Below are 113652 nucleotides of genomic sequence, written 5' to 3'. Positions count from 1 at the left end.
TTTTCCTAGTGTGTAGTTTCTAGTGTAGTGAGTTGGCGGGGTGTTCGTGAATATATGCCACCAGATCGGTGAGCACCTGCGGGTCCGTTGTGGGCGGCACCCCGTGGCCCAGATTCACAATATGGGCGGGGGCGCTCGCCCCGGCGGCGAGTACCTCATCCGTGTGAGCGTACAGGGCCTCACGCCCAGCAGCTAAAAGCGCGGGATCGATATTTCCCTGAAGCGGCACCGCACCGTTGAGCCTGCGGTTTGCCTCATCAAGGGGCAGGCGGTAGTCCACCCCAATCACATCGGCACCAGCCTCATGCATGGCGGGCAGCAGCTCGGCGGTTCCGGTACCAAAGTGAATGCGCGGCACCCCAAATTCCTCAACCATACCCAGGGCGGTGGCGGAGTGTTCCTGCACATACCGGCGGTAGTCAGCTTCGCCTAACGAACCAGCCCAAGAGTCGAAGAGCTGCACAGCGGATGCGCCCGCCTCAATCTGTGCCCGCAGAAACTGCCCGGCGGTGCGCGCGGCCCACTGCGCCAACTCGCGCCAGGCAACGGGGTCGGCGTGCATCATAGTGCGGGGGCGCAGGTGATCGCGGGAGGGGCCGCCCTCAACCATATAGGCGGCAACGGTGAACGGTGCACCCGCAAAACCAATAAGCGGGGTGGAACCGAGCATCTCGACGGTTGCTGCGACTGCCTCACGAATAGGGTCAAGTGCCGCATCGGTCAGCTCCGGCAGGGCGCGCACTTCATCAAGCGTGCGCACGGGATTCTCAAGTACAGGGCCGCGGCCGGGCACAATATCGACATTCACACCCGCGAGCTTCATGGGGATAACGATATCCGAGAAGAAAATACCGGCATCGACGTTGTGACGGCGCACCGGCTGCACGGTAATCTCGGCGGCAAGTTCGGGGGTCAAGCAGGCGTCCAGCATGGGAATTCCCTCACGTGCCTTGCGGTACTCGGGCAGGGAACGCCCCGCTTGGCGCATAAACCAGACCGGACGATGCTCAGATGCGCGCCCGGTGAGCGCCTGCAGCATCGGCGAATCGGCGGTTTGGGCGGCACGCAGCGGGTGGGATACGCTCAGGCGCGACAGCTGCGCCTCGGTCAGCAAATCACGCTGATGCTCCACCGGATGCGGTGGGCAGGGTGCGGGGCTGGTTTCAGTCATATATCCCAGTGTGCCAGGTTTTGGACGTGTGTTTTTACGACACATTGTCACATTCCGACATGTTTTACACCCCGTACTAGACACATAGGTTTACCTTAGTGCTCACAAGGGAGAAGCTACCTCAGCGAAGAGCAGACTTCATGTTTTCCGCACCCCAATACACGCCGCCGAAACCCACACCAGGCAGTAAAAACCCACCCATTCTCACATTTGGTGACGGGCACCTCACAAGTTTTACACACTCGCCCACAAAGTGTTTATGATTAGTTCCTAGTGACTATTTACGCCTTCGTGGCCTCCCACCGGATAATCGACCTGACCACCGTCGCATTACTGAGCAACGGTGCCTCCAGTGTGCCCAAAACACTCACAAGCGACACCGCCGGTCAGCTGGGGGTTGAAGGGTCCGTGGTGCTGGCAACCTGCAACCGCCTCGAAGTGTACATAAAACTGGCAGTCCCCGAGCACCTGGCCCCCGTGAGCGAGCTGATATTCGCTCATATCGCCGCCCAAGCCGGACTCGCCCAAGAGATCGTCAGCAGCAGCTTTGAGGTGTACAGCGATCTCGAATCCGCCGAGCACCTTTTCACCGTGGCCTCGGGCCTGGAATCGGCGGTAGTTGGTGAACGAGAAATTGCCGGGCAGGTGCGGCGGGCGCTCGCCACCGCCCAGCAGGCTGGCCCCGTGCCGGGTGAGCTGGTGCAGCTCTTTGAGCACGCCGCACACACCGCCCGTCAGGTAGGCCAGCACACCACCATCGGGTCGCAGGGGCGTTCTATTGTGGCGGTCGCCCTTGATTTGGCCGATACTGTGGCTGAAAAAGACTGGGCTAACCGGCGGGCACTTATCTTCGGCACGGGTGCCTATGCGGGTGCCACCATTGCAGCCTTGCGGGAACGCGGATGCGAAGATATTTGGGTGAATTCCCGCTCAGGCCGTGCCCAGCAGTTTGCCGCCAAACGCGATGTGCACGCAGTGCCGCAAGGGCACTCATGGCAGGCAATGGCCGAGGCGGATGTGATTATCGGCTGTTCCGGCGGGGCCGCCCCGCTGCCGCCCTCCGACATTCCCCCCGGCCGGCACACCATCCTTGATTTGGCGCTCTCCCGCGATTTCGACCCCGCAGTGGCGGATCTGCCCGAGGTGGAGCTTATCACCCTAGAGTCGGTACGGATGGCCGCTCCCGAAGAAACTGAGGAGGCCGTCGAAACCGCCCAGCGTATTGTCGAATCGGAGATGCAGGCGTTTGCCGCCCGCCAGAAAACCCGCAATATTGATGCGGCTATTGTTGCTTTACGCGGGCACACCATGAGCGTACTCGACACCGAGCTTGAAAAGGTGCGCAACCAGTTTGGGTGCGGTGCCGCCGCCGAGCAGCTGGAACTGGCAATGCGCCGCATGGTCAAATCCCTGCTGCACACCCCCACCATCCGGGCCAAGCAGATGGCCGCCCAGGGGCGCACCGATGAGTACGTGGCCGGGCTGGAGGCGCTCTACGGTATTGAGGTCGAAGAAGACTAAACCGGCACGCCCCATACCACCGGGCACCAACCGTTAACGCGAGGTTTGCACGGGGCCAAACGCCCGCTTGAACGTGAGGGTAAAACCCGCTAAGCCCCCGGCGAATCGGTGATACCGCCCGCCCGAAGAGCGCCCCCGGCGGGTTACACTAATCATCAAGACAAAACGCCCCGCCGAGTGTTTTACAAGGAGCATCATGGAAATCAAAATCGGTATCCGCCACATTTCTCGCGAGATCAGCATCGACACCAATGAGACCGCCGAGAAGGTGCGCTCAAAGGTGACCGACGCTATTCATAACGGCACCACGCTTGAGATCACCGATGAGAAAGGCACCACAACCTTCGTACCCGGTGCGCAGATCGGCTATGTTGAGCTGGGCACCGAGGAGAAGCGTCACATCGGCTTCGGCTTCAGCGCCTAAACTCTGCCGCAGCACGCCCGCACCCGCCGGTTTCTGTTCCGTGCGGATGCGGGCTTTTGCACGCTTGCAATGAATATTTTTCCGCGCCATCACGGCGAATAAAGATGCGATTCGTCCTCAGACGGGTTAATATTTAAGGGTTAAGTGAATGCCCGGTCGTTAGACTACACAATTTCTTGTTCCTCCCCAGGATGGGGTTACGAATTTCCCGCGATCGGCTTCTACATCATGAGCGCCACGCACCGGCACACGCGAGCGTGTGAGCCGCATACGCCCCAACCGCGCACCGAAAAACGCGAGGGCCTGGCGCCGCCGAACACCCCCACGGGTAGGAAGAATCACTCAATGGCTGATAACGCAGCACAACAGAAAACCGAGACATTCGCCGACTACGGCGTACGACAGGACATTAGCGACGCACTGGCGGCGGTGGGCATCACCACCCCCTTCCCCATTCAGACAATGGCGCTGCCGGTGGCGCTGGCCGGGCACGATATTATCGCCCAGGCAAAAACCGGCACCGGCAAAACCCTGGGCTTTGGCCTGCCCACGATTCAGAGCGTCACCGGGCGAGACGACGAAGGCTGGGATGATTTGGAGTTCCCCGGCGCCCCGCAGGCACTCATTCTGGTACCCACCCGCGAACTGGCCATCCAGGTGGGTGAGGACCTTGCCATCGCCTCGAAACTGCGTAACGCCCGCGTGGCAACCCTGTACGGCGGTGTACCGTACGAGCCGCAGGTGAAGCTGCTCAAGAAAGGCCTGGAGGTTGTGGTCGGCACCCCGGGGCGCCTCATTGACCTGTACAACCAGGGTGCGCTGAACCTGAAACAGGTGAAGATTGTGGTGCTGGATGAGGCCGACGAGATGCTGGATTTGGGGTTCCTGCCCTCGGTCGAGAAAATCCTCAGCTACCTGCCCGCTCAGCGGCAGAGTATGCTGTTCTCGGCAACCATGCCCGGCCCGGTCATCTCAATGGCACGGCGCTACATGAATAAGCCGATGCGCATGAGCGCCGCCGACCCGGAAGACCAAGCCAAAACGAAGGCGTCAATCCGGCAGGTGGTGTACCGGGTGCACCATATGGATAAAGACGAAATGCTAGGCCGTATTCTGCGTGCTCAGGGGCGTGGGCGTACCGTCATTTTCACCAAGACCAAACGGGATGCGGCGCGGGTTGCCGATGAGCTGATTGCGCGCGGGTTCGCCGCCGCTCCCCTGCACGGCGACCTCAACCAGGGTGCGCGTGAGCAGGCACTGCGTGCCTTCCGCAACGGCAAAGTCGATATTCTGGTGGCAACCGACGTTGCCGCCCGCGGTATTGATGTGGAAGATGTGACCCATGTGATTAACCACCGTGTGCCTGAGGACGAGAAAACCTACCTGCACCGTACCGGGCGCACTGGGCGCGCTGGCAATGAGGGCACCGCCGTGACCTTCGTGGACTGGGAGGATATTTCCCGGTGGAAACTTATTAATGATGCCCTGGAGCTGGGGGTTCCTGACCCCGTAGAAACCTACTCGTCCTCGGAGCACCTGTTCTATGATTTGAACATCCCGGCCGGAACCAAGGGCCGCCTGCCGCGGTCCGAGCAGACGCTGGAGGGTCTGGACGCTGAGCGTCTGGAAGACTACGGGGACTCCCCGCGCGGGGCGCGCTCATCGTCGCGCGGCTCGGGTCGGGGTTCCCGGGGTCGGGGTGGTTCCGGCTCACGCGGGGCCGGGTCACGTTCACATGCTGCACGGGATGAGAAGCCCGGGCAGGATTCCGGTAAGAAACGTCAGCGCCGCCGCACCCGCCGTGTTGAGGGTGAAAGCGCACAGGACCGTGAGGGTAAACGCGCCGAACGGGAAAAGTCAGTGGAGTCTACCGGCAGCGGTAAACGCCGCCGCCGCAGGCGCCGCCAAGGCTCTAACGGGGCGGGCTCTGGTGCTCCTGCCGCAGGTGGGGAGTAAGCAGCGAGTGAGCGAAACAGTACCCACCGCAGCTACGGCTCAATCTGCGGGCGCTGCTGCACCTGCTTTCGACCCGAACGGTTCGTCGCTGGTGGTTCAGGCCGATAACCTGGCGTATCTGAGCGAGCTGCCGGATGCCTCATTCACCGTCATCTACATTGACCCGCCGTTTAACACCGGCAAAACGCAGACACGGCGCACCCTCAAAACCGCCCCCGCGCAGGAGGGCGGTGCCCGGGGTGACCGCACCGGGTTCCAAGGCAAAAGCTACACAAGCGCCCTGCAAACCCTCGCAAGCTACCATGATGCGTTCGAGGACTACTGGGCGTTTTTGGAGCCGCGCATTAAGCAGGCCCACCGTCTGCTCACCCAGGACGGCACCCTCTACCTGCACCTGGACTGGCGTGAGGTTCACTACGCCAAGGTCATGTGCGACATGATTTTTGGGCGCGACTGTTTTATGAACGAGCTGATCTGGGCCTACGATTACGGCGCAAAATCCACCAAACGCTGGCCCACGAAGCACGACAATATTCTGATGTACGTCAAAGATCCACAAAAGTACTATTTCAACGCGGACACGGTGGACCGTGAACCCTATATGGCGCCGGGATTGGTGACCGAGGAGAAAGCGGCGCGCGGTAAACTCCCCACCGACGTGTGGTGGCATACGATCGTCTCCCCCACCGGCAAGGAAAAAACCGGCTACCCCACGCAGAAACCGGTGGGGCTGCTGAAGCGGATGATCGCCGCCTCCTCACGCCCGGGCGACTGGGTGCTGGATTTCTTTGCCGGCTCCGGCACAACCGGGGCCGCAGCCGTTGAGCTGGAACGTAAGTTCGTGTGCGTGGATCAGAACCCGCCCGCGATTGAGGTCATGGCGAAACGCCTGAACGTGGAGGAGCACTCATTTGCCGCGTACCGGGGTGTGCCGCGCGGGGCGGCGGTGCTGTTCACACCGCAGCGCAGTGTGGGCGTGCGCGGGGGAACCTCGCGGGACGCGCTCACGGCGGCCTCACGGCGCGCACTGGCGGCGCAGAGCCGTAAAGTACAGGAAAGTGTTGAGCCTGTGCCGGGCGCATCAAGCGTGTTTGTGCGGCATCATTCCACGGACGCGGTGGATAAAGACCTGCGAATTCGCGGCCGGGACGTGCTACGCCGTGAAAGACGCCGCCAGCAGCTCGCTAAAGAACGGGCGCAGACAGCAAAAAAGTAGCCTCCCGCAGTTCCATAACGCGCAGAAAACAGCATAATTAGCCTATTCAGAAGGGTTTTGTGCCTTCAGAAGTTAGAAAGTCTTCTGAAGGCACAAACCCTTCTACACAGACCGCATTATTAGCCCTATCCGCAGGAGCCAGGGACACTAGCGGCTAATCTGGGCGCGGATCGCCTCCACGGTTTCGCGGCTGGGCTATCCCTCAGATATGAATTCTTCACGCGGGATAAGGTCGCCCGCAAGGATATCGGCAAGTAGTTTTTCCTGCGCTGGTTCCAAATGCACCAGGTGGGTGAGGACGCACAGAAGTTCCTTGAATTCTGTAGTCCATTCACTCGGCCAGCTCTGTTGCACGATATCGTCAAGAGGTGAACTCTTACGACCGATAGGTTTCTTCAAGCGGTACTTAGCCCAAAGACCGATGGTCTGCTGACCTCCCACCGTGTAATCGAAAACCGCTTTTTCGATGTTGCTCCACCGGCTGGCACCAAAAGCTATTTCACCGTGAATGTCATCTTCACCCAGTGTAAAGGTGGGTTTCCTCTCGGGCATAGCCCCACCCATACTCTTTTCGTACACAGGCATGGAATACAGTCCGTCAGTCGGTTTATCGGTGACCCGAGTCATACCTGGAAGAGGTTCACCGCGTTCACCGTAGGTATGTAGCCACACCACATACTTACCCAGCTGTACCGCGCGAGACCATAGTTCTGTATCTGAGGTGAGCGGCACGCGAATGCCTGCCTGTTGCAGTTCGGTATCGAAGGTACGCACATATTCAGGATGTCCGGTTACCCCTGCCAGGTAGTACACCAGCTCTGCGGGGGCGTGTTCACCAAAGTTTTCAGTGAGTAAGCGTTCTGCTGCGCTCGTGAGGTTAGGCTTGCTAGCGGTATTCAAGGCAGGATGTACTCGGCCTCCGCGATTATTGAAAGCATTCATATCGGGTATAAGGGCACTAAAATATAGCCCTGGTCCTTCTTGAGGATTCCGTGCATGTTGCTCCACAATAAAGATTTGATCCGGCACACGATGCTCCCACAGACGTGGTGAAGGCATATGGATCATCCGGGAGTCAGCTATAAGGTACTGCCTACCAAATGATCTATAACCTACTGAAACTATATCTGGAACTGTGGGAAATGGGTCGCGAATAATTTGTTCATTTAAGCTTTCTTGGCTTCCCTGATATGTGTCATGTCCTGGAAGCGATTTCTTCCCCACTGTTATTCCAGTGTCTCGTGTCTCCTTAAACCTTTCAGCGCGTATATCTAAATCATTACCTTCAACCAGCTCATGCCAGCGTTCTTGCAGAACCGACTCTGACGGCGCATAAACCCAGGTTTTATTCGGCTTCACGCCGGGGAATCGGCTGGCATAAAAATCAGGAAGTTCAGGATAGCTATCCCAATCTCCCACAGTTATTGGCATAAATTTATCGCTCCAGCCCGAGCGCACATCAGCAAATTCAGGAGAGCGCAGATCTAGTTTCGCTAGTGCCTCCATTTTCTGTTCGAAGGTACCGTGCAAAGCAATATATTTTAGGCCAGCCGGAGTATTTTCGTCAGTATCCGACTCTCGCACAAAAAGCGCGATAGTCACCGGAGTTTCAATCGCAAAGACAGCATTCTTCTGCGGAGGGCGTTTACCTTCCGGGGTCACGTTGATAATCCACCCACGGCTAGATTTACGACGGATATATTCGCGCATACCCGAGAAGCCGGGACCGCTGAGATAGCCATCAGCAGTAATGAAGCAGACTACTCCCGCACGGTTGAGGGTATCCTCGAAATCACGCCGTGAATTCTCAAAAACCTTCCAGAATGCCCAACGCCAAAAATAGACATAAAGGTTCTTCAGAACATACTCATATTTCCCCATTCCTGCGGCGCGAAAATCATCTAATAGCGGTTTTTCGGATAAACCGCCATCTTCAACCCATCCGCCTTTTCCTTCCGCTTTATCTTTATACGGCGGATTACCAATACACACTTGAATAGGTACTTCACGTTTCACCCTATTCGCACGATTCGATTGATCAGCCAGCAGGCGCAGAGTATTCCCAGTCATCGGACGATTGCGCGCCGTTGGGTTACCCAATGTATTCGTGACATAAAGGTTCAGCCCCTCCTCAGGCAGTTCACCTCCCAGGTCACGCAAAGTTTCTGAGATACGAAGCTCTGCTACCGAGAAAGGTCCAGATTGCAGCTCAAAACCATAGAGGTTCTTGGCTAAACGGGTTAGGGCATCCGAGCGGTCGCCGGGGTCAAGGTTCTCGTCATGAGCGACTGCACGCAAAACAGCCAAGGGATAGGTTCCGGTACCCATCGCTGGGTCGATCACTGAGACCCCTTTATCGGCAAACCCGTGAGATTTATTAAGATACTGGCGTAATGCCTGATCGGTGAGTCGAACCATTTGATCGACAACTTCGACTGGGGTGTAGTAACTGCCAGTTTTCTTGCGCTGCTCCGGGTCATAGATACTCAAAAAGTGCTCATATAGATGCAGATAAACATCTGCTTTACCGCCCGAAATGTGTTTCCACGAGGTTACCGAAAGCACTCGTACAATAATTGCAAGTACATTGTGTAAGGCGCTGTCTTCATCAAGATGGTCTGTGAGCAGATTTAGTGCATTACCCAGCAATCCATGATTGGACTTTAGCCTGTTCGCCATATAGTGCAGAGTATTAATGTCGAGTTCTAAGCCTTCCGAAATAGCTACAACAAGTGCAAAGACCACAGTCTGCGCGAAACTATCGGCGAATTCCTCATCAGTAGCACCTGGAGATAAAGTCTCACGCCAATCGGTGCGTAGTCCGATGAGTGAAGGCGGTACGGGTTCATCGTACCCTTGGTCTTTTGCCCTCTTTTTAGCGGCTTCATGGACTTTCTTCTGCGCGGTTAAACCCAACAGAATCTCTTCCCGTAGCAAGACGGCTAAAGGTGCCAGGGTTTTCACTAGTTTATCCGCGCTAGTGATGGGGTTAGGCTCCCAGAATAAAAAGCTTTGTAAAATACCCTGTAATGATGGGGTCGCGGTAAACGGTCCCTTATGTTTTACAAAATCGGAAGTGTGAATATAGGCGATTTCGCTCTCATGACCGCTAGTCGTGACCGGTACCAACGCACCATACCGGTAGAGTCTCCACTCACGACCATTGGTGTAGAGCAGGTTTGGCAGGTTCTTAAGTTTCTGCCACTGTTTATATTCATGACTCTTCTTAGTAAAAGTTGCTGGGTCAATGCTCTTTGAGGGAGCCTTCAGCTCAACATGACCAACAAGCAACCCATTAACCTTGACGCCAAAGTCTGGGCGGACGGTACCAGATTTTTTGTTACCCCCCCCCCGCGACCGTAATAGAGGTTTCGCGGACGAGAGTAACGCTGAGATTGTGCAAATCGCCGAAGCCTTTAAGGAAGTGAGAAACCGGGGTGGTCAGCTGGGCCTCAGGCTCGCCTTCGTTTCCCTCTAGATTTTTCTTCACATCCTTGCCGAATTCGACCACCAAATTGTCGAAATCCAACACGTTACTTACTTTCAGTATGGGGTTGTGATGCGCTTAACCTATTGCCGGTGAAAGAACGCGCACGTTCCAGTGTACAGGGTAAACGCCACTAACGTCTTATGACGCAAGCACTGAGTTTTCCACTCGGTTACTAAATCTATATAGAAGGGTTTTGTGCCTTCAGAAGTTAGAAAGTCTTCTGAAGGCACAAAACCCTTCTATACAGACCGCATTATTAGCCCTATCCGCAGGAGCCAGGGACACTAGCGGCTGATCTGGGCGCGGATCGCCTCCACGGTTTCGCGGGAGGTGGTGTACTCCCCCAACTGGTTCGGTTTGCCCGCACCGTGGTAGTCGCTGGAACCGGTCACCAGCAGCTCACGCTCACGCGCAAATTCCAGCAGGCGCGCACGGTTCGGCTCGGAGTTTTCGCGGTGGTACACCTCCACCCCGGACAGGCCCGCTTCGACCATCTTCCCCAGGTATTCCAGCGGCAGCGCTGGCCCGCGTTCCTCACTCATGGGGTGGGCCACCACCGGCACGCCACCGGCGGCGCGCACCAGCCGGATAGCCTCCAGCGGGTCCATTGACTGCTGGTGCACATGGTACGGGCCGTTCACATGCAGGATATTGTCGAACGCGTCGGCGCGGTTCTCGGCGGCACCCACGGCAACCAGCGCATCGGCAAGATGCGGGCGCCCAAACACGGTGTTCTCACCGTCACTCGACTGGGCGAGCACATCGTCCCAGGTCAGCGGGTAGTCAGCGGCGAGCCGGTCCGCCATCCGGCGGGCGCGGCTGAGCCTATCATCCAGCAGGCGTTTCATCTCATCCCGCAGCTGCGGGTAGTCGGGGTCGTACCCGTACCCCAGCAGGTGCACGCTCTTAGTGCGCTCATGCCCCTGCTCATCCCGGTAGCTGTAGCGGCACGAGAACTCGCCGCCGGGCAGAAAATCCAGCCCGTACTCCCCCGCCAGCTCGGCGGCCTGCGGCCACCCACGTGCGGTGTCATGGTCGGTCAAGGCGAATCCGGCAAGCCCAGCATCTCTAATCAGAGGAACCAGTTCGGTCAGCGGCTGGGTACCATCAGAAATATTGGAGTGAATATGCAGGTCGTAACGTTCAGTCATACCCTAACTGTACCGCACCACAGCGCCCCACCAGTATCAGTGGCACACGGCCTTTTCGGGTTTCGCCCCACCCTAAAATACGCTCCACGCGTGGGATAGAATACAACTATGACTGAAAATACGAAGAAGAGCACAGAAGCTCCAGAAACAGATCACCGCGATACCCCCAAAGCATCAGCTTTTCAGGAGTTCATCGCATCAAACTGGGAGCCAGCAGCCGATGATGGTTATACCCGCGAGCGCGTTGCTGATTTTGCGGCGCAGCGCCGTAAGAAGATTTCCCAGAAGTTCCCGGGTGAGCGTCTGGTTCTGCCTGCGGGGCCGCTGAAGGTTCGCTCGAACGATTGCGATTACCGTTTCCGCCCGCATTCGGCGTTTGCGCACCAGACCGGGCTGGGTGTTGATCATGAGGCTGACGCCGTGCTGGTTTTTGAACCCGTGGAGGAGGGCACCGGCGATAACGGCTCGAACCATGAGGTGACCCTGTATTTCCGTCCGCTGGCTGGCCGTGACACCACGCAGTTTTATGCAGATGCGCGCTACGGCGAGTTCTGGGTTGGTCCGCGCCCCACGCTTAAGGAGTTTTCGGAGCGTTACGGTGTGCGAACGAAGGACCTTTCGGAGCTTGAAGTTGCGATTACGAAGAACGCCGGGGCCCAGGATTTGGGTGGGGTGCGTATCCGGCTGGTGCGTGAGGTTGATCCTTCTATTGATGCGCTGGTTGATACTTCCCGGTACAACACGGGCGTTGCGTTGGAAGAGTCCGATAAGCTCGATTCCGAGCTGACGGTGGCGCTCTCTGAGGCCCGCCTGATTAAGGACGAGATCGAGGTTGAGAACCTGCAGCGTTCGGTTGATATGACGGTGAAGGGCTTCGAGGAGGTCGTGCGTGAGCTTCCGAAGGCGGTGGCGCATCATCGTGGTGAGCGCGTGGTGGAGACCGCGTTTTTCTCGGTGGCACGTACCGACGGCAACGACCTGGGCTATGACACGATTGCAGCCTGCGGGAATAACGCGACGATTCTGCACTGGATTCGCAATAACGGCACCGTGGATGAGGGCAAGCTGCTGCTGCTGGATGCCGGTGTTGAGGACGATACCCTATACACCGCCGATGTAACCCGCACGTTCCCGGTGAACGGCAAGTTCACCGAGGTTCAGGCGAAGGTCTATAACGCGGTGCTGGATGCTGCGGATGCGGCGTTCAAGGTCGCTGTGCCGGGCCGTAAGTTCCACGAGATTCACGATGCCGCGATGGAGGTGCTGGCTCACCGTCTGGAGGAGTGGGGGCTGCTGCCCGTTTCGGCTGAGGTTTCTTTGACGGTTGAGGGTGGTCAGCATCGCCGGTGGATGCCGCACGGCACCAGCCACCATTTGGGTTTGGATGTGCACGACTGCGCGCAGGCGAAGGCGGAGCTGTACACCGGCGCAACCCTGGAGCCGGGCATGGTCTTCACGATTGAGCCCGCACTGTATTTCAAGGATGAGGACTTGTCTGTTCCCAAGGAGTACCGCGGCATCGGTATCCGCTTGGAAGATGACGTGCTGTGCACCGAGGACGGCAATGTGAACCTCTCGGCGGCGCTGCCCCGCACGGTTGAAGAGATTGAGGCATGGATGGCGAAGCTCGCCCGGTAGTCTCTTACTTTCACAGACGAAAGTCCCCGCAGCCAGTACTGTCCTGGCTGCGGGGACTTTTTCGTTGTGTCAGATGCCTCTGTGGCGTTAGAAGTTATTAGTCTTCTTTAACTCCCTTAGGCTTGGGGGTCTCACGAGCTGGGGCCTGCCGGATGGTTTTGGCGTATTCCTCCGGGTCGTCAATGCGCAGACCGAACCGCTGTGCCGCCGGCTGGGCGGGGGCCCGTTCGCCGCCTTGGGGTTCGGTACCGCTCTCTGCCGCAGGGGCGGGAGTGGCGGTGGCGTCCGTTGCGGCTGCCCGCCCCGCATCCTGCGAGGCGGCCCGCCCGTAGCCGCTGAGGGCACCGGTGGTGTTTTTAGCAGGCTCAGACTCGGTGCCCGCTGCGGTGCCTGCCGTCGTACCGGCCGGGGCGGAGGGGTTACTGCCGGTACGCGGTGCGGCTGTGCCTGTTGTGCCCGGCTGCTGCGTTGCGTTCCCGCCGCCGTATGCCGCCCCGTGTACTGAGCGCATCGCTTGGGCAAAACCGGGGGTGTCGCGCAGGATCATGCGTGCCTGCCCGGCGTACTCGCTCAGCGCATACATGGTGGTGCGTTCGGGGATTGCTTCCCCGCGCATTGGGTAGCGGCTATTGCCGCCGCGGCGGATACTCACCAGGGTCCACACCATAAAAATGGCGACGCTCAGCGGCACCGTTGAGGCGGCGCGCCCCAAAAAATCAGACCCGTCACCAATGGTCAAAGCCGCACACCCCAGCCCGGCGATAATCCCCCACATGAGGGAGGAGAGCAGCATCCGCCCGTAGCTGCGCTGCAGCGGGTACTCCACCTGTTTCACGCCCTCATTCACCAGGTACAGGGCGGTCACCGGGAACCCGGCGGCGCTGAGCACGTCAAAAGCGGCGAGCGCGTCGTCACGTCGGGTGAACGCTGCGAGCGCCTCGCCGTTGGGAAGCGGCTGGCCGCTGGCTTGTGCGAGGCGGGAGGCAAGGTACGAGGAGGGCGGGGTCTGAGTCATACCCCTATCTTACCGGGGTGGATGGGCCCGCCGCAGGGTGGGTGCGCCATCGGCTGAACCGGTTTTTGAGGTCGCACGGGCGGGCCGGTGTGCTCACGCACCGGGTTACGCCCACAGCCAGCGGACCCTTATATAAAGTGCGCATTCTCTTTTTCGGGCGTACCCTAGAGAGGTGAGCAATACTAAGTCCAGCGCCCCCAGCAAAATCTATATTGCGCGCCTGCTCGGCCTTGACGTGTTCGACCCGTTCGGTGACCGCCTGGGCAGGTTGCGTGATGTTGTGGTGCTCAAACGCGGTTTTGGTGCCGCCATGGCGGCAGGCTCACGCCCCACGAAAGGCAACGAGCCGGTGGTGGTGGGCATCATTATTGAGGTGCTGGGCAAAAAACGTGTGTTCATGCCTATGACCCGGGTGCGCAGCATTGAGGCGTCTCAGATTATTTCGACGGGTCTGGTGAACCTGCGCCGTTTTGAGCAGCGTAATTCTGAGGTGCTGGTGGTTGGGGAGCTCTTTGACCGCCGGGTGCGGCTGCTTGACGGCAGCGGGGATGCCGTGATTGAGGATGTGGCCATTGAGCAGCGCCGTAACGGCGACTGGGGCATTACGGAGCTGTTTGTCTCGCGCACCGTAAAATCCAGCAGCGGCTGGCGGCGCCGGTCTAAGGAGACGCTGGTGGTGGACTGGGACGAGACGATCCTGTCCACCGACCTTGAGCCGCAGGAGGCGACCACGTTCGTCGCCAACCACGAGAATGCCCGCGCCGCCGACCTTGCGGATGCCATCCACGAGATGAGCGATAAGCGCATGCTTGAGATTGCGCACGAGCTGCAGGATGAGCGGCTGGCGGATGTGCTGCAGGAGCTGCCGGAAGAGGACCAGGTGCAGATCCTCTCGCATCTTGACGATGAGCGTGCCGCGCAGGTGCTTGAAGAGATGGAACCGGATGACGCCGCCGACTTGCTGATTGAGCTGCCGGATGCCCAGCGTGAGAAGCTGCTGGAGCTCATGGAGCCCGACGAGGCGGAAGATGTGCGCCGACTGCTTGAGTACGATGAGGGTACCGCCGGTTCGCTCATGAACCCGGTGCCGATTATTCTCTCCCCCGAGTCGACGGTGGCGGAGGCGCTGGCGCATATTCGGGCTGAGGAGATCCCCCCGGCGATGGCTGCGGCGGTGCTGGTGGCGCGTCCTCCGCTGGAAACCCCCACGGGCAGGTACCTGGGGATGGTGCACATGCAGCAGCTGCTGCGGGTGCCGCCGAGCGAGTCGATTGGGCGCATCCTGGACACTGACACTGAGCCGGTCTCTGACCAGGCCAGCCTTGAGGAATTGGCGCGCGTGCTGGCAACCTACGATTTGACCATTATCCCCATTGTGAACGAATCACACCGGCTGGTGGGGGCGGTGACGATCGACGACGTACTCGATGCGCTGCTGCCTGAGGACTGGCGAACCTTCGACGATGGGACTCCTGTACGAAAGGTAGGACGCCGATTTGTCTGAGCAGAACCACCTGCGTACCGAAGAAAACCCGCGCATTGATAAGGCGCGCATCCTGAAGGATCGGCTGGAGAAAAAATACTCCGAAAGGTATGCCGAGGGCGGCCAAAGCGGGCGGGAGAAGACACGTTCGCGTGCCGAGTCGCAGCTGAGCACACCTGCTGAGCGTAAGGTGCGGCGGTTCACCTACAGCCCGAACCCGGATGCGTTCGGGCGTATGACCGAGGGGTTTGCCCGGTACATGGGCACACCCCAGTTTCTGCTGTGGATGACTGTTTTCTGTGGCGTGTGGCTGGGGTGGAACACGCTCGCCCCCGAAGAGCTGCAGTTTGACCCGCGAAGCCTCAACTTTACCCTGCTCACCCTAATGCTCTCCCTGCAGGCATCCTACGCCGCTCCCCTGCTGCTGCTGGCGCAGAACCGGCAGGATGACCGTGACCGTGTGGTCGCCTCCGAGGACCGTAAACGTGACCAGCAGAACCTTGAGGAGACACAGTATTTGACGCGTGAGATCGCCTCGCTGCGTATTGCCCTGCGTGAGGTTGCCACCCGCGACTTTGTGCGCAGTGAGCTGCGGGATATTTTGGAAGAGCTGAAATCTATTCAGGAAGAGCAGGAACGCCAGGCTGAGCAGCTGCACGATATTGGCGAGGAATACGAGGACGAAGACACCCACGAGGACGGCGCGCAGCAGGGCTCCGAGAGCAGCGAAAGCGCCGCGGCGGGCGGGGCGGCAGCCAGTGCGGCGGATAAGAAAGAGCGCCGGGACGTTAGCTAGCTCCTAGCCCGGTGCCTGCTGCCGGGCGCATGATGAGAAAGGCAGGGGTCATTCCGGCGGGGCTGTGTTTCTTCTAGGGTGCGTATGGCTGTGAGTGCTGGTCAGCGCCCGCGTTACCGCCGCAGCCCCATGCCCCGAGCAAACCATCTCCGTATCCCGCAATCCCGCATAACCCCAAGACCCGCCCCCGTAAACCCATGACTCTATGAACGCGTATATCACACCGTATGCTTTGTCGCGGAAAGGATGAACGAATGAGCGAGCACAACCCCCAGGGGACCAACGCGAACGTTCCAGCCTCCAATAGTCCGCTGGCGGATGCGCTCTGGGCGGCCCTGGGCACCGTTGAAGACCCAGAGCTGCGCCGCCCCATCACGGAGCTGGGGATGGTTGAACGCGCCCAGGCCGTTAGCGAGGACGACGGCGGGTATGTGGCGGATGTGAAAATTCTGCTCACCATTGAGGGGTGCCCCCTGAAAACCACGATCGAGCAGGATGTGCGCAAGGCCGCCAGCACCGTTAAAGGCATCACCCGGGTTCAGGTTGAGGTGGGTGCCATGAACGCCGATCAGCGCAGCGCGCTCAAATCGCAGCTCAAACCTGAGCGCACCAACCCGTTCACTGCCCCCGGGTCGCTCACCCGCGTGTTTGCCGTGGTCTCCGGCAAGGGCGGGGTGGGTAAGTCGTCAATGACCGCTAACCTGGCGGCGGCGTTCGCCTCGCGTGGGCTGGCCGTGGGTATTATTGACGCGGATGTGCACGGTTTCTCCATCCCCGGACTCATGGGCGTTCACGAGGCACCCACCCGCCTGGATGACCTGATTATTCCACCCGCCGTGGATGCACCCCGGGAGCACGGACAGGTGCGCGGCGGCTCGCCGGGCGGGTTCGTCAAGGTGATTTCCATCGGTATGTTCCTCAAGGGTAACCAGCCGGTGGCGTGGCGCGGGCCGATGCTGCACCGGGCGTTGGAGCAGTTCATCCTTGACGTGCATTTTGGGGCGCTCGATATTCTGCTGCTTGATTTGCCTCCGGGTACGGGAGATATTGCGATCTCAATGTCGCAGCTGCTGCCCAACGCCGAGCTGGTGCTGGTCTCCACCCCGCAGCACGCGGCGGTTGATGTTGCCGAGCGCGCCGGCACCCTGAGCCTGCAAACCCACCAGAAAGTCAGCGGCGTCATTGAGAATATGGCGGCAATGACCTTACCGGATGGTACAGTACTTGAAATGTTCGGCTCCGGCGGGGGCGCCCAGCTGGCCCAGCGCCTAAGCAGTGTGCTCAACTACCCGGTGCCGCTGCTGGGTTCGGTGCCGCTGGATGTGTCTCTGCGCACCGGCGGAGATGAGGGCACCCCCATTGTGTGGGGTGACCCCAACTCCCCCACATCCGCCGAGATTCAGGCCATTGCCGGTAAGCTGCTGCACCGCGACGAGTCGCTGGCGGGCAAACCGCTGCGGCTGAACGTCTAAGCAGACGCACCGGGGCCGCACGCGCGGGCGGGGCGGGGAATACGCTGTACTTCCCCGCCCCGCCCGGGATAGTTTTAGGGCAGCTGCATATCTCCCGGGCCGTGGCTGTGCCACAGCCAGCCGACCCACACCAGCTGCATCAAAACACCGCTAAGCACCAGCAGCCAACGGTACGCTTTTGAGTCTTTCCCGTAGCTCATAAGCACCAGAGCGAATGGGAAGAGCGGCAGCAGAATGCGGAATGTTGAGGACTGCGGCAGCCAGAAAATCCCCAGGTACACTGCGTAACATACGCACCAGATAAGCATGACGGGGTGCAGCAGGGTACGGGTGCTGCGGGAGAAGAGCCACAGGAAATAGGCGGCGAACCCGGCCACGATCAGCGTAATGATGGCCCCGGTGCTCCAGCGGTTCAGGTAGAGGCTCAGCTCATCCACCCACTGCACCACATAGTGCTGACCGTCCTCAACGGTGCGGCCGCTCCAGCCGAGCTCGGTGGCCAGGTAGGCGTCTAACCGCCCGGTTTTATACGCCGCGTGCAGAGCGTGCGTGAAGGCGAAAAAGCACACGGTAAGGGCGCTGAGCAGGTGCACGGCACGCGCCGCGAAAGCCGCCAGAAACACCCTGCCTGAACTGGTACGGGGCTGCTCGGCGGAGCGGACACGGTATTCTGCGACTAGGCAGTACAGCCACCACACACCCGCGAGCGCACCCAGCGGTACACCCACCGGGCGGGATTGTGCGGCGAGGAACGCCACCGGCAGGGCCCACAGGTACCGATCTTGGGCCAACAGCAGCACAAATAGGGCAATCGCGAAGATAGTTAGCGCTTCCGCGTAGCCGGTCACGAATACGGCGGCCGGACCGCAGAACCCGTAGGCGGCAACAGCCCACACGGCCGTGGAACGGTGCGGGGAGTTCAGGCTCACGCGGGTTTCAAATACCCCGTGTTCGCGCCAGTTCAGGCACCCCACGAAAAGCAGATACAGCACCCAGGCGAGAGCGAAACTGACTGCCACGCTGAGCAGCACCGTACTGATAGCAAAGGGTATTCCGGTGGTGTCGGCAATAATGCCTGCAATCTTGGGCTGCGCCGGAAGAAACGCCCATGTGTTGTGTGCGACCACGCCTTTGCCGTAAACCGGCAGCTGACTGGGGTACCCGTCCGTGTAGATCCGCTCATACCATTCGGCGTCCCACCACCCCATATATTCCAGCAGTCCCGGTCTGTGCCCGTCCCCTACACGCTGCTGGGCGGCTACCTGCTGCATACTCACAATCCAGAACACTATAAAGCCCCAGAGGCGGCTTAACGCCCACACGCTTGCTACCTGCGTCCACGCGGGAAGTGCGGCGAAGCGGCTGTGCGCACGGTGTAACGCCGCAGCGGCAGAGGCGGTTATCGCATCAAACGGTGAAAGCCCACCCTGCACAGCTGCGGCACGGTGGGTGGGGTCGAAGCGTTTTAAACCGCGTGAGGGAGGCTGTCGCGGTGAATCCGCATCATCATCTATAACAGGGCGGGTTCTCTCGCTCATTCTTGTACGCTTCTCCATGATATTGGTGCATTCGCGGGGTTTTTCTATAATACCAAGCGCCAGCACCACCCCAGGCACAATAAATCCCCCGGCCCGTGGGGGCGGGGGATTCCAGCAGTTGCCTGCATCTGCGGCTAGGTTGCTTCGGTGTCGAACGGTGCGTAGGCTCCGCGCGGCAGCCGGGTGATATTTGATGCGACGGGTTTGTTCTTCTCTTCCCGTTCCTTCGCTTCACGGGCGCGTTCGGCGTCGTCCTCAGCGAATGCTTCACGCACAATAACACGCGGGTCGTACTGGCGTGGGTCGTACTGACGCCAGTTAATGTCGTCAAGGCCGGTGTCGCCCAGCGCATCTTTGAAGTCGTCTTTAGCGTCAAAGGCCATGCGCCGTACGGTTTTAATGAATTCTTTGGCTTGGCGGGCGTACTCGGGCATACGTTCGGGGCCGATCACGAAGAACGTGAGAACGACCAGAACGATAAATTCGAGACCACTAATACCAAACACAACAGTTAGACTATCAGGATTTACGGTGGGGCGTAACATCCTACGCCCACAGGTTACTTATTCACTGCAAATATTTTTACCTGCCGAGCGGGGTGATAGCGCAGGCAGATGCCGCACCGTCAGCCCCCCGCGACCCTCACCGGTTTAGGGCGGGTAGTCGCCGCCACCGGGGTTCTGCTTCCAATGCCACAGCCACCCCACCCACACCAGCTGCAGGGTGGCACCTGAGAGCACCAGCAGCCACCGGTACGCGCGGGAGGCCGAGACCGCTGCCATTGGCAGAACCAGGGGAAAGAGCGGCAGCAGCAGCCGGAACGTAGAAGACTGCGGGTTCAAGAAGATCAGCAGGTACGCCGCGTAGCATGCGCACCAGAGAATCAGCGGCCCTGACAGTACCCCACGCACCGCGGGGGAAAGCAGGACGAGAGCGAAAACCACTACCAGAAGCACCAGCAGGGGGATGGAAAACACCCCGAAGTAGATGGATCCCTGCTTCAGCCACGGCTCGAACAGAGCCAGGTGGGAGCTGCGCCAGGCGGTTTCGGTAGCCGTGTAGGCATCGACGCGCCCGGTCACAGCCCATGCGATGGCGGGCCAGATAAGAGCGCACGCGCACACCATAAGGGCGCTGACCAGCTGCACCGCGCGGGAGGCGAAAATACGCCAGAAACCGCGCGGGGTTTCCCCGTCGGCGCGGCGGCGCGCATCGGCGCGCATATCGGTGATGAGGCAGATAAACCACCACAGCCCGGCGGCAGCACCCAGGGGTACACCCACAGGCCGGGACAGGCAGGCGAGGGCGGCCACGGGCAGCAGCAGCAGGTATCGTGCGCGCACCATCAGGTACAGTGCCCAGGCGAGGAAGATCAGGTTTACAGATTCGGCGTAGGGTGCCTGCAGTACGGGGGCTACAGGCAGGAATGCGAAGACCGCCACGGCCCAGCACCCCAGGGAGGTGTTTTCTGCTGCGTCGGTGCGGCCTAAAGCCTGCAGGCTGGCGATGCATAATTTGTAAACAATCCAGGCTGCGATGAACCCGGCCAGCAGGGCCACAGTCGAGGCGACCGCATAATATTCCAGGCCCGTTGTGCGGGAAATGTAGCCGCTTGTGAGCGGGAAAAGCGGGTAGAACGCCCACTGGTTCTGCATGACCGTTCCGCTCATATCCTGAGGTAGTTCAACGGGGTAGCCTCTGTCGGCGATCTGCCAGTACCACCCGGAGTCCCAGGTGCTAATAAATTCGAGGTACCCTAGGCGTTCCCCCCATGGGCCCCACAGCTGCTGCCTGCCGACCATGCTGAAGACGGCCACACCCCACAGTCTGCTGAGACCGTAGATGAGAAGCACCCGCAGGATGACCGGTAGTTCAACGAATAGGGTGCACAGGTAGTGGCCCCAGCCGTGAAGGCGCGTGTAGAGTCTGTCGAGAATGGTGCTGTCGGTACTCATTCGGTCAGGAGTCCGCCTTATCGGTGGTGTGCGCCGATTCTTTATCCGCGATTTCCTTATTAATGGCGACAATAGCCCCGCTGGTGCTGCTCTTGTGCTGCTCGGAGTCATCCTCATGCGGCTTAGCCGCTGCGGGGGTTTCAACGGTGGTTTTCGCGGAGGACGCTACCACGGCGTTGGCCGCAGTGTTGGCGGCGTGGGCGGCGCGTCCCGCTTCGGACCAGGGAAGTACCTGTTGGGAGGTGGCGGGGTGCGCCCTATCAGGTGCCGTGCCGGTGTCTGCGGTGGCGTTGGCGGAGTCTTCGGAGGTGAGGGGATCATCCGCTGGGTGCCCCTGGGGAGCCTCAGCCTCTTTGCGGTCCCGCACATCGTTATCCGGTGCCTGCGCCGTGCGGCCGGTGTCCGTATGAGCTGCCACAGCTTTTTCGGGGGTTTCTTCTTCGGCGGCGGAAGTGCCAGCTGCTGCCGCTGCGGGGGCCTCGTGCGCTGCATCCACCTCACCTGTTTCAGGCTCCTGCGGGACGGCCTCGGCTGCTGCATTATCTGCCGCTGCGGGGGCGTCTGGCAAGGGTTCAAGAACCACAACCTGTTGCCCCGCCAGCTCGGGGGCGGGCTGCGTGCGGGCACCGAAAACGTTCAGCCCGTCCCCCGCGACATGCTCGAAGAAGGCTCGCCCGGGGAACGCGCGGTCGCTGCTGATGACTACAGCGCTGTAGATAACAATCAGCAGGGTTGCGAGGGCAAGTAACGTTATCAATATGTTCACGGGTACCTCCGGGCAAAAAGGGCGGGGTTCCAGTTTAACCTAACGAACCGGACTTGGGCGCGTATTCGGCGGCACGTTCCATCCGGTGGGTCATTGCGGTATCGGTGCTGGCAGGCAGCGTGGGCCACTAGTCGCTCATGAGCCAGCTTCGCAGTTCGCTGTAGCACCGGTTGAGTTCGCTGAAACACACATGCTCATTGTCGGTGTGCGCCAGTAAGGCATCACCGGGGCCGAAGTTCACCGCAGGGATGCTGATTTCGCTTAGCCGCGCCACATCCGTCCACCCGTACTTGGGTTTGGGCTCCTGCCCCACAGCGGCAATGAGGGAGGCAGCCAGCGGCGTGTCAAGGCCGGGGCGGGCCGCCGGGGAGAGGTCAACGAAGTCCAACTCATACCCCTGGAAGAGTTCCTGCACGTGGGCCACGGCCTCGTCCAGGGTCTTATTGGGGGCGAACCGGTAGTTCACGTGAAGCGCGGCCGCATCGGGGATGACATTGCCCGCCACTCCCCCGCTCACCTGCACGGCGTTAAGCCCTTCCCGGTAATCCAGTCCCTGCACCCGGTAGGTTTGCGGCGTGTAGTGCGCCAGTGTGGTGAGCGCATCAGCCAGGTGATGGATCGCGTTCTCCCCCTTCCAGGCCCGCCCGGAATGCGCAGCCAGCCCGGTGGTCCGAAGGTAAAAACGCATTGTGCCGTTGCAGCCGCCTTCGATGGTGCCATCGGTGGGCTCTAGAAGCACCCCGAAATCGGCGTCGGTAATCAGCTCGCCGTGGTTGCGGATCAGCCGCGCCAAACCGGATTTTTCGCTGGCCACTTCCTCATTGTCGTAGAAGATGTAGGTGAGGTCGTAGTCCGTTTCGTGAGCAGTTAATTCGGCGGCTAGCTTAAGTTGTACCGCCACACCGCCTTTCATGTCGGTGGCCCCGCGCCCGTACAGCACCCAGTCGCCGTCCTCTTCAACCACGCGGGAAGGTACCGTACCGAGCGACCCCGCCACGGTAGGCAGCGGCACGGTGTCCAGATGCCCGGCGAGCAGGATGCGGGTGCGTTGCTTCCCGTTCTGCGGCCCGAAGTTGGTGCGGGCAATAATGGCGTCCCCGTCACGCACCAGGTGCAGGTGCGGGTGGGTTTCCAGGGCCCGGTAGATGGCGTCGGCGAGGGTTTTCTCTTCCCCCGAGACAGAGTAAATATCAAGCAGAACCCGAGTCAGTTCGGGCATGGAGACGTTCGTGTCGATGGCTGCGGTGGGGTGGCTCATGGGTCCCTTAGCTGTAGTGTCAGTCGCATTAGCGGCGCGGTTCTTTACCCTAATATTCAACCTTATCTGCGCCCCGGAAGCCACCTTCAGCCGCCCCCGGACGCTGGGTGCGGGGCGGGGTCTTACCCATTGCCCCTTATCAGGAACCGTTTGCGGGGCGGCACCTGGTTATCGGGGCCGTCATTGAAGACGTTGGCGGCCTTTGCACCCTGAGGTTTACCCGCAATTAACCCTCAAGAACCCCGCCCTGCGGGCGCCTACACCCAATCCCGGCGCATCCCTATAATTAAAGGCATGTCTGAAAACGCTTCAACCGAAACTCGTTACGCTTCCGGCGTGGCCCTCGTTAATGTCGTCGCCTCCGGCCCCGATGCGGGCACGGTACTGGATGCGTGGTTCCCCGCGCCTGAGCTCACCCAAACCCCCGATCTTTCCCTCGCGGATGAGCTTGAAGAGCTCACCGGCGAGCACCCCGAACGCAATGCCCGCACTGAGGTGCGCACCGCCTCCATTGATTTGGATGAGGCCCCTGAGGACGCAGTCGATGGGTACCTGCGTCTGCACCTGCTCTCGCACACCCTGGTGCGCCCGAATGACCTGAATCTTGAGGGGCTTTTCGGGCACCTGGCGAACGTGGCGTGGACGAACCACGGCCCGGTACTTGCCACCGAGCTGAACAAGCTCGCGCTGGGCCTGCGGAAGCTGGGGCATTTGAGCGTAAGCCATGTCGATAAGTTCCCGCGCCTTATTGACTATGTGGTTCCCACCGGGGTGCGTGTGGGTGATGGTGACCGCCTGCGCCTGGGCGCGCACCTGGCTGATGGCACCACCGTCATGCACGAGGGCTTTGTGAACTTTAACGCTGGCACCTTGGGCACTTCTATGGTTGAAGGCCGCATCTCCCAGGGTGTGGTGGTTGGCGATGGCTCCGATGTGGGCGGCGGCGCCTCCACCATGGGCACCCTCTCCGGCGGCGGTACTCAGCGTGTGTCAATCGGTGAGCGTTCCCTGCTGGGTGCTGAGTCTGGTATTGGTATCGCCCTGGGCGATGACTGTGTGGTTGAGGCGGGCCTGTACGTGACCGCCGGTTCCCGCGTGATTGTGCTTATCCCGGGCGAGGATGTGCGTGTGGTGAAGGCCGCCGAGCTGTCGGGTGTGTCGAACCTGCTGTTCCGCCGTAACTCGGTCACCGGCGCGGTTGAGGTGCTTCCGCGCGCTAAGAATAGTGTGGAGCTGAACGAGGCGCTGCACACGAACTAGCTCCTTTGTGCCTTTCTGATGCCCCAAGGGCGTGAGAGGCCAGTGAGTTTGGCAACCCGCCGGGTGCCCCCCGCACGTCAATGCACGGCTGGGGAGCATCCGGCGGGCTACTATTTAAAGTGCTACCCCTGAACTTACCGTATCCGGTGCGCACCGGCGTGCCCGAAAGGATAAATATGAAGATTCTGGTCACCGGCGGCGCCGGCTATATCGGCTCCCACACTGTGCTTGAGCTGCTGAACGCGGGCCACGAGGTGGTGGTCATGGATAACCTCTCGAATTCCTCCGAAACTTCGCTGCAGCGCGTCGCCGAGCTTGCCGGGCGCGCCCCCGAGTTCCACAACGTCGATCTGCTGGATCTGGCGGGCATGAAGGAGCTGTTCACCAGCACCCAACCGGACGCGGTCATCCACTTTGCGGGGCTGAAGGCTGTGGGCGAATCCGCCGAGAAGCCGCTGTGGTACTACCAGACGAACGTCGCCGGCACCCTGAACCTGCTCTACGCCATGGAGGAGGCGAACTGCCGCTCCATCGTGTTCTCCTCGTCTGCGACCGTGTACGGTGAGCCTGAGTCCATGCCGTTGGTGGAGAAGCTGAACATGGACGCACAGTCCTGTTACGGGCGCACCAAGGAACATATTGAGGATATGCTCGTGGACCTGGCGGCCTCCGATGACCGCTGGAATATTGCGCTGCTGCGTTATTTCAACCCCGTGGGCGCGCACGAGTCCGGGCGTATCGGTGAAGACCCGTCAGGAATCCCGAATAACCTGGTGCCGTTTATTGCCCAGGTGGCGGTGGGCCGCCGCGAGCACCTGAACGTATTCGGCAACGACTACCCCACTGTGGACGGCACCGGTGTACGCGACTACATTCACGTGGTTGACCTTGCCGATGGCCATCTCAAGGCGGTGGACTACATTACCGAGCACGGCGGGCTGCACACCTGGAACCTGGGCACCGGCAACGGCTATTCGGTGCTTGAGGTGCTGCACGCCTTCGAGAAAGCTTGCGGTAAGGAGCTGCCCTATAAGATTGTGGCGCGCCGCCCCGGCGATGTTGCTGTCTCTTACGCCGACCCGTCCTCGGCACTGGCTGATTTGGGGTGGAGCGCATCCCGGGATATTGACACGATGGTGCGCGATCACTGGAACTGGCAGAAGAACAACCCGAACGGGTATGAAGAACAATAGCCAATAGGGGCTTACAGTGCCCCGCTATGCGCGCCCCAGCAGGCACCCGCCTGCTGGGGCGCGTTTCTGCGTTTACGGGGCGAAAAGCCCTGCCCACACCTCTCGTGACTATGCGTTGCTTTGGGTGGGTTTATGTGCGATTTACCGGCAGGATTTTTACACAAACAGGGCCGCCGCACCCGCGCTCCCCTACTGGCCCGCCCCACCGCATTCATCAGATCCCCCGAAAACACAGGATCTACCGAGTACCTGACACCTGAACACCCCGCACAACCCGCTTCTGTGATATATTCAACTCACTTTTGGTTTCCTTGAGTTTTCGCGGGAATACGCCCCACCCAATACCTTAAACACCAGAATATTTACACCGATTACCGAATCTTTAACATTCCTGTTACATCCCCGGCGTAAGCTAGGTTACTACCGTGATGCGCGTGATTCTTCCGGCTCACAGCCCACGCGCCGCGTCGTATCTGTTGGGCATAGCCCCACCGTGTGTAAAGGAGAACCCTATGAGCGAAGCCCCACTCGTGCGTATTCACGACGTCAATAAGTACTACGGGCAAAACCATGTGCTCAAAAACATTAACCTCTCCGTCAATAAGGGCGAAGTCATTATCCTGCTCGGCCCTTCCGGCTCCGGCAAATCAACCCTGTGCCGAACCATTAACCGCCTCGAAACAACTTCCAGCGGAACCATCACTATCGACGGTAAAGACCTCCCCCAAGAAGGCCGCGACCTCGCTAAACTCCGCGCCGAAGTGGGCATGGTCTTCCAATCCTTCAACCTTTTCGCCCACAAAACCATCCTCGACAACGTCACCCTTGGCCCCCGCAAAATCCGCAAACTCCCCAAGGCTGAAGCCGAGGCGGAAGCCATGAAACTGCTGGCGAAAGTGGGCGTGGAATCCCAGGCCGAAAAAATGCCGGCCCAGCTCTCAGGCGGCCAGCAGCAGCGTGTGGCCATTGCCCGCGCGCTCGCCATGAAACCCAAAGTCATGCTGTTTGACGAGCCCACCAGTGCGCTCGACCCTGAAATGGTGAATGAAGTACTCGACACCATGGTCTCCCTCGCCCGCGACGGCATGACCATGATCGTCGTAACCCACGAGATGGGATTCGCCCGCAAGGCGGCCGACCGCATCGTCTTCCTCGCGGACGGCGAGATTGTTGAAGAGGCCACCCCGGATGACTTCTTCACCAAGCCCAAGAGCGAACGCGCCCGCGACTTCCTCTCCAAGATCATCGACCATTAGGAGCGCGCCATGAAAAAATCGTTCATTAACCGCGCCGCAGCTAAGTTCTTTGCCGCCGGGACCGCCGCCGCGCTCGCCCTCGGGTTCGCCCTCACCGGCTGTTCCAGCGCCGCAGATGCTAAGCCGAAGATCCGGATTGGCATTAAATACGATCAGCCGGGCTTAGGCTACCAGGACGGTCGGGAATTCACCGGCTTCGACGTGGACATTGCGAAGTATATTGCGGGTAAGCTCGGTTACTCGGAAGAGCAGATCGAATTCGTGGAGTCCCCCAGCGCCAACCGCGAGAATATGCTCTCCAACGGCCAGGTGGACATGATTGTGGCCACCTATTCCATTAGTGATAGCCGTAAGAAGAGCATTGACTTCGCGGGCCCCTACTATGTGGCGGGGCAGGATCTGCTGGTACGCTCCGATGAGACGAATATTACCGGCCCCGACAGTCTCAACGGTAAGAACCTGTGCTCGGTGACCGGTTCAACCAGCGCCAAAAAAATCCAGGACAAGTTCGCTAAAAACGTGAACCTGGTCAATCAGAACAGCTACTCGGACTGTGTGGTCGCACTCAACGGCGGCGTGGTGGATGCGGTAACCACCGATGACATTATTCTTGCCGGGCTTGCCGCCACTAAGGCGAATAAGGGCAAGCTCAAGCTGGTGGGTCAAACGTTCACCACCGAAAAGTACGGTGTGGGCCTTCCCAAGGGTACCAATAAGTGTGAGGCCGTCAATAAGGCCATTAATGAGATGGTCGCGGACGGCACCTGGCAACGGCTGGTGGAGAAAAATACTGAAGGCACCGGCTACACCTATAACTCCAACAATAACCCACCGCATCCTGGCGCCAGCTGCGCCTAATGCCTGACCGAGAGGTAAACGATGTCATTCTTTGACCAACTCGGCGCCCTCCTCGCCAAATACGATGTGGTGGGCGCGTTCTGGGTCAATGTGCAACTGACCTTCTGGGCCGCTATCGGGTCTTTCGTGCTCGGCTCCGTGCTGGCGCTCATGCGCATTAGTCCCGTACCGTCCCTACGTTTTGTGGGCACCGCCTACGTGAATGCGGTGCGTAATACGCCGCTGACTATTCTGATGACCCTCGCCCTGCTTGGTGTGTGGACGCAGTTTCAGCTCTCGTTTTCAACGAGTTTTGAGACGAACTTCTTTGTCTACGCGGTGATTGTGCTCTCGATCTACCACGCTTCTTTTGTGTGTGAGGCTATCCGTTCGGGTGTGAATACGGTTCCCACGGGGCAGGCGGAGGCGGCGCGTGCTATTGGCTTGGGGTTCTTCCCCACCGCCCGGCACGTGATTTTCCCGCAGGCGCTGCGCGGTTCTATTACTCCGCTGGGTAATACGCTGATCGCCCTGGCGAAAAATACGACGGTTGCTTCGGTCGCCTCGGTTGCCGAGTCCTCCGGGTTAATGAAAACCATGATTGAGTTCGACCCGAATATGGTGCTGGCCATCTTCCTCATGTTCGCTTTGGGGTTCGTGGTGATTGTTGTGCCCCTGGGCGTACTAACCACCTGGTCCTCACGTAAACTGGCGGTGAAGCGATGAAACTTCTGAATTCTAAACTCGATACCAGCACCAGCGTGCTGTTTGACACCCCCGGCCCCCGTGCGAAGGCGATGACCCGCTGGTTCAATATTGGCGCGATCGTGCTTCTGGCTGCGTTTATGGCGTATGTGCTTTCGGTGATGGGCGCTAAGGGCCAGCTGGAGGCTGAGAAGTGGACTGATCTGTTCACCGCAAAAGCGTGGGGCTCGTACTATCTGCCGGGGCTTCTGGCGACTTTGCAGGCGGCGGGTATTTCGGTAGTGACTTCCGTCGTATTTGGTGTGCTGTTCGGCATGGCGCGCCTGGCGCAGAACCGGCCAATGCGCTGGTTCGGTACCGTGGTGGTGGAGTTTTTCCGCGCCGTTCCGGTGCTGATGATGATGATTTTCTTCTGGCTGTTCCTGAGCCGGTTCAGCTGGATTAACCCCGCGCAGCTGCCGTTCTTTGCCGTGGTTATCGGTTTGACCCTCTATAACGGTTCGGTGATTGCCGAACTGCTGCGTTCGGGCGTTAAGCAGCTGCCGCGCGGTCAGGGTGAGGCGGGCCTGGCAATCGGTTTGACCCCGGGCCAGACTTTGCGCACCATCCTCATGCCGCAGGCGTTTAACGCCATGATGCCCTCCATGCTCAGCCAGTTCGTGGTGATTCTCAAGGACACTGCGCTCGGGTACATTATTTCGTACCCCGAACTGCTGGCATCTGCTCGGCGCATCGGCTCGGGTGACGGCAATATTCTGCAGACCCTGCTGCTGGCGGCAGTACTGTTTATTGCGGTGAATTTCTCGCTGACTACGTTCGCCACGTGGCTGGGCGGGTTCCTCTCGTCACGTACCTCTGTGACACCGAAGAAAATGCACCACCTGCCCGGCGAGGTGGATACCCCGAACCCGCCCACGCTGCAGATGTTCGTGCTGCCTGGAAAACGCAAGTAGCGTACAGCACGGTTTAGGGTACGCGACTAGAAACGCCCGGTTCCTCCCGCATTGGAGGTTCCGGGCGTTTGCTTATTTGTGCATCCTTGGCGCCAGCGGCGGAGGCTGTTCTCCTCACGCTGCTATGGGACTGGCATTACCCCGCAGGGAAGGGCACGGGCTATGCGACGCTGCCTTTGAGGCGTTCTGCGGCAGCAGCGACTGCCGCATCCGAGGCGGTGAGGGCGATGCGCACATAGCCGTCGCAGCCCTCTCCGTAGAACACTCCGGGGCCGGCCACAATACCCAGTTTCGCCAGCCGCTCGATCGATTCCCAGGTGCTCTCACCGAACGTGGTCCACAGGTACAGGCCCGCTTCGGAGCCTTCGATTCTCCCGCCTGCGGCGGTAATTGCCTCCACGAGGATTTCACGGCGGGCACGGTATATGTCTTTCTGCGCGGCCACATGCGCATCATCGGTGAGGGCCGCGATCATGGCGGACTGCACCGGTGCGGGTACGATCATTCCCGCGTGTTTACGGGTGTTAATAATGTTCGGCATGATCTGCGCGTCCCCGGCGATAAACGCGGCACGGTATCCCGCCAGGTTCGACTGTTTCGAGAGCGAGTAAGCGGCGAATAGCCCGGTGAAGTCCCCAGTGCAGACGCGTTCATCAAGGATGGAGGGCACGGGTTTACCGCCGCGTGCTGTGTCCCATTCTCCCCAGCCAAGTTCCGCATAGCATTCGTCGCTGGCTACTACGGCACCAATGTCGCGGGCGTGGCGTACAAGCTCACGCAGCTGTTCAATACCGCGCACCACGCCGTTAGGGTTAGCGGGCGAGTTCACCCACACCAGCCGTACCCGCCGTTTCACGTCTTCGGGCAGTTCAGTAAGGCTGTCGGCGGCATAATGGTCGGCCCCGGCCAGGCGCGCCCCAATCTCGTAGGTGGGGTAGGCTGCACGGGGGTACACTACCACGTCACGCTCCCCCGTTTCGGGGTGTGTGCCCAGTCCCAGCAGGAACGGCAGCCACGCCACGAGTTCTTTTGAGCCGACGGTGGGCATCACTTGGTCGGTGCTGAGCCCGTGCACGTTGCGGCGGCGGGCGAACCAGTCCACGATCGCCTGCCGCAGTTCGAGGGTGCCGTGCGTGGTCGGGTAGCCGTGGGCGTTTGCGCCTGCGGCGAGCGCGTCTTGAATGAGCTGGGGGGTGCTATCAACCGGGGTGCCGATGGAGAGGTCTACGGTTCCGCCGGGGTGTTCAGCCGCGATGGCACGGTAGGGGGCGAGCGCCTCCCAGGGGTATTCGGGTAGGTCTATGCCGTATGCGCGCATGGTTCTCCTTCACCGGCGGGGGCCTGTAACTCTGTGGTGGGGCGTAGCTATTGTATCGCGTGGGCGGGCCTTGGGGTACGGGTAAAGCCCCCGTTCCCACCGTATAAGATGCGGGTGCGGGGGCTTCGGTGTTTTGTAGGCCACCATTGAGAAAGTTGTAGTTCAGAAAGTGCGGGCCGGTTGTTTCCCGGAATGCGGGTGTGTGTCCGCTGTGTGGAGGCTATTCTCCTTGCGGTGGTAGTGCCGCAATGAAGGGAACGTCTTTGCCGGTGGGGCCCATTTTGGCGGCACCGCCGGGTGAGCCGAGGTCGTCGAAGAATTCGGCGTTGGCGGTGATGTATTCGGACCATTCTTCGGGTACGTCGTCTTCGTAGTAGATGGCTTCGACGGGGCATACGGGTTCGCAGGCGCCGCAGTCCACGCATTCGTCGGGGTGGATGTACAGGGTGCGGTCGCCTTCGTAGATGCAGTCTACGGGGCATTCCTCTACGCAGGCGCGGTCCTTCACGTCTACGCAGGGCAGTGCAATTACGTAAGTCATGGGTGCCTTTCTTGAACCGGTTTCAGCGCCCACTGCCCCACTGTTGGTGGGGTGTGGGGTGTGTTGGCGCTGGGGCATGGGGTATCCGCCCGAAAGCCTGTGTATAAGTCTATCTCGCTACGGCGTTTTTACAATATTTTCGTGGCGCAGTGAACAGGTGTTTGAGAGGTAAAATACCCTATTTTTTAGGCTAGGCTGTCCTGCAAAATTCTAGCGTTCCCCCTAGTCAGAGCCTTAAATTTAGCAGAATAAGAAAATAAAGTTAAGTTCGCCACATAGTTTTTGGGCGTGTTTTTATGTCGCAGCGTCACTCACGCGGCCCATATATAGCTCACTCGGTGTTAGCGTTTGTGAGGCTGCGAAAAACTGGGTGCGCTTTTATGCTCGCGCAGCTGCTGCTTTTCATTGCGCAGGGAGCGTACCGTAACGGGGGCGGCGAGCATGGCAATAATGGGTGCGCCCATCAGCCAGCAGGTGCCCACTATGCCGATTGCGGCACCGGCGGTGGGGTTCACGAGCACAAACGGCGCTTCCGGCCGGGCGTAGGCAAACGCGAAGATGGTAATAAACACGGCTGCTGCCAGGATGGGCGCGGCCACCGGGCGGCGCATCATGGTGGCGCCCCACAGGGAGGCGAAGAATACCGTCAGGTACCCCAGGCCCAGGCCCACTGGGATGGGGGTGTCGCCCGCATACTGTATCCAGGCATGGTAGATGGAACCGCCCAGGGCAGCCATAATGCCCAGCAGGATACTCGTGAAGGAGGTGCTTATTATTCCGGCGGGCTCGTGGCCACTGGGGACTTCAATATTCGCGTCCCCCGCCAATAGTCGGTATGTTTCTACCCCCGATATTTTCTGTTCCACACCGTTTGAGTATTCAAAGGTGTCATCACCGGTCACCACAATTTGGGTACCATATTCGCGCATTGCTTTACGTTTAGCGGTGGTGGAGCCGTAGATCGCCGCCTGGGTGCGTTTATCGGTTTCGTCGAATTCCCCTTCTATACCCCACACCAGCACCGGTTTCTGGCTGCTTTTGAGAAGTGAGAGTGCCTGCATGACTGCCCGGTGGGTGCGCACATGGTCGGGGTGCCCGTACCCGCCGTCGGCATCGTAGGTAATGAGGGCGTCGGGTTTAATGGAGCGGATTGCGTTCGCTATGGCCTGCGCCTGTGGCTCTATGGGTTCTGCGGTGAGCGAGTCGCTGCTGGCCTTGGGGTTGGGGGCTGGTTTGCCGTCTTCGCCCCACACCATGCCGGAGTCGCGGTAAATTTTTCGTGTGCCTGTGGCGGTGGCGGGTGCTTGGCCCAGGTAGAAACGGCTGGCAACACCCAGGGTGCGGGATGCGGCGACGAGTTCGCCGGTGCGGTATTCTCCCAGTGCTTCCCCGTTATCGGTGCATTCGGGGTCGCCAACCTGCAGGTGTTTCAGGTCTTCGGGGATGACCTCACCCATTTCTCCGCGGGTAAGAGTGAGCAGGTGTACTTTGGCACCTTCACGGGCGTAGGCAGCCATTGTTGCGCCCGTTGAGGAGGTCTCATCATCCGGGTGGGCGTGCACGAACAGTAGCACACCGTCTTTAATGAGGCGCCCGTTCGGTAGCAGATTACGTTTAGATGCGGACACTATTCTGGTGCCCTGCTGGGGGTAACTTGGGGTAGCCTCAGACATAACCGTGCTCGCTGCCTCCTTCAACTTAGCGTTCACTATATTCTATCCCCACCTGTGTTCATATGGGCGGTATTTTTAAAAAGTCGGGTGGGGGCGCATCCACACCTGCAGCAGTGTGGGTGCACCCCCACCCGGTGCGCGAACCTTACGGTGCGCGGGGTTTGTGATGCTCGTGTGCCCTAGTTGGCGCGGGCGCGGCGGCGGAATTCACGCACGCGCTCATTCGCATCCAGAATAACCTTGCGGATGCGAATAGCTTCGGGAGTGACCTCCACGCATTCGTCTTCGCGGGCGAATTCGAGGCATTCTTCCAGCGTGAGCTTCTTGGGCGGGGTCAGGTTTTCGAAGCTGTCTGCGGTGGAGGAACGCATATTGGTCAGCTTCTTTTCCTTGGTGATATTCACTTCCATATCGTCTGCACGGGAGTTCATGCCCACAACCATACCCTCGTATACTTCGGAGGTCGGTTCCACGAAGAAGGTGCCGCGTTCCTGCAGGTTAATCATGGCGTAGGGTGTTACCGCGCCGGCACGGTCGGCGATCATCGAACCGTTGGTGCGGTATTCAATATCGCCAGCCCAGGGTTCGGGGTCGATCGAGTACGACGACGAGATACCGGCGCCGCGGGTTTCGGTGAGGAACTGGGTGCGGAAGCCGATCAGGCCGCGCGCGGGTACCGCGAATTCCATGCGCACCCAGCCGGTGCCGTGGTTCGACATGTTCTCCATGCGCCCCTTACGTGCCGCCATCAGCTGGGTTACGGCCCCCAGGTGCTCTTCGGGCACATCAATAATCATGTGTTCCATCGGTTCATACAGTTTGCCGTCGATGGTTTTGGTGACTACCTGCGGTTTACCCACGGTCAGTTCGAAGCCTTCGCGGCGCATCTGCTCCACCAAAATAGCGAGGGCAAGCTCGCCGCGGCCCTGAACTTCCCAAGCATCTGGGCGCTGGGTGGGCAGAACCTTGATGGAGACGTTACCGATAAGTTCACGGTCAAGACGGTCCTTGACCTGGCGTGCGGTCACTTTCGCGCCCTTGACGCGGCCCGCCATCGGAGAGGTGTTAATGCCGATGGTCATGGAGATCGCCGGGTCGTCCACCTTAATAAGCGGCAGCGGCTTGGGGTTTTCGGCGTCGGTCAGGGTTTCACCAATGGTAATGTCTTCGATACCGGCGACCGCCACGATTTCGCCGGGGCCTGCTTCTTCGGCGGGAACACGTTCGAGCGCTTTGGTTGCCAGCAGCTCGGAGATACGCACATTTTTAATATTGCCGTCTTGGCGTGCCCAGGCGACGGTCTGCCCTTTCTTGAGGGTGCCGTTGAAGATACGCACGAGCGCCAGACGGCCCAGGAACGGCGAAGAGTCAAGGTTGGTCACATGCGCCTGCAGCACCTCATCAGGGTTGTAGGTGGGGGCGGGCACATGCTCGATAATGGTCTTAAACAGCGGTTCCAAATCGTCATTATCGGGCAGGGCGCCGTCGGCGGGTTGGTTCAGCGATGCGGCGCCAGCTTTGCCGGAGGCGTAGACGACCGGCACATCGAGCACGCTGTCGAGGTCAAGGTCGGGCACCTCCTCGGACAGGTCCGATGCCAAGCCGAGCAGCAGATCCATCGTTTCGCTGACGACCTCGTCGATGCGCGCATCCGGGCGGTCCACCTTGTTCACCACCAAAATGACGGGCAGCTTCGCGGCGAGTGCCTTGCGCAGCACGAAGCGGGTCTGCGGCAGCGGGCCTTCGGAGGCGTCCACGAGCAGCACCACGCCATCGACCATAGAAAGGCCGCGTTCAACTTCGCCGCCGAAGTCGGCGTGTCCGGGGGTGTCAATCACGTTAATGGTGATGGTTTCACCGTTCGCGGAGGGTCCATCGTAGAACACGGTGGTGTTCTTCGCAAGGATGGTAATGCCTTTTTCCTTTTCAAGGTCGCCGGAGTCCATCACGCGGTCTTCGACGTCTGCGTGCGCCGAGAACGCGTGGGTCTGCTTGAGCATCGCATCCACGATGGTGGTTTTGCCGTGGTCAACGTGTGCCACGATCGCCACGTTGCGCAAATCAGGGCGCGAAGCGGTGTTTTCAGACATGCGTAATTTTTCTCGCTTAAATCTAGGGGTACGGTACTGCCCGCCACGCCGTGTGAGTGCATCACCACGGATGCGCGGTACAGGGCCACTGTGTGGGCACGGCAAACGCGCCCTAGTGGTGGGCTTGCCTGTCCAGTGTACCACCTGTCCTGATCCATATGGGCGAGGTCGGCGAAGAAATGGTCGATGTCTTCAAGGCATTACTGGGAGCTGACGGCGTGGTCAAGAGCCGCTTCTAGCCGGATCCCGCATATTACACAGCATAAAAAATACCCACATTATATTTATTCAGCGGAATAGTCAACCACCTATTCCGTCATGTTCCAGGGCCGAAGAAGAATGCCCCCAACATTCTTCTTCGGCCCGTTCTCTGTCCCCCTCTCACAAGCATTCTTCTGCCTCAGTAAAGATCCGCTGTTATGTGGGGTCAATGAAGATGAAAACTCACCCATAATTGGTACGCTGATATACCTGCTGCACCCTGTAAGGCGTTTACAGGCCTTTCTCTTGCAGCCACTCATCCAACATGCGGCGGGCCACCGCATTCGTTCCGGGCAGCTCAAGTTTCGGCTCACCGGTGCGCTGCTCCGCAATAGCCTGCGCCAGCTCGGGTGCGGTAAACCAGCGGGCGGAGTGAATCTCACCGTCTAAGTGCGTCACCGGCTGGGAGGCATCAACCGTCACCCGGTAACAGACCATGAGTGAACGGGGGAAAGGCCAAATATCGCTCATCCGGTAATCCAGGCGCAGGGCATCCAGCCCCGTCTCTTCATACACTTCACGGGTCACCGCCTGCTCCAGGTTCTCCCCCGGATCCACAAACCCGGCAATCAGGGCGAACCGGTTGCGCGGCCACAGCCTGTTATTGGCTAATAGAACGCGGCTATTATCCTCGCTCATAATAAGTGCCATCACCGCCGGCTCAATACGCGGGAACACCATCTCCCCGGAACCGGTCAGACGTATCCCTTTGTGGGGGTCCACCGGGGCTGACTCTCCCGTGTAGGCGGAGTATGCCATCTCAATCAGGTAGTCACGTTTCGCCAGCGCCGCACCGTACCGGGCCCGACCCGCCGGGTCGGCGTGCACAGGGTAGAACCGAAAACCCGCCGTGGACACCCCACACCCTTCAGGCAGCGCGCCCAGCTCCTGGGTGAGCGCCGCCAAATCTGCATCTTCAACATAAACAGCGCGGTACTCAATAGCGTGCCGTGCTTCAGGTTTCATGAGTTTAGGTTCCAGACTGACGTCCGTAATACTGCCTTCAGGCGGGCTATCGAGGTAGTGCAGGGTTCCGTCGGCGCCAACCAGGGTGTCACCCGACCGGGAAACAACCAAGTAGCGGGTGCGGCGTGAGGCGGTTTCATCAGCTACGGTGGTATGCGCTGGCAGCTTCTTGTTCTGGGTGCTCATGCCCTCAACTTTACGCCCGCACCGGGGCACCCCACCAAACTGAGCCGCCTACCTGTTCCAAGACGCGCACCCTGTCTGCGATGGGCAGGAAACACGTACGGTCTTTGCAGACCGCAAGAAAACAATAATGCTGCCGACCCTCAGCTTCCCGCACAGAACCGGTATCTAGGGTGACATTACCGAGCCGAAGAGGGAAAATAGAAACCATGACTATTACGAACCCGACGACCACCAGCGCGTGGTCAGCACTAACTCAGCACAAAGCATCGCTCACTCCGAATTTGCGAGCCTGGTTCGAGCAGGATCCTTCTCGCGCTCAGAAATTTAGTTTTGATGCCGCAGACCTGCATGTAGACCTCTCGAAGAACCTCATCACCGAAGAGACCGTGCAGCTTTTGCTCAAACTCGCCGAAGAGGTGAACCTCGCCGAACGCCGCGATGCTATGTTCGCGGGCGAACATATTAACGTGACCGAGGACCGCGCGGTTCTGCACACCGCGCTGCGCCGCCCCAAAGGCTACTCCCCCGCCCTCATTGTTGATGGGCAGGATGTCGATAGCGATATTCACGCCGTTCTGAACAAGATTTACGCTTTTGCCGATCGTGTGCGTTCGGGCGAGTGGACCGGCGTGAGCGGCAAGCGCATCGAGACCGTGGTGAATATTGGTATTGGCGGTTCTGACCTTGGTCCCGTGATGGTGTACGAGGCGCTTAAGCCTTACGCCGATGCCGGGATTTCCGCACGGTTCATCTCAAATATCGACCCGACCGATGTTGCCGAAAAAGTTTCTGATCTTGACCCCGAAACTACCCTGTTCATCGTTGCTTCGAAGACCTTCGGCACCTTAGAGACCCTGACCAACGCTCGTGTGGCACGCGACTGGCTGCTCACCGCGCTTGGCGAGGCGAACGCCCTGCAGGGAAAAACCGCAGAAGAAGCCGTGGCTCAGCACTTTATCGCCGTTTCAACCGCACTCGATAAGGTTGCTGCCTTCGGCATTGACCCCGAAAATGCCTTCGGCTTCTGGGACTGGGTAGGCGGTCGCTACTCCGTAGACTCGGCGATCGGTACCTCGCTGGCCATCGTCTTCGGCCCGAAGGTTTTCGAAGAATTCCTCGCGGGCTTCCACGCCATGGACGAGCACTTCCGCACTGCGCCCTTTGAAAAGAACGTCCCCGTGCTCATGGGTCTGCTTAACGTGTGGAACGTGAACTTCTTGGGTGCCGAAACCCACGCGGTTCTGCCCTACGACCAGTACCTGCACCGTTTCCCTGCCTATCTGCAGCAACTTACCATGGAGTCTAACGGCAAATCCGTTCGCGCCGACGGTTCCTTCGTGGACTACTCCACGGGCGAGGTTTTCTGGGGCGAGCCCGGCACCAACGGTCAGCACGCTTTCTACCAGCTGATCCACCAGGGCACCTGCCTTATCCCTGCGGACTTCCTGGCCTTCGCCAACCCGGCTCACCCCACCAAGGATGGCGAGCAGGATGTGCACGAGCTCTTCCTCGCAAACTTCTTTGCACAGACTCAGGCGCTCGCTTTCGGCAAGACCGAGGATGAGGTACGCGCCGAAGGGACCGCCGAGCATGTGGTAAACGCCCGTATCTTCAGCGGCAACCGTCCTTCGACCTCTATTATGGCCTCCCGCCTGACCCCGCGTGTGCTGGGCGAGCTGATTGCCCTCTATGAGCACATCACCTTTGTGCAGGGTATCGTGTGGGGTATCGATTCCTTCGACCAGTGGGGCGTCGAACTCGGCAAGAAGCTGGCGCTTGATTTGGTGCCTGCTATCGAAGGAGACCGCGAGGTTCTGGCACGCCAGGATTCTTCGACCGCATCCCTGATCGACTACTACCTTAAGCACCGCAAGTAGCAGTGCCCTAGTCTAATATGCGCGGTGCCCCCGATGAATCTCTCATCGGGGGCACCACGTTTTAACCGCCGCTTTCACTCGTCTTCCCGGTTCAACGGCATGAATGAGCCTACATCACCTTGAGGGTATCGCGCACCAGCTCCACCACGATGCGCGCAACCACCGCCTCAGGCAGAGTCGGCACCGATTCGCTCTCTACTCCCCCAGCATCGGTATGTGCAGTAAGCGTTGTCTGTGCGTCAGAGGGCTCATGATCGACTTGCGTGGCGGGAATATGCACAAACCCCGCAGGAATCCGCCGCCCCTGGCGTTCCAGAATACGGTGTACCTCATAAAATACGTGGTTGCACACATAGGTTCCGGCGGTGTACGAAATCTCAACCGGTAGCCCCACACCACGCAAACGCTCATAGCTTGCCCGCACCGGCAGGGTCGAAAAATACGCCTCGCGTCCCTCCGGGGCGATCGCCTCATCCACACGCACCACACCGTCATTATCTTCAATATCGGCGGAGTCCAGGTTGATGGCGACCTTCTCAAAGCTCACCTTATCCCGCCCGACTGCCACGCCCAAGCTGAGCACCGCATCCGGGCGAATATCGGTCAGCATCTCTCCTAAAGCCTCTGAAGACCCCGCATAGCTCACCGGAACCTCACGGGTTACAACCCGTACCGCAGATTCGTCGGCAAGTACATCAGCCACCTGCCGCACTGTTACCCCGCTCGGGTTCACGCTCACGCCGGGAAACGGGCCGAAATAGGTGATGAGAAGGGTCTTTGTCATCGTTGTCCTTTACACGTCGTCGGGTACCCTAGAGGTATGGCACGCACACACCGTCACAAAGAAGAACCCGTTTTTCTTCTCCAGGATACCCCCGATGCCCTGCGCGAAATCGGCGTTGATGATGAGCAGGAGGCACTAGCCGCTGTTCGTGAACCCGCGCAGGCGTTAGAAGGTGCCTCGTTCCTTCAGGCGGTGGGGCGGTTTTACCGCTTCTACACCCTCGGTCGCGGGCACGCCAGCCGCTCCGAAGTGCTGTGGGCATTGCTCTATTTGACACTCACCACTGGCGCGGTACTGGGGTTGACGGTCTATCTGGGTATGCTCTCAGAAGACCCTCAGATGGAGTCCCTGATTCGGGTTCTCTATATGCTCATGGTGACGCTCACGCCCGTATGGATTATTGCGCATATTCTGCCGTTTTCTTCGCTTCTGAGCAGGGCGCGCGGTAAACACTAGCTCACCGCAAATACCCATGCAAAAACGCCCGCAGCCCTCAGGCTACGGGCGTGCACACTATAAGGGTTTAATGCCGCCTATTTACCCAGCACTTTCATGAGCTCTTCAGGGGTTTCAACCACAATAAGCCGCTGCAGGTATTCGGGTTTTAGCAGCTCAGTGGTTGACATATACTCCATGGCCTCAATAAGTTTCGTCCAGTACCCGTTCACGTTCATCAGCGCCACAGGCTTGTCGTGAATCTTCAAAAACTGCCAGCTGAACACCTCAAAGAATTCTTCCAAGGTTCCGGGGCCGCCGGGCATCGCAACGAAGGCGTCGGCCTTATTAATCATGGCGATTTTACGCTGATGCATGGTATCGACAATGTCGAGGGTCGTCTGCCCGGGGTACACGCCCTCCCACTCCACGAGCTGGTGGGTGACCACGCCGTAGACTTTGCCGCCTGCATCCAGGGCTGCACCCGCGACGGTTCCCATCAGACCTGTACTGCCGCCGCCGTAGACCACACCGATACCTCGTTCGGCGCAGGCACGACCCATCTGCTGCGCGCGTTCCACGAATAGCGGATCGTTGCCGAAACCGGCACCACAGTAAACAGCAATATTGTATTTTTCAGGCTGACTAGTTTGTTCCGTCATTGTTCTTCTTTCTGCGCGCTCCAGTGCGCCGTCCACTCGCAGGGTATGGTGCAAACACCTATTGCACGCTACAGCCATTGGGGAGGCACACGCAAGTGGGACAGGTGGGGTGTGCGCATATTCACGGCGTGTTACCAGGTGAGGTTCACTGCTGCTGAACCGCCCCACCTGTTTAGCGCGGGTGGGCAGAAAGGACCGGAAAGATGCATTCAATATTGAGCGGGGCTTGGGTGGCATCCCGGTTCTGTGCGGGGTCTACCCAGCGCAGTTCGGCGATCTCGGCTTGCGGGGTGAGAGCGGCGAGCACTTCATATTCGCTGGGGTGCGGCAGGTACTCGTAGGTTTCGGCGCGTACCGTGTACCCATTTTCATTGAGTGCGGGTGCCTGGAATGTCCCCAGGTGCACCATGCGGGCGGGGTCAGGAGCAAGCCCGAGTTCTTCGGTGACTTCACGTACCGCAGCACCAAGCGGGGTTTCGCCGGGGTCGGGTTTGCCGCCGGGCATCATGTACCCGCTTGCGCCTGTTTTACGCACGGTCAGTACCAGCCCCCGTTCGTTACGGATTGCAACCGCTGAGACGTACACGATTTTCCGTTCGGTGTCTATGGCCGCATGAGTGTGGGCGGCTTGAGGGCGTAGGTTTTCAGGCATGGTTCTACCCTACCGCATCCAGGTTTGTAGGCTCCGGTTTTCTCTCTACCAGGTACGGCCCTACTGTGCCTTAACCATCCGCAAAATATACAGCATATATCGGGGTTTTTAGCATCCTAGCAGTATAAAAGTAAGAAAAAACAGAAGAAACACCTTCTTTAGACAGCAAATGAGGTGTTTGCCGATACAATAGAAAATGCTGACCTTCACCGATTCGAGAGGAAAACGCCAGCATGACTTCCGCTATGACCCGCCGTACCGCACTCACCACGCTGGGCGCAGGCTCTATCGCCGCGTTAACGGCATGTTCCGCCTCCCTCACAACTGCCAATACCGCGGGCACTCATGACTCTAATGGCGCATCTTCAGCAAATAATAATTCAAAAGCCAAAGCCTCCGAACGCAGTGACTATTCGGGCGCGGTGGAATTCAATAGTTATGACACTTCTGCGGGCGAGTATAAGCCAGCCACGCGAACCTCTCCCCCGCAGAATGTACCCAAGCCCATCAAACCCGAAAATATGGATGAACACAGCGTAGCCGGGTTATACTCCGCGATAGGTTTCTTCACTACAGCGTTAACCTACGCTTTTGTTACCGGCGATCTTGGCCCGCTTGATCATCTCCCCTTCAATGAGGCAGACACTAACACCTTTAAACAGGAAATCCAAGAAGCCAGACGAAAGCTGGACGGCGCATGGTATGAAGAGTTTAAGATAGCACTCGCTCTTACCGCCGCTCAGCCAACTCAGGACGGGGACAACTACAATTGGCCTGCTAAGTACATCTTTTCTCTGGGTAGTTTCATAGTGCGCCGGGGAGTTCCGGTAGACCTTCCCAGCAATAAGCAATCGTCCACAGAGGAAGCTTTGATTACCGCACAGTATAAAGACGGACGGTGGGTTTTCCCAAATACCAAAGATAGCGGCGGTGGAGGCAGCTTCGGGTCTTCTGGCGGCAGCTTCAAAGTCTGAGCCTTTAGCTTTTCCAGATCTGAGGGAGCCACCCACGTACCTTTGAGCCGCCCAAGGCAGCCCAACGACACTGCCGCCGGTGGGTAGGCGGTGTGCACCTGCTTGGGCGCGTCGGGCCGTGGCCCCAAAAACCTCTATAGGTGAGGTTCTCTGGACGGGCGGCTAAGGGACAAGCCTCGTCAAATCTGGCAGGTGCTCCGCCATGTAGCTGCATAAAATCATGGCGTGGTTACAGTGCTCGTCTTTAGCTGCGTACAGTAGGGTAATGCGCGTATCACCGGTTTCTTTAGCGTTGGCAACAACGCTGCGCATGAGGCTCTGCGCATCAGGGTTTACATCAAGTTCTGCACGGTAGCGGTGCTTGAATGCCTCAAAATGTTCCGGATTATGCCCGAACTCAATACGCGCTTGGGTGGAAGGGGCCAGCTCCTTCGCCCATTCGTTCAGGTGGGCGCGGTCCTTAGTAACTCCGCGCGGCCACAGCCTGTCTACAAGCACACGGTAACCATCATCGGGTGATACTTCTTCATATATACGTTTAATCGTAATATCCATATTTCCAGCTTATGCAGGATACGCTTCACTGTGTACCCCCGCCACTTTTACCGACCGCCTTGGCGCGTGAATACAGGAGAGCGGTGCGTGCCTTATTACTGAAAGTAACGGCACGCACCGCCTGGTAGTCAGCCTTGAACGGGCCTGTGCCGCCACAGCTGAACGGCGCAGGTGCACTGAGTATGTCTGAGCGAACCCCAGCAGGGGCTGCCACTTTCAAAAGGACGTTAGGGCTGCTCCGTGGGGTGCACCTCAGCGTGCTCACTGGGTGTATCGGCAGCGGCAGCCTCGGGGTTATAGCTCGGGAGCGGGTCACGCGTGGGGGCATCACTCGGCACGGCCCACGTATATGATGCGGACGGCGTAGCGCTCGGCGACTCAGCAGCCCCAGGATCATAGCTTGGAAGCGGGTCACGCGTAGGAGCATCACTCGGCACGGCCCACGTATATGATGCGGACGGCGTAGCGCTCGGCGACTCAGCGGCCTCGGGGTTATAGCTCGGGAGCGGGTCACGCGTAGGAGCATCACTCGGTACAGCCCACGTGTAGTTGGGTAAGGGTTGTTCGTCCGGAGTGGAGGCGGCCAATGCCCCCGTCGCAAAGACTGCCCCCGTTAGGCTCAAAACGGCAACGGCGCCAGCTCCGATAACAAAGGGGGAGGTGTTCTTCTTCATGATGGTACTTTCCTGGGGTGTATGTAGTTGTATGCGGTGAACGCACACCAGCCCGATAGCTGGTTATGCGCCTCTTCACAATACCATGAAGATATACTTTAGATTTAGATTTTGTGGCTAAGATCGTTACTTTTCTACCGAAATCGGCACACAGCACTCCCGCTGAAGGGTGAGCGCCCCAATTGTGCTTCCGCAGCGTCATAAAACACATATCTGCCGGGGTGAAATTTTCGCCGATGAGCACACCATATGATGTGTACACAGCGAAAACCTCACCCCGGCAGGTTTTCTCGTGACGCAGTTATTGCTGCGCTTTAATGGTGGCAGAATCTATACCGCCCACGTCCACTTTCTCCAGCGGGATCAGGCGGTCGCGGGTTACTAGCGCGTGAATGACCCACACCGCTATGAACACCGGCAGACCAATATATGAGCTCATCACGCCCGCCCAGTTCCCTTCAAGAATCGCCTCATAGTTCTGCCCACCGATCACCAGCAGGCACATGATGAACGCGATAATCGGACCCACCGGGAAGAAGGGGGCCACGTAGGGAAGGTCGTTAAGGCTATGCCCCTGCCGCACGTAGGCGCGGCGGAACCTGTAGTGCGCCACCGCAATACCAACCCACGTGATGAACCCGGCAAGACCCGAGACGTTAACGAGCCACAGGTACGCCGCTTCCTGCGAAATAATGGAGGCAATGAACCCGATGGCTCCCACGGCGGAAGTTGCCATGAGGGCGGGCATGGGCACACCCCCCTTATTCACCTTGGTGAAAACCTTGGGAGCTTTGCCTTCCTGCGCAAGAGAGAACAGCATACGGGCCGAAACGTACAGCCCCGAGTTACCGGCGGAAAGCACGGCGGTAAGGATCACTGCGTTCATCGCTGCGGCAGCGAAGGCAATACCGGCTCGTTCGAAAATGAGGGTGAAGGGAGAAATGTTAATATCCCCTTCGGCTGCGGTGAGCAGGTTCGGGTCGGTGTAAGGGATGAGGAACCCGATAATCACCATGGCGCCAATGTAAAACAGCATGATGCGCCAGAACACGCTGGTGAGCGCGCGCGGCACATCGCGGCGGGGGTTCTTGGACTCCCCGGCGGCAACACCAATCATCTCGGTGCCTTGGAACGAGAACCCGGCGACCATAAAGATGGAGAAAATAGCGATGGGCCCGCCCACAAAAGGAGCGTCACCAGTGGTCCAGTTTGAGACACCCGGCGATGTCCCTCCAAGGATCCCGAAGATCATGGCGATACCCGCGATCAAGAACACGATAACGGTGACCACTTTAATAGTGGCAAGCCAAAATTCGCCTTCACCATAGGCTTTGGCGGACAGAGCATTCAGCCCCGTCAAGAGAACCAAGAAGGTACCTGCCCACACCCATGAGGGGGTCTCCGGCAGCCAATACTTCATCACTTCACCGACCGCCACGAGCTCGGTCGCGACGGTAATCGCCCAGTTAAACCAGTAATTCCACCCCATGGTGAACCCAAAGGATGATGAAACGTAACGGGTTGCATAGGTTTGAAACGAACCCGGGACGGGCAGATGCGCTGCCATCTCACCCAGAGACTGCATGAGGAACAGCACCATAATGCCGATCAGTCCGTAGGCGACGATAGCACCGCCCGGCCCTGTGGTAGAGATCGTTTTGCCGGAGGCCACAAACAAGCCGGTGCCGATGGCTCCGCCGATGGCGATCATCTGCAGGTGACGCGCCGAAAGACCGCGTTTTAGCTCCGTTTCTTCGGGGCTGTTCGCCGCTTTTTCTTCGGATGTGGGGGACATATTTTTCTTCCTTGTTGGTCCCGCGCATGGCAAACACCCCGATCGGTGGCGGGGTGCGGCGACGCGGCGAAAAATCATCTTTAGAAAAACTAATGCGACATAAGTTTTTCTTATTTAGTCCCCTATTCTACTCCCCTGCTGGCGCCCGCCGCCACCGGAATTTTTCGCAAACCCCCCGCAGGCAGCAAAGCTCCAACTCACACTGGGCATACTCTTGCGCTAGGATATTCGAAGACTTATTTTCACTCTTGTTGAGAGGCACCATGAAAGATGCCGCGAAGGAAACAAGCGACGCAGAACATTACGCCGCGATCGGTCATAACCCCACCGAGAGCGGCTTCAAACAGGCTTTACGGGCATCCAGCGTGGTGCTTGCAAGTTTCGTGGTGTTGGGGTTAGGTTTGGGCGTTATTATTAGTGCTCACCATTTACCGTGGTGGCTAGCGCCCGCAATATCCCTCATCGTTTACGCCGGTTCCGTCGAGTTCCTGGTGGTAGAAATGATCGCAACCGGGGCCAGTGTAGGTGCTATCGGCTTCACAACTCTGCTCGTGAACTCCCGCCACCTGGTGTACGGTATTTCCTTCCCGCTGCAGAATGTGAAGGGTTTCTGGGCGAAGCTCTACGCTATATACACGCTCTGCGACGAATCCTACGCGCTCAACACCGGCCCCGACCGGAATATGCTCTCTCACGCACGTATTCTATGGGTGAGTACATTCCTGCACATCAGCTGGGTGGCAGGAACAACCGCCGGGTTCTTTATTGGCGCATCGTTTCTGAGCCACCTTGAGGGTATGGATTTCGCCATGACGGCGCTGTTTACGATCCTCGCGATTGATGCTTACCGCGCTCAACGGGATAATGTCACAGCTCTTCTCACGCTGTTCTCTGGCGCGGTGGGTATTATCCTGGCACCCGGTTCCATGCTTCTGGTGTCGATGGGAACCTACACTGCCCTGCTGATAGTACGGTTCTTCATCGCAAAATCACGGGGAACACTACCAGAACACCAGATACCCGCCCCAGAGAATAACACAGCAGTGACGGCTACAGAAGGCGGCACATCAGATCAGGTGAAAGTCTCAAGCACCACGCTCACTCATCACGACAACTCGCAGGAGAACCCCCATGATTAACGGCCACATCGATAGCGGCTATATTATCAGCGCTGTTCTGGTGGCGGCGGCTGTAACTTTTGTTCTGCGGGTGCTTCCCTTTGGTCTCAAAAAAGCCCTCGCGGGTTCTGAGGTTCTGGATGCGCTCAGCCATTGGATTCCCCTCGGGGCCGTAGCGCTTCTGGCGATCTACGCGGTGAGCCGTATTGACTTTTCATCCACGCACACCGCGGTTCCTTACCTTGCCGGGTTTGTGGTAACGGCACTCGTGCACCTGTGGAAGAAGAATATGGTGTACAGTATGGTTGCCGGTACCGCCACCTGCGTTATTCTCATTAACTGGGTTTTCTAGGGGTATAGCATGTCTGAAAAATCTTCATACCCTAACCTTCCCGTTGATGACGCGCCGCAGCAAACCAGCAACGAACAGGTTCTCGATATTATCGCCTCCGCTGGTCTGGTGACCAACAGCATTCCGGTGGTGCAGGAACGCGAACAGGCTTTACGCGCAGGCGATGATGCCCTTAGTCTTGAGCTCCGCCGCACTGGCGAGAGCGGATTTCGTGAGGCAATGCGTGCTGCATCCCTTGTGATGCTGGGCCTGTTTTTCGTGGGAATTGGGCTCGGTGTTGTGATATACAGTCTGGGGTTTCCCTGGTGGCTTGCTCCCCTGCTTCCAGGAGTTTTATTCGCCGGGTCTGTAGAGTTCGTATTGCTGACGATGATGACGGCGGGTGCCTCGCTGGTATCTGTTGCGGTCATGACGCTGCTCATTAATTCACGGCACCTCATGTATGGGCTGTCCTACCCTATCGAATGTGTGCACGGCTCTCTCGCCAAGTTTTACACTGTCTACACACTCATTGACGAGGCTTTTGCGCTCAATAGCGGGCCAGAACGGCATACCCTGAGAGGGTCACGCATTCTGTGGATTCATGCAGGAATGCATGTGAGCGTTATCCTCAGTTCCACACTCGGGTTCTTCTTGGGGTCGAGTTTTCTGGCGCATCTTGAGGGATTCGATTTCGTAATGACCGCGCTCTTTACGGTGCTGGCCCTTGATGCCTATCGCGCTAACCCCGATAGGCTCACGGTGCTTTTCTCGGTGATCGCGGCGGTGCTGGCGTTGATTATTGCCCCGGGGTCTATGCTCCTGGTGGCGATGGCAGTGTATATGGCGCTTCTGATGGGGCGTTATGTGGCGGCGAAGAAACGCGGTTCTCTGCCTCAGCATATGCTGGTCGCCGACGATCCGACCCGCAGCCGCGCGGAACGCGATCGTGTAGAAGAGACTCCGCACGAACCAGCGCAATAGTTTGGCGGCATAACAAAGCAGGCACCACGGCACGGAAAAACCGAGCATGGTGCCTGCCTGATAGGCTCAGCTGCGTTTACTTAACAGCTGCGAGCGCAGCCTCGTAATTAGGTTCGTTGGTGATTTCGGGAACGAGCTCGGTGTACACTACCTCACCGGCGGGGTTCACGACTACCACGGCACGTGCCAGCAGGGCCTCAAGCGGCCCGTCGGTCATGGTTACGCCGAAGTCCCGCCCGAAGGATGAGCGGAATGCGGAGGTGGTAACAACGTTCTCAATCCCCTCAGCAGCGCAGAAGCGGCCAATGGCGAACGGAAGGTCGTTCGAGACGCACAGCACCACAGTATTGTCTAGTGCGGCAGCATCCTTATTGAAGGTGCGTACGGAGGTTGCGCACACGCCGGTATCGACGGAGGGGAAGATATTCAGAATAATATTCTTGCCCGCAAAATCGGTGCCGGTGATCGTGTTCAGCTCGGCCCCAAGCACCTCGAACGCGGGAGCTTTGGTGCCCACTGCGGGCAGCTCGCCGATGGTGTTGACGGGGGTTTCTTCATGAAAAGTAATTTTAGCCATGCATCAATTGTCACCCTATGCCGGGGCCAGCGCAAGAACGCAGGTGGGACCCCGTGACGGATGTGCCCGTCCGATGCGGTTAAGACCCGGGCTTTCTTGCTGTGCCGCGACTGCACCTGCTGCACGTGGCGTCATTCACAGTCGTCCTTAGATCGGTGCCGCTGCGCTGAAGGCACCCGAGGTTCCTGTCACCGTCCGGTTCTCTCACGTGAGTGTTCAGGTATCCTATGTGTATCCCGCAGGCGGCGAACCAAACGTGCAAGCGCACGCTCACGCGGCTACGGTGCGCACGTTTGGCAGGGGTACGAAGGTGCCCCCCGTACCGGCCCCAGCCCCTGTGCCCGGGCTAGCCGAAAATTTAATAGTCTTGACCCCACGCCGAGAACAGAGAAACACCTCATGAAGCCAACCGCATATCAGACTTTTATCCTCTGTGCCCTAGCCGCAGCAGCCCTCGCAGGGTGCAGTAGCGGAGCGTCCGTGAACCCGCGGGCGGGTACCAGCGCATCGGCTTCCGCAACAGCAACAGCGCCCGATACGGATAACGCCTCCCCCAGCAGCAGTACCAAGCCAAAACCCGCGAGTATTACACCCAGCACCTTGCCTCCTCCTACTGTGGTGACCATCCCGGCCGCCGATGGTGGCGGCAGCTCCTCTAACGGTAACCGTGTGGTGCAGAACGTTCCCGCTCAGGCGCATGCGAAGGCCGGTACAACAGGTGTTCCTACGGGGGTGCAAAGCTGGGCTACCGATAAGCACGGTGCGGTTTCATTCCTCACCCCTACCGGCAATATTGGGTGCGATGTGATCTCCGGTGATTCGATGGTGGTGTGCATGCTCAAGGAATCCCAGTGGCCGGAGAAGGTAGACAGCCCCGGTATCGACCCGAAGACCGGTAAACCTGTGCAGCGCCGCGCGTTCCAGCTGCAGCTTAAAGCCGATGGGTCGTCACAGGTCACGGCCCCCGGCGGTGTGAATGGGGCCATGGGCAACCGCTCCTCCACGAAAACCCTGCAATACGGGCAGATGCTGCACGTGGGTACGTTTGTTTGCGCCTCTGAACAAAACGGGGTGACCTGCTGGAATCACACTACCGGGCACGGGGTGTTCCTTAACCGCACCGAGCACATTACCTTTTAGCTTTGGGTGCGCCCCGTCCGCTGGCCCCGGCGGTGGCTGGGGCGCGCCGCACAAGAGCACACCGATTTATTACCCCTGATTGGAGTTAAACCTTGCGACCAACCGTCACAAAAATCGCTATCCCCGCCGCCGTGGCGGCGCTTACTCTCACAGCCTGCGGCAACCCGTTTGGTGCCTCCACCGAGTCGAAAAGCACTAAAAGCAGCGGCTCTTCCTCCAGCAGCTCGGCTCAGGTGTCGCATTCCTCGTCGTCATCAGCAGCGTCAGCGGCCACCAGCAGCAGCGCGTCACCTTCGTCTTCCCCGTCGGTGGTGACGGTCACCGCAACTCCTGAGCCGACCCCCAGCACGGTGACTGTGTATGCGAGCCCGGATAAGAGCAGTTCTTCGCCGTCATCTTCGTCCTCAAGCAGCGGTAAGGCAAAAGCCGGGGCGCCCACCAGCGGACAGGAGGCGCTGGAGCAGAACAAGTCGAAGCTGCGCGGCAGCTACACGTGGGCTGCGTCCCTGTCTGATACCTCAAACTATGATGCGAATGTTGAGCTGTCGTGGATTGTGGTGGGTGCCCAGGGCGGTACCGACGGCCCGTACCATATTATGCTGTTCCACTACGGCGAGTACTTGGGGACCGGCACGTACGACCCCCTGTATGGGAAGCCTAATGTTTCGCGCACCGCCGCTAACCAGATTTCGGCCACGCACAGCGCCGATAAGGCTTCGTTCACCTGGGACAGTTCTCAGGGGAAGATCGTCATGAGCGGCCACCTGCCCACCGTTAACGGGTAGCCCAAAGCGGGGCGCACACAGTAAAAGGCCGGGCCCGCGTCCTTCCCCAACGGTGGGGTGGATGCGGGCCCGGCTTGGCATGTTCACAGCGCAATTAGTTGGCGCCGATGAAGCCCTTCTTCTTAAGGATCACGAATGCAACTGCGCCAATGAGTGCAATAACGATAAGCTTCTTCATGGTTTTCCTTTCGTCGGCACCGGGTAGCGGCCTAATCCGCAACGGTTACGGTGCCCCCTTGCACATTTTAGCGTAGAACGGCGAGTTTTACGGCGTATTTGTGCGCCCATATAGCTGTGAATAGGCTGGATATGGGAGAATGCCGTATGAGTATTTTCAAGAAAACTTCTGATGATTCCACACCCGTCTCCCGAGCACCGGTGGTGACATCCTGTTTTCTGGGGGTCATGGGTGTTCTGCATTTTGTAAAACCTGAGCATTTTGATCGGATTGTGCCGCGCGCCCTGCCGGGCTCGGCACGGTTCTACACCTATGCTTCGGGGGTTGCTGAGCTTGGTGTTGCGGGCCTGCTGGCCCTCCCAACAACCCGCCGGGCGGGTGCCCTCGCGGCCATTGCCCTGTATACGGCGGTGTTCCCGGCGAATGTGCAAATGGCGTGGGATTGGCGGCATGAGTCAGCATTTAAACGTGTTGTGGCTTTCGGCCGTCTACCGTTGCAGATTCCACTGATTCATAGCGCCTGGCGCATCTATAAAACCTCCTCTCGGCGCTAAAACTCTACCCTGGCGGTGGCACAAGCTGCTGCTGGGTTGTGATAAAAAATCTTCATGCCTGGATCATTATAAAGGAGCACTATGTCTAGTACCCGCCAGAACCCGGCCGAGCAGGCGAAGGCCCTTGCTTCCCAGCTTAAGTGCCCCATGGGTGACACCGGTCAAGAGCTAGCACACTCTTTAAACCTGGGGAATCTTCACATGATTGTGAGCGCCCTGAACGCATTAGGCATTGAGGAAGATGACCGCATCCTGGAGGCGGGCCCGGGCAATGGTGGGCTCCTCAATTATGTTCTCTCCCTCGCAGAGAACCTGCACTATGATGGGGTGGAAATTTCGCCGCTCATGTATGAGCAGGCCCGCGCCGCCAATAACGTGTTTATCGCAGAAGGGCTGGCTGAGTACGCGCTGTATGACGGCGTGAATCTGCCGTATGAAGACGGTATTTTCACGAAGGTGTTGAGCGTGAATACGGTGTATTTCTGGGAGGAACCGGCTTGGCTGCTCGCAGAAATGTGCCGGGTGCTTACCGCCGGCGGGCGGGTGTGTTTAAGCTTCTGTGAAAAAGATTTTATGAAGACCCTGCCATTCACCAAGTACGGCTTCGCCCTGTACGATGCCGCCGATATAGTTGCGCTCACACAAGAACTGCCGCTACATACGGTAGCTGTACAGCATCTGCACGATATGGCGGTGGCGGGCGGCTCTGCCCGGCTGGTACGACGCGACTACGTAAACCTCGTGCTTGAAAAAGAACACTAAAAACACCCGGACAGTACCTACATATTTTTGACACCATCACTGGCGGTTTCTATCGAGAAGAGTTTTTGCCTTCAGAAGCTTTTTATTCTTCATGAATGCAAAAACTCTTCTGAATAGAGTGCGTTTAAAAGGCCGTTTCTCGTATTCAAACATAAAAAATATTGACGCGTATATTCCAAAACAGGTATAAGTGTTTTATAAGGAGTAATATTTCTCTCTCACGACGCTCAGAAATGTGCTCACCATACTAACCTAAGGCGGAGAAGCCATGGCAAACACTAACCTCACGAACAAGCTCAAGCCCGAATTCCGCACTAACCCGCCCGCTGAAGAGAACGGCATCCTGATGTGCCTGGATGATGCGCAGGTTCAGGGCGATAACGCCAAATACATGAAATTCTACAACCGCATGGCCACCGTCTACGACCTAGGCGAACGGTGGCTGGGGCGGCTGTCCTACGGCGATAAGATCGCGCAGATGCGCCGTCAGTTCATGAAAGAACTAGAGTGGTTTCCCGGCTGCTCGGCACTGTACGTCTCAATCGGCACCGGCACCGACTTGCGCTACCTGCCCGACGATATTGAGGTGAGCGCGATTGACTGGACGGGTGCCGATATTTCGCTCGGGATGCTCAAGAAATGCCAGAAAATCTGGGGCGGGCGCGCGAACCTGAACCTGGTGAACTGCGCCGCCGAGGACCTGCCCTTTGCCGATCAGAGTTTTGATGTGGTGCTGCACGTGGGCGGCATTAACTTCTTTAGTGATAAAAAACGCGCGATCGAAGAAATGATTCGGGTGGCCAAGCCCGGCACGAAAATTATGATCGCAGACGAAACTTCCGACTACATTGATTCGCAGTACAAGAAGAGCATCTTCACTCGCAAAGAGTACAAGGATGCCACCTTCGATCTCTCAGAGATTGAGGCACTGATTCCCAGCACCGTTGAGGATGCACGCACCGAGCTCATCTGGGACGACCAGTTCTACTACATTACGTTCCGCACCCCACGCCGTTAGGAGAAACGTCATGGTAGTACCATTTGCCATTGCTGGGGTGCTCATGGCGTTGGCGGTGGGCGTGCACGTTTTTGTGGGAACTCGTGAGACACTGGCGTTGCGTCCCACCGAGAACCGTCCCACCGCTGACGCTGCGGTCAGCACCCCTAGCACTCGTGGGGAGCTAACCCGGCATTGGGCGCAGGCCATGTGCGTGTTCCAGCTGGTGAGTATTGATCTGCTGCTGGTCACCATCGCTGCACTGCTTTTAGCGTTCACCGATGTGCTGCCCGCTAAACGAGATATTGGGCTGTTTATCGCAGCGTATTTAGGCGCATGGGGCGTGGTGTGGCTGGTGCAGCTGGCGGCGGTGAAGGTTGAGCGCCGCACCTACTATATGTTGGGGCATTGGATGCTGTTCTTCCTCTGCGCTGCCTTGATGGCGTGGGGCGCGTTTTCGTTCTAACAACATACACGCGGCGCCCCGAAAAGAAATCTTTAGGCCAAAATAGCCTATTCTCTTCGGGGCGCCGCGTGCACTATAACACTTACGTGCTGGGTATTAATGCACCTTTAATATAAGGGCGTTTTACCCTTGGCTGGTGCCACATTATTCTTTGGTGGGCACCAGGGTCTTGAGGGTAATGTCGCTTGAGACTCGGCCGTCCGCGTCTTCAAGGTATGCGCGCACCACATACTTCTTACCCGCCTGCAGCTTATTACCGGGAATAGTCAGTTCACTCTCAAAGTCACCGTTCGGCTTCGGGGTAACCGTCGTATTCACGATCTCATCATCCCTGATGATGTCATTCTCAATGTCGTATTCGGCGAAAATCAGCCGAACCTTGGACCCGTTCTGAGCCGCTACTGCAGGGTCAAACCCGCCGCCAGCAACCTTCAGGTGGTTCTCGGCGGCGCTGCGGCTAAGGGGTGCACCGTCCACAATGCCAACAGCCTCAGATTCCGTATCTCCGCGAAAGTCCTCAACTTCAGCGCGCGACCAGTCATTGGCGCCAGTTTCAACAACCACCTGGTAACGCTTACCGCTTTCGATCTTCGAGCCGGGCACCTGCACCTTAGTGGTGAAGTTACCGCCATTCAGGTCTGCTGAGGCGTCCTTCGTCACCAACGTCTCAGTGACCTTACCGTTCTCATCCAGGGCTTCAACCCGGATAATGAGGCGGGTGGCACCTTCCTGGCGGGTTCCGCGCACCGTAAGGGTGTTGGTGTTCAGGTGGCGGTAAAAAGTGTTATTCCACGCGAAGTCTGGGGTCACCGTTACCGAAGGGTGAACGTTCTTCTCATCAACCTGCTGCACGGGAAGGTCCTGCCGGGCCTCCACAGTGTGATAGCCATGACCGGAGTAAATAACAGCAAACACGGCGTAACGCTTCTGGGGGTCGAAGTTGCCTTTCACTTTCGCGGTGCCGCTGAAATGCCCATCTTCAGTCACGGTAAGCTTCGCATCATCTTGAGCTAAGTTCTTGCCCGTGCGGTCGCCGTCAGCATCAAGCTCATAGACTTCTGCCTGCAGGCTCTCGAAGGATTGGTTCGGATCAATCCCTTCACCGGTGATTGTTAGGGTATTCTCCCCGGTGATGGGGTTCAGCGGGCCGCCCTCAACAGAGGTAATTTTTGTCTGCTGAACATTATCAGAGTTGTCATTGGCGTTGTCGTTATTGTTATTGTTGCCCGGAAGAGAGCTTGAACCGCCCTGGACAGTATTTGAGGCCGCCGGAGGTGCAGCGTTCACGGGCGAAAGGGTAGCCGCCGTGCCGCCAATCAGTGCGAGAGTGCAGGCTCCTGCGAGCACGGAACGGGTGGGGAAAGAACGCATGGTCTACTCCATTCGTCGGTTAGTGATTACATTTCTAAGATAGCCGTACTTTTAGGTAAAGGTCTAGGTTTTTTACAATTATTTCCATAATGTTTAAGGCAGTCGGGCAGCTGCATAACTATTAGGGGCGACTGCGTCACCTCCGCGCACTATAGGGCGCAGTTTCCGGGTGTTGATTAAACCGTGCCGCCGCCACGGCCACCCGAAAACTGCGTCCTCAAAACCTACCCGACTGGGTCCAATACGCGTGTAAAGAGGCGCTAGGGGTTCACCGTAATATACTCCGTGACTTCGGACTGCTCCTGGCCGTCAATACTCGCCTCAATCACATACTTTTTCCCGGCCTGAAGCTTATCCGCAGGAACCGTAAACTCAGTCTCGAAGCTGCCATTGGGCGGGTTGACGGTAACCTGCTTTTCAGCCAGTGCATCCCCGGCAGGTTTCTGAGTTCTCACCTACCGGTTGGCCCTGCGCGTCGATTTCCCACATTTCGGCGTAATACCCGTCGGTGAGGGTCTTATCCAGCCCGGTGCCTTGCACCTTAATCGTGTTTTTCTCTGCGAGGGGGTCGAGTGTGCCCTCGGTTTTCTGGATACTTGGTTTTTGCTCCGGTTCGGAAGGGGTGGATTGCTGGCTGGATGGGGTGCTGCCAGCCTGTTGAGGTTCAGCGAATGCCTGCGACAGTGGCACGGCGGTGGCCCCCACTAGGGCAAGGGCACTGGCTCCGGCAAGGGCACCTCGGGTACGAAAGTAACGCATCATTGCTCCAATCTTCGGTGACTTTCGGATGCCTTTTAAACCTAGCACCAACTTTTAAGTTCAAATACAGTTTTTCATGAACCTTTGAGGAAGGTTTAAGGTTGTCTCTAATGCTGCCCCAGCACCGCGCAGCAGCGATTAGCACGCTCCCACGGGTGAAATACGTCTATACACATCCCCTTCTCGGGCGGCTACTATAAAACATGAGGCTCCCACCAGCTGCGGCAATATATGCTCCTTCAGAAAGTGACACTGCCATGCACCCCGAACTGACCGATATCCCCGAAACGATGCTGTGGACCCTGCACAACCGTGCCCACGAAGCCGCCCGAGCCGACGGGTGCATTACCGACTCCAAATGCCTAGAAATCTACCGGGCCATTGACTACGATTACCAGGCTCATTTCGGCAGGGCAGACGGCTCACACGGGGTGCGTTCCATGCTATTCGATAGGCAGATTAGCCGCTTCATTAAGGAGCACCCGGATGCGGTGATCGTAAACCTGGGTGAGGGCCTGGAAACCCAGCGGTACCGCATCGACTCCCCCGGCACCCTGTGGGTGAGCGTGGATTTACCCGCAGGCATTGACATTAGGGAACGGTTCATAGCCCCCGATGAGCGGCACCTGCACGTGGCGAGAAACGCGCTAGATACCACCTGGTTCGATGCTGTCCCCGACGGGCGCCCGGTCTTCATCGCGGCGCAAGGGCTTTTCATGTATTTCACCACGGTAGAAGTCGCTGCCCTCATGCGCTCTATGGCCCGCAGGTTCCCCGGCGCAACCGTCATGTTCGACTACATTGGGCGTTTCCTCTCAAAACGTACCCTGAGCGAGAAGGGGTGGATGAAAACAGACACGTACCGCACCCCACCCATGCCCTGGGGTGTGTACCGTAACGAGCTGCAGCCACTACTATCGGCCTGGCTGGGACAGCAGGTGCCTGTACATAACGTTACATTTGAACTCCCCCGCGGGCCGGGGAAATGGTCCGTACTGTTCATTGAAAAGTATTTGCCGCAGCTGGCGAATAAGCTGCCGGGAGTGTGCTGGCTGCAGCTGCCTGAAGCAGATCCAGCATCATGAGTGGGGGTGAAAAACCCGCCGTGCATATTTACTGCCTGCTGTTTGACGGGTACGAAACACTCGATCTTATGGGGCCGGTCGAGTTCCTGCACGGTGTACCCGGCGCGCGGCTGCACTATGTCTCGCACCTGGGCGGGGCGGTACGCAGCACCCAGGGTTTCTCGGTGGCAACAGAGCCGCTGGGTGAGCTGAAACCAGGCAGTGTTCTGCTCATTCCCGGTGGTGCGGGCACCCGAACCCTGGTGCATGATACTGATTTTGTGGAGGCGCTCACCCTGTGGGTTCAGCAGAGCGAATACTGTTTGAGTGTGTGCACCGGTTCAGCGCTTCTGGCCGCCACCGGCCTGCTAAATGAGCTAGAGGCCACCACGAATAAACGCGCCTTTGACTGGGTGAGAGGCACAAACCCGCACGTGCTGTGGCAGGGCACGGCGCGGTGGGTGCATTCGGGGAAGTTCTATACCTCCTCGGGTGTCTCAGCAGGTATGGACATGACGTTGGGGTTTATCGCTGATATTGCAGGCATTGACCAGGCACAGGTGCAAGCCCACCGGTGCGAATACCTGTGGAACCAAGACCCCAGCCATGACCCGTTTTCTTCTTCTGGGCCCTCACCTCAGCCTTAGCCGATGCCGCTCAGCAGGGTACGCAGAATCAGGGTGGCCAGGCGGTCAAGCTCAGCTTCGTTTGCTCTAGCGTCCGCCACCCCCTGCGGGCTGACTGCGGGTTCAAGGTCTTTAACGGCCTCATCAACCATGGCGCGGTACATGCGTTGTGCCCAGGTGAGGTTTACGTCGGGCGCGATCAGGCCGTCGTGCTGCGCGCGTTGAAACAGCACTTCAAGGCGAGCCAGCACAGTACGCCGCTTGGTGATGACGGCGGGGTCATCCTCACTGAGAATCCCCAGCGCGTACCCCCAGTTAGATTTGGTGCGCATCACGTTCACCGTGAGCCGGTGCAGAGCCACCGGCGGCGGCGCGGTCTCCGGGCTGGCGGCCTCAAAAGCATCATAAAAGTGTTCAATCGCGCTCGCCTGCAGCGCGGCAATAAGTACCTGCCGGCTGGCGAACCGGCGGTGCACCGTGGTGCGGGTTACCCCGGCAGCGGCAGCGATTTGTTCCAATGAGGCGGTGGGGTCGTGCCGCAGCACCCGTTCGGCCGCCTGCAAAATTGCGGCAGCTGTGCGCTGCGCATCCGACCGCAACGGCTTAACTGTGTCTATCATGCACACATCCCTTCAATATCTGTTACAGCTATGTTACAGTTAATCGGGCGAGGTGCGCACCCGCACCGGAAGTACCCTACTCGCGAGGAGGCACATATGAGCACCGAGAAGACCATCCGCGACTACTTCGCCGCCATCCACCGGGGCGGTTGGCAAGATTTTCTGGCCGAAGACATGACCTACGGTTTCAATAGCGCCCTCCAAGACCTCGGCAAGGAAGACTACCTCAATGGGGCCGGTAATTTTCTGGCGATGACCATTGACGTGGACGTGAAGCACCTGGTGATAGACGGCGATCAGGCGGCGGTCATCTCCGACTACTTCGTGAAAACCCCGGCAGGAGCCACCGCAATATTCGAGGTTCCCGAGTTTTTGACCATACACAACGGCAAGCTGACGGGCATCTCCATTTTCTTCGATAGTGCGGCGTTTACGGCACTCATGAAAGGCGAAAAAGTGTAGGGTTTCTCCCCATCCCATACCCGAAAGTCACCTTTTCGGCGGACCTCACCGCGTGAAGGTGACTTTTTTGGTACCAAGAGACGACGGTAGGGGCGGTGGCTACCGGCAGATAGGCCTTATCGCAGACAACAGGGGAATTACGCCGCCGCCGCGCGGGCCGCACCAAATACACCGGGCGGGCATGCAGACCCCGGTTTTTCGGGCACAGCACACCGGTAAATTCTGTTGTGAGAGGGTCCCGCGTCATTCAAGTCTGGCGGGGTGCGCATCCTTTAGAATGGAGCCATCACCAAAATAGAGAATAAATGGAGCAACCATGACCCTGCCAACCACCATGCGCGCTGTACAGTACACCGAATACGGTGCGTCTAACGTGCTCACCATCAACCAGGTTCCCGTGCCCACCCCCGGCCCGGGCGAAGTGCTGGTGCGTGTTCAGGCGTTCAGCGTGAACCGCATCGACGCGATCGTACGCTCCGGGCAGATGCGCCTTTTTACCGGCAAGCGATTCCCCAAAGGCACCGGTGTGGATGTGCTCGGTGAAGTGGTGGGCATGGGCCACGGCGTCATGGATTTCAAAATTGGGGACACCGTGTGGGGGTTCTCAGGGTCAATTGCGCCTGCACCCACCGGCACCGCCGCCGAATACGTGAGGCTTAAGGCCGGACGTATCTGCCATGCACCGCGTATCCCCAACGTTATTGATGCCGCAGCCCTGCCGCTGGTGAGCCTGGCGGCCCTGCAAGTACTGCGGAAAAACCTGAAGCTTCAGCGCGGGCAGCGCCTGCTGGTGGTGGGCGCTACCGGCGGTGTGGGGCACGCGGCCCTGCAGATCGGGCAGATTTTGGGGGTTGAGGTAAGCACCGTATCCGCCTCAGACAATATGGCCCTATGCCGCGACCTGGGGGCTGTTGAGGTGTACGACCACGAAGACCTGCCCGATGCCGCGAATGTGACCCCGTTCGATGCGATTATTGACTGCGGCGGCGTGGTCACCGGGTACTACCGCAACTACCTCAAACCGCACGGGCGCATGATGACGCTCTCCCCCGATGGGCTTCCCGCAGTGCTGACGTCCCTTTTCACGAACCGCCGTGTGGGGTTCCTGCTGGCAACCAAGGCAACCGCTGAGGCAATGAAGTGGATTACCACCGCCGTTGAACGCGGCAACCTTCGCCCCGTCATTGAGAAACGGTACACGCTGGAGGAGCTGGCCGAAGCACAAGACTACGTGGACACCAAACACACGCGCGGCAAACTGCTGGTCGTAATGTAAGACCCACCCAGCCACCGCGCGCAAGCCCCGCCAAACCCCATGAAACTAGGGTTCTGGCGGGGCCTTTATGGTGCGAACCTGCGCCCAAGTGTTAAACACGTACACGTCAGTTACAGTGCAAGACACCACAGCACGGGTTCTTGCCCGGTGCGGCTCTAGCTGGTGGGTGTCTCCGTTTGTGTACCAGCTGATGACTTTCGGGCCTGTTGGAGGGCGTTGCGCCACCCGCCAAACCAGCTGTGAAGCGCGGTTCCTTTCGGGTACTCTTCCCCCGCCTGCTGCGCCCACGCAATGTAGCGGTCATATGTTGGGGTACCCGCCTCATGCTCCAGGTACTCCCGGATACCTGCGAGCGCACGCTCATTACGGGCCTGCACCTCGTCCGGGCTCAGATCACGCGGGGCGCGGGTACCGCACGTACCACCCGCGCGCTGCACAAGCTCCGCCCACTTGAGCCCGCTCTTCTTGGTCAGTGTAACCCCCAAAGGCAGCCCCTGCCCATGCGCCCACTCATCGTAGCGGGCGTTCACAACCCGGCTGCCATGATGCGCTATGTACTGCTTAAGGGCGTCAACGGCCACCTGCACGGAGTCCTGCTCGCTGTCTTTGCTGCGGGCGTATTCCTGCTCCCAATTACGTTCCCGCCGGATGTTCTCAACCCCGGCGGCAATAACCTCAGGCGGTAAGCTCTCATAGTTGCCGCGCATGATTGTTTTGGCGATTTCTACCTGCGTATTCCAGTTTTTATTGAGGTATTTACGCACCAGCACCGCTGAAGGCATACCGGGGACGCTGCGCGCATACTCCTCAAATTCAAGGTAGGTGTATTTCTGCCGGGGAGTAGACACGAACTGAACCAGCGCCGCCCACAGGTCAGCTTCACCGTACTTGCCGCGGCGCCTGCGGGGCCTGCTCCGCTCGTCGCCGAGCCCCGCCGCAGCTAAGGCATGTGACCATTTGCCGAAACGGATAATGGGTGTTTGACGGGTGGGGCCGCCGCGAGCCACCGACCAGTCGTTAAACGACATGGACCGGTGGTCTGTGCACTCGTGCCACCACTGCCGCAGCAAATCGATAAGCTGCTGATCCTGCCATTCTTTCTGTTCGTCTCCCTGCGCCCGTGGCTCTACCGGGTAGTGCAGCGCTGCACGGCCTTTGAGGATACGTTTAACCTGTTGACGGGTGACCCCAAATTCTTCTTCGCACTCCTGCCCGGCCCTATCCGGGTTATGCACCGACCACTCGTACACCATGTGCCGCAGGTCTTCCTGCTCCTGCTCTTTCACGGTGCGGCGCGCAACTTTAAGCTGCGGAACGGAAATATGCGTGTGTGCGGCGTTAATAATCTGCCGGACGCGCTCCCTGGTCACACCGATATCTGTGGCGATAGCGTCAAGAGTCTCACCCGCACTGTAACGGTACACGCATTCCCAGTTACGGTTTGGCTCGGCTTGGGCGTCATATACGGCGGTGACTGAGGATAAATATAGGGCGGCGTTTTTAGGCTGTTTCAGCTGTTCTTCGGTGAGGCGCAGGTTTTTCTCAATATGGTTTGCATCGGCTTCTGCGGTGAAAATGATGCGTTCTTTAGGGGCGGTTTCACGGGGGTCAGGCATCTTATATCCCAATCAGCATTGAACGGTATTGTTCTCACATCATACGACGCGCGGCAGGTCAGCGCATCCGGGGCGGGCAGCGAAAGAGCAAGTGGCTATTTTTACGACAACAGACGTAGGCTATACCCATGAGAATTGGTATGCGTAAACCCAGTGTGAAACGAATGATTAAGGCCCGCACCACCGGTCGGGCAAAACGCGCCGTGAAGAAAGCCGTGATTCCTGGTTATGGCAAGCGCGGTATGGGGTTTGTAAAGAACCCGAAGCGCTCTGTAAAAGGGGCCATCTACCGCCGCACGACTTTCAGCGTGTGGGATTTGTTCAGGTAGCAAAATCTACCCCTGTGTACTGTATGTACAATGTAAGTACAGTTATACAAAGAGGGGAACACTATGAGTACAACAGTTAAAAGTCAGCGTATTAACCTACGAGCTAGTGAACGCCAAGAGGCTCTGATTAGGCAGGCTGCCGAGGTTACGGATTCGTCTGTATCTGATTTCATTCTTAGCAGTGCCACCGAACGTGCAGAGCATGTGCTTGCTGATCGCCGGTGGTTTGTAGCTACTGAGGAACAATACGACTTATTTGTTCAGGCGCTCGAAGCTCCCGCACGAACTGAAAAACTTGAAAGGCTTTTTGCCCGAGAGTCTCCCGTTGGTAAAGAAATTGTTTTTAAAGAGGACTAATGTCTCTACAGAAACCCAGGCGTCTTCTAAAAAGCGATAATCTGTCTGATTTTGAGAGTGGCGCTCACGATTTAGATTCCTGGCTTCACAAGTTCGCCTGGGAGAACCAGCGGGCTCACAACTCAGTCACGTATGTGGCAACTGTTGGCGACCGGGTTGTCGGTTACTATGCTCTTGCCGCTGGCAGCGTCCAAAAAGCTGCGGTCAGCAAGAATTTTGCCCAACGCCGCCCGCACGAAATCCCGTGTATTTTGTTGGCACGACTGGCAGTTGATAAAAGGACACGAGGTCAAGGCATCGGCACCCTGCTGTTGAGAGATGCTTTGGAGCGTGCAGTGTCCGCCAGCGAGACCCTTGGGGTGGCCGCGTTACTGATCCACTGCCGTGATGAAGAAGCAAAAAAGTTCTATGAGTACCACGCAGATGTACTTGAGTCACCACTGGACCCTCTTCAGCTGGTCCCGCCCATGAAGAGCATCCGCAAACTATTGGGATAGTCATACAGGTTTTGCCTAACTGGCGTGTTTATCTACCGCCGCACGACCTTCAGCGTGTGGGATTTGTTCAGATAAATTACCTGCTTAGAACATAGAAGTTGCCGCGCAGCTTCCCTCCCCTATCCCTCACCCAGCCTGTTTCTGTTCGCGCAGAACGCGCCCCAAAATTTATACTTGTATAGTCCTATATGGGTATGAGACCATATGGCTATGGAGCTTAAACATGCGATTCTTGGACTACTGTCAATCCAGCCGATGAGCGGCTACGACCTCAACCGCGCGTTTAGTAACACTGTGGCGCATTTCTGGTATGCCGACCAGTCGCAAATCTACCGCACGCTCGATAAGCTCACCGCTAACAAGGCGATCACAACGAAAGTAATACACCAAGAGGGAAAGCCCAACCGCAAGGTTCACTCACTCACCACAATCGGGCGGGCTGAGCTGGAAGACTGGCTCACCTCACCCCTTGAGCAGGAGCGGTTTAAAGAGCCTTTTATGGCGCGGCTATTTTTCGCCGCAAACCTTACCCACACCGAAGTGGTACAGCTACTGGCTGAGCGTGAAAAACAGATTGCACGTAAGCTGCAGTCCCTCAAAGCCATTGACGCCCCGGCGGAAGACCTAGCATCCGCCCTGCGCGCCGCCACCCTTCGCAAAGGAATTGTTGAGACAGAGGCGGAGCTCGCCTGGATTCAGCAAACCCGCGAAAGTATCACCAGGTTCAGCCCACCTAGTAAGGAGAAATGACCATGACTGCCAAGACGCGAAACAGCAAAGATTACCCTGTGGAGCACGGCCCCCGGCAGGGTGAGACGATTATTTTCCTGCATGGCGGGAACATGGCGGGCTGGACGTGGGACCTTCAGGTTGAGGCCATGCCCGATCGCCACCTGCTCACCCCCGACCTGCCCGGGTACGGCAGGAATACACACGAAGTATGGCCCGGTATTGCCGAGGCCGCTGACAGGATGGCTGCACTCATTCGTTCCCACAGTATCGGCGGGCGAGCGCACATTGTGGGCCTCTCACTCGGCGGATTCGTGGCGATTGAGCTGATTCGCCGCCACCCCACCCTAGCGTACACATGCACGATCAGCGGATCGCCGCTCTTGGGGTACACCCGATGGGAGCGGATGGTTATTGGTGCCCAGGTTCCGCTCTGGCACCGGCGTTGGTACTGGATTGCGCAGTCCCGCCCGTTTAACATTCCGGCGGAAGATCGGGAACTTTTTGTGCAAACCGCCAGCAGCCCGCAACCGCTCACGAACACTTTGCTGTTCCGGGAACTTGGGGTTCGGGCGCTGCCTGCCGAGCCGTTCTCATTCACCGGGCCGGTGCTTGCGGTTGCCGCCGAGCACGATACACCCTCAGTACGCCGATCCTTCGACCCGCTGCGCAAGTGCCTGCCGCAGCTGCGCACCTGGGTTGCGCCGGGAATGCATCACGCGTGGAGTGCCGAAAACCCGGAACTATTCGCACGTATGGTTACCACCCACGCCGATACGGGGCGGTGGCCTCAAGACTAAAGCATAAGCGTGAGCATGGCGTGTTTTAGTCTCTGCCTCCCACGCTGCGCGCGAAAATCTTCGCCTCCCAACAGTGCCCCACTAGGGCAAGATGCCATACCCTCAGTGCCCGTATACTCGATAGCAATATTTATTAACACCGGGTTTGCGGCACATCTTCCGGCTCGCGCCGCCTGGCCCCGTGAGGAGGTACCGTGGGTACCATTATCGGATCGATTATTACCGGCGCTATTATTGGTGCATTAGCGCGGGTGTTTATGCCCGGCAGGCAGAATATCTCTATTATCTGGACCATTATTTTGGGGGCCGTTGGGGCTTTTGTAGGCACGTGGGTGGCTGGGTTCTTCGGTGTCGCCCATACTGCGGGTATTGACTGGATCCGTTGGGCCCTCTCAGTGCTCACTGCGATACTCGCCATCTCGGTCTATATAGGTGTGACCGGCAGGAAGTAATCCCACCTTAACCAGCGGGCGGGTCCGAGCAAATACTGCGTGGGCCCGCCTGCTGTTGTATTACAAGACCGAATAACGCAGGTAAAGGCGTATCGCCTACCCCTAGAGGGCGCGTAATACACCTTAAGCTGCGTTTTAGCCGTTCTCGAACCGACACCCCAGGTCTTGTGCCACATCGCGCAAACGTTTGTCACGAGTCCACAGAGTAGTTCTTGGAACTACCACAACCGAGGCTAAAAGGTGCACATCAACAGCAGATAAACCGCGTCCCCACAGCTTACGTTTTTCGATAAACCACCGCACTTCGTGATCATCGACTAAAGGAAGCCGTTTCAGCTCGCTCAGAGCAGATAGAAACTCATCTCGTTTTTTAAGGGAACCAAGGGCTAATTCTGTGAGCACTAAATCATGACAGCAGATTTCATCACGTATTAGAAGCTCCGACAGTTCGGGTTCTGCATGATGCAGATGATCTACCCACACATTAGTGTCAACGAGGATCATGACTGCACATTTCGATGCCGCGGAGCCGCTTGGGCCTGGGGATCGGAGCCACCTAAAGCGGCAAGCAAACGCCCGTTTTCGATACGTACCAGAGTTTCCATAGCTTCGCGCACTAACACTGAGCGCTCTTCGATACCGGTGAGTTTGACGGCTTTAGCAACGATTTCTTCGTCAAGGGTAACGGTTGTACGCATAATAACCTCCGCATCAATATTAGCATATAAGTGATGCGGATAATGATGCTGCTTTATTTTGCATATCTACCTCGTTGGCACCACAGCCTCAAAAACCATAATCGGTTGAGTGCCATCAAAAGGGGTGCGGCACCAGTCACCCCATACGGCGTGTATTTCAAATCCTGCATTCTGCAGCTGGTAGCCTAATGTCTTTTTATCTCGAAAAGTTAGGATACTTTCTTGGACCACAGTCTCTCCAGAGTCCATGAAGTGATAGTTAGTGCGGTACAGAACCTGCCCATTATTATCAGGTGCAACCGCTTCTGACCATTCAGATATCAGTCCGTGCCGTGTGGAGCGAGTCGTAGTAGACGTAGTCCAATTTTCCCAGGCTCGACATGCTGGATTACGGCTCTCGAACGCGAGCATTCCACCTGAGTGCATTATACGATGTAGGTCATTCAAGGTCTTTTCCCACTGTGGGCTAGGGATGTGTTGCGCCACATTACCACTCATCACTACCAAATCGAAGCCATGGTCGGGAACATTTCGGCTATCCCCCAGAATCCACCGGATTTTGGAAGCGCCAGGGCGACTGCGTGCGTACTCTAACATTGATGCTGACGGGTCTACACCGATAACAGCACGCCCCGATTGAGCTAAAGTTACGGTAAGTATGCCGGTACCGCATCCTAGGTCAAGGATTCTTTGGGCATTAAACCGATGAGCTAGAGAACGGTAATAATCATGGTCCGCCCCATCGGGGTTGTCTTCATCATAGAAATGAACTATACGAGGGTCATAATCTTTTGCACTCATGGTTTTATATCGACTTGACGCAGCATGTAAGGTACTAGAGCCTTGTGAAAAGGCCAGATACATGTCAAGTATACCTTCCCCACAGCCGATTGAGGCTGGGCGTGTGTTTCAATCCCGCCACGCGCAGACGTGCTGCCCTCCTCAGCAGCAGTAACCACGAATTTTGAGGAGAACTCTATATGCTTATCCTTATGGCCACCAATGACATGCTCATCAGTGACCTCAGTAAAAGTAAAGGAGCCCACTGATGAACCAACCGCAACCTCCAATTGCTTGGATTTCGATGCGGGCTGTACTGTAAACCCTATTTTCTGTACAACACGGTTACGCACCTGCATTATCGTACGAACCCACGGAGGGGTTGCAGATAAAAAACGGTAGGTAAATTCCTGTGCATCCCAACTAGTGGGTATCTGCACATAGTGACCATCAGAAAAATTCATATCGTTAAATCGCATGTTCAAGACTTCCAGTGTGCTCAGCTGACCCGAATAACGCAGGTAAAGGCGTATCGCCTACCCCTAGAGGGCGCGTAATACGCCTTAAGCTGCGTTTTTCAGGATACGGACTATTTGCGTGAGGCCTTATGTTCCTTACCCATGTAGATGCCGCCCTGCGCCAGCTCGGTGAGCATTTGTTCGAGGCGTTTGATACGCGTTTCTGATGTCTTGGCGCGGTTGATCCAACCGATATAGTCGTTGCGCTGGTACGCCGGGCGGGCGTTATAGTCGGCGCGTAAACCAGAGCTTTTTAGGGCCGCCGCAATATCGTTTGCCATATGGTGACGTTCGCGCATAAAGCCTCCTGAGGTGGGTGTTGTACCTGTATCCACGCTACCTGCAGTACGGTGGCGGGTTCAAGATCTCAGGTAAGCGCGAACTGTTACGCTCCCTGCCCTGGTGGGCTGCGATGCTGCTGGTCTGCAAGCCAACACCTATAACGGCCGGGGAGTCAGTGCGCTCAGCCGGGCGTGCTCCACACCGCCTGACCGCTTCTAGAGGCTACCGTGAGCGGGCAAAGAGGGGCGCGCACCTTCACGGTGGAGGGTGCGCGCCCGTTTCGGAGAATCACCTTGCGGAAATAGTGTTTCTCAAGCGGTTACATGCCCGGCTTGGTCGGCTTAACCGGGGTTACTGCCGGCACAGCCTTCGGGTCGGGGAGGCTCCCGGGGGACACTGGGACGGCGTTAATAGGTATCTCAGGGGAAAGCTTACCGTCGTAGGTGACCCGGTAGGTTCCGTCAGCCTCTACCCGGGCTACCGTGTGTCCATCAGTATAGTTCTTAGTCCAAGAACCATCCGCCGCGACCACACTGGTGCCGCCTTCCCCGGTGCTCTTCCAGCTGCCGTCACCGTAAACATGGTACGTTAAGCCGGTGGTATTCACGTAGTCCCAGGAGCCTTCACGGTGGATGATGTACTGCCCGGGGGTCAGATTATAGTGGCGTGCGCCGCTGTCAGCCTGACCATTAGCGCCAGCCTGTGCGTTGCCAGCACCGTTCTGCTGCGCGCCGCTTTGCTGCTGTGCGGCGGCACCGTTATCGGCGGCGTTAGCTCCAGCGCCCTGATCTGCCTGGGCACCGCCGCCATTACCGTTCGCGGCTGCACCAGCGTTGGGGTTGTTAGGGTTGTTGGGGTTAGCGGCGGCATTATCCCCCTGTGAGCCAGCGGCTGGAGCCTGTTCCGTTGCAGCACCACCGCCAGCGGTGGAATTCACAGTGCCGCCACCATTGGCGCCTGCACCGGAGCCACCGGAGGTACCGCCGCCGCTGGTACCGCCGTCATTCACGGTGCCAGAGCCACCGGAGGCGGTAGCCGAAGAATGTGTTGATGCGGAAGAAGAGGCGGACGATGAGGGCGCGTTCGACGTGCCACCGGAGTTGTTCGAGCCGCAAGCGCTCAAAGCCACCATTCCAGCAACAGCTAGGGACACGCATGCGGAAACCTTCGTGGTAGTCATGGGTCGCATCCTTTCTGCTGAATAATTATCGGTTGGTTTTTTAACCATCTCACATGACGAGGATACTTTTCAGGATTTATAAGGTTCTGACCAGTAGTTTCACAAAAATACGCAAATTTTAACTGAAAGTTTATACAGAAAAGTAATAAAAGATTGAGATGGCTGTTTCAGCCGTCCTTCAGCACACTGCAACTACGGTGGCCCCAAGAGCTGCAGCATGTTCGCATTCCTAATAGTTAGGTACCCTCATGCGCATAAAAAGATTGGGTGTGTAGTATGTAGTAGACGTTTTTTATTAGGAAAGGAACCGAGCATGAAGCTTTCTGCCCGTAACCAGCTCGCTGGCACCATTGTTGAGATTACCGAAGGCGCTACCAACGGCATCGTGAAGATTGAGATCGCTCCCGGTCTGATTGTTTCTTCCTCGATTACCAACGCCGCTATTGAGGAGCTGGGTCTGCAGGTTGGCAAGCCCGCTACCGCCATTATCAAGGCATCCAACGTCATGGTTGGTGTTGACCACTAATCCCAGTCAATAAGACTTACACCCGGGCGGCTGCTTTTTGTGGCGCGCGAGGGTTAATAGGGCGGAGCCCCGCACTGTACACACAGTGCGGGGCTCCGCTTTTATGTTTTTATCGTTTAGACGTTGAAACGGAACTCCACCAAGTTCAAATCACCAACAGCTAGCCTGGGTATATCGGTTCCGCGAATGACAAAAGCGGGTGCATCCGAGACTGGATTCGGAGTCTCGACACTCTACCCATCCCCATGTGGTAGGAACCGAGACCACCAAACCTGACAGTCATCATCCAAGAACCCCGTTGATCGCCACGTCGACCTTGTCTCGAAGAGCGTCAGAGTCGTCGCTGAGTTGAGGAACTCCTCATGTAGTCGTTGCAGGTCGCTCACGAATTCGGCGCCTGCTTCGTCGACGGCGCACTACCGCTGTAGTGGCAAGGGTAGAGGCTCCAGCCCTGGTCCTGGATATCGGAGCGGGTGGTGATCTTGCACCGGCCACCAACGTCGACGCACTGTACGCCAGCCACCATCACATCGACAGTGGCTAACGCGATAAGCTGCTGACGGATCTCGTTCTCAGACTATTCAGCGTCGCCCTCAAGCTGGGTGGGTAGTGGTACGAAGAGACACATCAGTTCGATAAGGGTAGAGCATTCGAGCTTCTGGCCCCCTCGTAGCAGGACGTCCTTGAGCTTGGGCCGGTCTCTTCGATACCCTTGGTCGCTAGTCAGCCCCTTTGCCAACATCCTTATCTTCTGACAGGTAACGGGTTGGATAGGCGAGACTCGTCGGACACATAGAGCACGGACTTCGCCCTGTAGTCCGCGATGGTAGCGGGGTTGCGCCTCGTGCTGCCAGACTCGACCACAGCAGAACTTGCTCTCTGCGTATGTCAAAAACACGAGGCCCAGCACTGGATCTCAGTATTGTACAGGTGTGTGCTTGGCGTTAGCACAAAGCTCATCTGCTGCGGTTCACAATGTCGCGCAGGCGTATGCGAGATCGAAGAATATCATTCCGCCTCCTCAATGGGAGACCCTTCCGAGTCGGGAAAGAGAATCGCGCGGCATTCATCGAATATCTTTGCCATTTCATCACTCCCAAGATTAACCACAGGGGCGTCCTGCTCAGCTGAAGGTTCCGGATACTGCCCAAGGGGCGAAATCCGCTCCGGGCACTTCGGCATCATGTCATACCAGGACGGCGGCTCAGTAAAGGGGGGTGTGAACTTACCCGGATCATCCCAGTAGGACGGCATATTGGCCTTAATATACGGCCATGACGCAGCATCTACAGCTGCTTGTAGTCGGCGAATCTCTTCGAATTTCTCGGACTCTTCCTGTCTGGATCCAGAACGCGCAAGGAAGAATGAGTCCAGCGCTGCTCCCAGACGGTCATGACAGGCTAGGAGCGCTAAGAAATTCGTATCGGCATTTGGGGTCAGCGCAAGGATCGCCACCTGTGAATTATATGCTCGCAGGCACCGCAAGACCTCCTCTCGAACTTGCGAGTTATTGAGATTCTGCCACGACATCCCCGCGTGACTAACAGCTTCCCATCCCATTTCAGCAGTCACCCGCACCGCATTACCAGTAACAGCGGTCCGCTTTGAGCGCTCACGCCTTACCGCAAACCAATTAACGAACCACGCGGTGAGCACGGCGAAGATCGTCATGGAGAACAGCGCCGTAATCATGGCATGGTCCAACGCGAATACCCGGAACTGGTCCCAAAAGAAGTCAGCTATTCCAACTCCCAGCGCTAAAACGCACGCCACCACCGGCAGACAGAAATCCAGCAGCTTGGCCACTCTCACCCGAGTAAAGGACCTCACGCCCTCGTGCCTGACACGCCTCACTTTTTCCTCCTAGACGTTGAAGCGGAACTCCACCACATCACCGTCTGCCATGATGTAGTCTTTGCCTTCCATGCGGACTTTGCCGCGGGCTTTCGCCTCGTTCATGGAGCCTGCCGCATCCAGGTCATCGAATGAGACAACCTCAGCTTTGATGAAGCCACGCTCAAAATCAGAGTGGATCACGCCCGCCGCCTGCGGTGCCGTGTCTCCCTTATAAATAGTCCAGGCGCGCGATTCCTTCGGGCCAGCCGTCAGGTAGGTCTGCAAACCCAGGGTTGAGAAGCCCACGCGAGCCAGCTTATCCAGCCCCGATTCGTCCTGACCGCTCATTTCCAGCATTTCGCGGGCCTCCTCCTCTGAAAGCTCCACCATGTCAGCCTCAAGTTTCGCGTCCAAGAAAACAGCCTCCGCCGGGGCCACCAGCTCACGCAGCTGGGCCTGCTTCTCCTCAGAAGCGAGCACGCCCTCATCCGCATTAAATACGTAGATGAAAGGCTTAGCGGTCAGCAGGTTCAGCTCCTTCAAATGCGCCATCTCAAGCTTCTCAGCAGCCGCACGCGAGAAAATCGTGTTCCCGTCCTCAAGAATCTTTTGCGCCTGCTTGTAGGTTGCCAGCTGGGCGGCGTCGCCCTTCTTAATCTTCACTGCCTTCTCAAGGCGCGGAATCGCATTCTCCAAGGTCTGCAAATCCGCCAGAATCAGCTCAGTATTAATGGTCTCCATGTCGGAGGCAGGATCAACCTTACCGTCCACGTGAATCACATCCGGGTCATCAAACGCGCGCACCACCTGCGCGATCGCGTGCGCCTCACGAATATTAGCTAGGAACTTATTCCCCAGCCCTTCACCCTCAGAGGCGCCCTTCACAATACCCGCAATATCAACGAACGAGACGGTTGCGGGCAGAATACGCTCAGACCCGAAAATCTCGGCGAGCCGGTTCAGGCGGGCATCCGGCAGGTTCACCACACCAATATTCGGCTCAATCGTAGCGAACGGGTAGTTAGCCGCCAGCACCGTGTTGCGGGTGAGCGCGTTGAACAGGGTGGACTTGCCCACGTTAGGAAGACCGACAATGCCGATAGTCAGAGCCACAGAAAATCCTTCAAAAATCAGTACCTATAGTCACCCGCACCGCGGAAACAGCTAAAGTGCAGGCACAACTCCCCACCATTCTACAGTGCAGACGGAGAGTATACAGCGCACCACAAGACACGCCGCACCCACATAGTGAGACACCCCATGTTTCTTCCTCTCCCGGTGGGGTTCTATTCAGAAGAGTTTTTTGCATTCAGAAGCGATATAACCTTCTGAATGCAAAAAACTCTTCTGAATAGGCTTTTCTCTGCCACGCCGCCTCTTGGGAAACGGCGCCACACCGGCGCGGGAGCAGCCTTCCATGACACTTGTCATAGGCAGATAATGACAGTGCACATTCATGTTTTTCTGCCCGCGGTGCTGTACTTAAATCATGAACACGTCACATGTTATTGAGGCCCAGGGCCTCACACAGATTTTTCGTACGCGCAGCGGTAACGTCACCGCCGTCGATAATCTTGACCTGACCATCGACAAAGGCGAAATCGTTGCCCTGCTAGGTCCCAACGGGGCGGGTAAAACCACCCTCATCGACATGCTCCTGGGGCTGAGCACCCCCACCCGAGGTGTCCTCACCATTGACGGCGCCTCCCCCAAAGCCGCAATACAATCCGGAAACATTGGGGCGGTGCTGCAAACCGGCGGGCTACTCAAAGACCTCACCGTGCAGCAAACCCTCGACATGCTCGCCTCGCTGTACCCCACCCGCCTCGACATGAACCAGGTGCTCGCCGATGCAGACCTGACCGAGCTGGCGCACCGCAAAGTCGGCAAATGCTCCGGCGGGCAGCAGCAGCGCATCCGGTTCGCTATCGCCACCATGCACGACCCTAATATCCTCATCCTGGATGAGCCCACCACCGGCATGGACGTTACCGCCCGCCGCACCTTCTGGGAACGCATGGACAAACTCGCCGAAACCGGCAAAACCATTATTTTCGCCACCCACTACCTGGAAGAGGCGCAGAACTTCGCGCAGCGCATCGTGCTCATGGACAACGGAAAAATCATTGCCGACGGCACTTCCGAAGAGATCCGTGACCTCACCGGTGGACGCCACGTGAGCTTCCTCGCCGATAAGCCCATCACCTTCAGCGAATACCCAATGCTGAGCGTCGAAACCAGCGAAGAAAACGGGGCGTACCGGCACCGCACCACCGTGGCCAACGCCGATGAATTCGCACGAGTGCTGCTCACCAAGTACACCGTGCGCGACCTTGAAATTGTCAAACCCTCACTGGACGAATCGTTCGTTCAGCTCACCGATCGCGCCGCACAGGAGGCCTAAAATGCTACGCTACACACTCTACGAAATCCGCCGATCGGTGCTCTCTTTCTCATCCCTGTTTTACACGATCATTATGCCCGTGGGGCTCTACCTGCTCTTCGGCGCCCTGCAAGACTATGCGAAGATCAAAGTCGCAGACGGTAACGCCGCCGCTTACGTAATGATCGGCATCGCGCTCTATGGCGCTATTAGCTGCACCGTGTCAATCAGCGGCCTGACCGTGGTCGAAAACGTGGCCGGGTGGGGCAGGCAGCTGGGGCTCACCCCCATGAACACCGGCAAATATCTGCTCTCCAAATGCTGCGTGGCGTTCATTATGGCGGCAGTACCAATTACTGCGGTGAACATTGTTGCGCGCATGACCAAAATCGATATGCCGCTGAAGCAGCAGATCGCCTGCGCCGCGCTGTCCATACTATGCGCTATGGTCTTCGGGTTCTTCGGGCTGGCCATTGGGTTTCTGGTACCCAGCGAAAGCGCAGTGGGAATCGCCAACGGCATTCTGGTGGTGTTCTCGTTCTTCGGCACGCTCTTCGCACCGCTCACCAAAGACCTCATGCCCTACGCACGGTTCACCCCGCTGTACGGTGCCGCCGAAATCGCCCGCTACCCCTTCAGCAAAGGGCTCACCATTATTAGCGGCAGCGGCGCCGAATGGAATATGACCGAACCGCTCTGGTACGGGATCGTAAACTTCAGCGTGTGGACGGTTATTTTCGTCGTCGCCACCGCGCTGCTCATGGGCCGCCGCACCAAGCGCTAAAACCCTCATATGGCGCGTGCCCGCCACATCGTGGGCGCATCCGGCACCACCTTACCGGATGCGCCCACGACTCTATCCGAACGCGTGCTTATACTAGAGCCCAGGAGGAGCATATGACCCCATCACCCACCGCAGCCCAGCCGCGCACCCACGACGAACACAAAATCGACTGGATTAGCCTGGGGTTCTCCGCACCCTGGCTCATATTTCTGGGGTATATCTATGACGGTGTTCTAGAGCCTAACGCTCCGGTGTGGAAGCACGTGTACGTCATTATCTGCCTAGTCATTTTCTCGATCACAGATGTTGCCGCGTATACGGTCCCCTGGGCTCTTCCGGCGTCATCATATTTCAGGCGGCTGCTTCTCTGGACGGCCCTTCTCTTCGTGCCCGTATGCGGCGTGATGCTGATAGCCGCCATTCCACCGACAGATGTACTCATCGGGTTCACCATCTACTTTGTGGCACTGTGGACTTTCTCCGAGGACACTCCCTACAGCACGCGGATTCGCGGCGCCTTCGCCATCGCGGCAGTTTTCTGGATAATTTACATGTTCTCTGACGGGATCCCTATCAATTTTGCGGATAAATCCCGCCTCACCTTATCACTGGGTGCCCCCATGATCGGGATTATGGCGTTCTCCTACCTGATCCAGATGAGTAAAAACGCCGACAAAACCCAAGCCAAACTTGAAATGGTCAGCGAGCGCGAGCGCATCGCCCACGATGTGCATGATGTGCTCGGGCACTCCCTGACCGTGATCACGCTTAAAGCCGATTTGGCGCGTAAACTTCTGCACGCCGACCCTGACCGTGCCGATGCGGAGCTTGAAGCGATCGCCCAGCTGTCTCGGTCGTCACTGGCGGAGGTTCGTTCGACGGTGACGCGGCTGCGCATCCCGGACTTTTCGGGCGAAATTCAGGCGTCGGAGCGTGCCCTGCAGACGGCCTCAGTTACCGCGAAACTGCCCGATGCGGAACGTGCCCTCTCAGCAGTTGGGGTGAATTCTTCGCTTTTCTCGTGGGTGCTGCGTGAGGCTGTGACAAATATTGTGCGGCACTCACAAGCCGGTTTCTGTGAGGTGCGGGTGAGCAATACCGGGCTTGAAATTCTTGATAATGGGGTGGGTGTTCCCGCCGAGTACGCCGCCGGAAGCGGTATTAAGGGCATGAAGAGCCGTGTGGAATCTGCGGGCGGAACTCTTGTTGTTGAGGATGCTCCGGCGCGCTGGCTGCGGGCGCATCCTGCCGCTTCCGGGACGGCGGACGTTCGCGGCACACGGCTGCGGGTTAGTATGGACGGTAATACCGCCGAAATTGAGCCTTCGGGAGAGACAGATGATTAAGATTATGCTCGCCGATGACCAGCAGCTGGTGCGTGAGGCGCTGGCCGCGCTGCTGGGGCTTGAACACGATATTGAGGTGGTCGCGCAGGTTGGCGGCGGTGACGAGGTTCTTCCGGCGATCCACCGGTACCACCCGGATGTGGTGCTTCTCGATATTGAAATGCCCGGTTCTGAGCTCTCCAGCGGTATTGATGTGGCAGCCGCGATCCGGGACGCGAAACTAGTAGCGCTCACCGGCGAGCCGGTGCGTTCGCTTATTCTGACAACCTTCGGCAGACCGGGGTACCTGCGGCGTGCTCTAGATGCCGGGGCGAGCGGGTTTATGGTGAAGGATACGAGCGCGTCCCAGCTGGCGGAGGGCATTCGGCGCGTCAATATGGGGCTGACCGTGGTAGACCCGTCGCTGGCGGCGGATTCGCTGCTGCACGGCGAGTCGCCGCTGACCGAAAGGGAAACCGAGATTCTGCGGGCAACCCGTGACGGGGCAACAGCCCGCCAGATCGGCGCAACGCTGTTCCTCTCCCCCGGCACGGTGCGCAACCACTTATCTTCCGCTATGGCGAAACTCAACGCCTCGAACCGGCAAGAAGCACTCAATATTGCCGCCGACAACGGCTGGTTATAGCCACCCGTTGTCGCGGGCGATGCGCACCGCCTCATGCCGGTTAATGGCGTCTATCTTCGCCATGGCCGCCGAGAGGTGGTTGCGTACCGTTCCCGAAGACAGTCCGAGCATCCCCGCAATTTCTTTGACGCTCCCGGCAGTCTCGGCGGCGCGAAGAACCTCGGTCTCACGCCCGGTCAGCGGTGAAGAGCCCTGCCATTTTGCTTCCTCAGCCAGCACTGAATCGACCACGCGCAGCCCAGCCGCGGTACGGCGGACCGCCTGCGCCAGCTGCGATGCCGTACCGTCTTTCACCACAAACCCACTCGCCCCGGCCTCAAGGGCGCGGCGTAAATACCCGGGACGGCGAAAAGTCGTCAGAATAAGCGAACGAACCGGCGCGCCCGTCTGCGACCTCAGGCCCGAACGGGCAAGTTCGGCGGCCGCCTCAATCCCGGTGGCGCCGGGCATTTCAATATCGAGAAGCGCCACATCCGGGCGGGTTTCACGCACGGCAGGCAGCACCTCATCACCGCGGCCCACCTGTGCGACCACCTCAAGATCAACTTCAAGATCGAGAATCATGGCGAGTGCTTCACGAATCATCTGCTGATCGTCGGCAAGAAGTATTCTCAGCGGCACGGCTACCCCATAATCTCGTCGGTTTTCTCGTCCATGCTGATGCGGATGCGGCACCCATCCCCCACACCTGCCACAGGCGCCTGCTGCAGCCAGTGTTCGGGTGCATTCCCGAGCGTGAGGGTTCCGCCTGCGTCTTCGATACGGGTGCGCAGACCGGTGAGTCCGCTCTTACACGGGGCATCACCAATCCCTATGCCGTTGTCGATAACCTCTAACCCGGTGGGGTTCAGTCGCACGGTGGCGTAGGTGGCGCGGGAGTGCCTCACAATATTGGTGACGGTCTCGCGCAGTGCCCAACTAAACAGGGCAGAGTTCATACCCGCAATGTTCGCGGCGGTTGTCGCATCGGGCAGGTCCGCCTGTATTCCGGCGGTCTCCAAGGCGCGTGAGGATGCCAGAACCTCACCTTCAAGGTCGGGAACACGTAAACGGGTGACGGTGGAATGCACCTCCGCGAGGGCTTGGCGGGAGAGCTGGGCAACCTGCCGCATCTGCTCCTGTGCGGCGGGGGCGTTGGTTTCTACGAGTTTTGCGGCCAGCTCGGCTTTGAGGTTCACGATCGTGAGGGAATGCCCCAGAACATCGTGCACGTCGCGGGCGATGCGTTCGCGTTCGGTGAGGATATCGAGTTCTTTCTCAATAGCCTTGTGTTCCCGGCTCTTGTGCATGCTGCGGCCCACGAAGTAGGCGATAATGTGGAACGTGGTAACAATATCGAAAATGAAGAACCCGTTGAGGGTTTTATCGCCGGAAACGACTGGGAACGGGGCAGTGGGTGCGTTATCGAAATACCCCTGCCCCACCACGCCAACAAAGTAGTTAGTGGTGAAGACTACGGCGATTGCAACGGCTGTTTTTACCCCCAGTTTGAAGGGTATGTGCAGGTTCATCAGCCACAGTGCCACCCACAGGGGAGATATGGTGTAGAGCATCCCGGCGATACCCTGCGGGTATACGGCAATAACGTAACCGATAGGTACCGTCACCAGAACACACCATAAGGCTGTACGCAGTACTGTGTTTTTCACGGGTATCAGCTGCGGCATTGTGTTGGCGGCAAAGAACAGCACTATACATATTTGGTACAGCAGCGTGCACAGGAACAGGTTATTTTTGACGAGCTCGGCTTCACCGGTGTTACCGACGGCGATCAGTATAAAACCGCTGGCGGAACTATTGAGGCAGCTTCCCCAGACGAGGCTCCGCACAATACCCGATTTATCGAAAAAAGAGGCTTTGCTGCGGGTGGGGGTGGCGGTACGGTGCGGGTTGGATGCGGCCGGTTTGCTGTCATGGTCCGGTGTACGCGTGATTGTCATACTCGCTCCGTGTGCTTGCCGTGCATCATCGCCTGAAGGTGTATCACCATTATAGGCGGGGTGTTTTTAGGCTACACCGGATGCGTGAGGCCACCCGTGTTAAATGTCATAGGTGGGGTGCGCACCGTGTGGTATGCCTCCCGGTTATCCGCCCCTCCCCCCATAGTCCGGCGGTTTCCGAGCCCGAAGGTATAACTGGCGGCGGCCCCCGCCCCCACAAACGTTTTTGCACGCCATGAGGGAAGGGCACCGGGTGCGCGGGTGGGCGAGTATGCTCTAGCGGGTCGGTTTTGCCCCGCGGCCGCCGAGCTGACGCCCACCATTCTCATCATTTTTCAGGGCGGCACGCAGCTCCTTGGGCAGGGAGAAGAGAATATCTTCCTTAGCGGTTTCTACCTCTTCGATACTCTCGTACCCGTAGTCGGCCAGCAGCGCCAGCACCTCCTGCACCAGCACCTCAGGTACCGACGCGCCGGAGGTCAGCCCCACGGTCGCCACACCCTCAAACCAGGATTCATCCACCTGGTGCGCGAAATCCACCCGTTCGGCGCGCTTGGCACCGTATTCAAGCGCCACCTCTTTAAGCCGCACAGAGTTTGAAGAGTTCGCGGACCCCACCACAATCACCAGATCAGACTGCGGGGCGATCTCTTTGATAGCGCCCTGACGGTTTGAGGTGGCGTAGCAGATATCGTCTGAGGGCGGGTCTTGCAGGGATGGGAACCGTTCACGCAGCCGCGCCACGGTTTCTAGGGTCTCATCCACCGACAGGGTGGTCTGGGAGATCCACACAACCTTCTCGGGGTCGCGCACGGTCACGGTGCCCACTTCGTCCGGGGAGTTCACAATCTGGATGTGGTCGGGCGCCTCACCGGCGGTACCTTCCACCTCTTCATGCCCGGTGTGGCCAATGAGCAGAATATCGTAGTCCTGTTTTGCGAAGCGCACAGCCTCACGGTGCACCTTGTTCACCAGCGGGCAGGTCGCATCAATCGTGTTCAGCTGGCGCTGCCCCGCAGCGGACACCACGGCCGGGGACACCCCGTGCGCCGAGAACACGGTCACGGACCCCTCGGGCACCTCATCCACCTCGTCCACGAAAATAGCGCCCTGCTTCTCAAGGGTTTCAACCACGTGGCGGTTGTGCACAATCTGTTTACGCACATACACGGGCGCGCCATAGTGTTCAAGGGCCTTCTCAACCGCGATCACGGCCCGGTCCACGCCAGCGCAGTAGCCGCGTGGAGTGGCCAGCAGCACACGTTTTTGGCCGGTGACGGGTGCGGCGGCTTCTACGTCTTCGCGGGTGCGGCGTACCTTGGGGACGGGGGGCAGGCCAAGGGAGATGGTTTCAACGGACATGGTTACTATCCTACGTGGTTTGTTCTTCTAGTGTGTGGGCACTGTGGTGGTGCTCGCAGTGAGCCTGGTGAGTTTCACCAAAATACCCAGCAGCAGAGTAATGAGCGTTGCGATCAGGCTGTAGCTGGCGGTGGCACGGGCACTTGCGACCGCGTCGGGGCGTGCCCCATTAAACAGGCCGTCAAGGAATACTTTGCCGAGTTCGCTGCCCGGGTTCATGCCGAGGCTGGCCGGGGTTACCCCCTCCAGGTAGAAGGATGCACCCCAGGCGGCGAGGGTCGCGGCAATGAGCACGCACGCCAGGAACAGCGGCCTCCCGCGCGGCCACAGCAGCAGCGCAATGAGCATGCTCATGAGGGAGACCGTCAGGAACGTATCCGCCGAGTCGGCGAACGATTTCAACTGCATGATTTTACCGTGAACGGCTGTGCTGCTGCCATCCTCTAAGGTAATGTACCGGTTACCCCAGGAGGGGATGTCCGGGTCATAAATACCGAAGGTTCCCACGGCGGTGTCAAGTTCACGGTAAAACGCGCTAATGTCGAGCGCGGCGGGGGTGTTTTCGTCACTGATCAGGTGCGCGTGCGTGTCGGTGGTGACCTGCCGCCACAGTTTCTTGTACTCGCCGGTGGTGGAGATTTTTTCGGCGGATTCGGTGAGGGTTTTTTGTACACTGTCGCGGTTGTGCACCAGCAGCCGGTTCACCCAGCTGCTGCCGCTAGGGTCTAAATATTTTTTGAGCCCCTCAGAGTTCATCAGGTCGGTGACAGCGGCCTGCGCGACACGTTTTTGCAGGTCTTGGTCGTCGGCCAGCCGGGAGCTGAGGTCGTTAAAGCCGCGGGTACTAATCAGGTGGGTCCCGGCCCATTTGCCGCCCGCCCCGAGGACGGCGGTGATAAGCGCGAGCGCAGCCAGCAGAATGGCGAGGGCGCGGCGCAGCCCGGCCGCGAACGGCTGGGCGGGCGGGGCCAGCAGCACCGAGGGTGCGCGCATCGGGTGCTCTGCGGGGATGCCCATGCCGTCGAGGTCGTCTTCGCTCACGTACCGCCCAGCCACGGCGTGGCCGAGTGTTTTGGTGTGGCTAAAAGCGGCCTCTTCATCAAGGGCTACGGTGGGTTCTTCCTCGTTGGGGGTGTCGAGGGCTGCGGTGGTGTCGGACGAGTCAGGTTCCGGTGCTGCCATATCCGGCAGGGGCCGGGTTGTTTCTGCCATAGTCTGGCCTGTGTCCGGTTGCAGCTGCGCTGACTGCGGCTCTTCTGAGGGTGAGTCTGCGGGCTGCGGGTCTGTGGGCTGTGGGTCTGCGGATTTCGGCGTATTATCGGGGGTTTCGGTGCCGTCGGTGTCCGGGGAGGTGCCGCTTTCTGGCGTGTTCCCATCGGGTTCGGTGGCGGAGGTGTCCGTGCCGGATGGCACCACCTCGCCCGCACCGGGTAAAGGTTTGGTGCGTTCGGGTTGTTCGGGGTTCTCTAGCGTTTCGGGGGTCTTAGGGTTCTTGGCGGTTCCGCCGGTTGAGGGTGCGCCCATACTGATTAGAGTACCCTGTGCCGCCTGCGGGGTTTAGCGAGTGTGCCCTCAGCTAAACACATTGGTGAGTTTCCGGCGCGTCCGGCGGCGTATCGGTGGTAGAAATAGATGTATGAGTAATTTTGATGCCCGCCCGCAGGTGCTCACGGTTCCGCCCGCGCATGAGCGGCAGATTCCCGCCACCTCCAGCGAGACGAGCGCCGTGAACCCCTGGCCGCTGGCGCTTTTGGCGCGTAACCTCAAGGCGCATATTGAGAAGGTGCCGCAGCTGTGGGTTGAGGCGCAGGTGGTTTCGCTCAATAACCGGCGCGGCAGCGTGTTCATTGACCTGAAAGACCTTGAGGCTGATGCCACATTCTCTCTGGCGCTTTTTGGCCGCGCCGCCTACAGCATCGGCAAAGATGTGGTGCCGGGGGCGCGTGTGGTGGTGCTGGCGAAACCAAGTTTCTGGGTTCCTAGCGGGCGCCTGTCGCTGGTGGGTGAGCGCATCCACGCGGTGGGCACCGGCAACCTGCACGAGCGGCTGCAGCAGCTGCGTGAGGCGCTGGCCGCTGAGGGGCTGTTCGCGGATTCCCGCAAGAAGCCGCTGCCGCTGCTGCCGCAGAAGGTGGGGCTGGTGACCGGGCGTGACTCCGACGCCATGAAAGACGTGATCCGCAACGCCTCGCTCCGGTGGCCGGGGGTTGTTTTTGAGGTGCGGCAGGTGGCGGTGCAGGGCGCGAACGCGGTGCGTGAAGTGTGTGCGGCGCTCTCGGAGCTGGATGCCGACCCGCTGGTGGATGTGATTGTGCTGGCCCGCGGCGGCGGCTCATTTGAGGACCTGCTGCCGTTCTCGGACGAGTCGCTGGTACGTGCGGTCGCGGCGGCCCACACCCCGGTGGTGTCGGCGATCGGGCATGAGGCCGACTCCCCCATCGTTGATGCGGTGGCTGATGTGCGCGCCTCCACCCCTACGGATGCCGGCAAGCGCATCGTGCCGGATGTGGCGGAGGAGTTCGCCCGGATTAGTGAGGCGCGCGGGCGTATTGACAGGGCCATCGCTGGGTATTTGAGTAACCAGTGGCAGTATGTGCAGCAGTTACGGCAGCGCCCGGTGTTTACCAGCCCCGAGAATGACCTGGGGTGGCGCGCCGATGATGTGCACCGTTTACGGGAGCGGGCGCTGGTGTCGGTGCAGCACCGGCTGGCGCGGGAGCAGGATGCGGTGGCGCACACCCTGGCGCGGGTGCGGTCTCTCTCCCCTGAGCTGACGCTGCGGCGCGGGTACGCGATTGTGCAGCGGGCTGACGGGGCGCTGGTGCGGGATGCCTCCGCGCTGACCGTGGGTGAGAAACTGACGGTACGCGCCGGGGTTGGCAGCGCGGATGCGTCCGTCACCGGGGTGCACGCATCGAATGTGGACGCCTGAGCCCGGTCCCGTCAGCGCCCCTGTGTGCCGCACCGGCTGCAGGGGCGGCACTAGAAGTTTTTAGACCCTGCCAGATTTTATGAGAACCCCACCAGAAAGGGACAGAACATGGCCGAAAACATTAGTTTTAATACCGAGTCGCTGGGTGCGCCGGTTGATACGCTCAGCTACGAGCAGGCGCGCGCCGAACTTGAGAACGTGGTGCGGCAGCTGGAATCGGGTGCATCCGATTTGGAAACTTCCATCGCCCTGTGGGAACGCGGCGAGTCCCTAGCGAAACGGTGCGAGGCGTGGCTTGAGGGCGCCCGCGAAAAACTTAATGAGGCGCGCGCCGAGCAGCGTGAAGACGCCGAAGACGGGGAGGAAACACACGGCTAGCCCCTCCGGCTAACTCACGTGGCACGCTAAACGTCCGGGCACCTGCGGTTATTTCGCGGGTGCCCGGACGTTCGCTTCTTGTTCTCACACCTGCCGGTTAGGCACGCTGCTTGTAGTCGGAGAGGAACTCCCCCAGCCGGTTCAGCGCATCGGTGAGGGTCTGCACATCCGGCAAAAACACCAGGCGGAAGTGGTCGGGCTTATGCCAGTTAAACGCGCCGCCGTGGCTGAACAGGATCTTCTGCTCCTTCAGAAGGTCAAGCATGAACTTCTCATCGTCCACAATGTTGAACTTCTCAGTATCGACCTTGGGGAACAGGTACAGCGCCCCGTCCGACTGGTTGCAGCTCACACCGTCAATCTCGTTCAGCATACGGTACGCCACGTCACGCTGCTCATGCAGCCGCCCGCCAGGCGCCACCAGCGCATCAATGGACTGGTACCCGCCCAAGGCGGTCTGGATAGCGTGCTGGGCGGGCACATTCGAGCATAGGCGCATTGAGGCGAGCAGGGTGATGCCCTCAATATAGTTGGCGGCCTCATGCTTGGGGCCGGTAATCGCAACCCAGCCGGCACGGTAACCGCACACCCGGTACGCCTTCGACAGGCCCGAGAAGGTCAGGCATAGCACGTCGTCACCGGTGAGGGTGGCCAGGTTAATGGCTTCGGCGCCGTCGTAAATAATTTTCTCGTAGATTTCGTCGGTGAACACCACCAGCTCATGTTCGCGGGCCACATCCACTATCTGCTGCAGGATGTGGCGCGGGTACACGGAACCTGTGGGGTTATTCGGGTTAATAACCACGATCCCTTTGGTGCGTGAGGTGATCTTCGATTTAATGTCTTCAAGGTCCGGGTACCAGTTGTTTTCCTCATCGCACAGGTAGTGCACGGGCTTACCGCCCGATAGCGCCACCGAGGCGGTCCACAGCGGGTAGTCGGGCATGGGCACGAGGATCTCATCGTCAGTTTCGCACAGTGCCTGCAAGGTCATGGGGATCAGCTCGGACACCCCGTTGCCCAGGTACACATCGTTAGGTTCCAGGTCGAGGATGCCCCGGTTCTGGTAGTGCTGCACAATGGCGGTTCGCGCCGAGTACAGCCCGCGCGAATCGGAGTACCCCTGCGTGACGGGCAGGTGGCGGATAATATCCATCATGATCGCGTCCGGCGCTTCGAACCCGAAAGGCGCGGTATTACCAATATTGAGTTTGAGGATGCGGTGCCCCATCGCCTCCATGCGGTTCGCTTCTTCGAGAATAGGTCCGCGGATATCGTAGAGGACGTTATTGAGCTTCGACGACTGACGGTACTTAGTCATATTCACTTCCTTGGGTGGTCGAGCCAGAATTTTGCTGCTTCGTCTTCGGCGACGGGGTTTGTTCCACTCGTGAGGCGAAGTAGAAAGGTCAGATTACCGGTATCTAATGTAGATGATACGCGGTTAATGGCCTCCTGTGCACTAGATGGCAGGCTTTGCCGCACAAGAGGCACCAGCTGTTGGTTCAGCTGGGTGGACTGGGGGTCTTCGAGCATGGTGAACCGGTTATCCTCAATGCTCGGGTCGATACTGTGCAGAAGCGCCACCTGCACCGCATCTTTAGCCAGCAGCTGTTCCCGTTCGGTGCTCTCATTAGCCACCTTCGTGGCGGGAACCTGGTACTTGTACACGTTCTTGAGCAGGGCAATCCCGTAGTTTCCGGTGTTATACGCCTCGGGCACGGCAAAGGTGAGGGGCGCTTTCACTTCGGGCAGCTGGTTCAGGCTATTGAACTTATACCGGGCCCCGGTGGCGTTGGTGGTCACCAGAACATTGCGGTTTTGGGCGCTGACGGTATCCATCAGTTTCAGGTGCCCCGGGATAATTTTACCGATAGCTGAGAGCGTATCACTGAGTGATAAGGCCCGCGGTTTAATGGGGTCGCCGGTGGGGGTCGGGCTGGGGCTGGGGCTAATATCGGCGGGGATGCTGGGGGTAGCCGAGGGGGTGAGGGTCACCCCAGCACTGGCGGCGGAGGCACTGGCGGAGGCCGTCTGATGCTCCGCCTGCAGCTGGGCGGGGCTGAGCGTACCGTTCTTCGTCAGGTGCAGCAGCAAGTCACCGGTGAAGTCAACGGCAACATCAAGGCGCGTGTTTTCGGTGGCGCCCAGGGCCGCTAGGTACTCGTCGCGGTTATTATTGTGCCCAATAACCTCCACCGTGTACCCCACGTTCCGCAGCGCCTGGGCGTACACATGGGCAACAATGGTTTTAGCCCCCAACACCCCGGTGGTGACGTAGAGGGTGCCGTAGGCTGAGGCGGAGGGATCCACCTTGGGTTTATTGTCCCCAGCGGAGCAGGCAGCCAGGATGGGGGCGAGCGCGGCGGCAGTGAGCGCCGATCGGCGGCTCACAAGCGGGCGGGGGTGGGGCGTGTTCATGATAGTTTCCTGGCGTTCTCGTCGGCGAGGAATTCGCGGTATTCCAGGGCCCAGGCGGCGGCGGTGGCGTACCCCATCATGGAGGCCACTTCATCAATAATGGTGCCGTAGCGCAGCGTATCAATTTCGCTAATGGGAACCCAGCGGGCAATGTCTGAGGAGCCGTTTTCTTCGGCCCGCAGCTGGCCGGTGACGATGTGCGCCCGGTAGATAATGCGTAAGGCGCAGAACGGCAGAGAGTTGCCGTACATGCCGTTGCGCGCGGGGAAATGCCCGGCGTGCACGCCCAGGACGTCTTCAATGGCAACGCTGTACCCGGTTTCTTCGAGGGTTTCCCGCAGGGCTGTTTCGTCGGCCTGCTCCCCCGGTTCCATGCCGCCGCCGGGTAACGTCCACAGGGGCTCGTGCGAGCGGTCTTCGGGCGCCCAGCGGGTCATGAGCAGTTTGCCCTGCTCAATAACAACCGCGTAGGCGGCGGGTCGGGTCTCCATTGCTAATGCCATAGATTCGATTCTACCGCGTCTTCTTGGGCGTTCGGCCTGTTTACTGGTGGCGCTATTCACCCGTGATGGCGGGTGGCGGGCTACCGGCGTTTACCGGTTCGCCTGCCATTTCGTCCCGGTTTGCTGCCTGCGGCGGCTTTGCGCCGGGAGGTTCCGCCGGTGCGGGAGGCGGCTGTTTTCTGGTGGCGTGCTTCTCGGCGGGCATTAGCCACACGGGATTTCGCTGTGGCCTTGGCGCGTTCACCGGCTATGCGGGTGCGGCGGGCCTGGGCGGTTTCGCTGCCCCGGTTACTGGATGCGGTGCGCCCGCGCACGATGCCGATAAAGTCCTGGATGAGCACCTCAAACTCGTCGTCTTTCTCACCCTGGACCGTATCGGGGGTGGGGGCTGCCGGGGTACGGGGCCACACCAGGTGCACGGGGTACGGGTCGGCGTCGGGTACCGGGCGGTAGGTGAGGTCTTTGCGGTGGTGCAGGCGGGCCACCGACATGGGGGTGATGTACAGGCCCACCCCGGCAGCTACCAGTTCGATAGCGTCCGCGTGGGTGGGAATCTGCGGCAAAAACCGGGGGTTCTGTTGGCGCCACTGCTGTGAGGCTTCACCCCAGGCGGGGAACTCCTCGGGCTCATGCAGCAGGAACTCCTCAGCCATCTCACCTAGGGGAACCTCGTCGAGCACGGTGAGCACATGGTCTTTGGGCAGCACCACCACGGGTACTTCCTCGTACAGGCGGATGCTGTGGTACCGGTCTTTATCGGGGGTTTCCTGTGCGGTGGCGCGCATTATGGCCATGTGCGCTAACGGCTCGAAACGGGCTTCGCCGCTGGTGCTGTTCGGGGTGCTGAGCGCGGTAGTGAGTGCCTCAAGACCGGCCCCTTCGCGAAGCGGTATTTCGGCCAGCGGGGCGGTTCTGCCGTAGCGTTCGTGCCAGCGGGTGAACCATTTTCCGGGCATTACCCCCGGCTCGTAGCCGATGCGTAAGCTGGCACAGCTCAGCACCGGTGCGGGGGCTGCCTGCCCCGAGTAGATGAGCCCGACGGCGGGGGCGGCAAGCTCAATGCTGGACTCCTGCTGGGTGCTTGGCGGTACCGGTTCTGCGGGTGTAACAGCTTCAGGGGTTTCGTTCATGCCTTTACGCTAGCACAGTGGACGGCGGCGGCCCCGGTTACGGGCGGGGTTTGCGGTCGGTGATGAGTTCACGCACTTTAGAGATTCCCAGGCTGAGGAGCACGATTACCGCTAGGGCAACCGGCAGCATCCACGGCTGCAGCCCCAGGGCGGCGAGCACTGCGAACCCCACGGTGGTGTAGATGACGGCCCAGATGAAAGTGCCCACGAGCATGGCCGGGACCCAGCGGCGTAACGGCATTTTCGTGAACCCGGTGGTGATAATGACGGCGGTTTGGAAGCCTACGGTGAGGAAGCACAGCGGCACGGCTAATACGCCCCAGCGGTTCACGAACGCTGTGGCCCGCTGGTATATGGGGGTGTCCATTGCTTCCCGGATGCGGCTCAAGCGTGCCCCTCCGGCGGCAGCCAGGTAGCCGAGCAGAAACACAATGGACGTGCGGATAATGCCGATCGCCCACAGGCAGGCAACGGCCGCCTCTACAGGTAGGGAATCGAACCATTCTTTCACTCTGCCATTCTCTCACGTTTTACCCACCCATACCGCTGCATGTTACCGGCCTTACCCACAGCTGAGGGTGCGCAAAGAGGGGCGGGGAAAAAGTTTAAATATTTTTTGTGCCCTAGCCGTGCCCGGTTTTTGCCCGCAAATACACGGAACTAACTTAGGTACACCTTGCTTTGCAGACAGGTTGTCACTATTTCTTGAGATATTCGGGTTGGCACACCCCCATTAATTAGGTTATATTTTTATTACCAAATAGCGAGAGTCCTTGTGGGAAGGATTCTTCCGCGAAACGGTTTCGAAGACTTTTCTTCCTGTGTGTGATGCGAGGAGGGGGTTCCAGCTGGAACCCCCTCCTTACCTTAACTGCGACGGAAGCTGCTGCACCCAGTACACTCGCCACACAGAAGCCTACATTTAAAGTAATAGTTAAATGTACGTGCTTATGGGCCGCGTGTTCTCTAGGATAGAGATAGCTGGTATATCACGCACTTGAGAGGAAACCGGTTACCATGACTTCCGAAATAACCCGCCGCGCGGCCCTGGGCTTTGCGGGCGCAACATCCCTAACGCTTCTTGCCGCCTGCGGGTCTGGCACAGCTATTAATGGCTCCTCCAGCGAGTCTTCATCGGCCGCTAAAAAGGACTACAAAGGCGAAGTGAAACTGGAAGAGTACGATACTTCTGCCGGTACCTTTGAGCCCGCTACTCAGGATACCCCGCCCAAAAATGCTCCCAAACCTATTAAGCCCAAAAATGCTGATGAGGACTCCGTAGCCGGGCTGTATTCCAGCATTGCATTTATTGGGGCTGCCCTCACGTATGCTTTAGTGACCGGGGACGTTGGGCCGATCAACGAATCCGCTCTTAGTGAGGAAGATCAGAAAGGATTTAAGTCTGCGGTCACCCTAGATAAAATCCGTGAGGGTAAATATTGGGAGGCCGAGTCCAAAGTTGTGATTTTCTTAGAGACCTCGGAGCCCACAAAAGAAGGGGATGAGTACATCTGGTTGCATAAGATGGAATCACGGCACGGGGCGTTCCGGGTAGATGTGACAGAGACTTCTACCGAGCGCTCCGTGAAGGTGAGCACCATCCCCACAAGCCAGCAGGTGAGTAAGGGAAGTGGGAAGATTAAAGCAAAATACACTGGTGGTCGGTGGGTCATTGATATTGAGTTTGACGAGTCAAGCTCCAGCCCCTCACCGTCTTACTAAGAACCACCCCCATCCCGAACATCCGGGTGACAGCAAGGGAGGAGTCCTAAGAGGGACTCCTCCCTTACGTATACACCCAAATAGCCCTAGATATTGCACTCCGGCTACGGAAAATACACGGATACAGGGAACGGGCAGAAGCCTTCTCTACCCCCTCCCTGCTGCTCAGAGAAAGCGCCCTCATCATTATGGTGCTGGGCCATGACTCGTCCCCGTTCACAGAAAGCACACTATAAGAAACGCGCCTTATATGCTTGATGAGCGGGAGGAGGAAGCACTGGGGCTGGCACTCTCATCGGTCTCAAAATTAATGACCCAGTGACCATCGGTGTGTTTCGCTTTAATCCGCCCCGGTGTTATAGTCTCCTGGCTGCTCTCAGAAATGAAGTTCACGCTGGTCTTTGGGCCATCAACCTCCACATAGTACGTCCCGTGGCGGGAAATTCCCCGGTACGGCCAGGTGTACTCGTCCCCCTCTTTTGTGGGTTCTGAGGTTTCCAGAGAATAAACGAGCTTAATGTCAGCTTCCCAGTGTTTACCCTCAGCCGTTTTTCGTACGACCCTATTGTTTATTATCTCTTTCTTTGTTTCCTCGTTGAACGCCGAGTCCTGCACATATGTGGTATCCCCCGTAGTAAAGGCATAGGTAATAGCCGCCCCGAGAAACGCAATACTGGAATACAGTCCGGCTACGGAGTCTTCGTCAGCGTTTTTGGGCTTAATAGGTTTGGGAACGTTTTTGGGCGGAGTGTCATGGGTTGCGGGCTCAAAGGTACCAGCAGAAGTATCGTATTCCTCCAGTTTCGCCTCGCCTTTATAGTCTTTGGGAGAGGCTGACGGTGAAGAGGCATCCTCTTGAGTACCCACAAATACATTGGTTGCCGCGCAGGCAGATAAAAACACCGTTGTTCCTGCACCCACAAGACTTAAAGCCGCGCGGCGGGTTATTTCGGAAGTCATCGTAATCGGCATCCTTTCGGATTGTATTTATTCGATAAACCTATCATAGGTTCTGTGCGCCCACTCACACGGTATATTCAAGTATTACCTTAATCATAGAGTTACTGTGCGCTATATCTATCCGCTCACTAACGCCGTGCGGGCCTGTCTCACCATGGTGAGACAGGCCCGCACGAGCGCTTATAGACTGCTGCAGGAACCGCTCTGCATTTGTATATTTCGGCTTCTGCCCTTGGTACCTATTCTCCGGTTTTACCTTTACCCTTAGCGTCCTTATCTTTCTTCTGATGCAGGGTGTGCAGCGGCTTCGGCAACTCCACCGGCTCCCAGGTGTTTGAGGTGGCCTTGAACATGGGCATCGCCCCGGGGCCCAGCCGAATGCCCTGAGTAGACGTATCCTCAAACCCGCTGCCGAGCGTACCCAGCTGCTGCTGCGGCTCGAACACCGGTGAGACATCATCATCCAAAGAGTCCAGGTCACTCTCATCAATAGTTGACGGCACCGGAGTATGCGGAATGGGCGGCTGTACCGGCGGCACCTCAGGGGTTGCACCCTGCCCCAGCGGCACCGTGGTGTGCTCCGCCGTATCGCTGGAGGGCTGCTGCTGCGGGTACGGGTTCTGCAGGTTCAGCTGCCGCGCCCTGTGGCGGGCGCGCTCAGCAGCCTCACGCTGCACCTGCTGCGCCGCCTCAGCTGCGCGGGTAGCCTGCGCGCGGGCCGCAGCGGCACGCTGAGCCAGGTTCGCCGTGGGTATCCCATCCGTGATCGGGGCGGTAGCGTCAGCGTCAAAGGAGCCACTCCGTTCGAAGGAGGATGCCCCGGAAGGGTTCTGCTGCGGCACCCTGCCAGTTTTAGCAGCAGCCTCCGGTCGGGCCGGGGCGGCAGGTGGCTGAGTTGGAACAGGCGCAGTAGGCTGCGCCGCCTCAGCAGAATCGCTTTGGGAAGGGGCGCTCTGGGTGGGGGCAGCAGGCGTGACCGGCGCAGAAGATACAGCCGAGTCTGCAGGCTGAGTGGCCTGGGCAGAGGCTGAAGGCGCCTGAGGGGTCTCGGTCTGGATATCAAAAAGCATGGGCTCATCACGGTGTGCCAGGGGCCTCAGCTGCGGGGGCAGGTGCGAGCCCCGCCCACCCCGGCGAATCGCCGGAAGCTGAGAAGTACGGGTCCGAACCGGCTCCCGTTCCGCTAAACTACGGCGTGCGGCACCCTGAGCATCAGGTTCCCGCTGAACCCCGGGCGATGCGGCGGCGCGGGCTCCCTGAGCTGACGCACTGCGACGCGCAGGTGTGTGGCGGCGCAGTGGTGCAGGCTCACGGCGGGGACGAGACGACTCCTCCTGAACGCCCTCACCAGCGGGACGTTCACGCCCTGCTGTACGTTCGCTACGGTGCTCGGCGGCGGGGGCGCGACGCCCCTGCGTCCGGCTGCTGTCTTGACGTGCAACCGAACCCGCAGCTGCTATATGGGCGGGAGCGGGGCGTGCCTCCTTGGTGCGGCGGGTATTAGCCGCCGGGTCAGCACCGACTGTTTCAGGCTCACGGCTGCCGTGTTCAGCGGAGGCTGTCGCCTCGGCCTGTTCGGATACCGGGGCGCTGGAAGATTCGCGGCGGCTCGCTGCGGGCTTTTTAGCACCCGAAATCGCCAGGTACCGCAACAGCCCGCCGGTCGCTACGGCAACCAGCAGCGCCGCCACCGGCCACACCCACGACAGCATGCCGGAAAAAGCCATAAGGGCAAACCCCAGGGCCGCAACAAACGCCAGCAAGGCCACACCTAAAAGTACGGCGCGGCCGGTATGAACCGTCATCCCCGGAGGTACCGGACCCCCAAGCATTGACTCCTGAACCTCCGGAACTTCTTCGGTAGAGGAAAGCTCATGCAGGGCAGGGCCGCGAACCGCAGCCGCCGAAGGCGCCTCCCCCCGAGACTCCTCCGCACGCCCGGTGCCCTGATGGTGTGTGCCGCTACGAGGCTGAGAATCGGTGTCCGCAGCGGAGGGATCCTGCCCCGCCGTCTCAGCATCTATATTAACCTCAGGGATACTACGACCTATCCGGGAGCCTGAAGGTTGGGAATTTGCTGTAACCTCCCAATGTGCGGGTGCATCAGCCTCGCCGTCGGCAGGCTCCGCACCGGGCGCAGAGTCCAGGTCAGGCTCCGGGGCGTAGAGGTCCTCATCGTACGGTTCGTCGTAAAGCTCAGTATCGTGTGCGCCCTGCTGCTGGGCGTTCGCGTCCTCACGCATCGTGGCCTCCTCCCACAGGTCGGCGTCTTCGGCACTCTCGGCTGCATCCGTGGTGTACAGCAGCTGCGTCTTATCGTCCGCAAACTCTTCCTGTCGCTGCTGCACGTTCACCACAGCCGAAGCGGCGCTCTCAGCAAACTCCACCCCGCCCAGGGGCTCCAGCGAACCGGTGGAGGTCGAAGCGTACACCTCAGCCTTGCCGGAAGCAGAGGGCACGGCCGCACCCGTGCCGCGTGCAGTCTCCTCATTAAACAGTACTTTTGCGGACAAGAAAATATCCTCAGCGGTGCGGCCCACACTCGCCAGCTGCCGCCGGGATCCGTTGGCGGGCGCGCGCCGAGAAGCCCTAGGCACAACCCACAAGAGCATAATGACAGCAAGGGCAACCACAATGCCCGAAGTGCTCAGCCAGATCATGCTTCTATACCGCCCCCATCAAAACGCCGGATCCCAAAAACCTATATCTATAAATACTACCGAAATTAGCGGATATCGGTGTGCCAGAATACGCCCCAGGCACAAAACATCACCAAGTTTTTGTGCCCGCCCACACAGCACCGGGTTGAAAACACCCAACCGCACAATAATGCGGTGGCCCCCGGCACGGGAAGCCACCGCATCATAACACCCTAAAACGCGTGTTTTTAGCAGTTTTCGGCAGTAAATTCCTTCAACCACTGGCACAGTTCGGGACCGAAATCGCCGCGCTCAGCAGCCAAAATAATATTCGCCTTCAAATACGAGAGCTTATCGCCAGTATCAAAACGACGGCCCTTAAACACCACACCGTACACGCCTTCCCCATCGCCCTCGCCCACGGCAAGAGTCTGCAAGGCGTCAGTGAGCTGAATTTCCCCACCACGGCCGGGGGCGGTATTCTCAAGCACCTCAAACACCTTCGGACTCAGCACGTAACGGCCAATCACAGCATAATTTGAGGGGGCCTGCTCCGGCTCCGGCTTCTCAACCAGCCCGGTCACCTTCACAAAGTCCTCACCCGCAACGGTCTCAATCGCGGCGGCACCATACGCAGAAATCGCCTCACGCGGAACCTCCATGAGGGCCACCACAGAACCGCCGGTACGCTGCTGCACCTCAACCATGCGAGAGAGCAGATCTTCCTTCTCATCAATCAGGTCATCGCCCAGCAGCACCGCGAACGGCTCATTGCCCACATGTACCTTACCGCGCAGCACCGCATGCCCCAGGCCCTTCGGGTCGCCCTGGCGCACATAGTGGATCTCTCCCAAATAGTTGGACTCCTCCACAGCCTTCAGCAGGGCCTCTTTACCCTGCTCAGCCAGCTGCCGCTCCAACCCCGGCACACGGTCAAAATGATCCTCCAAGGCGCGCTTATTGCGGCCGGTGATCATCAGCACATCTTGCAGCCCCGCGCGGATCGCTTCCTCCACCACATACTGGATGGCGGGACGGTCCACCACCGGGAGCATCTCTTTAGGGGTCGCCTTTGTTGCGGGCAAAAATCGGGTGCCCAGACCCGCCGCAGGAATAACAGCCTTAGTAATAGACCCAGATACATTAGTCATGCAAACAGCATACATGAGAAGAGAATGCCCACAGAACAAGCACGTCTCAAGTACCGCATATTTCACAATACTTTGATTAGACATTCCCCTCAGGATTAGGCCCTCTGCAATTCTATAATTGAAATAACACGCGCCACGCTGTGTTTCAGTACTGCAGCCAACGTCGTCCCAGGAGAACCATGCAGCAGCCCGCCTCGGGGGCATCCCCCGAAGACATCGCGCTCGATAAGCAAGTATTACGCGCCCAAATCCGCCCGCGCCGCCTCATTAACCGCAGCAACCGCGCAGAGGCAGGGCAAGCAGACTATGCGCGCCGCTACCAGGAAGGCATCTACTCCCTCATACCCCGCACCGGGGAAAAACTAACCATTGCAGCGTACCTGCCGACCGCTGCGGAGCCCCCCATCACCGACGCACTGCAGCAGCTGCACCGCGACGGGCACCGCATCCTGGTGCCGGTGGTGCGCCCCGGGCGGCAACTCGCCTGGGTGCAATGGGACCCGCATGTGCAGCACCCCCTCAACGGTATGGGTATTGCCGAACCCGAAGGCGACGCTGAAGGCCCCCACGCCTTCACAGCAGCCGACCTGCGCCTAGTACCCGCCCTGGCCTACGGACGCAACGGGCGACGGCTTGGCCAAGGCGGCGGGTATTACGACCGGCTGCTGCCGCGCCTGAGCGAGCAGGCCCTGCGCGAAACAACAGTGGGCGTGGTATTCGCCGACGAAGTGCTTGACAGCATCCCCTACGACACATGGGACGGGGTGCTTTACCGGGTGCTCACCGAGAACGGGGTGCACCCGCTCGGCGAACACGCCGCCCACTAGCACACCGTACAGCCAGCACGTAGGCAGGCGCCGCACACAGGCGGTACACTTTTTAGCTGGAAGTAATCACACAGGCTCAGCGAGGAATACCATGCCGATCTACGTCTACCAGTGCAAAAACTGCGGCCACGCCTTCGAAAAACGCCAATCATTTAGCGATAATGCGCTGCGCACCTGCCCAAGCTGCGGGCAGGAAACACTGCGTAAACGTTACAACGAGGTGGGCGTTGTCTTTAAAGGCTCCGGGTTTTACACAAACGATAAAAACAACAGCACAAATAGTTCAAGCAGCTCCAGCGGCAGCTCAGCAGGCACCGCCTAACCGCCACGCACCCAGCCCCTCATCCGGTCAGGGTGCAGGTCAAACGTGAACAACATGGCCCAGCGTGCAGTGCTGGGCTTTTACCCGCCAGGGTGCGCGGGGCTACGGTAAGCAACTAGGGATAGGGTACGCGGCACCCTGAGGGCACCGCGCGGGCTAATAGTGCGGAGGTTTCTGCTCCTTCATCTCCTGCACCCACCGCAGCCTAGCCAGCTCATCCGCGCTCAACGCCTGCTGGGAACGCCCACCCGGCACGCCACGGGTAGCCCCAGTCCCCTGTTGTCCGCTGGCGGCCCTCTGCCCACCCGACGGCTTCACACGCTGCACCCGCCCCGGTTCGGGGGCATTCACCCCAGCGATACGCGGTTCAGCTTCAGCTGGCGCGCCCGCCCCACTCACCCGGCGATGACCGCGCCGTGGTTTCGGCACGGGCGAGTAGCCGCTCACGAGTTGTCCTCCCGCATCCCAACGTACCGCATAATGCGCTCCACCACAGCATCCGGGTCGGCGAATACCTCCACCGTGTTCAGGGTCAGGTAGTTCCACCCGGTAAGGCCCAGCCGCTCAGGCAACAGGCGGGTGCGCTCGCGCACGCTGGTGCTTGCAAAACGCGGTGAGGCGTCCGAGCAGGCAACCAGCGGCATGTCAGGCTCCTCATCGTCGCCACCGCCTGCGGGGGCGTAGGCAATAAACGCCACCAGCCCGCCGCCTGGCTCAATACGCACCCCGCGCTGGCGCAGCCGAACCAGCAGGTCGTTCAGCAGCCAATCGCCGGTGTCGGGCAGAGGGCCGTAATCCTCACCCGCTAAGAACTCGTTATCGGGCATTTTTTCGGGGATGCGTGCCGCCTGCTGCTGCTCGTCCACACGTTTCTGGTGTGCCTCATGGGCACGCATCAGACGGTAAAAGTCGAGGGCGCCGTGCTCTAGTTTCTGCGGCTCCAACGCATCCGGGCTCACACACGAAACAATGTGGGTGGCGCGGCGGGCACGGGTCAGCGCGGTCACGAGCCCCTCCCGGCCGTGCTCCTCCGACAGCTGCCCCATCGTGTAGGGGGTGCGCTGGTCGGGGCGGGGACGGCCCACCCCCAAGGAGAAGATCATGGTGTCTCGCTCCATGCCCTCAGCGCGCGTAAAATCAACCACCCTAAACGGTTCTTTTCCGGGTTTAAAGAACGGCGCCAGCTGCGGATATTTATTCAGGGCGTTGCGCACCGCACCGGCCACCCGCTGCGCGTGTTTAGGGCTCGCGGTTACCACCGCCAGGGAACGCTCCGGGCGCCGGTAAGCGTGCTCCAGCACCAGTAAGGTCACCCGCTCCACCTCAAAACTGGGCGATTCCTGGTTGGCGTTATCGCTCACCTTCCCGCGTGTATCAATGTACTCGACGCTAAGGGTCGGCTTCGGTTCGGAGGCGGCATCACTCACCGAGCGCTGCCGCAACTGCCCCCCGTAAAACTCACGGTTCAAATAGTCAAAGGTCACCGGGTCCATGGCCCGCCCCAGCTGCGCCAGGTGCAGCGAGGGCACCACCTTCGAAAGGGCGTCAAAGGTGCTCTCAAGTCGTTTCGTTGCTGGCGCCGGTGCCCCCGTCGCCGGTGCCGAAACAATAAACGGGGCCGGGTACCCGGAGTGCGGGTCGCCGAGGGCGATCACCGCCTCAGCGCGGGTAATGGCGGGCAGGTTTGCCGCCAGCGGTGTCGATTCGGAATCTAATAAGATCGCAACGTCAAAACGCATAGTGGGCGGAACGTGACGTGCCAACGCGAAGGGGCTGGCCGTCCAAATCGGCAGCAGGGTGCTCGCCATCGTTGGGGCGTGCTCCAATAACTGCTGAAGCACAAACTCATGCCCGCGCAGCTGGCTTTTAAGGTACGCCGCCTGCTCATGGTGGGTGTCGATCCGGTCGTTCCACAGCTGCCGGGTGCACTCCAACAAGCGTGAGGCAGCACCCAGCATGTGGGCGTAGTCGGCGCGGCGGAACCGGGACTCAACGCCGCGAAGCGCCTGCCCGCCCAGGATTCGCCCCTCGTGGTCGTGCAGCAGCTCCTCAAGGGCGGACTGCCACCAGGCCAGCTCCAGCTCAGCGGCCACCAGCCGTGCCGGCACCTGCCGGGCATACAAATCTTCCATAAGCTCATCCAGGCCCAGGCACAGCAGGCGCGCGGTGAGGGTATCCCGCTCGGGCAGGCTCATCAGCAGCACCCGGTCGGCCAGTAACGCGTCCAAACGCTGTTCGAGTGCGTCCAGGGTGGTGCGGGTAAAGTCGGTGCCTTCCGGGGAGTCATCCAGCACGATTCGCAGCCCGTCGAACTCTTTCATGAGGGAATTGCAGGCGGTGACAAGCGCATCAAGGTTCTCGGGGATCTGCGGGGTGCGTGGGGCGGCGGTGTGCCGGATCCACTCTGCGCGTTCAGCCTGCACAATCCGCAGCTGCTCGTGCAGGTCGCCAATATTCACCCCCGGCAGGATGTACTCCTTAGCGGCGCGGCGCAGGCGGGAGCGCTGCATACTGCTCATTTCGATGCCGTTTTCGCGGCGCCACGCCCCGGTCGCGGTGGCCGCTATCAGGTCGGTGACGGGCCGGTCATACACGGTGGGGCGGAACTGTTTCAGGGTTTCCCGGATGCGCTGCAGAATACGCAGCTGCCCCTGCCAGTCGGCGATAGTGCGGCCCAGCCGTAACCCGGTGGTGCGGCTGAGCCGGCTCATAGCCTCCCGCAGAGACAGCAGGGAGGATTTGAGGGTGAGAACCAGTGCGTAAGCGTCAGCGGTCTCCTCGTCGTTGGCCAGGCGGGCACGGTACCAGGGGGAGGTGCGGGCTGCCGGGGTGAACGCCCCCAGCTCCGCGAGGCGGGTGAGGTCGTGAGCAAGGTTCTCGCGTTCGAGCAGCCGATCAAGCATGCGGCGGCTAAACCGTACACCGGTTGCGGGCGCCTCGTTCCGTGAGGTGAGTTCGGCGAGGGTCTGCAGCGCCTGGTAGGTGGTGATATTCCAGTACGGCTCGTGCGAGAGCAAAGCCTCGGTGTGCCTGTGCAGGCGGCGGCGGGTTTCAAGCAGCTCGGCGGTGGTCTCCTCTTCCTCGGGTATGGCAGCGGTTTCGTTGCGCACAATGGCTTGGATGAATTCGGCGCGCTGGCCTTCGGCGTCGCGGTCGGTGAGCACATCAAAACGGAGGGAATCAATACCGTTGCGTTCAAGCAGTGCGGTGAAATCGGCCAGGGTGGAGCGTTTCTCCCCCACCACAAGCACAGATTTACCCTGCCCCGCGAGGGTCGCAGCAATATTCACGGCGGTGCGTAGCGGCTCGGTGCCGGGGGCAGCGGTGACGGTGAACGAGTTGCCGCTGGCGGCCGCATCAATAATGGTCTGTGCGGCCGGGTCGGCGTCAAGCAGCTGCGTCTCCCGCTGCGGGTCACGGTCGTCATGAGGGGGCTGGTTCTGCACCAGCGGGCGGATGCTCGGGTGCACCCCGGGGACTTTGAGCGCGGCAATATCACGCACCAGCGGCGTGTGGGCGGTGTGCGGCAGCTCGCCCATGCTTTCTTTGAGGTCGGCGAATGTTGAGATGAAGAACCGTGATTCGATGGCCATCCCGGGGATGTTCCCGGTGGTGGCGCGCATCCGCTCAATTACGGGCTCGGGGTCAAGGCGGGACATAGAATTGGCCAGCTGCGCCACGTCCATGGTGCCCAAGTCAATATCGTATTCCTGTTTGATTTGGCGCACCATGGCGGGGTTAAGCCGTGCGGCACCGGCAAGGCGCAGCTCGTAGTCGTCGCTGCTGGGGTGCGGGGTGATGCTCAGCGGCGCCATGAGGATAGGGGCAATAAACCGTTTCTCGTAGGAGACGGTGTGCTCGCGGGTGGAGCGTGAGAGCCAGGAGGCGGTACCGGCCACGAAATACCCGGAGTCTAGCCCGTGGTCGGTGGACAGCTCATAGATTTTGGTGCGCAGGGTGCGGGCGGCACGCATCCCCTCCTCCAGCAGGCTTTTGTCGCGCAGAATGGTGGACAGGCGGGTTTTCCGCCCGGCCAGCAGCTGGGCGAGTCCGGAAGGGTTTGCGGCGGTGAGGTCGATGTGCACATAGTCAACCCGGTTAAAGTTGAGCATCGCGTCCGGGCCGGTGTAGATGTCCATCTGTTCCGCCCAGCGTTCCAGCCCCGCCGCTGGGTCGAAGCTGTGGCTGGCGGGGTCAAGGTGCGGCGGCAGTGCCTCAGGGGGCCCGTCGGGGTTGGGTGCCGGTGCGGGTTCTGAGGTTGGCGAGTTTCCCGTCCTGGGCGCGCCCTGGGGGGTCTCGGGGGTTCCGTTCACGTCGTGTGCGTCCTTGGGTGTGTTGTATTCTGCACGTTCTTACATCATACGGCCGGGTGGGTGCGCCTCGTGTCTTTGCCGGGCGGATGGGTTCAGCGTTTCGCGGGTAGCCCACCGTGGCGCGTTATAGTGCCGTAGTTTCTGCGGTTCGTCCTTCCTATGCGGCCTTGTAGCAGCTAAGGTGTGTGTTTAGCTTGTCCAGAGGCGGATGTTCGCCGCGAGAACCAGCAGACTCACCATCCCCAAAAATACCATGGCGGCGATGAGGACCCAACGGTAGGTGGGCGCAAATTTTTCGGTCTCATCCCAGTCGCGGGTGGCGCGCAGCAGCAGGTAGCAGGCGAGTGCGCCGGGCAGGTTCCCCACCACTATCTGCACCGCGAGGGCGTAGAGGGTGAAGACGCGTTCGGTGCGTTCGTTTTCGCTTCCAGCGAGTTTGAAGAGTCCCGCGAGCAGGATCGTCAGGCACCCGTTGAGGAACGCGACAGCGAAGAAGGGAATGTTAAGCGCCTGCTGGAAGGTCATATTGGAGTTCGCGGCGCCAAGCAGAATCCAGGCGAAGAGCGCGAAGGGCACCAGGAGCCAGTACCAGAAGAGGAAACGGCGGAGTTTACGGTCGTCGTCAAGCGCGGCGAAGATGTTCATGTCTTGTGTGCTTTCTGGGGGGTTAGTCGGCGGTGGGTTCTGCCGGGCCGGTGCCCGGGTCTGTTTCGTTCCCGCCGGGCTGCCGCTGGGGGTTTCGGGTCTCAATGTGGTCGATGTACCGGCGCACCAGGTAGTCCAGCAGCACTGAGAGCGCCACGAATGAGTTGTAGGGGCCGCGCTGGCCGGTGATCTGCGTGGGGGTGCTCTGGTAGTGCAGTGAGTATTCGGCGTGGGAGGACATGTAGTTCACTCCGAGGGCGGTGACCGCGACCATGGGGATTTTGCGCAGGGCAAGCATTTTTACGTGTTCGCGCATGTTCTCTGTCTGCCCGGAGAACGATACGAGGATCACCAAATCGTTGGTGGTCATGGAGGTCATGGTGCTCTCAAACTCGTTGCGGGCTGGGATGACGTGACAGAATTTGCCGCACACCTGCATGGATTTGGCGAACTCTTGCACGGCGTTGCGTTGGGCGTACCCGGTGCCGAAGCAGTAGATGGTGCGGGCGTCGTGCATTTTTTCGAGGAGCTTCGACAGCTCCATGTGTTCGAGGTAGTCGTAGGTTCGCAGGATGTCTTCTTTACCGCTCTCAATAAACCTGGGGTTGTAGGGTTCGGAGCGGGTGAGGGAGGATTTAATGAAGTATTTCAGCTCCGCAAAGCCTGAGAAGTTCAGTTTCTTGGTGAGGCGAATAATGGAGCTGGTTGAGGTGTAGGTTTTGTGCGCGAGGGAGCTGATGGTGGCTTCGGCAACGAACTTTTCGTTGTCGAGCATAAACGCCAGAATCTCGCGTTCTGTACCGCTGAAGCGGTGCTGGTTTGCATTCACCACATCTTGTAAATCCACTCAAGGCTCCTGAATCGCTGACAAGCAATATTAAAAATATTACAACGTCTGCGGCTCAGGAGCCTTGTGGTGTTATCGCGTGATGCGGGTTTTAGCCCAGCTCACGTTTTAGGCTTTGGTGTTCACCATGGTTTCAAAACGTTCGCGAACCTGCGGAACGTCCATGCCCACGATCACCTGGAATGCCTTACCCTTGCGTACGATACCAAGAGCACCGGCGTCCTTGAACGCGGCATCCGAGGTGTCGACCAGGGATTCATCGGCCACCGACACGCGCAGGCGGGTGGCGCAGTTGTTCACGGTGGTGATGTTGTCGGCACCGCCGAGCAGTTCGAGGAAACCAGCCGCACGCGGTGCGTACAGGTCAGTGTCGCCGTCTTCTGCGGATGCGCCGCCCTTCTTCTCGGCAGCCTTGGCGGCCTTGTACTCGGCTTTCGAGTACAGCTTCGTTTCGCCGCCCTCAGCCTCACGGCCGGGGGTCTTGAAGTCGAACTTCAGGATCAGGAAGCGGAAGAGCAGGAAGTAGATGACGGTGAAGCACAGGCCCACGCCGATCTGCATGAGGTAGGTCGGCCAGTGGTTCTGCCACAGCGGAACCCAGTTGAGGAAGATGAAGTTATCCAGCAAGCCGCCGCCCATGTTGCCTGAAAGCCCGAACATGTACATGATCGACGCCATGGTTGCAGCCAGCACAGCGTGCACTGCGAACAGCGGGGGTGCCACGAACAGGAAGGTGAATTCCAGCGGCTCGGTAATGCCGATGAGCATCGCGGTGAGGCTCACGGGCAGCACCAGGGCGAGAACCTCTTTACGCTTCTCGGGCCGTGCGGTGGTGTAGAAGGCCGCCGCAATACCTGCCGGTGCGAACACCTTGGAGTTGCCGTGCAGTGCGAAGCCGCCGCCGGGGAAGAGCTCACGCAGGGGCTTGTCGCTCTGCGCGAATTCGCTCAGGTGGGTCGGCCAGTCCTTCGCAATGCCGTTGGGGGTTACGGCGTTGCCGAACATGAACGGCGAGTAGATGAAGTGGTGCAGACCGGTCGGGATGAGGAAGCGCTCCAAGAAGGTGTAGATCCACACACCGAGCGCGCCGGAGGCGATGAAGAACCCCTGCATGCTTTCAATACCGTGCTGGGCGTAGGGCCACAGCAGGGTGAAGAGGAACGCGACGGGGAACATGAGGAAGAAGCACACGGCGTACACGTACTGGGTGCCCTGGAAAATACCCAGGAAGTCGGGCAGCTTCTTATCGAACCAGCGGTTATGTACCCACACCACGATGGCGGAGATAATAATCGCACCAAAGATACCGGTGTCAATGGTCTTAATACCGGCGATCATTTTCAGGCCGGTACCGGCGGCGGACTCGGAAATATCCACTCCGTAGTTGAGCTGGAAGATACCACCGCTGTCTTGGCCCCAGTACTTGAGCATTGTCCCGCTCAGGTAGTTGAAGGTCAGGTAGACCATGCCAGCTTCGAGCACGGCGCGGGCGTTTGCGGTCTTAGCGAGCGCAATCGGCAGGCCGAGCACGAAGAGCAGCTCCATCTGAGTGAAGACGGTCCAGGCGCCAGAGAGCCAGACATCCCAGATTTTAAACCACATCGTGTCTTCATTAGCTAGAGGACCAACGATGTTCTCTAGGGTGGCAACTTTGCCAATACCAACCGCCAAACCGGCGAAGGCAAAAAGAAGCACGGGGGCCAGCATGGCCGAACCGAACCTCTGAACTTTTTCCATCATGAGGCTTACGCCTTTCGGGTTACGAGAAAATACGCAGGCACACGCGCCCGCGCGAATGTCATCAGTATTTGAATGGCACCATCATCCCACCTTTTGGCGGGGCTACACGTCTGTTGCGGGAGATTAGACATATTTTTTCATAACATGAAACATCTCCCGGTACCGGGTAAAAATACTAACCTACTGTCACGGTTTTTTAGTGCTTTGAAACGGTGTTTCTCTTGTAGCATGTAACCGTAGCCCGCCCCACCGTGGCAGGTGGCGTGGTGTTATTGAACGCACGACCTCTCGAAAACTACATACCTATGCTTTTTCTTACCTTGAATACCCACAGCTGGTGCGAGCCTCACCAGATCGTTAAGATTCATGAGCTTGCCCGTTTTATTGCCGACCGTCAGGTTGATGTTATTGCGTTGCAGGAGGTCAACCAGTACCTGCACTCCCCTATTGTGGATACTCCACTGGGGTACCAGGGCGGGGCCGGTATTCCTATCCGTGAGGATAATTATGCACTGCTGCTGGTTCGGTTCCTGGCTGATTTAGGGGTTCACTACGAATGGGCGCTGACCGAAACACATATTGGGTGGGATCGGTATGACGAGTGTGTGGCGGTGCTTTCTCGCGTGCCTATTGAACGCATCGATCCTCTTGTGATGAGCCCGCAGTACAGCTACGACCGGGTTGAACGCAGGTCTTCTCTCGCGGTTCGGGTGGGTACCGATGCGGGGTCCGTATGGTGTGCAAGCGCCCATATGTCGTGGTGGGATTTTCAGGGCGAACCGCTTTTTGCACAGGAGTTTGCGCGGCTTTCGCAGGCCCTCACCGAGCGCGGTCAGGATGCACCCGTTCTGATGGGCGGCGATTTCAACACAGCGGCGCAGGTGCGCGGCGAAGGGTACGATCTGGCACTTTCTTCCGGCCTGGTGGACACCCGCGAGATTGCCCAGAGTACCGACGGCGAATTCACCGTACATCGTGGTATTGCCGGGTGGGAAGGGCAGGAGGATGCCAAGCGCATCGACTTCGTGTTTGCCGACCGCACGGTGAAGGTACTTTCGCATGCAGTGGTATTCCGCGATAATTCTCCTAAGGCGATTTCCGATCACAGCGGCGTGCTGGTAGAGCTTGACGAGTCGAGTTTCGAGCCCACCGCCAGGATGCACCCCGTGCCGTTGCCGTCACAGGCTCAACCCGGATAGTGCGGTAGCTGCAGGGTGCCGCAACTGAGCGACCGATCCCGCTTTCAGACCTTTATTTGATATATATTCCGTGGAAGGACAGCCCATGAAAACCGAAATTCAGTGGTGGCAGCAGCCCGTTGTGTACCAGATCTACCCGCGTTCCTTCAACGACTCCAATGGCGACGGCATTGGCGATCTGCCCGGCATCACCGAAAAAATTCCGTACCTGGCGAAGCTGGGTATAGATGTTATCTGGCTTTCCCCGATTTACGCCTCGCCGAATGACGATAATGGCTACGATATTTCGGATTATCGGGCGATTATGACCGAGTTCGGTACGATGGCCGATTTCGACGAACTGCTGGCGACCGCACATGAGCACGGCATCAAGCTTATGATGGATTTGGTGGTGAACCACACCTCGGATGAGCACGAATGGTTCCGTCAGGCACGATCGGCTAAGGATAACCCGTACCGCGACTACTATGTGTGGCGTGACCCTGCCGGGTTCACAGAAGACGGCACCCCGATTCCGCCGAATAACTGGATTTCCTGTTTCTCACCATCGGTCTGGGAATGGGACGAGGGCACTCAGCAGTTCTACCTGCACTATTTTTCGGTGAAGCAGCCCGACCTCAACTGGGAAAACCCGAAAGTACGTGAAGAGGTCTACGACATTATGCGGTTCTGGCTTGATAAGGGAGTCGACGGTTTCCGCATGGACGTTATTAACCTGATTTCTAAGGATCTTTCCTTCCCGGATGACCCCGCCGTCACCGCAGGAGGGCTAGATAATTCTCTGGCAGCCGCCGCGAACGGTCCGCGCGTGCACGAGTTCCTGCGCGAAATGAACCGCGAGGTACTCAGCAAATACCCGGTGATGACCGTGGGTGAGACTCCCTGCGTGAGCGTGGAAGATGCCGCCCTGTACACCGGCTTTGACCGCCACGAACTGCAGATGGTGTTCCAGTTCGAGCATATGGATGTGGATGCCAGCGCAGGCGGCGCCACCGGCAAATGGTCGGATAATCGTTTTAACCTGGTGGATTTGAAGAAGGTTCTCACCCACTGGCAGACGGGGCTGCACGGTCGCGGATGGAATTCGCTGTACTGGAATAACCATGACCAGCCGCGCACGGTTTCACGTTTCGGCAATGACTCCCCCGAGTTCCGTGAGGTCAGCGGTAAGATGCTCGGCACGGTTCTGCACATGATGCAGGGAACCCCCTACATCTATCAGGGTGAAGAGCTGGGTATGACCAATGTTTTCTTCGACTCGGTAGATGACTACAACGACCTTGAAATCCATGATTCCTGGCGTAAATACGTGGTGGAGTCCCAGCGGGTTAGCCCCGAGGATATGCTGCGGTACATCAGCGCTTCGGGCCGAGATAACGCGCGAACCCCCATGCAGTGGGATGCAAGCGACAATGCGGGCTTCACGACCGGCACCCCGTGGCTGAAGGTGAACCCGCGGTATACCGACATTAACGCCGCCGAAGAATTGGCGAACGATGATTCTATTTTCTACCACTACAGCGACCTGATCCATCTGCGCAAAGAGCACCCCATCGTGCTCACCGGCGAATACCGTGTGCTCGACCCCGAGGATGAGCAGGTGTACGCCTACCTGCGTGTGAATTCAGCGGAGGACGCCGCCGCATCCGGCGAACGCGCCCTGCTGGTGGTTGCTAATTTCACCCAAGATACGCTGTCTTTGCCCTATGCAGACGGTCAGCTCGCTTCTTTGGCGCTCAAGAACCCGAGCGTGCTGAAACTTGAGGAGCTTGCGGCTATGGCAGAAGCACCCGAGCTGATCAGCTCAAACTACCGGAATGAGCATGGCGAGTTCACGGACGAAGGCACCACTCTGCGCCCCTATGAGGCGAAGGTGTATCTGTACCGGTAGGGCGTAGAGTGCGCGGCGGATGGCGCGCTGGCGCACCCTGACTGAAAGTTTTGCAGACATACCTGCGGCGATGCGGCTTACGGGTTTTCCCGCTGGGCCGAACGACGCACCCCTTAACGAAAGGCTTCTGATGAGTAGTGAAACCACGACTGAAGAGCGTGCGGTTCCTTCCTACGCCGGGCGGCAGTGGTGGAAGGAAGCGGTGGTCTACCAGGTGTACCCGCGTTCCTTCAACGACTCCAATGGCGACGGTATCGGTGACCTGCCCGGTATTACCGAAAAAATCCCGTACCTGGCGAAACTGGGCATTAACGTTATCTGGCTCTCCCCCGTGTTTGATTCGCCGAACGTTGATAACGGTTACGATATTTCCGACTACTTCGACATTATGAGCGATTTCGGAACAATGGAAGATTTCGATGAGCTGCTGGCGACCGCACATGAGCACGGCATCAAAATTCTGATGGATTTGGTGGCGAACCATACTTCGGATCAGCATCCGTGGTTTGTGCAGTCTCGTTCCTCGAAAGATAACCCGTACCGCGACTACTACATGTGGAAAGACCCCAACGGGTTTGACGAGAACGGCTCCCCGATTCCTCCGAATAACTGGGCTTCCGAATTCGGTGGCTCCGCCTGGGAGTGGGACGAGGGCACGCAGCAGTTCTACCTGCACATTTTCTTCAAGGAACAGCCCGATCTGAACTGGGCGAACCCGAAGGTGCGCGAAGACCTGTATGCGATGGTGCGCTGGTGGCTCGATAAGGGCGTGGATGGTTTCCGGCTGGACGCCATCAACATTATTTCTAAGCCCGAAGGTTTCCCGGATGATCCTTCCACTGATTTTGAGAAGCATACGTCGTCGATCCCGTTTGTGATTGCGAACGGCACGATGGTGCATCCGTGGATGAAAGAGCTCAACCGTGAGGCGTTCTCGAAGTACGATGTGATGACCGTGGGCGAAACGAGCGCGACCAGCCCTGAGGACGCGAAGCTGTGGGCGGGCTACGATGCGGGCGAACTGCAGATGCTCTTCCACTTCGACCATATGGGCGTCGATAACGACCCCGAAGGTTCGCTGGGCGGCAAGTGGTCGTATGCGCCGTACAAGCTGACCGAGCTTAAGCGCATTCTGAACGAGTGGCAGACGAAGCTTGAGGGCAAGGCGTGGGGTTCGCTGTACTGGAATAACCACGATCAGCCGCGCGTGGTCTCACGGTTCGGCAACGATTCCCCCGAGTTTCGGGTGCTTTCAGCGAAGCAGTTGGCAACCACCCTACATTTTATGCAGGGAACCCCCTATATTTATCAGGGCGAGGAACTGGGGATGACCAATGTGCGGTTCGAATCGATCGACGACTACCGCGACGGCGATTCGATTCGTTTCTACGAGGATATGCACGTGGATCATCAGCGGCTCAGCCATGAGGATGCGATGCGCGCCATCTACATTAAGGGTCGCGATAACGCCCGCACCCCCATGCAATGGGACGGCTCGGCGAACGGTGGGTTCACGAACGAGGGAGTCGAGCCGTGGCTGAAGGTGAACCCGAACTACCCACAGATTAATGCGCAGGCTGCCCTGGACGATCAGGATTCGGTGTTCTACCACTATCAGGAATTGGCGAAGCTGCGCCGCGGTGAGCTCAAAGATTTGATGGTGTACGGTTCGTTCACACCCGTAGATTCGGTTGAGGCTCCGCACTCCGAGGATGAGGCGGTGTACGCCTACACCCGTACCGGCGGCCCGGACGGCACCGACGCGACCCAGTCCCTGCTCGTGGTTTCTAACTTCACGTCGGAGTCGGTGGAGCGCACCTTCTCTCTGCTGGATGATGCGCGTGCAGCCGGGGCGTCCGTCGAACTGGTGCATTCCAACTACCGGGATGACACCGGCACGCCGACCGATGCGGGCACCACCCTACGCCCCTACGAAGCGAAGGTCTACCGCATCGTGCAGTAGAACTCTTCTGGTTCTTTTCCTGTAGAAATGCTCTCCACTAAATGTGGAGAGCATTTCTACAGGTAGGACATAATCCACAAGATTTACCTACACCGTTTTGCGATCATTCGGTCAACAGTTACACGGACACGCGGTATATTAACAACATTTTTCAAAAGATAATCGGCAAACTTTTCCGCCTGCGATTGACGAAGCTGAGATATTAAATCAACGTTTCCCTGGCGATCTAACCAATACCTCACCTCTGAGAGATATAGCTGAACCCAAAAATCAGGCACCGTAAAATCCACGAGCTGCATTAGGATATTATCGGCGCTCATGATGTCGTATCCCAGGTTCTCGCCTGCCTCCGAACGCCCGTATGCGATAAGGGCTTTATCATTCGTTGCTAAGGCATCAACATCTCCTGCAATTGCAGCAGCATGAATGTGCAGGTCCTCGGGGTCAGGATAGCCGGGTATCTCGGGTACAGGAAAACCTCGAAGTATACAGTCGTTACCTCCACAGGATTCAATGATCTGCCGTCGCCATTTTTCAATAACCCCGTCATCAAGAGTGGGGTTGTTGTTCCGTGTATGGTTTCCCCATTCGTCTAATATTCCTTGTGAAATTAGGACTTGAAATCTACCTTGCGAATAGAGTGCAGACTTCAGAATCCAGTCCCGCAGAGTTTTTGACATTAAGATATTGGCATCAAGCAAAACACGGTACGTCTCCACGTTAGCCCTGTTCTTTCACTTTAGAGACCCATTTCATGCTCGAAGTCACGAAGTTTATTAAAGGCATCAATTTGCTTTTGAAGCTGTTTCTGACGGAATGCATCAACATCCGCTGTTAAAAGACGCACGTGTGAGCGCACTTTGTGGGCTGGAATTTTCCCTTCACGGATAAGCTTCATTAAAGTTGGACGGGAAATCCCAAGGCGCTTTGCGGCAACTGTCGTCGTTAACTCTTGTGGAACGCTCACCAGGCTAGGCTCCTGGTCATTAGCGAGCATCGTAATCATCTCTGCGATCAGTGAATTCAGCTTGGGCCCGAGTTCTTTCGCTTTATCTCCCTCAATACTCACCTGAATAGAAATATGTTTTGCGTCAGCTGTAGCAAGTTCCGCAGCCAAAGTTTTGACGTCACGGAGCTCCTCAGCATCTTGCCTGACCTCTGCAAAGGGCTGGGCAAGTGTGTCTGTAATAGTCACGGTAGCGCCTCCTCTGACTTGTAGTCGTCACTCCAGATTACAAAGTATCTATAATATCTGCAATATTTTACACTTTTTACAGATAAAATCCTGATTTCCTCTGTTGCCAGACGAAGGCGCCGTTATACAAAACTTGGGATTTATACCTGCGCCGCCCTCCTCCATTTGCGGATGCGCGTGCGGAAGTTGGTGAACGGGGCGACCGTGTTAAGTAGCTTTTTATCGCTCACCTCTCTCCTCCTCAGCCCTAAGCCGCCCGCGTATACTTGCACACCGGTTTAGCGGCAAAACGCTACTGCATGATCAGTCCACCGTCCACCGTCTATGAGCTTCCCATCACGTAGCTGGCCTCGTCAGAGAGCCAGAATAGCGCCGCTGCGGCAGTAACATACACGTGGTTTTTGGTACAACCTGTAAAAGTACCTGAGCGTCTTCCCTAATCAGAGATGTTTTTTGCCTGCCCGGCCGATACTGTTGTTCCTACCGAGCACCAGAAAATCTTGTTCTCAATGTGCTTCCCGGGGTTCATTTTATGCTGTTCGTTCAGTATGACAAGAGTTACGATTCGATGAAGTCGCGCACTATATCCACAAACCGTTCGGGGCTCTCTTTCTGAACCCAATGCTTATGATGCTCAAAAATTTCGACCCGTGTATTCGGCATAGATGCGGCTGCCTGCTTCACATCACCGACTTTGACGCCGGGGTCCTTATCCCCTTGAATAAATAGGGTTGGCGCCTTGATCTGTGACAGAAGCGGTATTAGGTGCCCGACCGGATGTTCTCCCCACAGCTCACTGATCTGAAATGATTGAAAAACTCGTGCCGCGTCTTTCGAATGGGCGGCAGTTTGCACCTCATCCAGAATTTCGGGGGTAATTTTCTCGCGATTCCCAATCAGTGACCCGGCAATAATGTTCTTTGCCAGCCACCTATTCTGCAAGGTTTTATATGCCACCTGATTGAGTGGCAAACGCACCATCAACCGTCCCATAAGTGAATATGAAGCGGACACACCCCAAGGCGCTACCAGCACCAGCTTGCCAATATAGTCCGGATACCGTAGCGCATATTGCAAAGCAATGGCGCCGCCCATTGAAAGGCCACACAAGGTAACATTTTGAGCGTTCAAAGTATCAAGGAAGGCCTTGAGGAAGCCCGTGTAGAAACTCAGCGAGTACTCTAATTCGGGTTTATCGCTGTTGCCATACCCCGGCAGATCCAGGGCAACTAAAGGCTGAGACCCGGTCCAGGTCTGCATGATCGTTTTCCAGGAGAGCATGGCGTGATCCACCCCGCCACCATGAAGGAGCACGATAGGCGTGCCTTCACCCTCCGTACTGTAGTACGCGGTTTTAATGCCTTCAAGATCGAGAAAATAGGTCGAGATACGATTCATGAATATCACCGTCTTTCATGAGAGCCCACCGCTATTAAGTCTATCCTGTAAAAGGCACACATACGATAGTGAGTCCCCGAACCATTCAGAGTTTCGGTTGGCAGGATGTATGTACGTAAGCCAGCCATACACAGTTTTGGCAGGTGCTGGGCTATACCCAGCGCCGCACCCGCTGGCGGTACTGCCGGTATTCTGTACCGAACTTCTGGGTGAGAATCCGCTCTTCGGGAATAATCTGAAAACGCGTTATCCAGGCAACGAAAAGCACCACCCCGAGCACAGCCTGCACCTGCCACAGCCACACCGCCCACCCGGTAAGTATGCAGGCCATGCCCAAGTACATGGGGTTGCGGCTTAAACGGTATATTCCGGAGGAGACAATGTTTACGGTGCGTTCGGGGGCGAACGGGTTCACTGTGGTGCGGGCACGTCTAAATGACAGCACCCCCGCCGCGTCTACCGTTAGGCCGAGTACAACCAGTGCAAGGGCGGGAACCAGCAGCAGCGGTGGCCTGCCTGTCAGCGGCGGCATCCCGCAGATGAGCCACATCAGTAAGGCGCACAGTGCCCCTATAAGTGGCGGCGGAACTGTATGTTCAAGGGCTGCAGCTAGTCTTTTCATGGGGAACAGTTATTTATTTCGGTCAAGAAGCGGGGTTTATGCGGTAAGCGGCGGCGTTAACACTGCCTCTACCGCCGCGAGCGCGTGAATGGTGGTGCTGTCAAAGACCGGTAGCGGGGTCTTGTCCTCATCCACCGCCAGGCAGAGTTCGGTGCACCCCAGAATCACGCCTTGGGCGCCCTGCTCCTTCAGCCCTGTAATGACCTGCTGAAGATACTGCACGGCTTCAGGCTCCACACGGCCCAGGCACAGCTGTTCAAAGATGATGCGGCTAGTCTCTGCTTGTTCCGGTTCGGTCGGTACGATCGTCTGGATTCCTTGCGCCACCATGCGCTCGGTGTAGAACCCGTCGCTCATGGTGAAGGTTGTGCCCAGCAGCCCCACCCTCTGCAGCCCCTGCCTTTGGATGGCGGTGGCGGTGGCGTCAACTACGTGCAGTAGCGGTACGGTGGTGGCGCGCTCTATTGCGGGGGCAACCTTGTGCATGGTGTTCGTGGCCACCAGCAGCAGCTGCGCACCCGCACCTTCAAGTTTTGCGGCGCTTGCCGCCAGTAGAGCCCCGGCGGCTTCCCAGTCACCGCTTTTTTGCAGACGTACGACTTCCTCAAAATCTACGCTGTGCATCACAATGTCGGCGCTGCGGTTGCCTCCGAGGCGGCGGTTGACCTCACGGTTAATGATTCGGTAGTACAGGGCGGTGCTCTCAGGGCTCATGCCGCCGATAATGCCTAGGGTTTTCACGGTGCACGCTCCTTTTATTTATTGTCTTCTGGCGGGTACTTCCCCTCATTGTAGGGTGAGCTCCGTAACCCCGTCTACAGCGAAGGTTTTTGTATTCAGAAGCCATATTAATTCTCTGAGTACAAAAACTTTTCTGAATAGAAAAACCATCTGCTGGGGGTACGCCCGAAGACCTCTGGGGCGGGGTGTGCTTTAGACCCCCAGTGCGGCCCCGTCTGCCATGAGCCACGCGATCAGCGACCCCACCGCCAGGGTAAACGGCAGACCCAGCAGCAGGGTTTTGATGCGGGTTGCGACGGCGGTTTCACGCATAAAGTACAGCGAGTATGGGCCCAGCCCAAAGTTCAGCACGAGTGCCAGCGACACCAGCAGGAACGGTACGCCCAGCAGTACCCATAGTGAGAGCTGATTCGATGTTCCCAGCTGCTCCGTGATGGTCTCCCCTGTGGAGACCAGCTGCGCGGTGGCGGGGGCGGCGGGGGCGAATAGTACCGTGAACGACCACAGGAGTGTGCACGGCAGGATCACCCACCCAAGGATGCCTGCGCATCCGACGGAAAGAACATTAATGACTTTATCGACTGCTTCTTCGCGTTCGGCGCGGCGGGCACGCCGGTACGCCAGGTGCTCAGCTGAGCCCCTGTGGAACCCGCCAGTCCACGCATATTTTTTTGCGGACCGTGACGGGGTTATATTTTCGTAGTTGAGTGACATTGGTAGCTCCATCGCTGAGTGAATAGTGGAGTATGTGTTTATGGTACTCCCCATCGCAGACTACCCGACTAAAGTAAGGCTAAGAAATACCCGCGAAAAGGTGTTGCAGGTTTCTTTTAGTGTTTAGTTGAGGTGGTCTTTTTATGGCCCGGAAGTTTCTTTATTCTCAATTCTATACGCACATTCTTTACATTTTCCACTCACACATCCTGCAATCTTTAGGTGAGTTTTAGGTGTAGCAGCAGGGGAAGGTTGAAGGAAATAGTGTGTCCATTATCGCGCCGACTAGGGGTTATGTTCTGCCGTACCGGTCGTGATTGTTACGGCGCACTCCCCCGGTGCTGCGGTACCAACAGCATTTTTATACGCTGCTGAGGGGCTAAACCGTGTAGTACTCCCGGCGCTCTTGTCTCATTCACAGGAGCTTGAGCACACATGCACACAGTGCGGGAGCTGTTTTTGCGTGCTTTTATAGTTCCCAGGTTTATGCTGCATTTAGTTATGACCGGATGCCTATGGCCGGGTGAGGAAAGCGTTGAGGGTTCGGCCTGAGTTAATATCGCGTGCAGTCATATTTTCTATATTTTCGGCATTGTCGTCATCTGTTATGGTCACGAAAAAGCAGATGGTGTCGGTATCGCACCCGGTGCGCGCAACATCTTGTTGCAGGTGTTTGAGGGCTTGAACAAACACGGGCAGAACGGTGTCTTGCAGTGAATCTCCTGAACGATCCAGCAGCCGCCACAGTTTCTTGCTCACCCCCGGCAGTTTACTGTTATTGAGCTGGTCGCTAGTGTACTCCCAGCTGTATATATCCCAGTCGTAGCTTGTGGGGTCGCCCGCTTCACGTACGGTGTTCATGCTCATAAAGACCGAGCCGAAGTCGCTGTCTGTCACTAAGGCGCAGCCGTAGATGGTTTTCTCCCCTGCCAGTTTTTGCAGACCGTAAAAATCGTGAATGACAGCTTCGGTCACCATCTTTTGCAGCATATTTCTCCTTTATATTCTTGCACCAACTGTACAATAGTCTAAACGCAGCCGCAGAAAGAGAGCACTTTTCCACCTCGGCCGAGCTGTATAGGAGCAGAAATTATACGCACAGTTCCCAAAGTTCGGCGACCCCAGCGGATGGCCTCTATACGCCCGGTACTGCACAGGCAACAACTGTATGAATCACCGCGCTAAGTGAAGGGAAAAGCACCATGCCCCATTCTTTGCGGGTGCAGCCAATCAATGCGTCACCCACCTGCATGACCGCAAAAGTCACAAGAAGCAGGGAAACGGCACCGCCTCGAAAATAGAAGGGTGCAATAAGCACGGCTATTCCGGCCGGTATGGCGCGCACAGCATACATATACACATAGAAACGAGCATTAGCATCAACAGAAGAAGCGTGAACCATAAGCCCTGGACGATATATCGCCAAAAATGCGCTGGCGATTGTTACGAGTGCAGAAATAGTGTTTACGGTTAATAGAACGGGATTCATATCTAAACCTCCGCCGGTAGCTTTTCGTATGTGTTTTATTCCTTAAGCTGCTGAGATAAAACGTCTAGGGTTTTAAGAGCGGCACTCACAGATTCATGCTGATGCCCCCCGCTCCACTGTTCAACCTGCTGGCGCCAGCGTTTGCGGATTTCCGCTAGTTTCCGCTCGCCGTGTTCGGTCAAAGAGTACCGCGGGGAACGTTTATGCGCGGGGTTTTCGATGGGCATAACCAGCCCCTCATCCCGCAGGAGGTTGAGCTGCTTTTGCACACCCTGCCGGGTTATTCCCATGCGTTCAGCGATTTGAGGTGATGTACTCGGTTCTTTCGCCATTGAGATTGCGCCTAATACCTGCCAGCGCGCTGTTGTGAGGCCGCTTTCGGCGGCGAACCGGTCTCCCCATGTGGTGAGTGCCCCGTTCATACGGAAGATCTGCACCACGAGTTCGCTCAGTAATGAAGCATCCATTTTTCCTCCAGCAGCAATTATGACAACCAGTTTACAAATATGACAACTGGTTGTCAATACTCAGGACAGGTGCTGGCGGGAAACGGGATAGAGGGAAAATAAAAACGGGAGCAGACATTTGCGGTGAGAACGCAGCCTACACTCCGAAGAAAATCTGCGATCCCGATTTACTGTTATCTAGGGAGTACCCCACTAATAGATACCCCATAAAGCGTTAGAAACCCTGCTTTATTCACATAAATAACCTGTTTGATTTTAGGAAAATTGAAAACATTATTTTTGAGAATATTCAGGGAGCTTCCACTGAATACCCAGGCTATAAGCTTAGGGTGAAGCTGTGACTACTAATAAAGACCTTTCAAAACCTGAGCATGGAACAATTCAGACTCAAGATGTTCATGATGTCAAGAAAGAATTAGCGGCAGATTCGACTGAGAAGCAGAACTCGTTTCCTCCTGCTCTTATAACTGTGCAGATTATAAGGACTGCTCTTGAGCTCATATTGGTAGTGCTGTTACTGCCATTGCTCTCTAATCCTTTAGTCCTAATCCTTTTTTCGCCTTTTGGTTTGTATTTTGTTTTGCAGGCTGTGGCATGGTCACGGGCAGAGAAAGAAACTCGGCTCGCTTGGGTTAGGGGAACTAATGTTTATAGCTTGCTAATTGTTGCGCCTCTTGGCGCTTTTTATACATTGTTCGTGATTGAGACGTCGGTTCCAAATGCTGATGTTCGACCGTTGTGGTGGATGCTAGGTGCCTGCGTGCTTGAAGCGATCATGAGCATTTTTATGATCGTTACGATAACCGTGATTAAAAGGAAATATCCTCATGCTTTTCAGGATAAGAGAGTCACTGTCGCTAAACCTCGAATATATGACGATGCTCTAAACGGTTCTCCGGGAAAGGCGTACGAGTTGGGTGATGAATCAGAATCCTTGAAGAAGCATCATGAAGATCCGATTGTAGAAATTCCTTGGCAGCACGTTAAAGTTAGGTCGCAGAAGAAAGATAAGGGTGAACAGCAATGAGCACCGATAAGAATTTTTCAACCGCTGATAATAATGATCCGCAGCCTCCCGTGGAAAAGCAAAGTGCATCGAATAATCCGGAGAATTCCCAACAAGAGCCAAAATATACACAGCTGTATGGCTTAGAAGGTGCCGACGGTAAGATGTCCTTGGATCCCCAGGCATCCCGGGGGTCTCAGGGCGCTGAGGGAAAGGAAGAGCCTCATAAACGCATATCACAACAGTTTGATATAGACCCCAACACCCGCGAGCCTCTTCTCATCGCACAGGCTATCAAGAATATTCTAATTATTATTCCTGCGCTTATCATACTGGTTTTTCTTGTCGGTGGATTTATTTTCGGTTTGATTCATGAGATTGATAATATTTCCCTGACTATCATAACTATTTTAATCATTATTGCACTGCCCTATATAGTTCACGTTATCTTGCAGGTTGTCGCGTTTATGCGGTTTAGGAAATCAGTCAAGTTTCGGTGGATACGAGGCGCCAATATTTACGGCCTTATTGTTGCCCCGATCTCCGAGGTTACCTATGTGCCGTTTATGCTAGAGCGGATTCTTGATCCATCTTCATCTGCCGAGAGCTCTTTTACAATAGTGGGGGTTATAGTAGCCCTTTACGAGGTTATTTTGGGCATCTTAACGATTATCATCATGACGAATAGTATTAAGAAGACCACCCAACTTTCAGAAAAAACTGAGGGTTAATCATTAGAGGCACCCCTAGAGGACAGTAAAAACAACGATTCCTGCCCCTAATAGTGCGTGACTCTTATCTATAACACCATCCCCATTTCTCATGATGGG

The 113652-nt window shown here is 58.2% G+C and carries 114 protein-coding genes; 51 read left to right on the top strand and 63 right to left on the bottom strand.

What is annotated here, in order from left to right; all coding sequences use genetic code 11:
- Positions 1 to 19: 19 nt before the first annotated feature.
- Entirely contained in the window at positions 20 to 1171 is a 1152-nt protein-coding gene (gene hemE / locus D8M23_RS00855) for a uroporphyrinogen decarboxylase (RefSeq protein ID WP_126853127.1), read from the bottom strand.
- Positions 1172 to 1444: 273 nt separating this feature from the next.
- Here hemE and D8M23_RS00850 point away from each other — a divergent pair, with 273 nt between their 5' ends.
- The 4 genes from D8M23_RS00850 (at position 1445) to D8M23_RS00835 (ending at position 6288) form a co-directional block, all read left to right on the top strand.
- Positions 1445 to 2692, top strand: a complete 1248-nt coding sequence (locus tag D8M23_RS00850) for a glutamyl-tRNA reductase (RefSeq protein ID WP_126853125.1) — start codon at positions 1445 to 1447, stop codon at positions 2690 to 2692.
- 196 nt (positions 2693 to 2888) lie between these two features.
- A complete protein-coding gene (locus tag D8M23_RS00845; protein WP_006889145.1) occupies positions 2889 to 3116 on the top strand; it encodes a DUF3107 domain-containing protein in 228 nt (75 codons plus the stop codon).
- 345 nt (positions 3117 to 3461) lie between these two features.
- Entirely contained in the window at positions 3462 to 5072 is a 1611-nt protein-coding gene (locus D8M23_RS00840) for a DEAD/DEAH box helicase (RefSeq protein WP_126853123.1), read from the top strand.
- Positions 5073 to 5079: 7 nt separating this feature from the next.
- Entirely contained in the window at positions 5080 to 6288 is a 1209-nt protein-coding gene (locus D8M23_RS00835; RefSeq protein WP_126853121.1) for a DNA-methyltransferase, read from the top strand.
- A gap of 195 nt (positions 6289 to 6483) precedes the next feature.
- On the opposite strand, the gene D8M23_RS00830 is transcribed toward D8M23_RS00835, so the two are convergent.
- The 3 genes from D8M23_RS00830 to D8M23_RS00820 all read right to left on the bottom strand — a co-directional run bounded on the left by D8M23_RS00830 (position 6484) and on the right by D8M23_RS00820 (position 10929).
- Entirely contained in the window at positions 6484 to 9579 is a 3096-nt protein-coding gene (locus tag D8M23_RS00830) for a type ISP restriction/modification enzyme (RefSeq protein ID WP_126853119.1), read from the bottom strand.
- 49 nt (positions 9580 to 9628) lie between these two features.
- On the bottom strand, positions 9629 to 9820 hold the full coding sequence (locus D8M23_RS00825) for a hypothetical protein (RefSeq protein ID WP_037288247.1): 192 nt from the start codon (positions 9818 to 9820) through the stop codon (positions 9629 to 9631).
- A 242-nt stretch (positions 9821 to 10062) separates the two neighbouring features.
- A complete protein-coding gene (locus D8M23_RS00820; protein ID WP_126853118.1) occupies positions 10063 to 10929 on the bottom strand; it encodes a PHP domain-containing protein in 867 nt (288 codons plus the stop codon).
- A 108-nt stretch (positions 10930 to 11037) separates the two neighbouring features.
- Here D8M23_RS00820 and D8M23_RS00815 point away from each other — a divergent pair, with 108 nt between their 5' ends.
- Positions 11038 to 12567 carry an aminopeptidase P family protein gene (locus tag D8M23_RS00815; RefSeq protein WP_126853116.1) on the top strand — a complete coding sequence of 510 codons (1530 nt, stop codon included), beginning with the start codon at positions 11038 to 11040 and terminating at the stop codon, positions 12565 to 12567.
- Positions 12568 to 12664: 97 nt separating this feature from the next.
- Here the strand turns inward: D8M23_RS00815 and D8M23_RS00810 are convergent, their stop codons facing one another.
- Positions 12665 to 13582: a hypothetical protein gene (locus tag D8M23_RS00810; protein WP_126853115.1), complete on the bottom strand. Its 918-nt coding sequence runs from the start codon at positions 13580 to 13582 to the stop codon at positions 12665 to 12667.
- Between the two features lie 172 nt (positions 13583 to 13754).
- On the opposite strand from D8M23_RS00810, the gene D8M23_RS00805 reads away from it, so the two are divergent.
- The 3 genes from D8M23_RS00805 to D8M23_RS00795 all read left to right on the top strand — a co-directional run bounded on the left by D8M23_RS00805 (position 13755) and on the right by D8M23_RS00795 (position 17333).
- Positions 13755 to 15086: a magnesium transporter MgtE N-terminal domain-containing protein gene (locus D8M23_RS00805; RefSeq protein WP_006889208.1), complete on the top strand. Its 1332-nt coding sequence runs from the start codon at positions 13755 to 13757 to the stop codon at positions 15084 to 15086.
- Positions 15079 to 15861, top strand: a complete 783-nt coding sequence (locus tag D8M23_RS00800; protein WP_126853114.1) for a DUF1003 domain-containing protein — start codon at positions 15079 to 15081, stop codon at positions 15859 to 15861. The genes D8M23_RS00805 and D8M23_RS00800 overlap by 8 nt, the downstream gene beginning before the upstream one ends.
- A gap of 254 nt (positions 15862 to 16115) precedes the next feature.
- Positions 16116 to 17333, top strand: a complete 1218-nt coding sequence (locus tag D8M23_RS00795; protein ID WP_126853112.1) for a P-loop NTPase — start codon at positions 16116 to 16118, stop codon at positions 17331 to 17333.
- A gap of 74 nt (positions 17334 to 17407) precedes the next feature.
- Here the strand turns inward: D8M23_RS00795 and D8M23_RS00790 are convergent, their stop codons facing one another.
- The 5 genes from D8M23_RS00790 to dapE all read right to left on the bottom strand — a co-directional run bounded on the left by D8M23_RS00790 (position 17408) and on the right by dapE (position 22850).
- A complete protein-coding gene (locus D8M23_RS00790) occupies positions 17408 to 18871 on the bottom strand; it encodes a hypothetical protein (protein WP_238693714.1) in 1464 nt (487 codons plus the stop codon).
- Positions 18872 to 19005: 134 nt separating this feature from the next.
- Positions 19006 to 19377 carry a protein translocase TatA gene (locus D8M23_RS00785; RefSeq protein WP_037234899.1) on the bottom strand — a complete coding sequence of 124 codons (372 nt, stop codon included), beginning with the start codon at positions 19375 to 19377 and terminating at the stop codon, positions 19006 to 19008.
- A 144-nt stretch (positions 19378 to 19521) separates the two neighbouring features.
- Positions 19522 to 20826 carry a hypothetical protein gene (locus D8M23_RS00780; protein WP_126853108.1) on the bottom strand — a complete coding sequence of 435 codons (1305 nt, stop codon included), beginning with the start codon at positions 20824 to 20826 and terminating at the stop codon, positions 19522 to 19524.
- A gap of 4 nt (positions 20827 to 20830) precedes the next feature.
- Entirely contained in the window at positions 20831 to 21592 is a 762-nt protein-coding gene (locus D8M23_RS00775; RefSeq protein ID WP_126853107.1) for a hypothetical protein, read from the bottom strand.
- Positions 21593 to 21719: 127 nt separating this feature from the next.
- Positions 21720 to 22850 (bottom strand): succinyl-diaminopimelate desuccinylase, encoded by a 1131-nt coding sequence (gene dapE, locus D8M23_RS00770; protein ID WP_126853105.1) that lies wholly within the window; start codon positions 22848 to 22850, stop codon positions 21720 to 21722.
- Positions 22851 to 23135: 285 nt separating this feature from the next.
- On the opposite strand from dapE, the gene dapD reads away from it, so the two are divergent.
- The 6 genes from dapD (at position 23136) to D8M23_RS00740 (ending at position 29054) form a co-directional block, all read left to right on the top strand.
- The gene (gene dapD / locus D8M23_RS00765) at positions 23136 to 24110 is read left to right on the top strand and encodes a 2,3,4,5-tetrahydropyridine-2,6-dicarboxylate N-succinyltransferase (protein ID WP_037288233.1); all 975 of its coding nucleotides are present in this window, start codon (positions 23136 to 23138) and stop codon (positions 24108 to 24110) included.
- Between the two features lie 176 nt (positions 24111 to 24286).
- Positions 24287 to 25303: a UDP-glucose 4-epimerase GalE gene (galE, locus tag D8M23_RS00760; RefSeq protein WP_037234826.1), complete on the top strand. Its 1017-nt coding sequence runs from the start codon at positions 24287 to 24289 to the stop codon at positions 25301 to 25303.
- A gap of 512 nt (positions 25304 to 25815) precedes the next feature.
- Entirely contained in the window at positions 25816 to 26559 is a 744-nt protein-coding gene (locus D8M23_RS00755) for an amino acid ABC transporter ATP-binding protein (RefSeq protein WP_006887474.1), read from the top strand.
- 9 nt (positions 26560 to 26568) lie between these two features.
- A complete protein-coding gene (locus D8M23_RS00750) occupies positions 26569 to 27417 on the top strand; it encodes a glutamate ABC transporter substrate-binding protein (protein ID WP_126853103.1) in 849 nt (282 codons plus the stop codon).
- Positions 27418 to 27438: 21 nt separating this feature from the next.
- On the top strand, positions 27439 to 28122 hold the full coding sequence (locus tag D8M23_RS00745; RefSeq protein WP_037234821.1) for an amino acid ABC transporter permease: 684 nt from the start codon (positions 27439 to 27441) through the stop codon (positions 28120 to 28122).
- On the top strand, positions 28119 to 29054 hold the full coding sequence (locus tag D8M23_RS00740) for an amino acid ABC transporter permease (protein ID WP_126853101.1): 936 nt from the start codon (positions 28119 to 28121) through the stop codon (positions 29052 to 29054). Before D8M23_RS00745 ends, D8M23_RS00740 begins: the two co-directional genes overlap by 4 nt.
- Positions 29055 to 29214: 160 nt before the next feature.
- On the opposite strand, the gene dapC is transcribed toward D8M23_RS00740, so the two are convergent.
- The 5 genes from dapC to D8M23_RS00715 all read right to left on the bottom strand — a co-directional run bounded on the left by dapC (position 29215) and on the right by D8M23_RS00715 (position 36089).
- Positions 29215 to 30372 carry a succinyldiaminopimelate transaminase gene (gene dapC, locus D8M23_RS00735; RefSeq protein WP_006887445.1) on the bottom strand — a complete coding sequence of 386 codons (1158 nt, stop codon included), beginning with the start codon at positions 30370 to 30372 and terminating at the stop codon, positions 29215 to 29217.
- Between the two features lie 220 nt (positions 30373 to 30592).
- Positions 30593 to 30913, bottom strand: coding sequence for a ferredoxin (gene fdxA / locus D8M23_RS00730; RefSeq protein WP_004005129.1), 321 nt, complete (start codon positions 30911 to 30913; stop codon positions 30593 to 30595).
- Between the two features lie 341 nt (positions 30914 to 31254).
- Positions 31255 to 32622, bottom strand: coding sequence for a PIG-L family deacetylase (locus D8M23_RS00725; protein ID WP_126853099.1), 1368 nt, complete (start codon positions 32620 to 32622; stop codon positions 31255 to 31257).
- Positions 32623 to 32765: 143 nt separating this feature from the next.
- Positions 32766 to 34676 carry a translational GTPase TypA gene (gene typA, locus D8M23_RS00720; protein WP_006887470.1) on the bottom strand — a complete coding sequence of 637 codons (1911 nt, stop codon included), beginning with the start codon at positions 34674 to 34676 and terminating at the stop codon, positions 32766 to 32768.
- Between the two features lie 492 nt (positions 34677 to 35168).
- Complete coding sequence (locus tag D8M23_RS00715) at positions 35169 to 36089, bottom strand: NUDIX domain-containing protein (RefSeq protein WP_126853097.1); 921 nt, start codon at positions 36087 to 36089, stop codon at positions 35169 to 35171.
- Positions 36090 to 36295: 206 nt separating this feature from the next.
- Here D8M23_RS00715 and pgi point away from each other — a divergent pair, with 206 nt between their 5' ends.
- On the top strand, positions 36296 to 37966 hold the full coding sequence (gene pgi, locus D8M23_RS00710) for a glucose-6-phosphate isomerase (protein WP_126853095.1): 1671 nt from the start codon (positions 36296 to 36298) through the stop codon (positions 37964 to 37966).
- A gap of 109 nt (positions 37967 to 38075) precedes the next feature.
- Here pgi and D8M23_RS00705 read toward each other — a convergent pair whose 3' ends face one another.
- On the bottom strand, positions 38076 to 38750 hold the full coding sequence (locus D8M23_RS00705; RefSeq protein WP_126853093.1) for a pyroglutamyl-peptidase I family protein: 675 nt from the start codon (positions 38748 to 38750) through the stop codon (positions 38076 to 38078).
- 36 nt (positions 38751 to 38786) lie between these two features.
- Between D8M23_RS00705 and D8M23_RS00700 the strand changes: the two genes are divergently transcribed.
- Positions 38787 to 39206 (top strand): hypothetical protein, encoded by a 420-nt coding sequence (locus tag D8M23_RS00700; protein ID WP_126853091.1) that lies wholly within the window; start codon positions 38787 to 38789, stop codon positions 39204 to 39206.
- A gap of 77 nt (positions 39207 to 39283) precedes the next feature.
- Here D8M23_RS00700 and D8M23_RS00695 read toward each other — a convergent pair whose 3' ends face one another.
- Together D8M23_RS00695 and D8M23_RS00690 are read right to left on the bottom strand one after the other, a co-directional pair.
- Positions 39284 to 39847 carry an LOG family protein gene (locus tag D8M23_RS00695; RefSeq protein WP_023134111.1) on the bottom strand — a complete coding sequence of 188 codons (564 nt, stop codon included), beginning with the start codon at positions 39845 to 39847 and terminating at the stop codon, positions 39284 to 39286.
- Between the two features lie 172 nt (positions 39848 to 40019).
- A complete protein-coding gene (locus D8M23_RS00690; RefSeq protein ID WP_126853089.1) occupies positions 40020 to 40499 on the bottom strand; it encodes an NUDIX hydrolase in 480 nt (159 codons plus the stop codon).
- Between the two features lie 233 nt (positions 40500 to 40732).
- Here D8M23_RS00690 and D8M23_RS00685 point away from each other — a divergent pair, with 233 nt between their 5' ends.
- Positions 40733 to 41473, top strand: coding sequence for a DUF6318 family protein (locus tag D8M23_RS00685; protein WP_126853087.1), 741 nt, complete (start codon positions 40733 to 40735; stop codon positions 41471 to 41473).
- 162 nt (positions 41474 to 41635) lie between these two features.
- Here the strand turns inward: D8M23_RS00685 and D8M23_RS00680 are convergent, their stop codons facing one another.
- From D8M23_RS00680 to D8M23_RS00670, 3 genes are all read right to left on the bottom strand, one after another.
- Positions 41636 to 42028 carry a DUF488 domain-containing protein gene (locus D8M23_RS00680; RefSeq protein WP_126853085.1) on the bottom strand — a complete coding sequence of 131 codons (393 nt, stop codon included), beginning with the start codon at positions 42026 to 42028 and terminating at the stop codon, positions 41636 to 41638.
- A 227-nt stretch (positions 42029 to 42255) separates the two neighbouring features.
- Positions 42256 to 42702 carry a hypothetical protein gene (locus tag D8M23_RS00675; protein ID WP_126853083.1) on the bottom strand — a complete coding sequence of 149 codons (447 nt, stop codon included), beginning with the start codon at positions 42700 to 42702 and terminating at the stop codon, positions 42256 to 42258.
- Between the two features lie 301 nt (positions 42703 to 43003).
- Positions 43004 to 44497 carry an amino acid permease gene (locus D8M23_RS00670; RefSeq protein ID WP_126853081.1) on the bottom strand — a complete coding sequence of 498 codons (1494 nt, stop codon included), beginning with the start codon at positions 44495 to 44497 and terminating at the stop codon, positions 43004 to 43006.
- A gap of 263 nt (positions 44498 to 44760) precedes the next feature.
- On the opposite strand from D8M23_RS00670, the gene D8M23_RS00665 reads away from it, so the two are divergent.
- From D8M23_RS00665 to D8M23_RS00655, 3 genes are read left to right on the top strand one after another with little or no spacing between them, the layout of a single operon-like run.
- On the top strand, positions 44761 to 45636 hold the full coding sequence (locus D8M23_RS00665; protein ID WP_126853079.1) for an AzlC family ABC transporter permease: 876 nt from the start codon (positions 44761 to 44763) through the stop codon (positions 45634 to 45636).
- Positions 45629 to 45967, top strand: coding sequence for a branched-chain amino acid transporter permease (locus D8M23_RS00660; RefSeq protein WP_006887452.1), 339 nt, complete (start codon positions 45629 to 45631; stop codon positions 45965 to 45967). Before D8M23_RS00665 ends, D8M23_RS00660 begins: the two co-directional genes overlap by 8 nt.
- Positions 45968 to 45976: 9 nt before the next feature.
- Positions 45977 to 46930, top strand: a complete 954-nt coding sequence (locus D8M23_RS00655) for an AzlC family ABC transporter permease (protein ID WP_126853077.1) — start codon at positions 45977 to 45979, stop codon at positions 46928 to 46930.
- 76 nt (positions 46931 to 47006) lie between these two features.
- Here D8M23_RS00655 and tpx read toward each other — a convergent pair whose 3' ends face one another.
- Positions 47007 to 47507, bottom strand: a complete 501-nt coding sequence (gene tpx, locus D8M23_RS00650; protein ID WP_126853075.1) for a thiol peroxidase — start codon at positions 47505 to 47507, stop codon at positions 47007 to 47009.
- Between the two features lie 399 nt (positions 47508 to 47906).
- On the opposite strand from tpx, the gene D8M23_RS00645 reads away from it, so the two are divergent.
- Entirely contained in the window at positions 47907 to 48647 is a 741-nt protein-coding gene (locus tag D8M23_RS00645; RefSeq protein ID WP_126853073.1) for a hypothetical protein, read from the top strand.
- 92 nt (positions 48648 to 48739) lie between these two features.
- Positions 48740 to 49432: an LppP/LprE family lipoprotein gene (locus tag D8M23_RS00640; protein ID WP_094757636.1), complete on the top strand. Its 693-nt coding sequence runs from the start codon at positions 48740 to 48742 to the stop codon at positions 49430 to 49432.
- Positions 49433 to 49526: 94 nt separating this feature from the next.
- Here the strand turns inward: D8M23_RS00640 and D8M23_RS12245 are convergent, their stop codons facing one another.
- Positions 49527 to 49652: a hypothetical protein gene (locus D8M23_RS12245; RefSeq protein ID WP_255406301.1), complete on the bottom strand. Its 126-nt coding sequence runs from the start codon at positions 49650 to 49652 to the stop codon at positions 49527 to 49529.
- A 104-nt stretch (positions 49653 to 49756) separates the two neighbouring features.
- Between D8M23_RS12245 and D8M23_RS00635 the strand changes: the two genes are divergently transcribed.
- From D8M23_RS00635 to D8M23_RS00620, 4 genes are all read left to right on the top strand, one after another.
- Positions 49757 to 50164, top strand: coding sequence for a DoxX family protein (locus tag D8M23_RS00635; protein WP_126853071.1), 408 nt, complete (start codon positions 49757 to 49759; stop codon positions 50162 to 50164).
- A gap of 81 nt (positions 50165 to 50245) precedes the next feature.
- Positions 50246 to 50926: a class I SAM-dependent methyltransferase gene (locus D8M23_RS00630; RefSeq protein WP_126500330.1), complete on the top strand. Its 681-nt coding sequence runs from the start codon at positions 50246 to 50248 to the stop codon at positions 50924 to 50926.
- Between the two features lie 268 nt (positions 50927 to 51194).
- A complete protein-coding gene (locus D8M23_RS00625; protein WP_126853069.1) occupies positions 51195 to 51944 on the top strand; it encodes a class I SAM-dependent methyltransferase in 750 nt (249 codons plus the stop codon).
- 10 nt (positions 51945 to 51954) lie between these two features.
- Positions 51955 to 52389 (top strand): hypothetical protein, encoded by a 435-nt coding sequence (locus D8M23_RS00620; RefSeq protein WP_126853067.1) that lies wholly within the window; start codon positions 51955 to 51957, stop codon positions 52387 to 52389.
- A 144-nt stretch (positions 52390 to 52533) separates the two neighbouring features.
- On the opposite strand, the gene D8M23_RS00615 is transcribed toward D8M23_RS00620, so the two are convergent.
- The 3 genes from D8M23_RS00615 to D8M23_RS00605 all read right to left on the bottom strand — a co-directional run bounded on the left by D8M23_RS00615 (position 52534) and on the right by D8M23_RS00605 (position 54522).
- Positions 52534 to 53760, bottom strand: coding sequence for a histidine kinase (locus D8M23_RS00615; protein WP_126853065.1), 1227 nt, complete (start codon positions 53758 to 53760; stop codon positions 52534 to 52536).
- Between the two features lie 260 nt (positions 53761 to 54020).
- Complete coding sequence (locus tag D8M23_RS00610) at positions 54021 to 54215, bottom strand: hypothetical protein (RefSeq protein WP_126853063.1); 195 nt, start codon at positions 54213 to 54215, stop codon at positions 54021 to 54023.
- Positions 54178 to 54522 (bottom strand): hypothetical protein, encoded by a 345-nt coding sequence (locus D8M23_RS00605; RefSeq protein ID WP_126853062.1) that lies wholly within the window; start codon positions 54520 to 54522, stop codon positions 54178 to 54180. Before D8M23_RS00605 ends, D8M23_RS00610 begins: the two co-directional genes overlap by 38 nt.
- Before the next feature lie 200 nt (positions 54523 to 54722).
- On the opposite strand from D8M23_RS00605, the gene D8M23_RS00600 reads away from it, so the two are divergent.
- Complete coding sequence (locus D8M23_RS00600; protein ID WP_238693713.1) at positions 54723 to 55604, top strand: class I SAM-dependent methyltransferase; 882 nt, start codon at positions 54723 to 54725, stop codon at positions 55602 to 55604.
- Entirely contained in the window at positions 55601 to 56230 is a 630-nt protein-coding gene (locus tag D8M23_RS00595; protein WP_126853060.1) for a DJ-1/PfpI family protein, read from the top strand. The genes D8M23_RS00600 and D8M23_RS00595 overlap by 4 nt, the downstream gene beginning before the upstream one ends.
- On the opposite strand, the gene D8M23_RS00590 is transcribed toward D8M23_RS00595, so the two are convergent.
- Positions 56227 to 56829, bottom strand: coding sequence for a TetR/AcrR family transcriptional regulator (locus D8M23_RS00590; protein WP_126853058.1), 603 nt, complete (start codon positions 56827 to 56829; stop codon positions 56227 to 56229). The genes D8M23_RS00595 and D8M23_RS00590 overlap by 4 nt on opposite strands.
- Before the next feature lie 96 nt (positions 56830 to 56925).
- Here D8M23_RS00590 and D8M23_RS00585 point away from each other — a divergent pair, with 96 nt between their 5' ends.
- Together D8M23_RS00585 and D8M23_RS00580 are read left to right on the top strand one after the other, a co-directional pair.
- On the top strand, positions 56926 to 57291 hold the full coding sequence (locus D8M23_RS00585) for a nuclear transport factor 2 family protein (protein ID WP_006887446.1): 366 nt from the start codon (positions 56926 to 56928) through the stop codon (positions 57289 to 57291).
- A 316-nt stretch (positions 57292 to 57607) separates the two neighbouring features.
- Positions 57608 to 58567 (top strand): NAD(P)-dependent alcohol dehydrogenase, encoded by a 960-nt coding sequence (locus D8M23_RS00580; RefSeq protein ID WP_037234757.1) that lies wholly within the window; start codon positions 57608 to 57610, stop codon positions 58565 to 58567.
- Between the two features lie 155 nt (positions 58568 to 58722).
- Here the strand turns inward: D8M23_RS00580 and D8M23_RS00575 are convergent, their stop codons facing one another.
- Entirely contained in the window at positions 58723 to 60183 is a 1461-nt protein-coding gene (locus tag D8M23_RS00575) for a hypothetical protein (protein WP_126853056.1), read from the bottom strand.
- 128 nt (positions 60184 to 60311) lie between these two features.
- Between D8M23_RS00575 and D8M23_RS00570 the strand changes: the two genes are divergently transcribed.
- From D8M23_RS00570 to D8M23_RS00545, 6 genes are all read left to right on the top strand, one after another.
- Positions 60312 to 60512, top strand: a complete 201-nt coding sequence (locus tag D8M23_RS00570) for a hypothetical protein (protein ID WP_039954896.1) — start codon at positions 60312 to 60314, stop codon at positions 60510 to 60512.
- Between the two features lie 63 nt (positions 60513 to 60575).
- Positions 60576 to 60869, top strand: coding sequence for a type II toxin-antitoxin system TacA family antitoxin (locus tag D8M23_RS00565; protein ID WP_037234748.1), 294 nt, complete (start codon positions 60576 to 60578; stop codon positions 60867 to 60869).
- Entirely contained in the window at positions 60869 to 61366 is a 498-nt protein-coding gene (locus D8M23_RS00560) for a GNAT family N-acetyltransferase (protein ID WP_126853054.1), read from the top strand. Before D8M23_RS00565 ends, D8M23_RS00560 begins: the two co-directional genes overlap by 1 nt.
- Positions 61367 to 61576: 210 nt before the next feature.
- Positions 61577 to 62116 (top strand): PadR family transcriptional regulator, encoded by a 540-nt coding sequence (locus D8M23_RS00555; protein WP_174234595.1) that lies wholly within the window; start codon positions 61577 to 61579, stop codon positions 62114 to 62116.
- A gap of 2 nt (positions 62117 to 62118) precedes the next feature.
- A complete protein-coding gene (locus tag D8M23_RS00550) occupies positions 62119 to 62895 on the top strand; it encodes an alpha/beta fold hydrolase (RefSeq protein WP_126853050.1) in 777 nt (258 codons plus the stop codon).
- Positions 62896 to 63089: 194 nt separating this feature from the next.
- The gene (locus tag D8M23_RS00545) at positions 63090 to 63347 is read left to right on the top strand and encodes a GlsB/YeaQ/YmgE family stress response membrane protein (RefSeq protein ID WP_126853049.1); all 258 of its coding nucleotides are present in this window, start codon (positions 63090 to 63092) and stop codon (positions 63345 to 63347) included.
- A gap of 135 nt (positions 63348 to 63482) precedes the next feature.
- On the opposite strand, the gene D8M23_RS00540 is transcribed toward D8M23_RS00545, so the two are convergent.
- From D8M23_RS00540 to D8M23_RS00515, 6 genes are all read right to left on the bottom strand, one after another.
- Entirely contained in the window at positions 63483 to 63851 is a 369-nt protein-coding gene (locus D8M23_RS00540; RefSeq protein ID WP_126853047.1) for a type II toxin-antitoxin system VapC family toxin, read from the bottom strand.
- Positions 63848 to 64045 (bottom strand): type II toxin-antitoxin system VapB family antitoxin, encoded by a 198-nt coding sequence (locus D8M23_RS00535; RefSeq protein ID WP_006887478.1) that lies wholly within the window; start codon positions 64043 to 64045, stop codon positions 63848 to 63850. The genes D8M23_RS00540 and D8M23_RS00535 overlap by 4 nt, the downstream gene beginning before the upstream one ends.
- Before the next feature lie 66 nt (positions 64046 to 64111).
- Positions 64112 to 64846, bottom strand: coding sequence for a class I SAM-dependent methyltransferase (locus tag D8M23_RS00530; RefSeq protein WP_126853045.1), 735 nt, complete (start codon positions 64844 to 64846; stop codon positions 64112 to 64114).
- Entirely contained in the window at positions 64843 to 65304 is a 462-nt protein-coding gene (locus D8M23_RS00525) for a DUF2867 domain-containing protein (RefSeq protein WP_094757622.1), read from the bottom strand. The genes D8M23_RS00530 and D8M23_RS00525 overlap by 4 nt, the downstream gene beginning before the upstream one ends.
- Before the next feature lie 110 nt (positions 65305 to 65414).
- Complete coding sequence (locus tag D8M23_RS00520; RefSeq protein ID WP_094757621.1) at positions 65415 to 65642, bottom strand: YdeI/OmpD-associated family protein; 228 nt, start codon at positions 65640 to 65642, stop codon at positions 65415 to 65417.
- A gap of 302 nt (positions 65643 to 65944) precedes the next feature.
- The gene (locus D8M23_RS00515; RefSeq protein ID WP_231375419.1) at positions 65945 to 66805 is read right to left on the bottom strand and encodes a protein RtoA (Ratio-A); all 861 of its coding nucleotides are present in this window, start codon (positions 66803 to 66805) and stop codon (positions 65945 to 65947) included.
- A gap of 313 nt (positions 66806 to 67118) precedes the next feature.
- Between D8M23_RS00515 and D8M23_RS00510 the strand changes: the two genes are divergently transcribed.
- On the top strand, positions 67119 to 67331 hold the full coding sequence (locus D8M23_RS00510) for a TOBE domain-containing protein (RefSeq protein ID WP_094757620.1): 213 nt from the start codon (positions 67119 to 67121) through the stop codon (positions 67329 to 67331).
- A 1008-nt stretch (positions 67332 to 68339) separates the two neighbouring features.
- Here D8M23_RS00510 and D8M23_RS00500 read toward each other — a convergent pair.
- A complete protein-coding gene (locus tag D8M23_RS00500) occupies positions 68340 to 69137 on the bottom strand; it encodes a hypothetical protein (protein ID WP_233129229.1) in 798 nt (265 codons plus the stop codon).
- Between the two features lie 57 nt (positions 69138 to 69194).
- Positions 69195 to 70280: a redox-regulated ATPase YchF gene (ychF, locus tag D8M23_RS00495; protein WP_094757619.1), complete on the bottom strand. Its 1086-nt coding sequence runs from the start codon at positions 70278 to 70280 to the stop codon at positions 69195 to 69197.
- A gap of 376 nt (positions 70281 to 70656) precedes the next feature.
- Between ychF and D8M23_RS00490 the strand changes: the two genes are divergently transcribed.
- From D8M23_RS00490 to D8M23_RS00475, 4 genes are all read left to right on the top strand, one after another.
- Positions 70657 to 71571 carry an ABC transporter ATP-binding protein gene (locus D8M23_RS00490; protein WP_094757618.1) on the top strand — a complete coding sequence of 305 codons (915 nt, stop codon included), beginning with the start codon at positions 70657 to 70659 and terminating at the stop codon, positions 71569 to 71571.
- Position 71572: 1 nt separating this feature from the next.
- Positions 71573 to 72334, top strand: a complete 762-nt coding sequence (locus D8M23_RS00485) for an ABC transporter permease (protein ID WP_006888712.1) — start codon at positions 71573 to 71575, stop codon at positions 72332 to 72334.
- Positions 72335 to 72447: 113 nt separating this feature from the next.
- Positions 72448 to 73680 carry a sensor histidine kinase gene (locus D8M23_RS00480; RefSeq protein WP_126853044.1) on the top strand — a complete coding sequence of 411 codons (1233 nt, stop codon included), beginning with the start codon at positions 72448 to 72450 and terminating at the stop codon, positions 73678 to 73680.
- Positions 73673 to 74305 carry a response regulator transcription factor gene (locus D8M23_RS00475; protein WP_023134161.1) on the top strand — a complete coding sequence of 211 codons (633 nt, stop codon included), beginning with the start codon at positions 73673 to 73675 and terminating at the stop codon, positions 74303 to 74305. Before D8M23_RS00480 ends, D8M23_RS00475 begins: the two co-directional genes overlap by 8 nt.
- On the opposite strand, the gene D8M23_RS00470 is transcribed toward D8M23_RS00475, so the two are convergent.
- The 4 genes from D8M23_RS00470 to D8M23_RS00455 form a co-directional block, all read right to left on the bottom strand.
- On the bottom strand, positions 74300 to 74926 hold the full coding sequence (locus tag D8M23_RS00470; protein WP_006888730.1) for a response regulator transcription factor: 627 nt from the start codon (positions 74924 to 74926) through the stop codon (positions 74300 to 74302). The genes D8M23_RS00475 and D8M23_RS00470 overlap by 6 nt on opposite strands.
- A 2-nt stretch (positions 74927 to 74928) precedes the next feature.
- Positions 74929 to 76245: a sensor histidine kinase gene (locus tag D8M23_RS00465; protein ID WP_126853042.1), complete on the bottom strand. Its 1317-nt coding sequence runs from the start codon at positions 76243 to 76245 to the stop codon at positions 74929 to 74931.
- Positions 76246 to 76521: 276 nt separating this feature from the next.
- Complete coding sequence (locus D8M23_RS00460; protein ID WP_126853040.1) at positions 76522 to 77607, bottom strand: 4-hydroxy-3-methylbut-2-enyl diphosphate reductase; 1086 nt, start codon at positions 77605 to 77607, stop codon at positions 76522 to 76524.
- Between the two features lie 27 nt (positions 77608 to 77634).
- Positions 77635 to 79131 carry a hypothetical protein gene (locus tag D8M23_RS00455; RefSeq protein ID WP_126853038.1) on the bottom strand — a complete coding sequence of 499 codons (1497 nt, stop codon included), beginning with the start codon at positions 79129 to 79131 and terminating at the stop codon, positions 77635 to 77637.
- A gap of 112 nt (positions 79132 to 79243) precedes the next feature.
- Here D8M23_RS00455 and xseA point away from each other — a divergent pair, with 112 nt between their 5' ends.
- Positions 79244 to 80539 (top strand): exodeoxyribonuclease VII large subunit, encoded by a 1296-nt coding sequence (gene xseA, locus D8M23_RS00450; RefSeq protein WP_126853036.1) that lies wholly within the window; start codon positions 79244 to 79246, stop codon positions 80537 to 80539.
- Between the two features lie 108 nt (positions 80540 to 80647).
- A complete protein-coding gene (locus tag D8M23_RS00445; protein WP_126500356.1) occupies positions 80648 to 80917 on the top strand; it encodes an exodeoxyribonuclease VII small subunit in 270 nt (89 codons plus the stop codon).
- 97 nt (positions 80918 to 81014) lie between these two features.
- Here the strand turns inward: D8M23_RS00445 and D8M23_RS00440 are convergent, their stop codons facing one another.
- From D8M23_RS00440 to D8M23_RS00420, 5 genes are all read right to left on the bottom strand, one after another.
- Positions 81015 to 82238 (bottom strand): pyridoxal phosphate-dependent aminotransferase, encoded by a 1224-nt coding sequence (locus D8M23_RS00440; RefSeq protein WP_037234699.1) that lies wholly within the window; start codon positions 82236 to 82238, stop codon positions 81015 to 81017.
- Between the two features lie 2 nt (positions 82239 to 82240).
- On the bottom strand, positions 82241 to 83338 hold the full coding sequence (locus D8M23_RS00435) for a glycine betaine ABC transporter substrate-binding protein (RefSeq protein WP_126853034.1): 1098 nt from the start codon (positions 83336 to 83338) through the stop codon (positions 82241 to 82243).
- Positions 83335 to 83841, bottom strand: coding sequence for an NUDIX hydrolase (locus D8M23_RS00430; RefSeq protein ID WP_174234594.1), 507 nt, complete (start codon positions 83839 to 83841; stop codon positions 83335 to 83337). The genes D8M23_RS00435 and D8M23_RS00430 overlap by 4 nt, the downstream gene beginning before the upstream one ends.
- A gap of 80 nt (positions 83842 to 83921) precedes the next feature.
- Positions 83922 to 84971, bottom strand: coding sequence for a LysR substrate-binding domain-containing protein (locus D8M23_RS00425; RefSeq protein WP_126853033.1), 1050 nt, complete (start codon positions 84969 to 84971; stop codon positions 83922 to 83924).
- Positions 84972 to 85008: 37 nt separating this feature from the next.
- Positions 85009 to 85482: a DedA family protein gene (locus tag D8M23_RS00420; protein WP_006888771.1), complete on the bottom strand. Its 474-nt coding sequence runs from the start codon at positions 85480 to 85482 to the stop codon at positions 85009 to 85011.
- 506 nt (positions 85483 to 85988) lie between these two features.
- Between D8M23_RS00420 and D8M23_RS00415 the strand changes: the two genes are divergently transcribed.
- Positions 85989 to 86693: a DUF6318 family protein gene (locus tag D8M23_RS00415; RefSeq protein ID WP_126500359.1), complete on the top strand. Its 705-nt coding sequence runs from the start codon at positions 85989 to 85991 to the stop codon at positions 86691 to 86693.
- Positions 86694 to 86939: 246 nt separating this feature from the next.
- Here the strand turns inward: D8M23_RS00415 and D8M23_RS00410 are convergent, their stop codons facing one another.
- From D8M23_RS00410 to galU, 3 genes are all read right to left on the bottom strand, one after another.
- Positions 86940 to 87653, bottom strand: a complete 714-nt coding sequence (locus tag D8M23_RS00410) for a DUF6318 family protein (RefSeq protein WP_126853031.1) — start codon at positions 87651 to 87653, stop codon at positions 86940 to 86942.
- Between the two features lie 239 nt (positions 87654 to 87892).
- Entirely contained in the window at positions 87893 to 90313 is a 2421-nt protein-coding gene (locus D8M23_RS00405; RefSeq protein WP_126853029.1) for a phage holin family protein, read from the bottom strand.
- A gap of 227 nt (positions 90314 to 90540) precedes the next feature.
- Positions 90541 to 91443, bottom strand: a complete 903-nt coding sequence (galU, locus tag D8M23_RS00400; RefSeq protein ID WP_126853027.1) for a UTP--glucose-1-phosphate uridylyltransferase GalU — start codon at positions 91441 to 91443, stop codon at positions 90541 to 90543.
- 179 nt (positions 91444 to 91622) lie between these two features.
- Between galU and D8M23_RS00395 the strand changes: the two genes are divergently transcribed.
- Entirely contained in the window at positions 91623 to 92270 is a 648-nt protein-coding gene (locus tag D8M23_RS00395; RefSeq protein ID WP_126853025.1) for a 5-formyltetrahydrofolate cyclo-ligase, read from the top strand.
- 91 nt (positions 92271 to 92361) lie between these two features.
- On the top strand, positions 92362 to 92592 hold the full coding sequence (locus D8M23_RS00390) for an FmdB family zinc ribbon protein (RefSeq protein ID WP_126853024.1): 231 nt from the start codon (positions 92362 to 92364) through the stop codon (positions 92590 to 92592).
- A gap of 156 nt (positions 92593 to 92748) precedes the next feature.
- On the opposite strand, the gene D8M23_RS00385 is transcribed toward D8M23_RS00390, so the two are convergent.
- From D8M23_RS00385 to D8M23_RS00365, 5 genes are all read right to left on the bottom strand, one after another.
- Positions 92749 to 93039: an ATP-binding protein gene (locus D8M23_RS00385; protein WP_126853022.1), complete on the bottom strand. Its 291-nt coding sequence runs from the start codon at positions 93037 to 93039 to the stop codon at positions 92749 to 92751.
- Positions 93036 to 96905, bottom strand: a complete 3870-nt coding sequence (locus D8M23_RS00380; protein ID WP_126853021.1) for a DEAD/DEAH box helicase — start codon at positions 96903 to 96905, stop codon at positions 93036 to 93038. The genes D8M23_RS00385 and D8M23_RS00380 overlap by 4 nt, the downstream gene beginning before the upstream one ends.
- A 189-nt stretch (positions 96906 to 97094) precedes the next feature.
- The gene (locus D8M23_RS00375; RefSeq protein WP_037234671.1) at positions 97095 to 97550 is read right to left on the bottom strand and encodes a hypothetical protein; all 456 of its coding nucleotides are present in this window, start codon (positions 97548 to 97550) and stop codon (positions 97095 to 97097) included.
- A 22-nt stretch (positions 97551 to 97572) separates the two neighbouring features.
- Positions 97573 to 98397 carry a MurR/RpiR family transcriptional regulator gene (locus tag D8M23_RS00370; protein WP_126500365.1) on the bottom strand — a complete coding sequence of 275 codons (825 nt, stop codon included), beginning with the start codon at positions 98395 to 98397 and terminating at the stop codon, positions 97573 to 97575.
- 108 nt (positions 98398 to 98505) lie between these two features.
- A complete protein-coding gene (locus D8M23_RS00365; RefSeq protein WP_126853020.1) occupies positions 98506 to 100137 on the bottom strand; it encodes an alpha-glucoside-specific PTS transporter subunit IIBC in 1632 nt (543 codons plus the stop codon).
- Between the two features lie 305 nt (positions 100138 to 100442).
- On the opposite strand from D8M23_RS00365, the gene D8M23_RS00360 reads away from it, so the two are divergent.
- From D8M23_RS00360 to D8M23_RS00350, 3 genes are all read left to right on the top strand, one after another.
- Entirely contained in the window at positions 100443 to 101336 is an 894-nt protein-coding gene (locus D8M23_RS00360; RefSeq protein ID WP_126853018.1) for an endonuclease/exonuclease/phosphatase family protein, read from the top strand.
- Positions 101337 to 101421: 85 nt separating this feature from the next.
- Complete coding sequence (locus D8M23_RS00355; protein ID WP_126853016.1) at positions 101422 to 103227, top strand: glycoside hydrolase family 13 protein; 1806 nt, start codon at positions 101422 to 101424, stop codon at positions 103225 to 103227.
- A gap of 130 nt (positions 103228 to 103357) precedes the next feature.
- The gene (locus D8M23_RS00350) at positions 103358 to 105190 is read left to right on the top strand and encodes a glycoside hydrolase family 13 protein (RefSeq protein WP_126853014.1); all 1833 of its coding nucleotides are present in this window, start codon (positions 103358 to 103360) and stop codon (positions 105188 to 105190) included.
- 83 nt (positions 105191 to 105273) lie between these two features.
- Here D8M23_RS00350 and D8M23_RS00345 read toward each other — a convergent pair whose 3' ends face one another.
- The 10 genes from D8M23_RS00345 to D8M23_RS00305 form a co-directional block, all read right to left on the bottom strand.
- Positions 105274 to 105909 carry a PIN domain-containing protein gene (locus D8M23_RS00345; protein WP_126853012.1) on the bottom strand — a complete coding sequence of 212 codons (636 nt, stop codon included), beginning with the start codon at positions 105907 to 105909 and terminating at the stop codon, positions 105274 to 105276.
- Between the two features lie 20 nt (positions 105910 to 105929).
- Positions 105930 to 106385, bottom strand: a complete 456-nt coding sequence (locus D8M23_RS00340; RefSeq protein ID WP_126853010.1) for a helix-turn-helix domain-containing protein — start codon at positions 106383 to 106385, stop codon at positions 105930 to 105932.
- Between the two features lie 140 nt (positions 106386 to 106525).
- On the bottom strand, positions 106526 to 106615 hold the full coding sequence (locus tag D8M23_RS12005; protein ID WP_148110466.1) for a ClbS/DfsB family four-helix bundle protein: 90 nt from the start codon (positions 106613 to 106615) through the stop codon (positions 106526 to 106528).
- Positions 106616 to 106943: 328 nt separating this feature from the next.
- Positions 106944 to 107783 (bottom strand): alpha/beta fold hydrolase, encoded by an 840-nt coding sequence (locus D8M23_RS00335; RefSeq protein WP_126853008.1) that lies wholly within the window; start codon positions 107781 to 107783, stop codon positions 106944 to 106946.
- A 151-nt stretch (positions 107784 to 107934) separates the two neighbouring features.
- Positions 107935 to 108405 (bottom strand): methyltransferase family protein, encoded by a 471-nt coding sequence (locus D8M23_RS00330; protein ID WP_126853006.1) that lies wholly within the window; start codon positions 108403 to 108405, stop codon positions 107935 to 107937.
- A 36-nt stretch (positions 108406 to 108441) separates the two neighbouring features.
- Positions 108442 to 109146, bottom strand: a complete 705-nt coding sequence (locus tag D8M23_RS00325) for an aspartate/glutamate racemase family protein (RefSeq protein WP_126853004.1) — start codon at positions 109144 to 109146, stop codon at positions 108442 to 108444.
- Between the two features lie 192 nt (positions 109147 to 109338).
- Positions 109339 to 109860 (bottom strand): hypothetical protein, encoded by a 522-nt coding sequence (locus tag D8M23_RS00320; RefSeq protein WP_037234656.1) that lies wholly within the window; start codon positions 109858 to 109860, stop codon positions 109339 to 109341.
- Positions 109861 to 110373: 513 nt separating this feature from the next.
- Complete coding sequence (locus D8M23_RS00315; RefSeq protein WP_126853003.1) at positions 110374 to 110850, bottom strand: DUF4303 domain-containing protein; 477 nt, start codon at positions 110848 to 110850, stop codon at positions 110374 to 110376.
- A 145-nt stretch (positions 110851 to 110995) separates the two neighbouring features.
- Positions 110996 to 111349 carry a hypothetical protein gene (locus tag D8M23_RS00310; RefSeq protein ID WP_126853001.1) on the bottom strand — a complete coding sequence of 118 codons (354 nt, stop codon included), beginning with the start codon at positions 111347 to 111349 and terminating at the stop codon, positions 110996 to 110998.
- Positions 111350 to 111384: 35 nt separating this feature from the next.
- Entirely contained in the window at positions 111385 to 111816 is a 432-nt protein-coding gene (locus D8M23_RS00305; protein WP_126852999.1) for a MarR family winged helix-turn-helix transcriptional regulator, read from the bottom strand.
- 337 nt (positions 111817 to 112153) lie between these two features.
- Here D8M23_RS00305 and D8M23_RS00300 point away from each other — a divergent pair, with 337 nt between their 5' ends.
- Positions 112154 to 112843, top strand: coding sequence for a hypothetical protein (locus D8M23_RS00300; RefSeq protein ID WP_126852998.1), 690 nt, complete (start codon positions 112154 to 112156; stop codon positions 112841 to 112843).
- Positions 112840 to 113553 carry a uracil phosphoribosyltransferase gene (locus tag D8M23_RS00295; RefSeq protein WP_126852996.1) on the top strand — a complete coding sequence of 238 codons (714 nt, stop codon included), beginning with the start codon at positions 112840 to 112842 and terminating at the stop codon, positions 113551 to 113553. Before D8M23_RS00300 ends, D8M23_RS00295 begins: the two co-directional genes overlap by 4 nt.
- Positions 113554 to 113652: the final 99 nt, after the last annotated feature.

The sequence above is a fragment of the Rothia sp. HSID18067 genome, assembly GCF_003989445.1.
Classification (GTDB): Bacteria; Actinomycetota; Actinomycetes; order Actinomycetales; family Micrococcaceae; genus Rothia; species Rothia aeria.
Note: the sequence above shows the minus strand (reverse complement) of the source record. Positions and strands in the feature narration are given on the sequence as shown.

Excerpts from the sequence above, each read along its gene's own strand:
- hemE (WP_126853127.1), bottom strand. The coding sequence starts at position 1,171 with ATGACTGAAACCAGCCCCGCACCCTGCCCACCGCATCCGGTGGAGCAT.
- D8M23_RS00845 (WP_006889145.1), top strand. The coding sequence starts at position 2,889 with ATGGAAATCAAAATCGGTATCCGCCACATTTCTCGCGAGATCAGCATC.
- D8M23_RS00840 (WP_126853123.1), top strand. The coding sequence starts at position 3,462 with ATGGCTGATAACGCAGCACAACAGAAAACCGAGACATTCGCCGACTAC.
- D8M23_RS00820 (WP_126853118.1), bottom strand. The coding sequence starts at position 10,929 with ATGACTGAACGTTACGACCTGCATATTCACTCCAATATTTCTGATGGT.
- D8M23_RS00815 (WP_126853116.1), top strand. The coding sequence starts at position 11,038 with ATGACTGAAAATACGAAGAAGAGCACAGAAGCTCCAGAAACAGATCAC.
- D8M23_RS00810 (WP_126853115.1), bottom strand. The coding sequence starts at position 13,582 with ATGACTCAGACCCCGCCCTCCTCGTACCTTGCCTCCCGCCTCGCACAA.
- D8M23_RS00795 (WP_126853112.1), top strand. The coding sequence starts at position 16,116 with ATGAGCGAGCACAACCCCCAGGGGACCAACGCGAACGTTCCAGCCTCC.
- D8M23_RS00790 (WP_238693714.1), bottom strand. The coding sequence starts at position 18,871 with ATGAGCGAGAGAACCCGCCCTGTTATAGATGATGATGCGGATTCACCG.
- D8M23_RS00780 (WP_126853108.1), bottom strand. The coding sequence starts at position 20,826 with ATGAGTACCGACAGCACCATTCTCGACAGACTCTACACGCGCCTTCAC.
- dapE (WP_126853105.1), bottom strand. The coding sequence starts at position 22,850 with ATGAGCCACCCCACCGCAGCCATCGACACGAACGTCTCCATGCCCGAA.
- galE (WP_037234826.1), top strand. The coding sequence starts at position 24,287 with ATGAAGATTCTGGTCACCGGCGGCGCCGGCTATATCGGCTCCCACACT.
- D8M23_RS00755 (WP_006887474.1), top strand. The coding sequence starts at position 25,816 with ATGAGCGAAGCCCCACTCGTGCGTATTCACGACGTCAATAAGTACTAC.
- D8M23_RS00750 (WP_126853103.1), top strand. The coding sequence starts at position 26,569 with ATGAAAAAATCGTTCATTAACCGCGCCGCAGCTAAGTTCTTTGCCGCC.
- D8M23_RS00745 (WP_037234821.1), top strand. The coding sequence starts at position 27,439 with ATGTCATTCTTTGACCAACTCGGCGCCCTCCTCGCCAAATACGATGTG.
- D8M23_RS00740 (WP_126853101.1), top strand. The coding sequence starts at position 28,119 with ATGAAACTTCTGAATTCTAAACTCGATACCAGCACCAGCGTGCTGTTT.
- dapC (WP_006887445.1), bottom strand. The coding sequence starts at position 30,372 with ATGCGCGCATACGGCATAGACCTACCCGAATACCCCTGGGAGGCGCTC.
- fdxA (WP_004005129.1), bottom strand. The coding sequence starts at position 30,913 with ATGACTTACGTAATTGCACTGCCCTGCGTAGACGTGAAGGACCGCGCC.
- typA (WP_006887470.1), bottom strand. The coding sequence starts at position 34,676 with ATGTCTGAAAACACCGCTTCGCGCCCTGATTTGCGCAACGTGGCGATC.
- D8M23_RS00715 (WP_126853097.1), bottom strand. The coding sequence starts at position 36,089 with ATGAGCACCCAGAACAAGAAGCTGCCAGCGCATACCACCGTAGCTGAT.
- pgi (WP_126853095.1), top strand. The coding sequence starts at position 36,296 with ATGACTATTACGAACCCGACGACCACCAGCGCGTGGTCAGCACTAACT.
- D8M23_RS00705 (WP_126853093.1), bottom strand. The coding sequence starts at position 38,750 with ATGACAAAGACCCTTCTCATCACCTATTTCGGCCCGTTTCCCGGCGTG.
- D8M23_RS00700 (WP_126853091.1), top strand. The coding sequence starts at position 38,787 with ATGGCACGCACACACCGTCACAAAGAAGAACCCGTTTTTCTTCTCCAG.
- D8M23_RS00695 (WP_023134111.1), bottom strand. The coding sequence starts at position 39,847 with ATGACGGAACAAACTAGTCAGCCTGAAAAATACAATATTGCTGTTTAC.
- D8M23_RS00690 (WP_126853089.1), bottom strand. The coding sequence starts at position 40,499 with ATGCCTGAAAACCTACGCCCTCAAGCCGCCCACACTCATGCGGCCATA.
- D8M23_RS00685 (WP_126853087.1), top strand. The coding sequence starts at position 40,733 with ATGACTTCCGCTATGACCCGCCGTACCGCACTCACCACGCTGGGCGCA.
- D8M23_RS00680 (WP_126853085.1), bottom strand. The coding sequence starts at position 42,028 with ATGGATATTACGATTAAACGTATATATGAAGAAGTATCACCCGATGAT.
- D8M23_RS00675 (WP_126853083.1), bottom strand. The coding sequence starts at position 42,702 with ATGAAGAAGAACACCTCCCCCTTTGTTATCGGAGCTGGCGCCGTTGCC.
- D8M23_RS00670 (WP_126853081.1), bottom strand. The coding sequence starts at position 44,497 with ATGTCCCCCACATCCGAAGAAAAAGCGGCGAACAGCCCCGAAGAAACG.
- D8M23_RS00665 (WP_126853079.1), top strand. The coding sequence starts at position 44,761 with ATGAAAGATGCCGCGAAGGAAACAAGCGACGCAGAACATTACGCCGCG.
- D8M23_RS00660 (WP_006887452.1), top strand. The coding sequence starts at position 45,629 with ATGATTAACGGCCACATCGATAGCGGCTATATTATCAGCGCTGTTCTG.
- D8M23_RS00655 (WP_126853077.1), top strand. The coding sequence starts at position 45,977 with ATGTCTGAAAAATCTTCATACCCTAACCTTCCCGTTGATGACGCGCCG.
- tpx (WP_126853075.1), bottom strand. The coding sequence starts at position 47,507 with ATGGCTAAAATTACTTTTCATGAAGAAACCCCCGTCAACACCATCGGC.
- D8M23_RS00645 (WP_126853073.1), top strand. The coding sequence starts at position 47,907 with ATGAAGCCAACCGCATATCAGACTTTTATCCTCTGTGCCCTAGCCGCA.
- D8M23_RS00635 (WP_126853071.1), top strand. The coding sequence starts at position 49,757 with ATGAGTATTTTCAAGAAAACTTCTGATGATTCCACACCCGTCTCCCGA.
- D8M23_RS00630 (WP_126500330.1), top strand. The coding sequence starts at position 50,246 with ATGTCTAGTACCCGCCAGAACCCGGCCGAGCAGGCGAAGGCCCTTGCT.
- D8M23_RS00625 (WP_126853069.1), top strand. The coding sequence starts at position 51,195 with ATGGCAAACACTAACCTCACGAACAAGCTCAAGCCCGAATTCCGCACT.
- D8M23_RS00620 (WP_126853067.1), top strand. The coding sequence starts at position 51,955 with ATGGTAGTACCATTTGCCATTGCTGGGGTGCTCATGGCGTTGGCGGTG.
- D8M23_RS00615 (WP_126853065.1), bottom strand. The coding sequence starts at position 53,760 with ATGCGTTCTTTCCCCACCCGTTCCGTGCTCGCAGGAGCCTGCACTCTC.
- D8M23_RS00605 (WP_126853062.1), bottom strand. The coding sequence starts at position 54,522 with ATGATGCGTTACTTTCGTACCCGAGGTGCCCTTGCCGGAGCCAGTGCC.
- D8M23_RS00600 (WP_238693713.1), top strand. The coding sequence starts at position 54,723 with ATGAGGCTCCCACCAGCTGCGGCAATATATGCTCCTTCAGAAAGTGAC.
- D8M23_RS00595 (WP_126853060.1), top strand. The coding sequence starts at position 55,601 with ATGAGTGGGGGTGAAAAACCCGCCGTGCATATTTACTGCCTGCTGTTT.
- D8M23_RS00590 (WP_126853058.1), bottom strand. The coding sequence starts at position 56,829 with ATGATAGACACAGTTAAGCCGTTGCGGTCGGATGCGCAGCGCACAGCT.
- D8M23_RS00585 (WP_006887446.1), top strand. The coding sequence starts at position 56,926 with ATGAGCACCGAGAAGACCATCCGCGACTACTTCGCCGCCATCCACCGG.
- D8M23_RS00580 (WP_037234757.1), top strand. The coding sequence starts at position 57,608 with ATGACCCTGCCAACCACCATGCGCGCTGTACAGTACACCGAATACGGT.
- D8M23_RS00575 (WP_126853056.1), bottom strand. The coding sequence starts at position 60,183 with ATGCCTGACCCCCGTGAAACCGCCCCTAAAGAACGCATCATTTTCACC.
- D8M23_RS00570 (WP_039954896.1), top strand. The coding sequence starts at position 60,312 with ATGAGAATTGGTATGCGTAAACCCAGTGTGAAACGAATGATTAAGGCC.
- D8M23_RS00565 (WP_037234748.1), top strand. The coding sequence starts at position 60,576 with ATGAGTACAACAGTTAAAAGTCAGCGTATTAACCTACGAGCTAGTGAA.
- D8M23_RS00560 (WP_126853054.1), top strand. The coding sequence starts at position 60,869 with ATGTCTCTACAGAAACCCAGGCGTCTTCTAAAAAGCGATAATCTGTCT.
- D8M23_RS00555 (WP_174234595.1), top strand. The coding sequence starts at position 61,577 with ATGGAGCTTAAACATGCGATTCTTGGACTACTGTCAATCCAGCCGATG.
- D8M23_RS00550 (WP_126853050.1), top strand. The coding sequence starts at position 62,119 with ATGACTGCCAAGACGCGAAACAGCAAAGATTACCCTGTGGAGCACGGC.
- D8M23_RS00540 (WP_126853047.1), bottom strand. The coding sequence starts at position 63,851 with ATGATCCTCGTTGACACTAATGTGTGGGTAGATCATCTGCATCATGCA.
- D8M23_RS00535 (WP_006887478.1), bottom strand. The coding sequence starts at position 64,045 with ATGCGTACAACCGTTACCCTTGACGAAGAAATCGTTGCTAAAGCCGTC.
- D8M23_RS00530 (WP_126853045.1), bottom strand. The coding sequence starts at position 64,846 with ATGAGTGCAAAAGATTATGACCCTCGTATAGTTCATTTCTATGATGAA.
- D8M23_RS00525 (WP_094757622.1), bottom strand. The coding sequence starts at position 65,304 with ATGCGATTTAACGATATGAATTTTTCTGATGGTCACTATGTGCAGATA.
- D8M23_RS00520 (WP_094757621.1), bottom strand. The coding sequence starts at position 65,642 with ATGCGCGAACGTCACCATATGGCAAACGATATTGCGGCGGCCCTAAAA.
- D8M23_RS00515 (WP_231375419.1), bottom strand. The coding sequence starts at position 66,805 with ATGACTACCACGAAGGTTTCCGCATGCGTGTCCCTAGCTGTTGCTGGA.
- D8M23_RS00510 (WP_094757620.1), top strand. The coding sequence starts at position 67,119 with ATGAAGCTTTCTGCCCGTAACCAGCTCGCTGGCACCATTGTTGAGATT.
- D8M23_RS00490 (WP_094757618.1), top strand. The coding sequence starts at position 70,657 with ATGAACACGTCACATGTTATTGAGGCCCAGGGCCTCACACAGATTTTT.
- D8M23_RS00485 (WP_006888712.1), top strand. The coding sequence starts at position 71,573 with ATGCTACGCTACACACTCTACGAAATCCGCCGATCGGTGCTCTCTTTC.
- D8M23_RS00480 (WP_126853044.1), top strand. The coding sequence starts at position 72,448 with ATGACCCCATCACCCACCGCAGCCCAGCCGCGCACCCACGACGAACAC.
- D8M23_RS00475 (WP_023134161.1), top strand. The coding sequence starts at position 73,673 with ATGATTAAGATTATGCTCGCCGATGACCAGCAGCTGGTGCGTGAGGCG.
- D8M23_RS00465 (WP_126853042.1), bottom strand. The coding sequence starts at position 76,245 with ATGACAATCACGCGTACACCGGACCATGACAGCAAACCGGCCGCATCC.
- D8M23_RS00460 (WP_126853040.1), bottom strand. The coding sequence starts at position 77,607 with ATGTCCGTTGAAACCATCTCCCTTGGCCTGCCCCCCGTCCCCAAGGTA.
- D8M23_RS00455 (WP_126853038.1), bottom strand. The coding sequence starts at position 79,131 with ATGGGCGCACCCTCAACCGGCGGAACCGCCAAGAACCCTAAGACCCCC.
- xseA (WP_126853036.1), top strand. The coding sequence starts at position 79,244 with ATGAGTAATTTTGATGCCCGCCCGCAGGTGCTCACGGTTCCGCCCGCG.
- D8M23_RS00445 (WP_126500356.1), top strand. The coding sequence starts at position 80,648 with ATGGCCGAAAACATTAGTTTTAATACCGAGTCGCTGGGTGCGCCGGTT.
- D8M23_RS00440 (WP_037234699.1), bottom strand. The coding sequence starts at position 82,238 with ATGACTAAGTACCGTCAGTCGTCGAAGCTCAATAACGTCCTCTACGAT.
- D8M23_RS00435 (WP_126853034.1), bottom strand. The coding sequence starts at position 83,338 with ATGAACACGCCCCACCCCCGCCCGCTTGTGAGCCGCCGATCGGCGCTC.
- D8M23_RS00430 (WP_174234594.1), bottom strand. The coding sequence starts at position 83,841 with ATGGCATTAGCAATGGAGACCCGACCCGCCGCCTACGCGGTTGTTATT.
- D8M23_RS00425 (WP_126853033.1), bottom strand. The coding sequence starts at position 84,971 with ATGAACGAAACCCCTGAAGCTGTTACACCCGCAGAACCGGTACCGCCA.
- D8M23_RS00415 (WP_126500359.1), top strand. The coding sequence starts at position 85,989 with ATGACTTCCGAAATAACCCGCCGCGCGGCCCTGGGCTTTGCGGGCGCA.
- D8M23_RS00410 (WP_126853031.1), bottom strand. The coding sequence starts at position 87,653 with ATGACTTCCGAAATAACCCGCCGCGCGGCTTTAAGTCTTGTGGGTGCA.
- D8M23_RS00405 (WP_126853029.1), bottom strand. The coding sequence starts at position 90,313 with ATGATCTGGCTGAGCACTTCGGGCATTGTGGTTGCCCTTGCTGTCATT.
- galU (WP_126853027.1), bottom strand. The coding sequence starts at position 91,443 with ATGACTAATGTATCTGGGTCTATTACTAAGGCTGTTATTCCTGCGGCG.
- D8M23_RS00395 (WP_126853025.1), top strand. The coding sequence starts at position 91,623 with ATGCAGCAGCCCGCCTCGGGGGCATCCCCCGAAGACATCGCGCTCGAT.
- D8M23_RS00390 (WP_126853024.1), top strand. The coding sequence starts at position 92,362 with ATGCCGATCTACGTCTACCAGTGCAAAAACTGCGGCCACGCCTTCGAA.
- D8M23_RS00375 (WP_037234671.1), bottom strand. The coding sequence starts at position 97,550 with ATGAACATCTTCGCCGCGCTTGACGACGACCGTAAACTCCGCCGTTTC.
- D8M23_RS00365 (WP_126853020.1), bottom strand. The coding sequence starts at position 100,137 with ATGATGGAAAAAGTTCAGAGGTTCGGTTCGGCCATGCTGGCCCCCGTG.
- D8M23_RS00360 (WP_126853018.1), top strand. The coding sequence starts at position 100,443 with ATGCTTTTTCTTACCTTGAATACCCACAGCTGGTGCGAGCCTCACCAG.
- D8M23_RS00355 (WP_126853016.1), top strand. The coding sequence starts at position 101,422 with ATGAAAACCGAAATTCAGTGGTGGCAGCAGCCCGTTGTGTACCAGATC.
- D8M23_RS00350 (WP_126853014.1), top strand. The coding sequence starts at position 103,358 with ATGAGTAGTGAAACCACGACTGAAGAGCGTGCGGTTCCTTCCTACGCC.
- D8M23_RS00335 (WP_126853008.1), bottom strand. The coding sequence starts at position 107,783 with ATGAATCGTATCTCGACCTATTTTCTCGATCTTGAAGGCATTAAAACC.
- D8M23_RS00330 (WP_126853006.1), bottom strand. The coding sequence starts at position 108,405 with ATGAAAAGACTAGCTGCAGCCCTTGAACATACAGTTCCGCCGCCACTT.
- D8M23_RS00320 (WP_037234656.1), bottom strand. The coding sequence starts at position 109,860 with ATGTCACTCAACTACGAAAATATAACCCCGTCACGGTCCGCAAAAAAA.
- D8M23_RS00315 (WP_126853003.1), bottom strand. The coding sequence starts at position 110,850 with ATGCTGCAAAAGATGGTGACCGAAGCTGTCATTCACGATTTTTACGGT.
- D8M23_RS00310 (WP_126853001.1), bottom strand. The coding sequence starts at position 111,349 with ATGAATCCCGTTCTATTAACCGTAAACACTATTTCTGCACTCGTAACA.
- D8M23_RS00305 (WP_126852999.1), bottom strand. The coding sequence starts at position 111,816 with ATGGATGCTTCATTACTGAGCGAACTCGTGGTGCAGATCTTCCGTATG.
- D8M23_RS00295 (WP_126852996.1), top strand. The coding sequence starts at position 112,840 with ATGAGCACCGATAAGAATTTTTCAACCGCTGATAATAATGATCCGCAG.